The following is a 115,343-nucleotide window of genomic DNA, read 5'->3' on the forward strand; positions in this document are numbered from 1 at the left end:
TTAGACGGAGCAACAGGTCCAATGGGTCCACAAGGTCCAGCAGGAACTCCAGGTGCTAATGGACAAGGTGTGCCAGCTGGTGGAACAACAGGTCAAGTTTTAGCTAAAGTAAATGGAACTGATTATAATACACAATGGGTTACACCAAGTGCTGGTGGAAGTGGAGCTTCAGTTCAACTATTTGCTAATAAAGTAGGTGGTTCATCAGAAACTTTACCTGTAGCAACTTCTACAAGTCCTACAACTATTGTGTTTAATAATGTGCTCAATTCACCAACTTTAGGTACTTACAACAATACCACTGGAGTTTTTACAGTTGGTATAACAGGTGCTGGGACTTATCTAATTCAAGTAAAACTATTATGTAATGACGCAAGTCCTGCAAGTAGCACAGTCCCACCTTACCTTACATTAATTAAAAACAATGCAACTTATGGGTCTAATGGTGCAGATGTGTTTTATGGTGATTATCCACCTATACATAATGTATTGCCTACAGGTGTTAAAGGACAAGGTTCTTTGACTAAAGTTGTTCAGTTGGCTGCTGGTGATACATTTAGAATTGTGGCAGTAAGTGCTAATAGTTCAACAGTTGCTCAACCCACTTCAACAGTAGCTGGATCAAATATTACTATTATGAAATTATAAAAGAATAATGTTTTATAAGGATTACATGTTTCTCAAATATTCTTAAATTTGTAAGACATTTATTAAACGAGTCAGCAATGGCTCGTTTTTGTTTTTATAACAAAGGCATTCGTAAGCATTGAAATTTCCCCCATTTTTGTCATGTTGATCTCGACACTTCGGGGAAACATCACACCAGTAACTCACACATTGCTAAAAACGCGCACTATCGAAACCCTACAATTTTTAAAGCTCCTGCTTGTAAATCATAATCCACAGCATTAACACGCTGAAAAAACTCTAAATACAACAAACCAAATACATTAGGACTTTCAGGAAGAGCACAATTAAATTCTAAATCAGCTTCAGTAGCATCTTGTAAGGATATAGTAATTTTATTACTACAGTTTTGTACAAATGAACTTTGGTGTTCAAAATCGAAACCAGCAACTATAAACTGCAGGTTAACATGAGTAGCGCTTGTTACTTTCTTCAAAAGGCTTGAAGAAAAATTAGGAACAGTCAAGTTTCCTTCCAACAAATCTACGGCATACGTAAAAGGAAAAACGGTATCAAAAGATTGGTTTTTATCAAATTCAAAACGCTCAATAATCCCTTTTGCCTCAACCGATTGAAGCCCATTAATCACAGAACGTTTTCCCCGAGCACTAACCAAATCCAATCGACTAATCTCCTGAAACAAACCCAAAACCCGATTGTGAACATAAGGAATATGCAGTTGCTTCAAATAGGGTTGAAGGCTGTTTCTAAAATATTTACCCATTTCCGCACAATGAGCAAATTCACTACTATTTTCACGAACACGTACATAATTCGTATCATTTTTGATTTTTTCACCATCAAAGCCACCCGTTTTCCGAACAATAATTTTGCCATTCATTTCATAAAATGATAAACCATCAATTTGCCCCGTAAATTGTAAAATTCCTTTTAACTTACCCATAAACCATTGTTTTAATATAGTAACTATATAGATATAGCACTAATTCAGCACTGATATAGCACAAATATAGTATAGAATATAAATAAATCAAATAGTAATGACAAGGAGGTTCTAAATCATTTCTTCAATAACCTGCTTTTCATTTTACTAAAAAATTCAGGTGTAACACCAATGTAAGAAGCAATATGTTTTTGAGGAACTTTCTGAATTAAAGTAGGATATTTAGAACAGAATTTTTCAAAGCGTTCTTCGGCTGTTAAACTTAAATTATCCATTAAGCGTTCTTGATGAGAAACCAAGGAGTTTTCGGCTAAAATTCTGAAAAAGCGTTCTAATTTTGGAATTTCTTGATAAAGTTGTTGTTGGTTTTCTTTGGAAATAATCACTACTTCGGCATCTTCTAAAACTTCTAAAAAAAGATTACCTGGTTTTCCAGAAATGTAACTGTACATATCACCAATCCACCAACCTTCACAAGCAAAATGCAATACGTGTTCAATAATATTGTCATTAATATTGAAACTTCTCAAAATACCAGAATTCACAAAATAAGTGCAAGTTGCCACTTCGCCAGCGCTTAATAAAATAGTTTTGGCTTTGAATTGTTTGGTTTCTGTTTTAGATAAAAATAAGGTTTCTTCTTCTGGAGTTAAAGAAATGTGCTTGGCTATATTTTGAAGAATGGATTGCATAAGTTCAAATTTACAATTTTTAACTAGTTATTTTGGATTACACATTTAAGAAATTTGACGGATTATTAAAATTTCTATGATTTCTCCAAATCTGTGTTCCAAAAAAGATATTTTTGTATTGATCATTTATATTTAAAAAATGAAAACTGAAAAGGAAAAAATGCTCGATGGCGAAATTTATTTTGCTAACGACAAAGTTTTAATGGCAGAGCGATTACGAGTAAAAAAGTTTCTTCACAGATTGAATGTAACCGAATATGTTGTGAATGGAAATTCAAGGAATATTCTTCGTGAACTTTTACCTAACGCACATAAAAAATTATACATTGAGCCGCCATTTCATTGTGATTATGGGTATAACATTTATTCAGGTGAGAATGTGTTTTTTAATGTGAATTGTGTGGTTTTGGATACAATGAAAATTGAAATTGGTAACAATGTTTTCTTTGGACCTAATGTTCATATTTACACGGCCACGCATCCACTTAACGCTATTGAAAGAAGAACCGTTGAATTTTCAAAACCAGTTTTTATAGGTAACGATTGTTGGATTGGAGGAAACACCGTTATTTGTCCAGGTGTTACAATTGGTGATGGTTGTACAATTGGCGCTGGTTCAGTCGTGACTAAAGACATCCCGGCCAATTCATTAGCTGTTGGAAATCCGGCTAAAGTGATTCGAAAATTGAATGAATAAAAAAACCGATGCGTTATACATCGGTTTCTATATTAATGAAAGTGATCTTCTTCAATTTCAAATTCGGCATCTTTTTCCCAAATTTCCATTTCGCAAGGTTTGCAATTGAATTTTAGTTTGTATTCCAATTCGCCTTGTTTTAAAACTAAAGGTTCTTTTAGTTTTTTGTCCATGTTTTCACGATGGTATTTTGGACAACGTTCTAATTCGTATTTGATGCAATATTTAGTTGTCATTACACGAGATTTTCCTGGATCCCATTGTAATTCAAATGCTTTTTCAATTTCGGTTACACCATGACGTTCGTAAAATTTACGAGCCGTTTTATTGGCAACATTGTACATGAAATCCAATTTCGTTTCTGGATAAGGGTGCGATGTTTTTACCAATTGGTGTTCCTTACGGACATAATTTTTTAAACGAATTTCCGATAATTGTTCGTACACAGTTCTTCGCATTTCATTGATTTTTGAAATAGGAAGAAACCAATTTCCAGAAAATTCAATTGTAATTTCATCAGCAGTGTAAGGTGTAAATCCTGTTTTTGCTAAGTTGATTTTGAAATTTTCAGCTAAAGATTCGTTGTTTTTTGTTTGCTCTTTTGGGTGAACCAAATTCACAATACTTACATTTCCATCTTCGTCAGTTGCGATTAATTCAAAGCCATTTTCGTTTTCTTTTAATACTAAAGTTGTACTGATTTTACGAACCGCACTGTCTTCTCTTTCTACTAATTTAATGAAAGCGGCATCATTATTTCTGTAAATGAAAGTACCTTCTTTGATTTCTTTCAATACGTTTGGATAAACGATTCCGTTTTCGGCACGGTTTACGTAAATTCCTTCGGCTTCGTTGTTTTCATTAATGAAACACAATCCGTCACCATTATTTAATAATTCGCCATTTTCAATTACGTATGAATTTCCAACCGTTTTGATTAGTTTTCCAATATATTGTCCTTTTGATTTTGGACTTTCCCAAGAACCGATAGATTGATGTCTTTCGTTAACGAAATAATCGGTATAACCACGATTGAATGTTCTATCTAATGAAGAATCAAATAAATACGTGCATTTTCCAGAAGAAGCTTTGGTGTATTTATCGCTGTTTTCGTTCAAGAAAGCATCTAATTTCTGACGCAAATACGAAACGTTATTTTTTACATAAACCATGTCTTTCAAACGACCTTCGATTTTGAACGAAACGATTCCGGCTCCCACTAAATTTGGAATTTGGTTGGAAACATCAAAATCTTTAATCGAAAGTAAGTGACTATTTTTAATTAAAGTATCTCCATTTCCATCAATTAAATTATAAGGTAAACGACAATTTTGTGCACAAGAACCACGGTTTGCCGAACGTTCGCCATTGGCAACACTCATATAGCAATTTCCGCTAAAGGAAACACATAAAGCACCGGTTACGAAGAATTCTAATTCCACATCCGAAGCTTCGCTGATTTCTTTAATTTGACTTAAATTCAATTCACGCGCTAAAACCACACGTTTGATTCCGGCATCGGCTAAGAATTTGATTTTATCGGCATCACGATTATTGGTTTGCGTACTGGCATGCAATACGATAGGAGGTAACTCCATTTCCATAATCGCCATATCTTGAATGATTAAAGCATCTACGCCAATATCATACAATTTCCAAATTAATTGACGACAAGGTTCTAATTCGTTATCGTATAAAATCGTATTGATAACCACAAAAACCTGAGCGTTAAACAAGTGCGCATATTTTACCAATTCGGCAATATCTTCCACAGAATTGGTAGCGTTTGAACGAGCACCATATAAAGGAGCACCAATATAAACCGCATCGGCACCACTATTTATGGCAGCAATTCCTTGCACTAAGTTTTTTGCAGGCGCTAAAATTTCAATCTTCTTTTTCATATGTTCTGATTATAATTTTTCAGATGTAACATATGGAATCGCTTTTTTTAATTTGTGATTGCTTACGCAATATTTTTTAGTGGCGATTTCATGTGTAAATCTTTAATCTTTCGGGATTTGCCGAAAAAAAGTGTGCAAAGTTCTTATAAAAAATCCAAGATTTCTAATTCGAGTTCGATTTTTTTGAATTTGGAGCATAAAAAAACACGAATTGGTTTAATTTAATAAATCAATTCGTGCTAATATATTTGTTTGTGATTTAAGAAACCGCTTCTTTGATTCTTCTCATAGCTTCTGTTAATAAAGCTTCGCTTGTAGCGTAAGAGAAACGAATACAATTTGGATTTCCAAAAGCGTCACCTGTTACGGTTGCTACGTTTGCTTCTGCTAATAAGAACATTGAGAAATCAGTTGCGTTTTTGATTTCGGTTCCTTTAATAGTTTTGCCAAAATAGTACGATACATCAGGAAAAACATAAAACGCTCCTTCTGGAACATTTAATTTGAATCCCGGAATTTGGTTTACTAATCCAACAACTAAATCTCTACGATTTTTGAATGCTGAAACCATTTCGTTTAATACGCTTGGATCTGCTTCAACAGCAGTAATTGTAGCTCTTTGTGCAATAGAATTTGCTCCCGAAGTTACTTGGCCTTGAATTTTTGTACACGCTTTTGCGATAAATTCTGGAGCTCCAATATATCCAATTCTCCAACCTGTCATTGCAAATGCTTTCGCAACACCATTAACTGTTATTGTTCTTTCTAACATTCCTGGAATCGATGCAATACTGCAAAATGTTCCCGAAAAGTTGATATGTTCGTAGATTTCGTCAGAAACTACATATACGTGTGGATGTTTTTCTAAAACCTTAGCTAAAGCTGTTAACTCTTCACGATTGTAAACCGAACCACTTGGATTACAAGGTGAACTGAACCACATCATTTTTGTTTTTGGTGTGATAGCTGCTTCTAATTGTTCTGGTGTGATTTTGAAATCGCTTTCAACAGAAGTTGGAACTTCAACAGGAACTCCGCCAGAAAGTTTGATAATTTCGAAATACGAAACCCAATATGGAGCAGGAAGAATTACTTCGTCTCCATCGTTTAACATTACTTGTGCAATGTTGTATAATGATTGTTTTGCTCCAGTTGAAACTACAATTTGTGATGGTTTGTAGTCTAAATTATTATCTCTTTTGAATTTTTTACAAATCGCTTCTTTCAATTCTAAGTAACCTTCCACTGGTGTGTACGTACTGTAGTTTTCGTCGATAGCTTTTTTTGCAGCTTCTTTAATAAATTCAGGAGTGTTGAAATCGGGTTCTCCTAAACTAAGGCTGATAATGTCTTTTCCTTGTGCTTTTAATTCTCTTGCCAAAGCTGCCATTGCTAATGTTTGTGAAACAGCTAAGTTGTTGATTCTGTCCGATAACGGGTTCATTGTGTGTTAGTTATTATAGTTAATACAAAAGACGCGATTCCTCGCGTCTCTCTGTTTATTATGCTAATTGTGGTTTTCTTCCTAGTTCTCTCAAATGCTTGAAGTGAGATGCGATTGCCGCTCGAGTAGTTTTGAACTCGTGATACGGTAAGTTACACTCAGCTGCTGTTTGTTTTACAATTTCAGCAATTTTGTTGTAATGAATGTGACTGATGTTTGGGAAAATATGGTGTTCAATTTGGTGATTTAATCCACCAGTGTAATAATTTACAATCCAGTTTTTTGGAGCAAAGTTGGCAGTTGTGAATAACTGGTGAATTGCCCAAGTATTTTCAATTTCTCCATTTTCATCTGGCATTGGATTTACAGTATCTTCCACTACGTGTGCTAATTGGAATACTACACTTAAAATTAATCCTGCGGTATAATGCATTACAGCGAAACCTAAAATAACTTTCCACCAAGTAACTCCTAAAACCATTGGTAAAACTAACCAAATTGAAAAGTAGATTATTTTTGTAATCACTAATGTTGTCCAAAGAATGGTTGGTTTTTTGAATTCACCATATGATAAGTTTCTTTTTAAGTAACGTTTCATTTGAAGGAAATCAGTTGTGATAGCCCAGTTGAAAGTTAATAATCCGTATAAGAAAACAGAATAATAATGTTGAAATCTGTGGTGACTGTACCATTTAGCCGTTTTTGAAAAACGCAAAATTCTTCCCGCTTCTAAATCTTCATCGTGACCAATGATGTTGGTATACGTGTGGTGTAAAACATTGTGTTGTACTTGCCAGTTGTAAACATTTCCAGCTAAGATGTAGATACTTCCGCCCATTAATTTGTTTACCCAAGACTTGTTTGAATAAGCACCGTGATTACCATCGTGCATTACATTCATTCCAACTCCTGCCATTCCAATCCCAATTACCACGTTTAACAATAAATAAGTCCAAAAAGGCATGTCCATTGCAAGTAAAAAGAAGTATGGTGTTAGGAATAGACCAAACATCACAATAGTTTTCAAGTGAAGTTTCCAGTTTCCTGTTTTGTCAATTTTATTTTCTTTAAAATAATCGTTTACTCTTTTATTTAATGTTCTGAAAAATTTCAGATTATCTTCTTTTGAGAAAATCGGGGTTGTCGTACTCATAAATATTCTATTCAAATTTCGTCAAAGATAATTATTATAATTTTTTCATTTATGATATTCGTCATTTTTTATTCACCAAAAAGCGTATTTTTGTGCAAAATTTAACTAATGGAAGAGATTTTAAAGCAATTTCCTGATTTATCTGATAATCAAATACTTCAGTTTCAAAAATTGCAATCGTTATATGAGGATTGGAATGCGAAAATTAATGTGATTTCAAGAAAAGATATCGACGAATTATATACACGTCACGTTTTGCATTCGTTAGGAATTGCAAAAATTATAGAATTTCGTCCAGGTTCCAAAATTATGGATGTAGGAACAGGCGGTGGTTTTCCTGGAATTCCATTGGCAATTTTGCATCCAGAAGTTGATTTTTACTTGATTGATGTGATCGCGAAAAAAATCAAAGTAGTAAATGAAGTAGCTGCAGGTTTAGGATTAAAAAACGTAAAAGCTGAACAAAAACGTGCCGAATTAGTAAAACAAGAATTCGATTTCATCGTAAGTCGTGCGGTAACCAATATGCCTGATTTTGTAAATTGGGTAGATGATAAAGTTTCAAAAAAACAAAACCACGAATTAGCCAACGGAATCTTATATTTAAAAGGTGGCGATTTAACCGAAGAATTAAAAGCTTTCCCAAAAGCCGCAGAATATAATTTATCGGATTTCTTCAAAGAAGAGTTTTTTGAAACGAAGAAAGTGGTGCATTTGCCGTTGAAGTATAAGAAGTAAGTGATTAGTGAAAAGTAATTAGTGATTAGCTACAAAATAACAAAACCCGATTTTCAACTGAAAATCGGGTTTTTTATTTTTATATATATTTTTTTAAAAAATCACTTTCTTTTGAACTTTTACATTGTTTTCGTCAACTATTGTTAACAGTAAAACATTATTGGTTGGTTTTAAATTTGGAATTACAAATTCGTTATTTTGAATAGTATTTCCTTCAAATAAAACTCTTCCTAAAACATCAAAAGCTGTAACTGATTTTAAATTTGCTTTTGAACTTTTAATCGTTAGAATATTATTTGCATTGAAAGCTATTATCTCATTTCCAGAAATTTCAGAATCATTGTTTGATAAAGTGGTTTTAAAAATAATTTCAAAACGATTGTTGATGGTTTCTGCATTTGCCATAAACGTATGATTATTTTGAGTTAAATCAATTAGGCTGTTAGTAACCTTGTCTTTCAAATAAATCGATTGATTAGTAAATAATCCGTCTTTTTCGCCTAATGAAATGGTGAATAATCCACTGTTTTGCGAAGTAAATCCTAACGGGATTACATCATCATCAGTAAAAGGTAATCCTTTTCCTTGAATTACTAATTCGTTGTTGTTTACTAATGAATAAATCGCACTATCTCCGTTATTTAATAATTTTCCATCATAGCCAAAATCTAAATCATTTGTTGCATTTTCAATATAACCCAATAAAATTTGATTGTGATTGTTATTTCCTTCCGAAAGGTTTAACCAAAAACGGTGTTTTTCAGTTGTTATAGAAGTACTAACATTCGCATTTCTATTGATAAATTGATTATTACTTGTAGCATTTCGCATACTGTTCGTAAAATACATTGGACCAGTTGCTAAAGCGTTTACATAAAATCCTTGTCCTGTTTGAATAAATGTATCAGGAATTAATGAGCCATTCATTGCTGCTGTTCCACCTGTTAAATTTCTTGATGCAAAGTTGTTTGCAACATAAGTTCCGCTTAATGCGGCATTTGTATTGGTCCAAAAATGTAATGTTCCATCAATTTTAGATAAATTTCCAATAATAAACTCATGAATATTGATAGGTGAAGGATATGGATTTCCAACTAAATTAAATCCTAAACCAACTGAACCTCCATAAATAACATTCGGATTAATTCTACCGTTATTTGGTGTTCCAGTAAATTTTCCATTCCAAGAAGTTGTTGTGCTTGGCATTGTATTTTCGGCTCTAATTAAATATCCTTTTCCAGTTGCAAAGCTATTTGTAGAAGGATTTACACTGTTATAAGCTGTTGGAGTTGTTGTTCCCGTTGGAATATATTCATAAAAACGATTGGTTAACGTGTTTGGCGAAAACGCTAATAAATTTTGATTTGTAACAGGCGCTGACCAACCTACATAGTCTAATCTTTTTAACGAAGTTTCTCTATTTACTTCAATATTTCCAGAATTTGAAATTTCTTCGATTTGATAAACATTTGAGTTTGATGCAAATTTTAATTGAGCTGTTGTTGCTACAGTAATTCCTCCTCTAACATTCAAATCATGGTTGGCTAAGAAATTTACAATGGCTGTACCTGAAACGGAAATCGAACATGCATCAATAGAAGATGAAGAAGTGTAATTTCCTGTAAAAGCTACTTGTTTATCCTTTGCTGGTAATCCATTGCTCCATGAAGTTCCATTCCAAGTAGTCGAGGTTGGACATTTCAATTGAATATTGTTTACAATTTCATTCATTGCAAAAGTAACGTTTGAAGGTGTCAGTGTAACGTGATCTTCGTTAACTGTTGGTACAGAATATGCATCAAATGCACTTGTACTACTTGCGTTTATGTTTGCATACCAGTTATTTGTACTTGTAATTGCTAATGAACTTTGAGCAGGAATAAAGTCAAATTTTTTAATTGTCATTGCATTTAAAAAGCGAGTTAATGTAGGGTTTGGACCTGCATCAGCTGCCAAACTTTCTAAATTAAATAACCCGCCAGGAGCAGAATCTAATCCGGCAGTGTATGAAAATGAACGTGCATTTGTTTGTCCTGTTCCTATTGTTAACCAAAAAAATGTCCAAGCTTGTTTTCTTACTCTACTTACTCTAATATTACCATTTGCAGTTGGTGTAAAGTTTAAATCTAATAATGCTCTTGTGAAACCATCGCTATTAGGAACATCTAAATTTGTTAAAACTGCCATTCCAGGTGTTCCTGTCATTGCACCATTACTAGCCCCATTTGAGATTGCTATTTTTCTACAATTTTGAGGAAATCCCATGGTATTTAACTCATTTTGAAAAGCATTTCTATGAGTTGGATGACCTGTTGGAAGTAATGAAGCTGTTGTAGTGTTAAATTCTGTAAGACTTGTTCCTAATAAATGCCCTTCAAAATGATCAATAAGCATTTGTCTTGCAGCTGGACTTTTTAACATAGAATCTACAATTGCTCTTACGGTTAAATCGGCAATATCGCCATCATAAGCAATATAATTGAACATGTGTTGCATTCCAATTGGAACATTTGCACCAAGATGAGGTGAATCAAAAGATAACCATAAACGTGTTTTATGATCCATTCCATTCATTTCCATATAGCGCAGTGCCATTCTGGTTATTAATCCTCCCATACTTGGTCCGATAACAACAAGTTCTTGATTTCCTACTTTATTTGCGTTAATGTAATTGATTAACTCAATCATTACGCGAGCATTTCTTTGAATATAGTCTACACCACCATCGATATTGGTGATGCCATCTGGTCTTGTGTAAATCGGAAAGTTTAAAACCACAACATCATAACCTAAATTTCTAACATTGTCTCCTAGGTTTTGTGTTGGAGTACCATAATTTAATAAGTTATAAATTGAACCTGTATCTCTACCGTCTGCTGGGTCAAATCCATCACAAACAATAATTACTTTGTCTAATAAGCCAGCTTCGTTGTCATAAAATATTTGGAATTCACCTTTGCCAGCGTGAGCAGCCGTTTCGTTTGTTCCTTGATAAGTTAATGAAGATGTTATTTCTGTTAAAGGGCTAACAGCTAAAGGAGTTTGTTGTGCAACTCTATTTAGTTGATTAATGCTTTGCGCTTTCTCTTTTAAAGTAAATTTTGATTCGTTTGTAAAAACAGTTCCATCGTTTAAAGTAATTTTGAAAGAAATTGTTTTTGTTCCAAGATTACTAAAATCAGCAGTGAAACTTTGATTAGTAGAAATTTTTTGAAAGCCTTTCCCAGTATTAAGGTTTACTTCAATTTTGCTAATAGTTTGATTAGTCGTATTGAAAATTAATTCGTCTAAAAGTTTGAAAGTAATTTGTGTCCCTTTTAATTGTTTAATTAATGGGGAAGCAAATCCAATTTTATGTGTATTGAAATAATCTATTGATGAATCTGTTATCTCATATTGATTGTTTGCATTAAGCTGTAATTGATTTTGCTCTCTTACGCTTGGTTTAATCGCATCAAATTCAGAAATCAAAATAGAAATTGGAATGATGTTTTCTGCAAATCCTTTTTCGGTTTTCGCCTCTAAAAAATCAATTTTAGGAAGTCTTTCCAAAAAATCTGCTCTTTGGATTTCATGAAATGCTTGTTTAAAGTCTAATGATGATAATGGTTCGGTTTTGGTCTCTGTTAGTTTAGCAACAGTTCCTACTTTATCATACAGAATTTTTGTTTGCGTATGTGGTTTCAATAAATCGAAAGTTTTTGACTTTTTTTCTATTTCTTGTCCAAACGAAAACGAAATCGAAAATATAACGATTAGGGGTAGAATTTTTTTCATCATGTTTTTTGCTTTATTATTAAAAATACTATGCTTGCATAATATATTTCGGATACAATTTATAAAAAAAATAATAAAAAGTTAAATATTTTTATAAATCCGATAAAAAGCATTAAAATATCGATAAAACATCAAAAAATAAAAAAGCTTGCCATTTCTGACAAGCTTGAAAATAAATATTTTTATAAGTTTATCCTAAGAAAGGATATTTATAATCTTCTGGTGTTACGAAAGTTTCTTTAATCGTTCTAACAGAAGCCCAACGCAATAAGTTTTGAGATGAACCTGCTTTATCGTTAGTTCCTGAACCTCTTGCTCCTCCAAATGGTTGCATTCCTACAACAGCACCGGTTGGTTTGTCGTTGATGTAGAAGTTTCCTGCTGCATTTTGTAACGCAACGGTTGCTTCTTCCACCGCATAACGACATTGGCTAAATACCGCACCTGTTAAAGCATATTCTGAAGTTTCGTCAACTAATTTCAATGTTTCAGACCATTTTGTGTCTTCATAAATATAAATCGTAACTACTGGTCCGAATAATTCAGTTTCCATAGTTGAATATTTTGGATTTGAAGTTAAGATAACCGTAGGTTCAATGAAATAACCTTTTGATTTGTCATAGTTTCCACCCATGATTACTTCTGCATCGCTATCTTTTTTAGCTTGATCAATGTAACGTGCTAATTTGTCAAATGAAGCTTCTGAAATTACAGCTGTAATGAAATTACTCATGTCTTCTGGCGAACCCATTTTCATCGATTTTAAATCCGCTTCTAATTTTGCTTGAACTGCTGGCCATAAACTTTGTGGTACATAAACACGAGATGCAGCACTACATTTTTGCCCTTGGAATTCAAAAGCACCACGAGCAATTCCTACTGCAACTTGTGCTGGATTTGCTGATGGATGTGCAATGATGAAATCTTTTCCACCTGTTTCTCCAACGATTCTTGGGTATGTTTTGTATGTAGCGATATTGTTTCCGATGGTTTTCCAAATGTCATTGAAAACGCCAGTTGAACCTGTAAAGTGAACTCCAGCTAAATGTGGGTTAGATAAAACTACGTCAGAAACCATTCCAGAGTCACCCATTACCATATTGATAACACCATCTGGCAAACCTGCTTCTTTGAAAACTTGCATAATTACATTAGCAGAATATACTTGTGTTGCAGCTGGTTTCCAAACCACAACATTCCCCATTAATGCAGCACTTGAAGGTAAATTTCCTGCAATTGCCGTAAAGTTGAAAGGTGTAATTGCATAAACAAAACCTTCTAATGGTCTGTATTCAACACGGTTCCACATGTCTGATGTTGATGCTGGTTGGTCTGCATAAATTTTAGTCATGAATTCTACGTTGTAACGTAAGAAGTCAATCAACTCACAAGCCGAATCAATTTCTGCTTGGTGAATGGTTTTTGATTGTGCAATCATAGTCGCTGCATTTATTTTAGCACGGTATGGGCCAGCTAATAATTCAGCTGCTTTTAAGAAAATCCCAGCTCTGTTTTCCCAAGCCATTGCTGCCCATTTTTTACGAGCTTCTAATGCTTCGGTAATTGCTTTTTCAACTAAGGCTCTGTCTGCTTGATGATAAACACCTACAATATGTTGGTGATCGTGTGGAGCCGACATTTTTTTGGTATCGCCTGTTTTAATTTCTTCGCTACCAATATATAAAGGAACTTCTACTTGAGAATTCCACATTTTTGTATAAGTTGTTGCAACGGCTGCTCTTTCAGGAGAACCTGGTGCGTACGATTTTACGGGTTCGTTAACCGCTTTTGGGACATTAAAAAATCCTTTTAACATGGTGTTGAATTTTAGCTTCGCTCAGTTCGGACAAAGTCCTCGAGTGAAAATTAGACAATTTTGTGTGTTGATTTACTGGTTTTTCGTAAACGAATACAAAAATACAAAGTATATTTTGAATAATCGATAACAAAAGTTACTTAAGATAAAGATTCTTACATTGGAATTTATAATTGTTTTTTTGCTAATTAATAGCAAAAGGAGCACTCAATTTAAAAGCTGGGATTTCAACTTTAAAGCTACGTGTAGTTGTAAAATTCACCATATTAAAATGACCTTTCATGGCGCCAATTGGTGAAGAAAGCAAACAGCCAGATGAATATGTGTAGTTTTCACCAGGTTTAATAACTGGTTTTTTACCAATCACACCTTCGCCATCAACCGTTTCTGTGTTGTTTAGTGCGTCATAAATTTCCCAATGACGAGAATTTAGTTGTACAGAATCTTTGCTTTGGTTTTCAATAGAGACATGATAAGTAAAGGCAAAATGAATCTTATAGTTTTTGAAGTAAGTTCCTTCAAAACTAGTTAAAACTGAAATTTTTATGCCTCTTGTAATTTGACTTACCATAAATTAAAATAAAAGTATTCCTAAAAACATCATTACTAAAGCACAAATGACTAAGAATAAAAAGAATAACGGATTCAAAAGTATGAATTTTAAAATAGTTATCCAACGACTTTGTTGATAAAAATTTCTTAAAGATTTGTAGAAATAAAAAGGTAATAAGAATAAAAAATAAATAAATGTAGTTGTTTCAAAAAGAGTTTCAGAAATCACACCTATAAAATTGAATATTATTATGCTAATAAAAAAGAATGTAAAATATGTATAAGAAAATACTAAATGTTCAGTGTAATTCATTCTTTTTGAATAGAAAACAATCCAAAACATAAGTGTTAGTATAGGTAACGATAGAAAAATCAGAAATGGGAGTTTTTCATAAAAGTAATCAATCAGTTCTGAGTTTATGTTGTTCGTTTTTAATTTTTTACACTTATTATACATTGATTTATGTATGAAACTGTTTTTGAATCCTAATTCTTTTAACGCTGTTTCTTCTGATTTTTCAGGATATTTTTTGTAAAAATTTCTAAATGATGCAAAAGTGTATTCATACCCTAATGAGATTGAATCTAGTTGTTTTTTTGTGTAGATAGAATCTTTGCTATATTCGATTTTGCTATTTCTATATTTTTTTAAAAGATTGTTTTTTGTTTGACCAGAAGTCAATGCTTCAATAGCAATGCTGTCTTGTTTTTGTTCTTCTTTAAGTTGCTCTTTAGTTAACTCTTTTTCTGCTTTATCATTTGCTGCTGTTGGATTTTCTTCCGTCAAATTAAATGTAATAAACAAAATAATTGAAACACTCAAAAACAGACGAAACGGGTTTGCATACGTGTGTCTTTTCCCTTCGTTGAATTCGCGAGCTAAAACACCGGGTTTTGTAAAAATAGAAACAATTGAATTTCGTAATCTTGAATCGTAAGCATAAAAATTTGCAAAAAACTCTTCAATAAAATCTCTAATCGTAAGTTTTTTCGTCGAGTTTAATTGACCACAAGCATGACAAAATTTTTCGCTAACATCTAGTTGTGTTTCACAATTTAAGCATTGTGTGCCTCTGTATTTTTTATCTTTTCTATTCATATTTAATTACGAATAACCTCGCTGTTTGTGTTGGCAATTCCTATTACTCTGTCGTATCTGTCGTTGTTTCCTTTGTAGTATACGATTGCGGTGTAATTGTTTTCGGTTTGAAAATAATTGCCATCAATTGCGTTTTCAAAATCAATTGCTCCTTTTTTATTGGTAAGAATGTATTGATAGTTTGTGAAACCTTGCTTTATTAAAAGTGCTTTTTCATACAACCCCGCTTTCTTATTTAGTTCCATTTTATAATCATCAGTCAATGCATAATTGTTAAACATACCAGAGATATAAATATTACCTTCTAAAAATTCTGGAGCATCTAATGCAAAATAAACCCATGAATAATCGGCTTCAATTCCAGAATTTGAACCATTAGCATTTTGTACAAAAAAGTTTCCATTAATATCTGGGAAATAGGTGTAAGGTTGATTTTTTCTTGGCGTATTGGTATATAAATAGGTGTTGTAAATATTGTCACCAGATGTTACTCTTGCAATAGTATTATTTGTTGCTCTAATAATTTTGTTGTCAATTGTATATCCTTCGTTTCCGCCCCAAAATTGTGTTTCTTTGTTGTATCTGTAAATTAATTCAGAACCCAAAGTATATTGTGGTTTTAAATTTGAAATACTGGTTTTCCAATTCCCATTTTGAAATAAGGTGACTTTTACATTTTGAATTGGGTTTTGTAAAATTTTGTCGCCATAATTGATAGACATTTCGATGTTTTGTTTTCCGTCTAAGCCTTCAAAATCTCTTGAACGACGAACTAATAACCCAACATTTACTTCTTCTTCATAAATAATTACTCTTCTCGAAAACACAATTTCATTTTCATCATTTAAAATAGTGAATAAGTAGTTTCCGCTTTTTGTGATCTGATTGAATTTATTTGGAAAAACTTGTCTGTAATGTGAATATAATTGTAAAGTATTGAACGAATTTTCATAGGTAATAATGCGCTGATTGTCCATTCCGTTTAAATATTCTGCTTTAGATAAATTTGTTGGCGCAGACCAATCGTAATTATATTGGGTAATTGTATAATAATAATCTGCTTCGTCACTATATAAATCGTCAAATTGTAATTGAAATGATTCTCCGAGTTTGAAAAACGGAATCACATTTGTATTATTTGAAACAAACGAAATGGTTTTGATGTTAAAAGGTGGTTCTTGTTCAATTCCTTCTTGCGAGAAGCTGAAATTAAAAAAAAGTAAGGCAATTGCACTTATTATTCTGTTCATGTCTTGATGTTATGAATGGTAAAAATAATTAAAACTTTAATAAAACACGAATAATTGTACCAAAGATTTTTATTTAATTTAGAATAATTATAAATAAATAAATTCACTGAGTTAAATTTTGGTTAGGTTGGTTGTAATTGATTAAATTTGCACGTTTTATAGTAAATTTTTAACAATCATATCTTCAAAAATATGTCAAAAGACATTCGAATTAAAAAAGGTTTAGACCTTAAGTTGAAGGGTGAAGCAGCTCACAAGATAGCTGATGCCACTCGCTCGAAAGTCTATGCTGTTAAACCTTCTGACTTCCACGGAGTAACTCCGAAGATGGTAGTAAAAGAAGGAGATAACGTTAAAGCGGGAGAAGTAATTTTCTATTCTAAATCAGATGAGAAAGTTAAGTTTGTTGCTCCTGTAAGCGGAAAAATTCAAGAAATCAAACGTGGTGAAAAAAGAGTCATTTTAGAGATTCTTATTGCTGCAGATTCTCAAGATGTTTTCGTTGAGCATAGCAAGAAAAATCCTAACGATTTATCAACAGAAGAAGTAAAAGCACATTTGTTAGCTTCAGGTTGTTGGCCATTTATCAATCAACGTCCGTATGATGTGATTGCTAATTCAGCTGATACGCCTAAAGCTATTTTTATTTCAGCTTATGCAACTGCTCCTTTGGCTGCAGATGTGGAGTTTGTTTTAGAAAACAAGTTGCAAGCTTTTCAAGCTGGTATCGATGCTTTAGCAAAATTGACAACTGGGAAAGTTCATTTATCTGTAAAGGGTAAAGGAAAATCAATTTTCAAAGATGTTAAAGGAGTTTCTTTACACCAAGTGTATGGACCACATCCTGCTGGAAATGTTGGTGTTCAAATTGGAAAAATTTCGCCTATTAATGCAGGTGAGAGAGTTTGGACAGTAACGCCTCAAGATGTTGCAACTATTGGTGAATTATTTTTAACTGGAAAATTCAATGCTACAAGAACTGTGGCTTTGGTAGGTTCTGAAGTTAAAGATGCTCAATACTATAATGTAATTTCTGGTGCTGCTATTACTGACTTAGTTGCTGGTAAAATTGAAGGAGATAACGTGAGAGTTATTTCTGGAGATGTTTTAACTGGAACCAAAGTAAAAATGGACGGAAATTTAGGTTTCTTAAGCAATGCCGTAACTGTTATTCCTGAAGGAAATACATATAGAATGTTTGGTTGGATGCCATTTGCTTCGCCAAGTGTTCACAGTGCATCAAGAACAGGATTATCATGGTTAATGCCAGGTAAAAAATATGCACCTAACACCAATTTAAACGGTGAAGAAAGAGCTTTAGTTGTAACAGGAGAAATGGAAGCAGTTATGCCTCTTGATATTTTTCCAATGCAATTATTAAAAGCTTGTTTGGCAAGTGATATCGATAAAATGGAAAGCTTAGGAATTTACGAAGTAGCTCCAGAAGATTTTGCTTTAATTGATTATACTAACACATCTAAATTAGAAGCGCAACAAATCATTCGTGAAGCTCTTGATTTAATGATTAAAGAAGTAGGATAATAGCTATGAAGTTTTTAAGAGATAAAATAGACCAAATTAAAAAGCCTTTTGAGAAAGGGCAAAAATTTGAAAAATTTGCACCTGCAATTAATGCGTTAGACACATTTTTATATGTGCCTAATCATACTACAAAGCATGGAGCTCATATTAGAGATGCTGTAGATTTAAAGAGAACCATGATTACTGTGGTTTTAGCTTTAGTTCCAGCATTATTATTCGGAATTTATAATGCAGGTTATCAACACTTCATTCAATTGAACGAAGGTGTTTTACCTTCATTTATGGATATCTTTTTACACGGATTGTGGAAAGTGTTACCAATGATTATTGTATCGTATGCAGTAGGATTAGGTATTGAATTTGCTTTCGCAATTTTTAGAGGTCACGAAGTTAACGAAGGATATTTAGTGTCTGGTTTGTTAATTCCAATGGTTATGCCAGTTGACTTACCTTTATGGATGTTAGCTATTTCAGTAGCTTTTGCAGTTATAATTGGTAAAGAAGCTTTTGGAGGAACAGGAATGAATATTTTCAACCCAGCTTTATTAGCGCGTGCGTTTGCATTCTTTGCTTATCCTACATTTATGTCGGGAGATAAAATTTGGGTTAGCGATGCTACTACTATTGATGGTGTATCAGGTGAAACTATTTTAGGTTCATTAGCACAAGGAAAAGAAGTAGCGTATTCGACTATGGATATGTTCTTAGGATTTATTCCAGGTTCGATTGGAGAAACTTCGGTTTTAGCTATTTTAATTGGTGCATTTATTTTAATTGCAACAGGAGTAGGTAGTTGGAAAATTATGGTTTCTGGAGTAATTGGAGCAGCATTAACAGCAATGATGTTCAACGCTGTTGGTTTAACAGCTTTAATGAACTTTGATTGGATCAATCACTTGGTAGTTGGAGGTTTTGCTTTTGGTATTGTATTCATGGCAACTGATCCAGTTTCTGCAGCTCAAACCGATAAAGGAAAAATCATCTACGGTTTATTAATAGGATTCTTTAGTATTATGATTAGAGTTTTCAACCCAGCTTATCCAGAAGGAGTAATGTTGGCTATCTTATTAATGAACACTTTAGCGCCAACAATTGATTATTTCGTAGTAAATGGAAACATTTCTAAGAGAAAGAAAAGATTGGCTAAGTCTAAACAATTAAAATCTGCATAGTCATGAATAGAGAAAGTAACGGATATACGTTTTTGTTTGCGACTGTAATGGTAGTGTTAGTAGCTTCTGCATTAGCTTTTGCTGCAACAGCACTTAAGCCAGACCAAGAAGCAAACATTAAGAAAGAGAAAATGCAGTACATTCTAAAATCGTTTGGAGTAGCTGTAGAAAGAGACGCTTCTGAGGAAGCATATAAAAAACACATCATTAGTGAAGTGGTTTTTGACGAGAACGGAACAGAAATTAGTAAAGACGCTTTTACAGTTGATATAGCTAAAGAAAAAGGGAAATTTCCAATTTTTAACGCAGAGAAAGATGGTAAAAAATTCTATGTTATTCCGGTAAGAGGGATGGGATTATGGGATGCTATCTGGGGTTATGTTTCGGTTGACGAAAACTTAAAAGTTGACGGTATTGTATTTGACCATAAAGCTGAAACTCCTGGTTTAGGAGGTGAAATTACTCAAGATTATTTCCAAAAAAGTTTTATTGGAGAGAGTGTTTTTGACGCTAATGGGAACTTACAAGGTTTAAAAGTAGTTAAAGGATATACAGGAATAGACAACAAAGCTGATGGTGAAGTTGATGCAATTTCTGGGGCTACTTTAACTGGTAATGGTGTAACCGAAATGTTAGTTAGAGGTTTAAAACCATATGAAAAATATTTAAAATCTAATAAAAAATAATCGTCATGGCAGAAAACAACAAAGAAGGATTATTTTCAAAAAGTAATATTAAATTAATTACAAATCCATTTAATGACGATAACCCAGTAACGGTTCAGGTATTAGGTATTTGTTCAGCTTTAGCGGTAACAGTTCAAATGAAAAATGCTTTTGTAATGGCACTTTCAGTAACTGCGGTTGTAGCTTTTGGTAACGTAATTGTATCATTATTAAGAAATTTAATTCCAAGTAGAATCCGTATCATTGTTCAGTTGGTTGTAGCAGCAGCTTTAGTAATCTTGGTTGACCAGGTTTTAAAAGCGTATGCTTATGATATCAGTAAACAATTATCAGTATTCGTAGGATTAATTATTACAAACTGTATCTTAATGGGGCGTTTTGAAGCATTTGCTTTAGGAAACAAACCATGGCCTTCTTTCTTAGATGGTTTAGGAAACGGTTTAGGATATGGAATCATTTTATTAGTAGTTGCATTTTTTAGAGAATTGTTCGGTTCAGGAAAATTATTCGGAATCGAAATTCTTGGAAACTCTGTTGAAAAAACAGGTTTGTATGCTACAGGATATGTTAATAATGGATTCATGTTATTAGCTCCAATGGCCTTAGTTATGGTAGGTATTGTAATTTGGGTACAAAGAGGAATTAACAAGAAATTAATCGAGAAAAAATAATAGCTATGTTTGAATATATCAATATATTTTTAAAATCAGTTTTCATTGATAACATGATTTTTGCATACTTCTTAGGAATGTGTTCATTTTTGGCAGTTTCTAAAAAAGTATCAACAGCTATAGGTCTTGGAATTGCTGTAATATTTGTACAAGTAATAACTGTTCCTTTAAACTATTTGATTTATCATTATGTTTTAGGTGCTGGTGCATTAGCTTGGTTAGATCCATCGTTAGCTGAATTAGATTTGAGCTTTTTAACTTTCATTTTATTTATTGCTTCTGTAGCAACAATGGTACAGTTAGTAGAAATGATTGTTGAGAAATTTGCACCTTCATTATACAACTCATTAGGTATCTTTTTACCACTTATTGCAGTAAACTGTGCTATCTTAGGAGGTTCGTTATTCATGCAACAAAGAGTTGATGGTGGAACATATTCTTCATTAGGTCATGTAGTAACTTTCGGTTTTGCATCGGGTTTTGGTTGGTTAATTGCCATTGTTGCATTAGCTGCTATCCGTGAAAAAATGGAATATTCTAACGTATTAGCTCCTTTAAGAGGTTTAGGGATTACATTTATCTTAACAGGTCTAATGGCTATTGGATTTATGAGTTTTGGTGGAATTGACCTTAATGCATTAAACAAAAAGCCAGAAGCTAAAGTTGAAACTCCAGCTCCAGCAGTTGTTGAAACTCCTGTAGTTGATTCAGTTCAAGTAGCTGTAGATTCTGTAAAAGTTGATTCAACTCAAGTAGTTAAATAATAGTATAACATTAAAAATTGAAATTATGTTTGAATTAATTACATATTCGATTTTAGCTTTCTTAGCGCTTATTTTACTAATGGTGTTTATGCTATTATATGCAAAATCAAAGTTAGTAAACTCGGGTGCAGTAAAGATTAAAATTAATGGTGAAAACGAAATTGAAGTAGGTGGAGGTAGTACACTTCTTACGACTTTAGGAAATAATAAAATCTTCTTACCATCAGCTTGTGGTGGAGGCGGTTCTTGTTTACAATGTAAATGTAAAGTGTTAGATGGTGGTGGAGAACCATTGCCAACTGAAATACCTAACTTTTCACGTAAAGAATTAGCGGACGGATGGCGTTTAGGATGTCAAGTTAAAGTAAAACAAGACATGATAATCGAAGTGCCAGAAGAAATTTTTGGTATCAAAAAATTCGAAGCAAAAGTATATTCTAACTACAACGTAGCTTCTTTTATTAAAGAATTTATTGTTGAGTTACCAGATGATATGCACTACGAAGCTGGTGGATATATCCAAATTGAAATCCCTAAATGTGAAGTTAAATTCTCAGATATGGATATTATGGCGCACCCAGAAGAACATCCTGGTGATCCTGAAAAATTCAAGGCAGAATGGGATAAGTTTAAATTATGGCCATTAGTCATGAAAAATGATGAATTGGTTGAAAGAGCTTACTCTATGGCTTCTTATCCAGCAGAAGGAAGAAAAATTATGTTGAACGTTCGTATTGCAACTCCTCCTTTTGATAGAGCTACAAACGATTGGATGAAAGTAAACCCAGGTATTGCTTCTTCATACGTTTTCTCAAGAAAAGCGGGTGATCCAGTAGTAGTTTCTGGACCTTACGGAGAATTCTTCATCAACGAATCTGAAGCAGAAATGTTGTATGTAGGTGGTGGAGCAGGTATGGCGCCAATGCGTTCACACTTATATCACTTATTCCGTACAGTTAAAACAGGAAGAAAAGTTACATATTGGTATGGAGGTCGTTCTAAACGTGAATTGTTCTATACAGACCATTTCAGAGCGTTAGAGAAAGATTTTCCAAACTTTAAATTCTATTTGGCTTTATCAGAACCACAACCAGAAGATAACTGGAAAGTAAAAGAAGGAATCGACGGAGAAGGTGACGGATTCGTAGGATTTATTCACAATGTGGTAATTGATAATTATTTATCAAAACACGATAATCCAGAAGATATTGAATTGTATTTCTGTGGCCCACCAATGATGAACAAAGCAGTTCAAAAAATGGGTGAAGACTTCGGTTTAGATCCAGAAAATATTAGATTTGACGATTTTGGAGGTTAATCCAAATTTTAAATACCAAAACCGATTCAGAAATGAGTCGGTTTTTTTGTTATTTTTGTAAATATATTAAATTAATGTTTAATTTTTTTTGGATCTAGGATGGCATACGGACATGTTAAAATAGTTGGAGGTATTGTGTATTGTATCTTTAAAAAATTTAAAAAACCAATTAACGAATGTGTAAATTACAAACATTCCTTTATTATAGGGTGTTTGTTTATTGTGTTTGTATTTTATGCAACACTATATATTTTGTATTTAATTGATTAGTTAATATTGTTTTAAGAAAAATTCTGAATAAAGGTGTTTCTATATTCATTCAATAAGAAATAACTACCTTTGCATCATGGAAGCATTATCACTACAAGACTTACATCATTTGGCCATGAATCACGTGGGAAAAGAACTCGAAAAACAAGGATTTGAGTTCATTGCTATTAACAGCCAATTGAAAAAACATCCGCAATTTGTTTGTGTTGATAAACCTACGAATACTTTACATTTTGTGATGGTGCAAGCCGTTACTTATCCTGATAATCCTGCCGAATACGATGTGTTGTTTATGGAAACCTTCATCAATCACGCCAAAGGGAAAAAGGCAAAAGTATTGTATGCCGGAGTTGGTTTTGCCAATGCAGAAGATTTCGAAAAACCTGTTTTTAAAAATCAAGATTATATTTTAAATTATGAAGGAATTAAAGAGATTTTATAGTTTTCTGTTTGTAGCTGTGTTATTTGTTTCATGTGATAAAACCACAGATTTTTATACCATTCAAGGTGAAGCACAAGGAAGCACCTATTCTGTAAAATACATTTCAACCGAAGAAAAAATAACTAAAAATCAAATCGATTCGTTGTTAACTGCTTTCGATATATCGCTTTCTACGTATCGTCCAGATTCTAAAATTTCTAAAATTAATTCAGGAGATTCAACAGTTGTAGTAGATGATTTTTTTACAGAAACGTTCCAACTTTCAAATCAAATTTATAAAGAAACGAATGGTTTGTTTGACCCAACAATTGGTGTTTTAGTAAATGCATACGGTTTTGGCCCGAATAAAAAGCAAGAAAATCTTTCTCAAAAACAAATAGATAGTTTGTTGCAATTTGTAGGTTTTGATAAGATTGCATTAAATTCAAATAAAACCATTTCAAAAAAACATCAAGAAACTTTTATCGATTTTAATGCAATTGCACAAGGTTATTCAGTTGATGTTGTTGTAAATTATTTAAAATCGAAAGGAATTGAAAATGCGATTGTTGAAATTGGTGGTGAATTATTCGCTTTAGGAAAAAACACGATTGAAAATAAAAATTGGGTAGTTGGCATTGATGATCCATTACAAAAGCCAGAAGAACGTACTTTAATTGCCAAAGTAAATTTAGAAAACTTAGGAATGGCAACTTCAGGCAATTATCGTAAAGTAATGATTGATGAAAAAACGGGTAAAAAATTTGTGCATATCATCAATCCAAAAACTGGTTTAGCACAAAAAAATAATGTGTTAAGCGCAACTGTTTTATCAAAATCATCGGGTTTGTCTGATGGTTATGCAACAGCTTTTATGTTAATGAGTTTGGAAGAAAGTAAAGCATTTTTACAAAAACATCCAGAATTGTTTGTAATGCTTTTGTACTCGGATTCGGACAATAAAATGCAGCAATTTACTACTGATAATTTTAATTCTTTAATTATAGACTAATTCCAAATAAGAAATTAATTGTTAAAACTTGCATAATAAACTTTTGATTTTGTAGTTATAAAGATAATTTTATCCAAACAAAATCAAATTTTATGAAGAAATTTCACTTTTCCATTTCTTTATTGCTTTTAGCTCCAGCGTTTCTTTTTGCGCAGGATTTCAAGCTTGAAGATCCAATTCCGACTGATCCAAATGTGAAAATCGGAAAACTTTCAAACGGATTAACCTATTATATCCGTAAAAATGCAAAACCAGAAGATAAGGTAGATTTACGTTTAGTTGTTAATGCAGGTTCTATTCAAGAAACAGATGAACAACAAGGTTTAGCGCACTTTATGGAACACATGTGTTTCAATGGAACAAAACGATTCCCAAAAAATGAATTGGTAAATTACCTTCAAAGTATCGGAGTAAAATTTGGCCAACACTTAAATGCTTACACGAGTTTTGATGAAACGGTTTACTTTTTACCAATTCCTTCAGATGATAAAGAAAAAGTAGAAAAAGGGTTTCAAATTATCGAAGATTGGGCGTTCAATACCACTTTAACTCCAGAAGAAATCGATAAAGAAAGAGGGGTTGTTTTAGAAGAATATCGTTTAGGTTTAGGTGCTGACAAAAGAATGATGGGACGTTTTATGCCTAAAATGATGTACAATTCGTTATATGCAAAACGTCTTCCTATTGGTCAAAAAGAAATTTTAGAAAACTTCACGTATGATAAATTAACGAGTTTTTATAAAGATTGGTATCGCCCAAATTTAATGGCTGTTATTGTTGTTGGAGATATCGATGTTGCTGAAATGGAGCAAAAAATTATCGCTCATTTTGGAAAATATAAAAATCCTAAGAAACAAAAAGAAAGAAAATTTTATGATGTTCCTAATCATAAAGAAACTTTCGTAGCTGTAGAATCAGATAAAGAAGCAGCATTTGCTCAGGTACAATTATTGTATAAAGATTATGCAGAACCTAAGAAAATTACAACTCTTGGTGATTTTAAAGAATATCTTGCCAAAGGACTTTTTTCTACGATGTTAAATAACAGATTAGAAGAGTTACAAAACAGTCCAAATCCACCGTTTAATTTTGGATATACGTATCATGGTGGTACATGGGCAAGAACTAAAGAAGCATTTCAATCTTTTGCAATGGTAGCTCAGGACAAGCAATTAGAAGCTTTAAAAGTGTTAGTAAAAGAGAATGAAAGAGTAAAACAATTTGGGTTTACCCAAGGCGAATTAGATCGCGCAAAAGCAGAATTTTTATCGCAAATTGAAAGACAATATAACGAAAGAGAGAAAAGTGAATCTGAAAATTTCGTATCAGAATATCAAGCAAATTTCTTAGAAAAAGAACCAATTCCAAGTATCGAATGGACGTTTGATATCTTTAAAAAGATGTTGCCAACCATTTCTGTTGAAGATACAAATGGTTTAATTGCTAAATATTTGAAAGAAGATAATAGAGTAGTTATTTTAACTGGTCCAGAAAAAGATGGTTTAGTGAAACCAACAGAACAAGAAGTTTTAAATTCATTAACCGTAAATAAAAATGAATTAACTGCTTACACGGAAACAAAAGTTTCTGAAAGTTTATTGAGAAATTCGGTTAAAGAAGGAAGTGTAGTTTCAAAAGAAAGCAATGCTAAGCTTGGAACTACTACTTTAAAACTTTCAAACGGAGCAACAGTTGTTTACAAAAAGACCGATTTTAAAAACGACCAAGTAATGTTTGAAGCAATCAGTTTTGGAGGTTCAAATTTATTTTCAAATGATGAAATGGCAAAAGTTTCATTAGCAATGGGTGGTTTATCTGAAGCAGGTTTTTCTGGAATGTCTAAAAACGATATCAATAAATTCATGACTGGAAAAATCGCAAGAGTAAATCCTTATGTTGGTGGAGTTTATGAAGGATTAAATGGTTCTTCTACTCCAAAAGATTTAGAGTATTTATTCCAAATGACATACGCTTATTTCACTGATTTGAATTTAGATAAAGATGCTTTTGCTGGTTTCATCTCAAAACAAAAAGGGTTTATGGCAAACATGATGTCGCAACCGGCAACTTATTTTTCGAATGAATTTTACACGTATTTGAATAAAGAAAATCCAAGATATAAAGGTTTTCCAAAAGAAGAAGATTTTGATAAAGCAGATTACGAATTAGCGTATAAAAAATACAAAGAGCGTTTTGCAAATGCAGCTGATTTTAATTTCTACTTTGTTGGGAATTTTGATGAAGCGCAAATGGAAGCTTTTGCAGCGAAATATATCGCATCATTACCTTCTGATAAAAATATCAAAGAAAGTGCTAAAGATTTAGGTTACAGAATGCTTAAAGGTTCGCACAAAAAAGTAGTAAACAAAGGAAAAGATCCAAAAAGTACAGTTAACATCATGATTTATGGTGATACAAAATACGATGCTAAAGAAGCATTTGCTTTCAAAGCATTAGGTGAAGTATTAACCATTAAATTAGTTGAAGAATTAAGAGAAAACGAAAGTGGTGTGTATGGAGTAGGAGCAAGAGGAAGCATGAGTAAAGTGCCTTATGGAAGTTATAATTTCTCAATTTCTTTCCCTTGCGGACCAGAAAATGCAGAAAAACTTACTGAATCTGCTTTAAGAGAATTAAACAAAATGGTTACTAATGGTCCAGAGCAAAAAGATTTAGATAAATTTAAAGAAGCCTCAAGATTAGAATACAAAGAAAGTTTGAAAGATAACAGATATTGGATGGCAGTTTTAAAACGTCAATATACAGATGGAGTAAATCCGGAAGAAGTATTTGATTTTGAAGCTAAATTGAATGCTTTAACCGTTAAAGAACTTCAAGATGTAGCTAAGAAATATTTAGCTAAAGATAAAGTAATTGGTATGTTAATGCCAGAAGAATAAATAGGTTTTTATTAAATTCAAAATCCCGCAATTGTAATGATTGCGGGATTTTTTTATTTATAAAAAGTATGGATTTTTTTGTCATGCTGAATTCATTTCAGCATCTAAGTAAAGTTTATTTATAACAAACCGGAATAATTTCCCCTTTTGCTAAACAATATTTTTCTACTAATTCAGGAGCAATTGTTTTGGTATAATCTACTTCGTCAACCTTAAAACCAATGCTTCTTAGTTTGTCAAAGTAATCTCTTCCATAAACTCTAACGTGGTCATATTGTCCAAAGATTTTTGCGCGCTCTTTTTCATCGGTAATAGAATCGTCAGAAAAAGTAACTTCACGAGACAAATCTTGTGGAATTTGGAAAATACCCATTCCACCTGGTTTTAAAACACGATATAATTCTTGCATTGCCTTTGTATCATCAGGAATGTGTTCCAAAACGTGATTACACAATATAATGTCATACGAATTATCTTCAAAAGGTAAATTACAAATATCTGCTTTTACATCTGCCAAAGGCGAAAATAAATCGGTAGTTGTATAATCTATATTCGATTGTTTCTTGAAACGCTTGTAAAATTCTTGTTCAGGAGCAAAGTGTAATACTTTTTTTGGTGCCGTAAAAAAATCCGTTTCGTTTTGTAAATACAACCACAACAAACGGTGTCTTTCTAAAGATAACGTGCTTGGCGATAAAACATTATTTCGCTGTGTTCCATATCCGTAAGGTAAAAACATACGAAAGCTTTTTCCATCAATAGGATCTGTAAAACGACTACCTTTTAATAAAAAAGCTAAAATTGGTCGAACTACAATACTTAAACGAATTAAGATAGGACGAGGAATGGTATTAAGAATAAGTTTGAATAATTTTTTCATTACAGTACTAATGGTTTTTGTCTCAATCCATCTTCTTCATTGCTCACAATTCCTAAAGCATCATAGATGTAAGCAAATGTTGATAACAACTCTGGTTTTCCGTTTACAATGGCTACATCGTGTTCAAAGTGTGCACTTGGTTTTCCGTCGGCAGTTGTAATTGTCCAGCCGTCTTTATGTTGTTTGATGTTTTTGGTTCCCATGTTAATCATTGGTTCGATTGCAATTACCATTCCGTTGACTAATTTTTTTCCGCGACCTCGTTTACCATAATTAGGAACTTCTGGATCTTCATGCATTTTTCTACCTAAACCGTGTCCACATAATTCACGAACTACACCATAACCATGACTTTCACAGTATTGTTGAATTGCATGTCCGATATCTTCTACACGATTGCCTACCTTAGTTTCACGAATTCCAACGTAAAGCGATTCTTTGGTAACTTGAAGTAGTTTTTTTGTTTCTGGAGCTACTTCGCCCACTTCAAAAGTATACGCATGATCGCCATAAAAACCATTTTTAAAAGCACCACAATCTACCGAAATAATATCGCCATCTTGCAACGGAACATTATTCGGAATACCATGAACCACTTGCGTATTTGGACTCATACAAAGCGAGTTTGGGAATCCGTACATTCCTAAAAATGCAGGCTCAGCTCCGTGCGAACGAAGAAAATCTTCTGCTAATTTATCTAAATACAAAGTAGTTACGCCAGGTTTAATTTCCTTAGCAATCATTCCTAATGTTTTTGAAACAATCAAAGCACTTTCGCGCATCAATTCAATTTCTTCTAAGGTTTTAATTACGATCATAATACAAAATTTCGAGGCAAAAATACAAATTCAAGTTCAATTACAAGTTCAATTTCAAAATTCAATTTTATTTTCCTTTAACCTTAAATCTAAAACCCTTAACTAAATATGAGTAATGTCATATTTTATGCTTAAATTCCAACATAAATTTGCAGTATAAATTTCATTAGGTATGGGAAAATATGTAACCGCAGCAGAAGCTGTACAAGTAGTAAAAAGTGGTGATAGGGTTTATGTTCAAGCCGCCGCCGCTACACCAACAATCTTAACAAAAGCATTAACCGATAGAGCATCAGAATTAAGAAATGTAGAAATTTGCCATTTGCACACCGAAGGTGATGCGCCTTATGCTAATCCTGAATTAGCAGAAAGTTTTCATGTTAATTCTTTTTTTATTGGAGCTAATGTGCGTCACACATTAAAAGCTGGGAATGGTTCTTATACACCCGTTTTTTTAAGCGAATTGCCGTTATTATTTCGTAAAAATGTGCTAAAATTAGATGTGACTTTCATTCATGTTTCACCACCAGATTCGCATGGATATTGTTCGTTAGGCGTTTCTGTAGAAGCAACTGTAGCAGCGATTGAAAATGCAAAAACGGTTATAGCACAAGTGAATCCAAACATGCCAAGAACGTTTGGTGATGGAATTATGCACGTTTCAGAAATTGATTATTTGGTGGAAGTAAATGTGCCAATTTTTGCACACGATGTAACCCCATTCACAACAGAAGAAGAAAAAATCGGAACTTATGTGGCTTCTTTGATAGAAAATAAAAGTACGCTTCAAATGGGAATTGGTTCAATTCCTAATGCGGCTTTGAGTAAATTAACAAATCACAAAGATTTAGGTTTGCATACCGAAATGTTTTCTGATGGTGTTATTGATTTAATTGAAAACGATGTGATCAATTGTAATTACAAAGGAACATTACGCGGAAGAGCTTTGGCAACCTTTTTAATTGGATCTAAGCGCTTGTACGATTTTGTAGATGATAATCCATTTATCGAAATGAAAGAATCTTCTATGGTTAATGATACGGCTCGCATTCGTAAAAACCCAAGAATGGTTTCTATAAATTCTGCAATTGAAGTGGATGTTACAGGACAAGTTTGTGCTGATTCTATAGGAAGTTCCATGTATTCTGGAGTAGGAGGTCAAATGGATTTTATTCGAGGTGCATCATTAAGTGAAGGTGGAAAAGCAATTATTGCATTGCCTTCAATTACTAAAAGAGGCGAAAGTAGAATAGTACCCTATTTAAAACAAGGTGCTGGTGTGGTAACCACAAGAGCACACGTACATTATATTATAACCGAAAACGGAATTGCCGATTTATATGGTAAAACTTTAAAACAACGTGTTACTGAATTGGTAAAAATTGCGCATCCAACGCATCAAGAAGCAGTGGAACGCGCTTACTATGAAATGACGGGTTGTAAATAAATAAGAACTGAACTATAGAAAAGGGACAATCGAAAGGTTGTCCTTTTTTGTTGAAAAGATTCTAAAAAATTAAAAACTTCTCAAAAAACTAACTTTTTGATTTTGAATTTTTTAGCTAAAAAGGCTTGTTTTTGAAAATAAACCAAACTTTAACCTTTTCACAACATTAAATAGTCTACCTTTGTAAGGAATTAAATTTTTCATAGATGAACATTTTTGTAGGAAGTCTTCCTTTCAGTGTAGAGGAAGCAGATTTAAGAGGTTATTTTGAAGAGTATGGAGCTGTTGAATCAGTTAAAATTATCTCTGACAAATTTACCGGAAGAAGTAAAGGATTTGGATTTGTTGAAATGGCTAATGATGCTGAGGCTCAAAAAGCAATCGACGAATTAAACGGTGGAACTATCGAAGGTAGAAAAATCGTTGTTAACAAATCTGAACCAAAACCAGAAGGCGAAAGAAGAAGCTTCGATCGTAATTCAGGTGGAAGTAGAGGCGGTTACTCTAACAATAGAGAAAACTCAACAAGAAGTCGTTACTAATATTTTTGGATATAAAACGAAAAAAAACCTCCACATTGTGGAGGTTTTTTAGTTTATTGTGGGTTTGCAATGGTTTTATACAAACCAATTATCGCATTCAAATAACGGTTTTCTAAAGCAATTTCATTGAGTTGGGAACTAACTAAAGAATTCTCTCTTGAGTTAATTACAAACAACGAACTTTCTCCCATTTCAAATAATCGGTCTTCAGCGTTTAGCAATGTTGAAAAGTCTTTAACCAGTTTGTTATTGTAATCTTGTTGTTTTTCAAGTGAAACTATTTCTTGTTGTTGTGCTTTGATTTTGTTTTCTAAATTTTTTCGTTCAAATTGCAAACCAAATTCTGAATCCTGAATTTTTAAATCGGCTAATTTTAAACTTCCGCGTTCTTTTCGTAAAAATATTGGAAACGCAAAATTTACTCCTATTTTATAATCTTCAAAGCGATAATTGTCAATATAACTTGGCTCTGATAAATAATTGTAACTCAAATCTAACTTGGGCAAAAGTGCATTTGCTTTTAGTTTTCGATCCACTTTTAACATTGCAATTTTAGCATCTAAAGCTTGAATTTTTGGATGATTGTCTAAATCAATTGTTCCTAATTCATTTATCTGTAAAACCTCTTTGATTGTTTTGGATAACGTTGTTTCAGGATATAAATTGTCATTCAGTTCTAAAGGAATATTATTTTCTAACCACAAATAGTTTGACAATTCTAATTTTGCTTTGGTTAATTTTAACTTCGCATCTTCTAAATTTAATCTTCGAGTTTTTACTGCAATTCCTGCTTCTACACTATCAATTGCTGGTTTGTCACCTTCTTCGATTAATTTTGAAACACCGTTGTAACGAATTAAAGCATTTTCTAAATAAGTTTCATATAATTTTACTTCATCAAAACTTCTTTTCCAATTCATGTAGCTCACAGAAGCTTCATAAATTACTTCAACTGCTTGTAAATTTCTTTCAGCAACGTTTAAATTTCTGGCAATTTTGGCTTTTCTCAAATCAGCCATTCGTTGATTAATGAACAAACCTTGTCCTACAGGAACTGAAATTCCAAACGAAGTTAATCCGCTATTTGGTAACGTATTTTCTGGATTTACATAAATTCCTTCAGAGTTATCAAATCCTGCTTTTAGTTCGATTCCGTACCAAGTTGGAATTTTAAAACTGCTGTTTAAAATCGAATAATATTCACTGTCTTTGAATTGCTTTTCGCTAAAATCAACTTCAATTTTTGGATCAAAAGCACCACGAGCTTGCATTAAATTGGCTTGGGCTTCGTTGAGTTTTAAATCGGCTTGTTTTACTAAAGGATGGTATTTTTTTACATATCCTAAAAATTCATTGTAGGTGAATTCGGTTGGTGAATTTTGTCCAAACAAACTCATCCAACTACAAATGAAAAGGAAGATATAAAATAGTTTCGGTTTCATTATTTCTTAGTGTTTTCGGTGGTTGTTGGTTGATAAAAATTAGGTGGAAAACCATTTAGAGTTCGCCAAATTTCAAACCAAATAGGCACATTGTCTAACAAAGCTAAAGATTGTGTTCCGGCACCAATGCTTAATTGTTCTGGCCATTTTTTATCGTTTGGATCTGGTGCAATTAGCACACGATATTTTCCGTTTGGACTAATGAAATTTTCTTTGGCAACAATTATACCGCCAAAAGTTCCGTAGGAAACACCAGGCCAACCACTAAAAACAATTGTAGGCCAACCATCAAACCAAACTCTAACTTTTTCGCCTTTGTTAATCAATGGGAAATCCATTGGTTCGATATAAGTTTCTACGGCAATATCATATTTAGCTGGCATAATGCTCACAACAGCAGTTCCTTCCTTAATTGTTTCGCCAATTCCCGATTGCAAAGCTCGGTTTACATAACCATCTTGTGGAGCGGTGATATAATACAAACCATTTCTAATTTGATAGTTTTTGTACTGATTTTTCAGCTTGTTTACTTGTGCTTCGGTATCAAATTGTGAACTCAAAGCCGTTTGTTTATCACTACTTGCTTTGGCGTTTTTTTCGGCATATTCAGCACTAATTCTGTTGAGTTCCATTGTAGCATTCAATACTTCATTTTTGCTCGCAATGTATTTGTTTTCTTGTGTAATAATTTTTGCTTCAGTTTCTTGTAACTTCATGCGTTTTTCTTCCACATCGGTCATTGGTTTTAAACCTTCTTTGTTTAAATTTACTGAACGATTGTATTGTGTTTTAGCAATTTTAAGTTGGGTTTTTGTAGCTTCAAAATCAATACTATCACTTTGTACTTTTAAATACGATTGTTTTAGTTTGTTTTGTGCTTGTTTAAATTTTAGATTTTTTTCATTCTGAATAGCACCCATTTGAGCTTCAAGCGCTTTTACTTTATCGGCATAAGAAGTTACTGCATTTTCTTTTGCTTTTACTTGATTACCTGTGTTTTCAACTAAATTCGGATCTAAATAATCTTCTTTTATTTCAGATATGAATAAAATAGTATCGCCTTTTTTTACAAAGTCACCTTCGTTTACATACCATTTTTCAATTCTACCACCAATAATAGTTTGAATGGTTTGCGGACGTTGATTTGGTTTCAAAGTGGTTACATTTCCAGCGCCTTGAATGTTTTGTGTCCAAGGAAGAAAAAGAAACAAAATGCAAATGATGACAAATGCCCAAATAATCTTGCGAATTACTTTGTAATGCTTTTGTTCTTTAAATATTTGTCCCGATTTGAATTGCTCTAACTTAACAAATTGATCAATTCTATTTTTTGTGATGTTTAACATAGTTAATTTGCTTTAATTTCTCCTTTTTCTAGAAGAATAGTTTGTTTACAAATTTGTTTCCAATAACTATTTTTACTTACAACGATTAACGTCCAAGGATGTTTTTCATCGCTTAAAAAATCTAAAATTTCTCTGCAACTTTGTTCGTCTGATTTGTCTAAAGGATTTTCTAAAAACAGTAATTTGGGTTGGTTGATGATACAACGTGCCAAAACAATTTTTTGAATGGTTGATGAATTAATTTGTTTGCCTTCCGATGAAATTTGCGTGTCTAATCCTTTTGGAAGAGCCTTGATGGCTTCGGTAAGTTTTAATTTTTCAATTAAATCAAAAACCGTTTCCATTTTAATTTCTGGATTGTTACACGTAATATTTTCTAAAATTGTGCCTTCAAATGGCATTTCGTGTGCTGTGATAATTCCAATTTTTGAGCGATATTCGTCTGAAGAATATTTTTTGTAATTGGTATTATTGATGAAAATACTTCCAGAAGATGGTTCAATTAATCTTGCTAATAAACGAATTAGAGTTGTTTTCCCAGAACCATTTTCGCCTAAAATTAAGGTGTGCTGTTTTGGTTCAATTGATAAATTGATGTTTTTTAGTATTTCTTTGTCGGATTTTGGATATGAAAAAGAAACGTTTTCTGTTTCAATCGTTATTTTGTTTTTATCGACTAAATAGTTAGAATTTTGAACATCTTCTTCTAATTCCATATCCACAACCGAACCTAATTTTTCTAAAGAAGTCAATACATCATAAAACAATTCTAATCCAGAAAATAGTTTTTCAACGGCTGCAATGATACTTAAAATGATAATTTCAGCCGCAACGAATTGCCCGATGTTCATTTGCTGATTGATTACTAGTAATCCTCCAATTATTAATAAACCAGCAGTAATTAAGATTTTAAATCCAGTTAACTGAATGAATTGTTTCATCAAGACCTGAAAATGACTTTCACGTTGTTTTAGATATTCATTAACTAATTTGTCGTTTTTGTGTAATGAAAAATTAAAAATAGAATTGCTTTTAAAACTCAAGTGATTTCTTGCAATTTCTTGTAACCAATGTGCGATTTTATATTTGTATTTCGATTCTTTTAAGCTAGTTTCTAATCCTAAATTAAAGTTGATTTTGAAAATTAAGTATAACAAAATCAAAAGTACTAATCCGAAAAAGATAAAAAAGGAATGATACAAAGACAGCAAGATAATTCCGAAAATGATTTGTAAAGCAGCTCCAGAAATATCCAATAAAAGTTTAGAAAATCCTTTTTGAACGGTTAATGTATCAAAAAAGCGATTCGCTAATTCTGGCGGATATTGATTGTGTAATTCGTTGAATTTTATTTTTGGAAATCGATAAGCAAATTCAAAAGACGAGCGCACAAATATTTTTTGTTGTAAGTTTTCGGTGATTCTGAATTGCATAATTTTTAACAATCCTACAAAAGCTACTCCAACCACAACAATAACTACTAAGATTATCCAAGAAGTACTAACTTTTCCCGCCTGAATAAAGTTGATGATTGATTGAATTCCCAAAGGCAAAGACAAACTAATTAATCCTGCAATAATGGAATACAAGAAGATTTGGTAAATATCTTGTTTGTCGATTAAGATGAGGTTTTTAAATCTTTTTAATGGTGTCATAGTAGAATTTTTTTAGCCATATCTGTATAGAAATCTGTAGCGCATTCTTTTTCAGATAAGTTAGTAATAGTTTTTAAATGATTTTTTAAAAAATGTTGATGCAGTGAACCTTCTACAATGTTTGAAGCTAAACTTTTTGCGTAAGGATAATCTGGATTCACTTCTTTTATGATGTCAATTATTCGATTAACAACTCTTTTGTACACTAAGAAAAAGCCGTCTTTATTTTCGTTATCAACTTCTTTTGTCATTAAAGTTTTAGTGAATTCTTCAACGATTATTCGACTTAGAATTTCTTCATTAATGTGTGGTGTTGCATGGTCATCAGTTACATTTTCTGTTACCAATTTAATTGCTTTTTCTAATTTTTCAATTGGATTTGTAACATTTGTAGTGGCAAAAGCCATACGATATTCCATCCAAGACCAATACCACGAAGTAAGGTAAACCAATAGTTTGTGCTTGTTTTCAAAATAGCGATAAATAGAACTTTCATTTGATTGAATTTTCTCGCCTAATTTTTTGAAAGTAAACGCTTCAAAGCCAATTTCATCGATTAGTAAGATGCTGTTTTTTAAAATATTACGTCCTAATTCAGAAGTCTCTGGATCTTTAACGTATAATTTTTCGTTGATGGTTATTTTTAGATTTGATAGTAAATTTTGCATGATTCAATATTTTACAATGCAAATATAATAGTAATACTATTGATATATAAAAGTTTAACTTTTATTTTAGAATTGTTCAAAAAAAATCCCGACGAATCGGGATTAATAAACTTATACTTTTATGCCTATTGTTGTGTTTTTACTTTGTCCATTTTTGCCATCTTCACCATCTTCACCTTTTTGTTCAGTTCCAGGTTTACCGTCTTCTCCTGGTTTTCCATCCTCACCATTTGATGTTTTGAAAGTTGTTGTACATCCAAAAAATGATAAACAGATTAATAATAATAATATATTTTTCATTATAATAGAGATTTACAAGTCATTACTGCGGGTTTTTCAATTCCCATTAAATCTAAAATAGTAGGAGCAATATCGCCCAAAACACCATCATGAATCGTTTTCAACTCTTTATCTACTAAAATAATTGGCACAGGATTGGTTGTATGTGCTGTGTTTGGCGAACCGTCAGGATTAATCATCGTTTCACAATTTCCGTGATCGGCGATGATTATTGTTGTGTAATTATTTTCTAAAGCTGTTTCAACCACTTCTTTTACGCAAACATCAACAGCTTCGCACGCTTTAATAGCAGCCGACATAACACCAGTATGACCCACCATATCGCCATTGGCGAAATTTAAACAAACAAAATCAACTTCACCTTTTTTCAATTCAGAGACTAAAGCATCTTTTAGTTCAAAAGCACTCATTTCGGGTTGTAAATCGTAAGTGGCTACTTTTGGCGAATTTTTTAAAATACGCGTTTCTCCTACAAAAGGTTCTTCTCTTCCGCCAGAAAAGAAAAAGGTTACGTGCGGATATTTCTCAGTTTCTGCAATACGAATTTGTTTTTTATTGGCTTTTTCTAAAACCTCGCCAAGTGTTTCAGTAATATTATCTTTGTCGTAAATTACGTGAACATTTTTATAGGTGTCATCGTAATTGGTCATCGTAACATAATACAAATTCAGTTTGTGCATATTGAATTCGTGAAAGTCTTTTTGCGATAAAACTTCGGTTAATTCTCTTCCTCTATCTGTTCTAAAATTAAAGAAAATTACCACATCATCATTTTCGATTTTTGTTAATGGTTCGTTATTTTCATCGACCTTAATCAAGGGTTGAATAAACTCGTCTGTTACATTTTCATCATAACTTTTTTGTATGCTTTCTACAAAATTTGTAGTGTGATGTCCAATTGAATTTACCAGCAAATCATAGGCTAATTTAACGCGTTCCCAACGTTTATCTCGATCCATTGCATAATATCTACCGATTACAGTTGCAATTTTCGCATTAGAATCTTTTACATATTCTTCTAAATTTGCGATGTCTAATAAAGCCGATTTTGGATCTACATCACGACCATCGGTAAAGGCATGAACAAATATTTTTTCTAAACCATATTCTTTAGCTGCGTCCAATAATCCGTATAAATGTGAGGTATGAGAATGTACGCCACCATTAGAAACTAATCCTAAAAAATGTAATTTTTTATTGTTTTCTAACGCATATTTGAAGGCATCAATAAGTGGTTTTTCTTGATTTACGTTTTTGTTTTGAACAGCTAAATTTATTTTTGCTAAATCTTGATACACAATTCGACCAGCGCCTAAATTCATGTGACCAACTTCTGAATTTCCCATTTGACCTTCTGGCAAACCTACGTTTAAACCATCGGTTCTTAGTTGCGCATTCGGGTATTTGGTGTATAAACTATCAATAAAAGGTGTGTTGGCGTTATCAATTGCAGAAACTCTCGGATCGGGCGATTTTCCCCAACCGTCCAATATCATTAAAATTACTTTTTTGTTCATTTTTGTGTGTTTGTACAAAGATAAACAATTGATAAATTTCTAAATGAAAAAGCGACTTAAAATTACGAAAACGATTAAGTGATTTATCCTTTTTTAATCCAGTTTTTGGCTTGGTTGTAGTCAATAAAATAACGAACACTTACCGATAAAACATGATTCAAATTGTCTTCAAATAAGTTAGAGAAATTAGAACCAAAATCTTTATTTATAGTTCTATCAAAAGTACCTGCGTTGTTTCGGTACAAAATCGACATTTGACTTCCTGGAGCAAACCACCAAGAATAGGATAAATCTAAATTCCAAGTACTGAAGTTTGAGTTTCGGTTACCTGTATAAGTATTGTTAATTGATAAACTTCCATCTTCGTTCAGATTATTGATTTTATTGTTTTCGGCTAATGACCAATAATGTCTCACCGACAAATTGAAATTCATTACACTACTAATCGAAAATTTACTTGTAATAGAATTGGTGTAAGTATCTCTATCTCTTCGAGCAAAAATGATATTTGAATCTTCGAAATCAATAAAACCAATATCGTTTTTTTGTTTAAAATAATTGAAGCCGTAAACCAATGAAAACTTATCGCTAAAACGATATCTTGGACTAATATTTACTCCAGCTTCGTATCTATTTTCGTTGATTACGTGCGTTATGAAAGGCTCAAAATCGATAGCGAATTTGTTGTTATAGTTTGAAGAAAAGTAAAGCCATCCTCCAGCGGTTTCTGGTTTTACAAAAAATCTATTCGTAACACGAGGTTCATAATAATCGTAATTTTTAAACGGATTAAAGTCAATTCCTCCACCAAAAAAATGATTTTTCTTGTTAGTAGAATTTAAGTTTACATTAAAATTACTTGCTTGAATTTGGTTTGTTGGCGTATAAAATTCAAAGTAAGAATTTAAGTTGATTCTAAAGGTATTGAAGGTTTTGTTTGGATTTAAAATTCGATAGTTTGTGTTTCCTGAAAACGAATAATAATTGGTTCTGAAATTAATTCCTAAATCGTTGATTTCGAAATCTTTTGACATATATTCGCTTCCAAAGCTATATCTAAATTTTCCGTTTGTTTCTGCAAAATATAACGATGCGTTATAACCGTTTTTATTTTCAACATCATTAATACTGCTCGATTTTAATCCTCCAGAAAGGTTGTATGTATTGGTTTTGTTGTTCAAATCAAACAATAATCCTGTTACGTTTGCATCTCTAAAACTTCCGTTTCTTGTAACATTTGTGTTAATAAAAGTTATCGAAGAATTTTGATTAAAGCGTTGATCAAAAACCATTACATTGTAATTTGTTAATGGAGAAATTTCCACTTGTCGAGTAGAATTATCATCAGAATTTGTTGCTGTTGCTATTGTTTTTTCGGTAATAGCATTTAAGAATCCAATGCCTAATCCATCTTTATCACGACCAGAAATTTTTAATGCATTTACTAAGTTGATTGCTCCTGGATATTCGTTTATTGATTCATTTTCAGTTAAGTTTAAATTCAAATCTGGAGTTTGTCCAATTCTTCTCGAATACAATAAATTTCCTTTGCTAAATAAGTCGGTTCCTTCGGTAAAAAATGGTCGGTTTTCGTTGAATTGTTGTTCGAATGGACCTAAATTCAAAACCACATTATCAAATTTGGTTTGACCAAAATCGGGAACCAAAATCGCATCTAAAGTAAAAGCATCGTTGATTCCGTATTTGATATCTAAGCCGCCTTTTAATTCGCCTTTGGTTTTTTGTGTTTCGCTTCCGGAAAGGTAAAACGAAGAATAAGGAATTAAGAACAATCGAGTAGGAGTTTTAATGTTTTCAATTCCAGTTAAGAGTCCAGCTTGCTGCGAAATGGCTCCGATTTTATTGTCAATAGGACTCCAAGTATATTTTTGGCGCTCTCTTCGTACTTCTCTAAAAAAGTTAAGTCCCCAAATTTGTTTGTCTTTTTCAGGAAAACGAAGTGCAGCATAAGGGATTTTCATTTCAATGACATAACCAAAATCAGTAATTTTTGCATTACTTTCCCAAATGGCGTTCCACGAACCATCTTCACCTTCTGATGAAGTAAAATTTGTGTCGACTTGTCCATTGGCCGCGGTTACAAAAAATCTAAATTCTTGCTGACCATCGTTGTATCCATTAATAAAAATACCAAAAAAATCAGAAGTACCAATTTCATCTCTTTCAACAAGTTCTTTTAAAATTTTTTCAGGATTTGGGTCATACAATTTTGCTCCTATATAAATAGCATCATTAGAGTACAAGATTTTTACTTCGGTTTTAAATTCTTCAGGAATTGGCGTTCCGTTTTTTGGTTCTAAAGAGACAAAGTCGGTTGCAATTTCTGCATCTTTCCAAGAAGCTTCATTTAGTTCAGCATCAATTGAAATGTTTTCTGTTGTTTTTTTTGTTGAAACACTTTTTTTAGTTTGTGAAAACGAAAAAAAGAAACCTGCAATGCAAAAAAGTAATGTGATGCTGGATTTATTTACCATATAAAATAAAATTAACGAACAAATTTATGCGATTATCATATAGGTCTACTTTTTTTATATAATGTTTAACTTTTTTTAAAATAATCGATGAAATACTTAAAATTTCGATAAAAAACATTTTTTTATTTGTTTATTAAAAAATAATAAATATATTTGGCACTTTCAACAACAATATAACTACAAGATTAACAATGATTTACAAGTTTTTGCCCCTGATTTTATTTTGTGCTTTTTCGTTCAAGCCTTTAAATACAGCTGATTTAGAAAAAAATGTAATTTCAAATACAGATCCAAAATTAATAGCTTCAAATGCAAAAGTAGCATTAGAAACTAAGTGCAAAACATTTTACACTACTATTGATGCAAATAATTTATCATTACCAAAATTCGATAGTTTTTTTGCTGCTTTTCAAGGATATGAGCAATTAAAAGCTCAAGGTAAAATTACAAATGAGATTTTAACTGTAATTGACTTTAGCTTGTCTTCGATTGAAGAAAGAATGTGGGTTATTGACATGAAAACTCAAAAAGTAATTTTGAAATCATTAGTTGCGCATGGAAGAAATTCGGGTGTTGAATTTGCTACAAATTTTTCTAACGAAAACGAATCGTATAAAAGTAGTTTAGGTTTTTATTTAACTGGAGAGGTTTACCAAGGAAAACATGGGTTATCATTACGATTAGACGGAATGGAATATGGTATTAATGATAAGGCTCGTGATAGAGCAGTGGTTATTCATGGAGCTGATTATGTGAGTAAAAAGCTAGCAAGAGCGCAAGGTTATATTGGAAGAAGTCAAGGTTGTCCTGCAGTTCCTTATGAAGTACACAAAAAATTAATCGAAACTATCAAAGATAAATCGTGTATTTTTATTTATCATCCTTCAAGAAATTATGTAGCTAAATCGAAGTTAGTTTCTTAATTACTTCTGAGTTTTTCAAATAATTCTTTATCTAAGTTATAGATGTCATCTCTAAATTGAAGTTGATTGTTTTCTAACCAACTTGTCCAATAAAAAATATAAATATTTACAGTGTCTTTAACAGACACTGTTTTTGTTTTTTCTCGTTTTATAATGGAATCAATTTCTGAAGATTCCCATTTTTTTGCATTTTCTTTGACTAAAATTTGTTTTGCTAAAATTAACGGATTTTCAACACGAACGCAACCCGAACTTAATGAACGAAAGTTTTTTGCAAAGTAGTCTCTGTGATTTGTATCATGTAAATAAACCAAGTGATTGTTAGGGAAATTAAATTTCACTAATCCTAACGAATTATTGTAACCTGGTTTTTGAACATATCGATAACTGTTTGCTCTTGCTGGATTCCATGCATAAGGGCTTACTTCTTGCCCTTTATTATTGTAAATAGTAAGTTTTCTAGATGGAAAATAATTTCTATTTTTTGAAGCAGATGGTGTTAAATCTTCTTTTATAATTGTTGGAGGAATGGTCCAGGTAGGATTAAAAACAAAGTTAGAAAGTTTTGAAGTTAATATTGGTGTTTTTCTTTTTGCTGTTCCTACTACTGTTTTGTGTGTAGCCACAGTGTCATTATCCACAACATAATTCAATATATATTGCGGAAGATTTACAATTAGGTATTGTTTTCCTAAATTGTTTGGATACCAACGCCATCTTTCTAAATTAGCAAAAATTTGTTCTCTTCTTTCATTTTTTGTAACGTTTAAAGCATTTAAGGTTCCTTTTCCAATAACTCCATCTTGAAGTAACCCATGACGAGCCTGAAATCTTTTGACAGCTTTAAAAGTTAATGTATCATAAGCCCAAGATATAATACTATCTTTATTTTTATAATCGTTCCAATAGGCTAATCGTTTTTTAATTTTTACCATTTCTGGCAAAGTGTCGTTCAAAACAATTTTATCTTTTTTAATTTCGATTTTAGAAAATGTTGTATTTGGAAATTTATCTAATTCAATCAAACTTTTTTTAAGTAATTGATATACAATATGATTTGGTTTTATTTCTTTGAAGGTCGAAGCTACTTTTTTCTCTTTAATAGCTGTTTCCAATAAAGGAGAAAGAGCAATTTCTTTAGGTTTTAAATCCCAATCAGTATACAATTCTTTCGGATTTAATTTGCCTTTGTGTAAATGAAGTGCTAATTTTTCAAACGATTCTGTAAGTAAAATATCATATTTTACAATGTCTTCATCAGATAACTCAGCTCTTTTTGCTTCTAAAATATCAATAAATTCAACGGAATAGTCTCTTGGATTTAAACCTTCTTGATAGCAAAATTTGATTTCATTGATTAAGTCTTTTCGGTTTTCATCTAAATACCAAATTTCGTGAAAATTCAATTTTTGGTAATATAATTTTAAGCTATCCGATTTGTCTTTAAGAAGTTCTGGATTAACAGGTCGAATAATTACATCATGAACAGTATCTTTGATAATACTATCATCAAAAGCAATAGTTTTTTCTTCTTTTTTACAAGAAATAAATAAGGTCAGTAATAATAGAGAAGTAATTATTTTCATAGTGAAAATCCATTTGGACATATAAATGTAATAAAAATCTTTTTAATTTTTCTTAAACATCACAAAATGAATGCCAACATTTGGAATATCAAAGGCATTACCAATTATTTTATAACCAGATTTTTGATAAAATGGAATTGCCTTTTCACGAGCATTAAACCAAATTAAATCGGCTTTCTCTTCAAAACAAAAGTTTTCTGCAGCTTTTAAAAGTTGTTCACCATATCCTTTGCTTTGAAAATCTTCTAAAACTGCCATACCTCTAATTTGAAATTGTATCTTCTCTGTAAAAAGAGGTGAATTTGTTTTATAAACAGAAACAGCTCCAATCATATTTTCGTTTTCAAATAATCCAAAATGAGTTGTTGTGGTAGCATCATCTCCGATAAAATGACAAGTTTCGATTGGTTTTCCTTTTCTTAATACTTCTTGGCGAACGGTATAAGTTTCTAAAGCAGTAATTTTTTTGACAACAGGCATTTCTAACTATTTATATTTTAACGAATTAACGAATATTGATAATGCGTCAACAAATTTATAACAAAGGAATTGAAAAAATATGCTTAAAAATTTGCAATTAAAAAAACTTTTAAAGTATATTTGCACCCACAAAATAAGTATTTATTTGCTTTTTTGAATTGCGGAAGTAGCTCAGTTGGTAGAGCTCCAGCCTTCCAAGCTGGTTGTCGCGAGTTCGAGCCTCGTCTTCCGCTCCAAAACAAGAGAAAGTTTTAAAAATTATCACCTGCGGTAGTAGCTCAGATGGTAGAGCTCCAGCCTTCCAAGCTGGTTGTCGCGAGTTCGAGCCTCGTCTTCCGCTCCAAAACAAGATAAAGTTTTAAAAATTATCACCTGCGGAAGTAGCTCAGTTGGTAGAGCTCCAGCCTTCCAAGCTGGTAGTCGCGAGTTCGAGCCTCGTCTTCCGCTCCAAAACAAGATAAAGTATTAAAAATTATCACCTGCGGACGTAGCTCAGTTGGTAGAGCTCCAGCCTTCCAAGCTGGTTGTCGCGAGTTCGAGCCTCGTCTTCCGCTCCATAAAAAAGCCTTGCATTTGCAAGGCTTTTTTTATTTCAATTCATTTAGCTCAGTTTCTGGCACAACTTCTATTGGCGTTTCGCCTCTTTTGAAAATTCGTGCGGTTAAAGTTCCTTTTAATTTAATAGAATCACCATTTACAGCTAACCAACTTCCTTCTCTCAATCCAACTACAGGTTGCGGATTAAATTGATGAAATTCATTAATTCTAGTTTCGCGCGTTTCACCCATGTGGGTTGAACCTTCAATTGGATCTAAATAATGCGGATTAATATTAAACGAAACAAAACCTAATGTTCTAAAACTCGGCGGATACACAATCGGCATATCGTTTGTAGTGCTCATGGTTAAACCGCAAATGTTACTTCCAGCGCTTGTTCCAAGATATGGTGTTCCGTTTTTAACTACTTTTTCTAAAGTATCAATTACGTTATTTTTGTATAATTGACTTACTAATAAAAAAGTGTTTCCTCCGCCAGTAAAAATTCCTTTGGCATTTTCAAGTGCAGTTATCGGATTTTCAAACTCGTGAATTCCTTTGATAGAAATATTAATTTTTGCAAAAGCATCACTTACTTTCTTAGTATATTCTTCATGCGAAATACCACTTGGGCGTGCATAAGGAATAAAGAGAATTTCATTACAATTGGTAAAAAACACTTGTAATTCAGGTAATAAATAGTCTAAATAACTTCCGTTGTGCAAGGTTGAGGTGCTGGCAATAAGTATATTTTTCATTGATTTTTTTTACAAATTTAAACCATTCTATTAACATAAGTTTATCATCTTGTTAGGATTTCGTTTTGAGGTGTATTTGGTACATTTACAAAAATATTCAAATTTAATTCATGCTAAAAAAACTACTTTTCTTCTTTTTCATCTTTCCAATGTTCATTTTTTCTCAAAATGACACACTAATTAAAGGGAAAGTAGTTTCTGAGTCTAATAGTTTAGAAGGAATTCATATTTTTAATATTTCTCAAAAGACTGGAGAAATTACGGATGCTCGCGGTTATTTTAATATAAAAGTAAAGATTAGCGATACACTTCAATTTAGCGCGGTTCATTTAAAAGCAACACAATACATTATTAAGCAAAATGATTTAAAAGAAGAATTAATTTTCGTTCAAATGAAATCATTAATTAGTGAGCTTGATGAAATTACATTAACGAAATATAAAAATATTAATGCGGTTTCATTAGGAATTGTCCCAGCGAATCAAAAAACATATACACCTGCTGAGCGAAAAGTTAGAACTGCAACAACTGGACTTTTGGATCCATTAATTAATTGGGCTTCAGGTAGGACAAAGATGCTTAAAAATCAAGTTGTTGTTGAAGGAAAAGAGCAATTACAAGCCAAAACTTCAGATTATTTTGAAAGAAAATATTTCCTAGAAACCTTAAACATTCCAGAAGAATATGTTGATGGTTTTTTGTTTTATATTGTTGATAATGAAAGGTATGCAAGGGCTATGAAAGATAAAAACAAAACAATGGCAACGTTTATTTTATCAGAATTAGCAGTTGAATATTTAAAACTGAAAGAAATAGAAATAGAAAAATCACCAAAAGATGAGAAATAACATTTTACTTTTTTTTATTTTAGTAATAACCCAAATTGGTTTCTCGCAAGGGATAGAACGAAAGGTGTTGCGCGGAAAAATAGTTGCCGACTCTTTAGAAGTTGAAAATTTAACTGTCTATAATATTACTTCAAATGTTGGAGCAATTACTGATGTTGACGGAAAATTTTCAATAAACGCTAGAGCAACGGATACATTATTTATTCAAGGACTTTCTTATGATTCAAAACGATATGTATTGACAGATAAAGATTTTTGGTTGCCAGTTTTAGAAATAAAGTTGCATGTGAAAATTACTGAATTAAATGAAATTATAATTACACCTTATACTTTAACGGGAGACTTAAAAGAAGATACCAAACGAATTCAAGTATATGGAGAAGGTTTTTCTAAAATAGATATGAGAATAAAGCACTATGAAGATGATGTTAGAATGGGAACGCCTATAAATACTGCACTGCCTAATCAGTTTGCTCCAACAGGGATTAGTTTCTTGCCATTAATAAATGGATTGTCAAGTTTATTAGGGGTAAAAGGTGACCCCAAAAAGAATTCAGAACGTGTTTTTGAAGAAAGAAGAATACGAGATTTACAATCAAAATCATTTTCAGAACACATGCTGGAACGATTTTCGCACAATTTTTTTGTGGAAACCTTAAAAATTAAAAACGAAGATATTCCAATGTTTATGAGTTTTGCCGAATTAAACGTTTACGAACTTTCGCCTCTTTTAAAAGCCGAAAATGAGCTAAAATTAATTGAATATTTAATTAACAAATCGGAAGAATTCAAATTGCAAAAAGCAAAAGAATAATTCCTATTTTTACCACATGAAAAAACAATTGTTACTTTTATTTGCCGTTTTATTTTTAAGCTCATTTAGTGCGCATAAATTTTATGTTTCGGTTACCCAAATTGATTATGTGCCATCAAAAAAGAGAGTAGAAATAACATCACGAATTTTTATTGACGATTTAGAAAAAGGACTTACTAAAAAGTATAACAAAAAAGTAAACTTAACATCTACTAAAGAATTACCTGAAGCGGAAGAATTAATTAAAAGCTATCTAAAAGAAAAAATAAAAGTATCGATTAATAAAAAACCTCAAAACATAGAGTTTTTAGCAAGAGAAGTAGAAGGCGATGTGTTAATTTTATACACAAAAATTGCTGTCTCAAAAAAAATAAATACCTTCGAAATTTATAATTCATTGTTAACAGAAGTATATGCAGATCAACAAAATATCGTGCATACAAATATAAATAGTAACAAAAAAAGCATTTTGTTGACTAATACAGAATTACAAGGAAAAATTGACTATTAAACTACCCATTATATTATGAAAAATTCTATTGTTTTCAGTGCATTTTTATCTTTAGCAGTAGCTTTTGGCGCAACTGCCCAAGAAGTAAAACCAGAAGAAAAAAAGCAAGTACAAGGACATTATAATGAGAATAAATTTCGCCAAATGTATGATGAAATGGCAACTCCTAATATGTTCAGAACGGCTTCAGGTGCTCCCGGACCAGCTTATTATCAGCAAAAAGCAGATTACAAAATGAATCTGGAATTAGATGATAAAAACAAAAAATTATATGGTTCAGAAACCATTACATATCACAATAATTCGCCCGAAAATTTAGAATATTTATGGGTGCAATTAGAACAAAATATTGAAAGACCAGATTCTAAAACTCCTTTGGTAGAAAATGAAACACTTCCAAAAAGTATTACCACTGACGGATTTGTAAAAAAATTCGTTGAAAATCCTTTTCCTGGTGGATTTAATATTGACTATGTAAAAGATGCTAAAGGAAACGCAATGAAATACACAGTGAATCAAACTATGATGCGTATAGATTTGGCTAAACCATTAAAAAGCGGTGAAAAAATTACATTTTCAATCAAATGGTGGTACAATATTGTAAATTATCAAGAGCAAGCAAACAATGGTCGTTCTGGTTATGAACAATTTAAAGACGGAAATCGCTTGTATGTTATGGCACAGTTTTTCCCAAGAATGGCAGTTTATAATGATGTTGAAGGTTGGCAAAATATGCAATTTTGGGGAAGAGGCGAATTTGCTTTAGTTTTTGGTGATTATGAAGTAAATATTACAGTTCCTGCTGACCACGTAATGGAAGCTACAGGAGTATTACAAAACAGAAGCGAAGTTTTTACACCAGCTCAAGTAAAACGATGGGAATTAGCTGAAAAAACATTTGATAAACCAGTTATTATTGTAACACAAGAAGAAGCAGTTGCAAAAGAAAGCAGTTTTTCTGACCAAAAGAAGACATGGAAATTTAAAGCACAAAATGTACGTGATTTTGGGTTTTCAACTTCAAGAAAATTTATAATTGATGCAATGGCAGTTGATTTACCGACAAATAAACCATTGGCTATTTCTATTTATCCAAAAGAAGCAAATCCACTTTGGGGAGATTTATCAACAAAAGCAGTTGCTCACACCTTAAAAACATATTCTCATTATACATTTGATTATCCGTATACAAAAGCAGTTTCAGTTTCTGCAGAAGACCAAGGAATGGAATATCCAATGATTTGTTGGAACTACGGTCGTCCAGATGAAACGGGATTTGTAAGCGACAGAATTAAATATGGAATGTTAGGTGTAATTATCCACGAAGTTGGGCATAATTTCTTTCCAATGATTGTAAATTCAGACGAAAGACAATGGACTTGGATGGACGAAGGACTAAACACTTTCCTGGAGTATTTAACTGAAACATCATTTGATCCAAACTTTCCTGCAACGCGTGGACCAGCAAAAAATATTGTTCCTTATATGAAAGGAAACCAACAATATTTAGAGCCAATTATGTCAAACTCTGAAAATATTTATAATTTTGGAGCCAACGCATACGGAAAACCAGCTACAGGTTTAAATATTTTAAGAGAAACCATTATGGGTCACGAATTGTTTGACCACGCTTTCAAAACCTATGCAAACCGTTGGAAATTTAAGCATCCTACACCAGAAGATTTCTTTAGAACAATGGAAGATGCATCTGCGGTAGATTTAGATTGGTTTTGGAGAGGTTGGTTCTATTCAACAGACGTTACTGATATTGCAGTGAAAGATGTGAAACAATATTATGTTATTGAGCAAGATCCAAAAGAAGCAAAAGCACAATTCAATAGAAGAGGAAGAAAAATTGGTGATGAAAATCAACCGATGTTGAAAATGGTTTTAGAAAGTTCTACAGAATTTAAACCAGAATTAAAAAATGGTTTTGATTATTCTAAAGTTCAAGCATTAAATGATTATTTGAATAAAAACTATACTGCAGAAGAAATCAGTAAACTAAGTGCTCCTAAGTTTTTCTACGAAGTAGAATTTGCAAAACCTGGAGGATTGATTATGCCAATTATCGTAGAACTTCAGTTTGAAGATGGAACTTCAGAAACTCAAAAATTTCCAGCTCAAATTTGGAGAAAAAATAATGAAACGGCTAAACGAGTTTTCGCTACAGAAAAGAAAGTAGTAAAAATTCAATTGGATCCAAAATTAGAAACAGCTGATGTGGATGTAACCAATAACTTTTGGCCAAATGAAGTAGTCGAATCAAAATTTGATACTTTGGAGAAAAAATAAGAATTAAAGACTATCCTCGGATAGTCTTTTTTTTGATTACTTTAAGATAAATAGGTCTAAAAACTTTGTAACTTTGCGAAGTTAACTTTCAAAATTAAATTATGTTTGGAATAGGTGGCGGTGAATTATTTTTCATCATTTTAGTTGTTTTAATGCTATTTGGATCTGATAAGATTCCAGATATTGCTCGTGCTTTAGGAAAAGGTATGGCACAATTAAAAAACGCTACTAACGAAATTAAAAGCGAAATTCAAAACGGAGCAAAAGACAGCGGTTTAGATATGAATACCTTAACAGGTGGAATTTCAGAGGAAATCAACAAAGCCAAAGAAGGTATTAATAAAATGGTAAATCCAGTTGAAAATATTGATTTAAGCATCGAAAATCCGATAGAAAAAGTACAAGAAGATATTGAAACCATTACTGGACCTATTAAAAGACAATTGTAATTTTGGAACAGTTAGTTAATTTAGATAAAGAATTATTTGTTTTCCTAAACGGATTAGGTGCAACACCTTTTGATGCTTTTTGGCAAATTATTACTAAACAAATTAATTGGGCTCCATTTTTTATTGCGGTTTTCTATTTATTACAACGAAAAATAGGATGGAAAAATTTAGGAATCATCATTCTTTTTTTAGCTGTTTTAATCACATTTACCGACCAAATTACAAATTTATTCAAAAACACTTTTGAACGTTTACGACCTTGTAATGATATAGATGTCAATCAAATTGCACGAATAGTTGAAGAAAGAAGTTCGTTTAGTTTTTTCTCTGGTCATGCCGCCAATTCAATGGCTTCCACTATGTTTGTTTTTTTAATTATTAGAAAATTTTATAAGCACACTTATTTATTATTCTTGTTTCCACTAATATTTGCATATAGTAGGATTTATCTTGGATTGCACTTTCCAGGCGATATTTTAACAGGGTATTTATTTGGAGGAACTTTTGGTTTTATGTTTTATAAATCGTACATGTTTTTTGGAAAAAAGTACAATTTTATTAAATAACACGACTAACAGTCAAACCATCACGAATAGGTAACAAAACCGTTTCTACTCTGGGATCTTCTTTTAAAAGCTTATTGTATTCTAATAAAACTTGTGTGCTCGTATCGTTTGCTTTTACTTCTTCCAATACTTTTCCGCTCCACAACACATTATCGGATAAAATAATACCACCTTTATTCATCATCGGCACAATCAAATGAAAATAATTCACATAATTTTCTTTATCGGCATCAATGAAAACCAAATCAAATTTTTTATTTAATGTTGGAATAATTTCAATGGCATCTCCTAAATGTTGGATAATTTGTGTACTCCATGGCGAAGCATCAAAATATTTTTTCTGAAAATCAACTAATTCTTCTTCGATATCAATAGTGTCTAAAGTGCCTTTTTCAGGCAAACCTTCTGCCAAACACAAAGCTGCATAACCTGTATATGTTCCAATTTCAAGAATATGTGTTGGACGAATAATTTTGGATAACATACTCAAAACTCTACCTTGAAAATGACCGCTCAACATTCTTGGTTGCAGAATTTTCTGATGCGTTTCTTTATTAAGTTTTGCTAATAATTCAGGCTCATTTTCTGAATGATTGGCAACATAATCTTCTAAATCTTCTGATATAAAATGCATGATGAAATCAAATTTCGACAAAAATACGAATTAAGAATTAAACGAATTAACATTTTAACCTAACTTTGCACCATGCAAATCGAGAAAAAAGACATACGAGCACTTACAAAAGAACAATTGCGTAACTTTTTTGTTTCTAACGGAGACAAAGCGTTTCGCGGCAATCAAGTTTACGAATGGTTGTGGCAAAAACGCGCTCATACTTTCGAGGATATGACTAATGTTTCTAAAGAAACGCGCGCTATGTTAGAAGCTAATTTTGTAATCAATCACATAAAAGTGGATACCTTACAACGTAGTGAAGATGGTACTGTTAAAAATGCCGTTCGTTTGCACGATGACTTAATTGTAGAATCGGTTTTGATTCCTACTGAAACTCGAACGACAGCTTGTGTTTCTTCGCAAGTAGGTTGTAGTTTAGATTGTAATTTTTGTGCAACCGCTCGATTAAAACGAATGCGTAACTTGGAACCAGGAGAAATTTACGACCAAGTGGCTGCAATTGATAACGAAAGCCGTTTATATTACGACCGACCTTTATCGAATATTGTTTTTATGGGAATGGGTGAGCCTTTAATGAATTATCCAAACGTAATGAAAGCGATTGATATGATTACGTCTAGCGAAGGTTTGGGAATGTCACCAAAAAGAATCACAGTTTCCACTTCTGGAATTCCGAAAATGATTAAAAAAATGGCAGATGATGAAGTGAAATTCAAATTAGCTGTTTCATTGCATTCTGCTGTGGAGGAAATTCGTAACGAAATTATGCCATTTACCAAAAATTTTCCTTTAACTGATTTGCGTGAAAGTTTAGAATATTGGTACAGAAAAACCAAAAGCAAAGTTACCTACGAATACGTAGTTTGGAAAGGAATCAATGACGATAAAAAGTCGATTGACGCTTTGGTAAAATTCTGTAAATATGTTCCTTGTAAAGTTAATCTTATCGAGTATAATCCTATAGATGACGGCATGTTTCAACAAGCCTCTGAAGAAGCTACAAACGCTTACATAACTGCTCTAGCAAAAAGTAATATTGTAGCAAAAGTGAGAAGAAGTCGTGGAAAAGATATTGATGCGGCTTGTGGACAATTAGCGAATAAATCTTAATTTTTTCTTTTTTTGTCATTCTGAACTTGTTTCAGAATCTAAATCTTTGGCTTTAGCAATTGTTTTCGTACTTTTGATACCTCAATGAAAATAACCGAACAAATAAAGCTACCTATCGCAAATGAAATGGAACTCTTTGAAGAGAAGTTTCGCGATTCCATGTCTTCAAAAGTGGCTTTATTAAACAGAATTACCCATTACATAGTAAATCGAAAGGGAAAACAAATGCGACCAATGTTTGTTTTCTTAACGGCTAAAATGGTTTCGGGCGGTTCCATTAACGAGCGAACATATCGTGGTGCTTCGGTTATTGAACTAATTCATACCGCAACTTTAGTGCATGATGATGTTGTAGATGACAGCAACAAACGTCGTGGATTTTTCTCTTTAAATGCCCTTTGGAAAAATAAAATCGCGGTTTTAGTTGGCGATTATTTATTATCAAAAGGCTTATTGCTTTCTATTGATAATAACGATTTTGATTTGTTAAAAATAATTTCAGTAGCCGTTCGTGAAATGAGTGAAGGTGAATTACTTCAAATCGAAAAAGCTAGAAGATTAGACATTACCGAAGATATTTACTACGAAATCATCCGACAAAAAACTGCGACTTTAATTGCAGCTTGCTGTTCACTCGGAGCTTGTTCTGTGGCTCCAGAAGATAAAGATGTGGTCGAGAAAATGCGAAAATTTGGAGAGCTTATCGGAATGGCGTTCCAAATCAAAGATGATTTATTCGATTACACCGATGATGCCATTGGAAAACCAACAGGAATCGACATCAAAGAACAAAAAATGACATTGCCTTTGATTTATGCTTTGAATAATTGTTCGCCTAAAGAAAAAAGTTGGGTAATCAATTCGGTAAAAAACTACAATAAAGACAAAAAGCGCGTCAAAGAAGTTATCCAATTTGTAAAAGACAAAAACGGATTAACGTACGCCGAAGAAAAAATGGTGCAATTTCAACAAGAAGCACTTTCATTATTACAAGATTTTCCAACATCTACTTATAAAGATTCTCTTATTTTAATGGTAAATTACGTTATTGAAAGAAAAAAATAATTTTTTTCTCATTTCATACAACCATTTTAAACGCATTCTCGTCTATGTTTATAGAAGAGTATTTTACTGAACACTAAAAACTGAACACTGAACACTTTTTATGAAAGTTATCCAGTTACATCAAGAAGAAAAACAACTTATTATGTTGGCTGTCGAAAACAATCGACAAGCACAACAGCAGATTTATGCTAAGTTTTCTTCCAAAATGTTAAGTGTGTGTCGCCAATACATAAAAGACATTCACCATGCAGAAGATGTAATGATTACCGGATTTATGAAAGTGTTTACGAATCTGAAAAATTTTGAACACAAAGGTAGTTTTGAAGGTTGGATTCGCAGAATTATGATTTATGAATGCATCGATTTTCTTCGGGTGAAAAAGAATAATTTCAATCACCAAGATATAGATGATGTTACGGTAAGTGAGAATGAATCGGTTTATGAAATGGAAGATTTTTCGGTAGATGACATTCAAAATATGATTGATAATTTGCCCGATGGTTATAAAATGGTGTTTAATTTATATGCGATTGAAGGCTACAAACATCAGGAAATAGCCGAAATGCTCAAAATAAGTGAAGGAACATCAAAATCACAATTATCACACGCCCGAAAGTTATTGCAACAACAAATCACCGACTTAAAAAACAAATTAAATGGAACCAAATAAAATAGATAATCAAATAAGAGAAAAGCTGAATGCAAGAGAAGTTCAGCCATCAGCTCAAGCTTGGGATCGATTGGATGCGATGCTTACGGTTTCAGAAGAAAAAAAGCCAAAAAAAGGTTACGGATGGTTTTTTGTAGCTGCTTCTACGATACTTTTTTTTGGATTGGGATTTTTCCTTTTCAATTCAAACGAAACAACAGAAATTAATAATTCAACACCAATTGTAACAACTATTAACGAAGAAATTGATTCAGCTAAAACGACTAAAATAAATCAGATTTCTGTTGAAAAAGAGCAGCCTGTTTTAGTTCAAAATGAAACAAATTTTTCAAAAACGGAAAAAAATAAAAAATCAGAAGTAAGTAAGGAATTGATAAAAGGAGAAAATGTAACAGATGAAAAGATTGCTTCCAACTCCCAACTCCCAACTCCCAACTCATACAAATACGTTTTGCCAGAAAATTTATTAGCCGAAGTTCAAACAGGAGAAAAAGTGATTACTTCAGATAAAAAAATAAGTCCAAAAGCTAAAATGAAAGTAGATGCTAATTCATTGTTAACAACCGTTGAAAAAGAATTAGACGAAAATCACAGAGAAACTACTTTAGATAAATTAAATAGAAAGTTTAAAGATGCTAAATCAGCTTTAGCGAATAGAAATTACGAATAATAAATCATCATTAATTAAAAATCAAACAGTCATGCAAAAAATTATTTTGTACACCATCGTTATGGTGTTTAGTTTACTAACGAAAGCAGTTGCGCAGGAAAAAACTTTTGAACACCAAGCCAAGGAAATTGCGAATAACATTGAAATGATTACCACTGAAGAGAAAAACGCTTTAAAAAAAGAAGTTGAAGCTATCGATTTACAGGTAAAAGAAGGAAAAATTCCTACCGAAAAAGCACAAGAATTAAAATTGAAAATTGCAGAAGAGCGCGCAAAAAATATCGAAACTAAAGTAGCTATTGAAGAAGCTAAATTAGCACAATTGGTTCAAGACAAAGTAGACGGAAAAGTTTTAAATTCTGATGAAAAACCAAAAAGAGGAGGCACAATGATTGTTTTGGGTAGTAATTCAAAGGATTCAATTGGAGAAAATAGAACCGAAATCAACTTAGGTTCCATGAAAATTTACAATGGTGAAAAAGATAAAGCCGAAAGAAGATCAAAAAGAACTACATCACAATTTGTTTTTGCATTTGGTTTAAATAATGTAATTACCGATGGTGAAAACTTAGAAGATTCTGATTATAGAGTTTGGGGTTCGCATTTTTACGAATGGGGAGTTACTTATAATTCAAGAATTTTCAAAAACAATAATTTGCTTCACGCTAAGTACGGACTTTCATTAATGTATAACAATCTTCGTCCAACGGATAATCGTTATTTCGTAAAAAATGGTAATCAAACAGATTTAGTTACATCAACTATAAAATTGGATGATTCTCGTTTTAGAAATGTGTATTTAACAGCGCCATTACATTTAGAATTCGATTTTACACCAAAAAAACTTTCAAAAGACGGAACAAAAACATACTTCAGAACACACGAGTCAGTTCGATTAGGAATTGGAGGTTATGGAGGCGTTCGCATCAAGTCAAAACAAATTTTAAAATACGAAGCAGACGACATTAAAGTAAAAGAAAAACAAAAAGGAGATTTCAATGTTTCTGACCTTACATACGGGTTAAGCGCTTATTTAGGATATGGTCAAACTAGTCTATATGTTAAATATGACTTAAATCCGATGTTCAAGAACAATAATATAGATCAAAACAACGTTTCATTAGGATTACGCTTTGATTTTAATTAAATTTAGGGTTAAGTTAAGTTCTCTGTTTAAAAAAGCACTTCAGCTATATGAAGTGCTTTTTTTGTTTTCATAAGTTTTTTTGCGGATTAACTTTACAACTTTGTATCTTTGAAACTTTCCAAAATAAAACTGCAATTTGATATCAAAAGACACCATAGAAAAAGTATTTGAAACCGCCCGAGTTGAGGAGGTTATTGGTGATTTTGTACAACTCAAACGTGCAGGAAGTAATTTGAAAGGATTAAGTCCGTTTGTGAACGAGAAATCGCCTTCGTTTATGGTTTCTCCAGTAAAGCAAATTTGGAAAGATTTCTCCTCCGGAAAAGGCGGAAATGCAGTGACTTTCTTAATGGAACACGAACATTTCACCTATCCAGAAGCCATTAAATATTTAGCGGTAAAATACAATATCGAGATTGAAGAAACAGTTCAGTCAGATGAGGATGTTGCGCAAGCGAATGAAAAGGAAAGTATGTATTTGGTTTCCGAATTCGCGCAAAAATATTTTCATCACACTTTATTGGAAACCGAAGAAGGAAAAGCCATCGGATTATCGTATTTTAAAGAACGTGGTTTTACTTCTGAAACAATTAAGAAATTCGGATTAGGATATTCGCCAGAAACTTGGGATGCTTTTACCAAAGAAGCACTCGGAAAAGGCTATAAATTGGAATATTTAGACAAAACCGGACTTTCCATTGTTAAGGAAGACAAACAATTCGACCGTTTTAAAGGTCGAGTGATGTTTCCAATTCAAAGTATGAGTGGTCGTGTTTTGGGTTTTGGAGGTCGTATTTTGACCAATGATAAAAAAGCTGCAAAATACCTGAATTCGCCCGAAAGTGATATTTACCACAAGAGTAAAGTTTTATACGGAATTTTCCATGCGAAGCAATCCATCGCTAAGCTGAATAATTGTTATTTAGTAGAAGGTTATACTGATGTTATCCAAATGCATCAAGCCGGAATTGAAAACGTAGTTGCTTCTTCTGGAACTGCTTTAACTCCTGATCAAATTCGTTTAATTAATCGCTTAACGCCAAATATTACCGTGCTTTTTGATGGTGATGCAGCCGGACTTCGTGCTTCTATTCGTGGAATTGATTTGATTTTGGAAGCTGGAATGAACGTAAAAGTGTGTACGTTTCCTGATGGCGATGACCCAGATAGTTTTGCTCGAAAAACGTCTTATGAAGATTTATTGCACTATTTCGATGAAAACGCCAAAGATTTCATTCAGTTCAAAGCGTCTTTATTGATGCAAGAAGCTAAGAATGATCCAATTAAAAAAGCAGATTTGATTCGCGATATGGTCATCAGTATTTCAAAAATTCCAGACCGAATTAAAAGAGAAGTATATATTAAGGAATGTTCTAGAATCATGGATATTTCCGAAGATGTGCTTTTTAATACGTTAGCGCAATTAGTCAAAAAGGATTTATCGGAAGCTAATAAACAATACAAAGAGGAACAAAAAGCTTTTGAAGTTGTTAAGAATGATATTGCTGAAGTCCAAAAAATTGATAATTTATATGAGATAGAGAGAAGATTAATAAAAATTCTTATCAAGTATGGTAATCATTCTATTGAAATTCAAGATTTGATATTAGTTGATGATATTGAAGATGGAAAAACAGAAGTAGAAGTACTCAATAAATATTTGGTTTTTCAGAAGATTTACATGAGTTTAATAGAAGATGAGCTTGAGTTTTCAAATGAGTTATTTAAAAGAATATATAGCTTGTTTATAAGTCATATACAGATAAATTATGAAAGTTTTGAAATTGATAGTTTTTTAAAGGAAGTTGAAGAAGATTTGATAAATGAAATCGTGGGCTTGTCATTAGAAGATGAGGTGGAACATTTACATAAGTGGGATACTCAACAAATACATGTAAAACAAAAAATTGAATCTTTGAGTGACTATGTAAATGAAACCTTGATGGATTATAGATGGTTAATTTTGGGTAGACTTATTGAGGACTTAAAGTATAAAACAAGTATAGAATCTGATAATACCGAAATAATTAGAGAAGTTATGGACTATATTGGTCTAATTGAAAAAATTTCTCTGAAATTAAATAGAATCAGAGTTAATTTTAATTAAGATTAGACCAATATTTTTGATTGGTTTTAAATCACATCTAAATCCTTCGCTTTTTTCAATAAATCTACTAAGTTAGTCACACCTAATTTAGCTAAAAGGCGTAATTTGTAAGTGCTAATTGTTTTTTCGTCTAAACCTAAAATTTGAGCCACTTCTTTGTTTTTTTTGCCATCATTTAAATAGCGAAGCACTTCAATTTCTCTGGTAGATAATTTTTTGAACAAGCGTTCTGATTTTTTTCCTTTGCTAAGAAGTTCAATACTTTTTTTAACAACATCACTAAAAACAACTGAACCATCAACAACTCTTGAGAGTGTGTTTTCGACTTCTTTTAATTCAGAATTTTTAGAAATATAGGCCGAAACACCAGCCTTTATAGCTGTAGGAGCATACATTTGTTCAGAAACAGAAGTAAATAAAACAATTTTTGTTTCTGGAAAATCCTTTAATAAACTTTTAATATCTCTAATGCTCGAAAGACCATTCAGTTCTACATCAAGCAAAAGAATGTTGATTTTTTTAGAATTCAATTCACTTAAAAGAGATTCTAAATTTTTAGCAACAGACGTAACTTCAAATTTAGAGTTTCCTTGGAAATAAGCTTGTAAGCCTTTGGTTACAACTGGTAAACTATCTGCTATACATATCTTAGTCATAATTTTAAAAATTATATTTGGGGTAGTTAATTTAACAAAGTTAATTAAAAAATATAATTTCTTGTTAATTATTTGATATTTATTTTAAATTTTTAGGAATTTCGCAAACTGGTATTGGATTCATTTTGTGTTGATTGATGGTGTTAAGTCTTTTGTAAATTGAAAAAACATGGGCATCTCTTCCTGAAAAATCTTCCACTTTTTTGCCGTTTTCCATTTGCAACATTGCCCATTCTAACTCATCGTAATTCGCACCAATTTGATCTTCATCGCTTCGGTCGTCTCCAAATAAACCATCAGTGGGTTTCGCCTTTAAAATGCTTTCGGGAACTTTTAAAAATGTAGCAAGTTGTCGCACTTCACTTTTCATTAGATCAGCAATTGGGCTAATATCTACACCACCGTCGCCATATTTTGTGAAAAAACCTACGCCAAAATCTTCTACTTTATTTCCGGTTCCTGCAACTAAAAATCCGTGTAGGCCTGCAAAATAATATAAAGTCGTCATCCGTAAACGCGCACGAGTATTAGCCAAAGACAAATTTAAAATCGCTTCATTTTCTGAAGAAGGAACTTGATTTTTGAACGTTTCGAAAACGGGAGTTAAATCGGCTCTTTCGTTAAAAACATTTTGAAAACGATTTTTTAATTGGTCAATATGTTCGTTGGCTCTATTTACATGACTTTCCGCTTGATGAATAGGCATTTCTACACATAAAGTAGGTAAACCAGTTTGTGCACAAAGCGTTGAGGTTAATGCGCTGTCAATTCCTCCTGAAATTCCCACAACAAAACCCTTTACTTTTGCGTTAGTAGCATAATCAAGCAACCATTTAACAATATGTTGATTTATTTTTTCGGACTGAAATGTAGTAGAATTTGTCATTTTTTTATGAAAATTTATGAGTCGATAACTGTATATTTGCAACCAATTTTAGTTTTGATAAAAATATAAAAAATACCTCAAATGAAGCAATTATTAACCATACTTATTGCAGTTTCTTTATTTTCATGTAGAGATGAAAGTAAAGTTGAAGAAGCAGTAGCACAAATTCCTGTAGAATTCAAAGTTGAGCGTTTTGATCAAGTTTTCTGGGGTTCAAAACCAGAGGAATTGCCTTCAATTAAAGCAAAATATCCATTCTTTTTCCCAGAAGGAAATCCTGATTCGGTTTGGGTCAACAAATTAAAAAACCCATTATTGAAAGAACTTTATCAAGAAGTTCAAATGAAATATCCAAAATTAGGAAAAATCGAAACCGACATGGAAAAGTTGTTTGCGCATGTACAATATTATTTTCCAAAATACAAAACCCCTCGTGTAATTACTCTAATTAATGAAGTAGATACAGATGGGCGAGTTTTTTATGTAGATACGTTGGCTTTGGTTTCGCTAGATTGTTATTTGGGGAAAGATCACCGTTTTTATGTCGATTTTCCTGAATTTAAGAAATTTGAATTTGAAGAAAATCAGATTTTACCAAATTTAGTTTCTAGTTTTTGTTATGGAAAAATAGCGGCTCCAACAGATAGGACATTACTTTCTGCAATGATTTATTATGGAAAAGAATTGTACATGAAAGATAAATTAATTCCAGAATATTCTGACGCAGATAAAATGGGCTACACCGATTTGCAACTAAAATTTTGTCAGGAAAACGAATATTACATGTGGAGTAATTTAGTAGAAAATAAATTATTATACGATTCCAATCCTAAAAATGAGCAACGTTTTATAAATCCAGCTCCGTTTTCTAAATTTTATTTAGAAATGGATAATCAAATTCCAGGAAGAGTTGGGCAATGGTTAGGTTGGCAAATTGTTAGAAGTTACATGGAAAATAACGATGATGTAACTTTACAAGAATTATTAGCAATGGATGCAAAAACGATTTTCGATAACTCAAAATACAAACCAAAGAAGCAATAAATATGAAAACATCAGATATAAAAATTACCGTAGGTTTAGACGAAAATAACGTTCCTGATAAATTGTTATGGACAGCTCAAGATGGCGGAATTGAGCAAGAAGAAGCAAAAGCGTTATTATTATCAGTTTGGGATAGCAAAGCAAAAGAAACGCTTCGTATTGATTTATGGACAAAAGATATGCCAGTAGATGAAATGAAGCAATTTTTTCATCAAACATTAGTAGCAATGGCAGATACCTTTCAACGCGCTACTGCCGATGAAAAAATGTCGGATACCATGCGCGATTTCTGTGATTATTTCGCCGAAAAAATGGAATTAAAAGCATAATAAAAAAGCCACTAACGTTTAATTAGTGGCTTTTTTATTTGGTATCTGTTTTTAAACAAATCCATTATCTTTAAAAATATCTTCATTAATTTGATTGATATATTCTAAAATTCCTTCTCTTCCAATTGCTTCCAATGATGAAGTTACAAAATAAGGAGGCATTTCGGCCCAATCGCCAGCTAACAATTGTTTCTTATATGCTTCCACGTGATTGTTGACTTTGTTTTTCCCAAGTTTATCCGATTTGGTAAAAATAATCGCAAACGGAATTTCGCTTTCGCCTAAATATTCCATGAATTCCAAATCAATTTTTTGAGCTTCTAATCGGATGTCTATTAAAACAAAGGCACAAACTAATTGCTCTCTTTGTTCAAAATAATCCATAATAAATTGCTGGAAAACGGCTTTAGTTTTCTTAGAAACTCGTGCATAACCATAACCAGGTAAATCCACTAAAAACCAATTATTATTGATTTTAAAGTGATTGATTAATTGCGTTTTTCCTGGTTTTGATGATGTCTTTGCCAAATTTTTATGGTTCGTCAACATGTTAATCAATGATGATTTTCCTACATTGGAACGACCAATAAAAGCGTATTCAGGTAAGCGGTCTTTCGGGCACTTATCTACTTCTGAATTACTAATTACGAATTCGGCGGTATTAATTTTCATATGCTATAAAATAAAATTCCCCAAAAAGGGGAACTATTATAAATTCTTCTTTTGTAACCAATCAAACAAAATTTGATTGAATTCATCTGGATGCTCCATCATAGCAGCGTGTCCACATTTATCAATCCAAAATAATTCCGAATTTGGTAATAATTTATCAAACTCTTCGGCTACATTTGGTGGTGTTACTTTATCATTTCTTCCCCAAATAATACAAGTTGGAGTAGTCATTTTTGGTAAATCTTTTGCCATGTTATGACGAATAGCACTCTTTGCAATTGTTAAAGTTTTAATCAACTTAATTCTGTCGTTAACCGTTGCAAAAACTTCATCAACAATTTCTTTAGTTGCTATTTCTGGATTATAAAAAACGTCTTCGGCTTTCTTTTTAATGTATTCATAATCACCACGTTTTGGGTAACTTTCACCCATTCCGCTTTCATATAAACCTGAACTTCCTGTAATCACTAATGCTTTTACAAGTTCTGGATACATTTTAGTGAAATACAATCCAATGTGTCCGCCTAACGAGTTTCCCACAAGAATAACTTGATCAAATCCTTTATGAACAAAAAAGTCTTTAACAAATTTTGAAAAGGCTTTAACGTTGGTTTTTAAAATGTTTTGCGTGTAAATTGGTAATTCAGGAATCACCACTTTGTATCCTTTAGGAGGAAAAAAATTAGCCACACCATCAAAATTACTTAGGCCGCCCATTAAACCATGAAGAATGATTATTGGGGTTCCTTCGCCAGCTTCAAAATAGGTGTATTTTTTTTCTTTTCTTAACATAAATTCCACTTAAGGTATTAGTTCTAATGATTGACAAATATACTATTTTATTAAAGAATGAAAAGAAAAATTTAACAGAGTTGTTTTTAAATTTTTGAAGCTTGTAAAATGTTAGTTATCAACAATTTTAATGGTTTTTTACTGGAAAAGGATGAAATATTAGATTTTCATTTTTCTGCTGAAATTCTCCTTAATTATTGATTTTGCAAATATTCTTTTGTTAAAAGTGGTAAAGTGACTTTTGAAATCTAAAAACTTATTAACAAAGTGGTAGTTTGTGGTAAAAAGTGGTAAAATTTTTCTAAATTTGTCCTTATTCTAATCGAAATAAAAAATTGAAAACACTAATCGGAACATACGAATGTAAAGTGGATGCCAAAGGAAGGCTGATGCTACCTACGTCGCTAAAGAAACAATTGGGTTCTTTGGAGGAAGGTTTCGTGTTGAAGCGTTCGGTTTTTCAGCCTTGTTTGGAGTTGTTTCCAATGAGCGAATGGAATAAAATGATGTTGAAAATCAATAAGCTAAATCGTTTTGTGAAAAAGAACAACGATTTTATCAGAAGATTTACAGCGGGAGTTAAAATGGTAGAGATTGATGCAACAGGACGGCTTTTAATTCCGAAAGATTTAGTGGTTTTTGCTCAAATTGATAAAGATATTGTGTTGAATTCAGTGATTAATATCATCGAAATTTGGGATAAAGATAAATATGAAAATGCGATTGAAAACGCTGTTGGTGATTTCGCAGATTTGGCAGAAGAAGTAATGGGTAATTTTAATGACGACGAAGATGGAATATCATAATCCAGTATTGTTAAAAGAAACAGTTGATGGATTGAATATTCGTCCTGATGGTGTGTATGTGGATGTTACTTTTGGTGGTGGCGGTCACTCTAGAGAAATTATGAGTCGTTTAGGTGAAAACGGAAAATTATTCGCTTTTGACCAAGATTTAGATGCTTTGAAAAACGCTATTGATGACGAGCGATTTACTTTAATCAATGAAAATTTCAGATTCATAAAACGTTTTTTACGTTTCCATGGAATCAAGCAAGTAGATGGGATTTTAGCTGATTTAGGAGTTTCATCGCACCAATTTGATGTAGCAGAAAGAGGTTTTTCTACCCGTTTTGATGCCGAATTGGATATGCGAATGAATCAAAAAGGCGACATCAGTGCGTATCATGTAGTAAACGAATACGACGAACAAGATATTGCTAGAGTTTTGTTTGATTACGGTGAATTAAAAAATGCTAGAGCTATGGCAAACGTAATTGTAACGGCTCGAAAAGATAAAGAAATCAGGAATTCTGACGAATTAAAAAAAGTACTGGCTAAGTTTTTACCAGGACATAAAAGCAATAAAATTTTAGCTCAAATATACCAAGCCATTCGTATTGAAGTCAATCAGGAAATGGATGTATTGAAAGAATTCCTAGAACAATCATTAGAAATTCTTAAGCCAGGCGGAAGATTGAGTGTTATCTCATATCACTCATTAGAAGATAGATTGGTAAAACGCTTTGTAAAAAATGGCATGTTTGAAGGAGAACCTGAACGTGATTTCTTCGGAAATTTTGAAGTTCCTTTTAAAACTATCGAAAAACTAATCGTACCATCAGAAGAAGAAATTGCGATCAACAATAGAGCAAGAAGCGCAAAATTAAGAGTAGCAGAAAAAATATAACAGAATGAAAGACGGAATTTACAGTTTATTAAAAGCCAAGTTTCTTATTAGTGATGACGCTCTTAAGAACTGGAAGTTCATTGTTTTTCTTGTGGTTCTTGGAATGTTTGCTATTGCAAATAATCACCAATACGATGCAAAAAATTACCGAATCACCGAATTAAATAATCAAGTTAAAGAATTGCGTTCCGAATTTGTAGACCGCCGTTCTGAATTGATGAAACTAAAAATGGAATCTACGGTAGCTAAGAAAATGGAAACACGTCAAATTTTACCATCAGAAGTGCCTCCAGTAAAAGTTGTTGTTGAAAATAAAGAAAATAAAAAGAGTTTTTGGGATAAATTAAAAATATGGCAATAGAAGATAAAAAAATATCGTATCGCATGTATTTTGTAGCTGTTATGTTTTTCATAATGGCTGTATTTATTTTGATTAAACTGAATAATATTCAATGGGTTGAAGGGAATTATTACCGAAAATTAGGGAAAGAAAGAACGGTTAAAAATTTTCCAATTCCAGCCAACAAAGGAAATGTATATTCGGCTGATGGAAGTTTATTAGCAACATCAATTCCAGAATACACGATTTATTTTGATGCAGTAGCGCCTACTTCAGAATTGTTTAAAGAGAATATTCAAGCGCTTTCCGATTCGCTATCGGTTATGTTTGGAAAATCATCTGGGCATTATCAAGCGAAACTACAAAAAGCAAGAGCTAATAAAAGTCGTTACGTTTTCATTGCAAAAAAGTTGAGCTATACCGAGCATATGCGTTTGAAAACTTTTCCAATGTTCAATAAAGGAGCGAACAAAGGCGGATTGATTATCGAGCAAAAAATTGTGAGAGAACATCCAATTGGTTTGGTGGCAAAAAGAACCATTGGTTACGAACGTTCAAACGAAGATGGAAAAGGTTTAGAATATGCTTTTCGCGATTACTTAAACGGGAAGAACGGTCATCGTATGATGCAAAAAATCGCTAAAAATCAATGGAAACCAATTAGCGATATCAACGAGAAAGATCCTCAAGATGGTTACGATATTATTTCAACGATTGATGTTTACATTCAAGATATTGCACACCACGCTTTATTAAAACAATTAGAGCATTACAGTGCTGATCATGGTTGTGTGGTAGTTATGGAAACCAAAACTGGTCACATCAAAGCGATTTCTAATTTAGGAAGAGCAAATGATGGTTCATATTATGAAACACAAAATTACGCTATCACTGAATCTCACGAACCAGGTTCTACTTTTAAACTAGTAGATTTAATTGCAGTTTTAGATGATAAAAAAGCAGATACGAGTACTGTTTATGATTCTAAAGGCGGTAGAATTGAATATTATGGAAGATCAGTCAAAGATTCTAATGGAAAAGGTTACGGAAAAATCTCTCTAGCAAGAGGATTTGAATTGTCATCGAATACAGTTTTAGTACAATCGGTTTATGATAGTTATAAAAACAATCCAAAACAATTTGTAGATAGAATTAACAGCTACGGATTAAATAAACCTTTGGGCTTGCCAATAAAAGGTGAAGGAAAACCAGTTATTCCACAACCAGGAACTAATCGTTGGTCGGGAGTAGCATTGCCTTGGATGGCGTTTGGTTACGGATTATCAGTAACACCATTGCAAACACTGACATTATATAATGCAGTTGCAAATGATGGAGTAATGGTAAAACCAATTTTCGTTAGCGAAATAAAAGAATGGAATAAAACCATCAAAAAATACAATACAGAAGTTATCAATCCAAAAATCTGTTCACAAGAAACGTTGGATAAAGTGCAAGCCGTTTTAGAAAATGTAGTAAAAAGAGGAACAGGTTCTAAATTGTATTCGAAAGATTTTTCAATGGCAGGAAAAACAGGAACTGCTCAAGTAAACTATAAAGACAAATCGAAATTATATTATGCTTCATCTTTTGTAGGGTATTTCCCTGCGGATGAACCTAAATATTCTTGTATCATCGTGGTTCATAAACCAAATGTTGCAGCAGGATATTACGGAGCCGATGTTGCTGGGCCAGTTTTCAAAAGAATCGCACAAAAAATATTTACAGATTCTCCATCAACAAATCATGTAAAAAATATCGATGCTAAAGTAGTTTCTCAAGAAAAAAGTTACGCAGAATATTATAAAAAAGTAGAAAAAGAAGAGCGAATTGTGCCAAATGTAAAAGGTATGGAAGGAATGGACGCAGTCGCCTTATTAGAAAATTTAGGATTAAAAGTAAAAGTTATTGGTGTTGGAAGAGTGAAAAAACAATCGCTAACATCAGGACAAGCTTTTAACAAAAATCAAACTATCATAATCGAATTATCGTGAAGCAATTAAAAGACATATTATATAAAGTAGGAATTGAGGCAGTTCATGGAGCTACTGATATTACTGTTTCAAAAATTGAATTCGATTCGAGAAAAGTTGAATTGAACGATGTTTTTGTGGCAATCAGAGGAACGCTTTCTGATGGTCATGATTATATTGAAAAAGCATTAAGTCTAGGTGCTGTTGCGGTAATTTGTGAAGAATTTCCAAGTGTAATTGTAAACGGTGTTACTTATATTAAAGTAAAAGATTCTAACGAAGCGTTAGCTTTTTTAGCAGCTAATTACTACGAAAATCCTTCAGAAAATATTAGATTAGTTGGTGTAACAGGAACAAATGGTAAAACAACTATTGCTTCATTATTATACCAATTATTCAAAAAAGCAGGTTATAAAGTAGGATTGTTATCAACCGTTAAAATTATGGTTGACGAACAAGAATTTAAAGCCACACATACAACTCCAGATTCTTTAACTATTAACAAGTTTTTAGATTTAATGGTTCAAGAAGGTTGCGAATTTTGTTTTATGGAAGTTTCTTCGCACGGTGTTCATCAAAAAAGAACAGAAGCCTTACGTTTTGAAGGTGGCGTTTTTACCAATTTATCACATGATCATTTAGATTACCACAATACGTTTGCTGAATATCGCGATGTAAAAAAATCGTTCTTCGATAATTTACCAAAATCAGCTTTTGCAATTACTAACATCGATGACAAAAACGGATTGGTAATGCTTCAAAATACTAAGGCTAAGAAATTGACTTACGCTTTAAAATCGTATGCTGATTACAAAGCGCAAATTTTAGAAAACCAATTATCAGGATTGTTATTAAAAATCAATGATAACGAAGTTTGGGTAAAATTAATAGGTTCGTTCAATGCTTATAATTTATTAGCCATTTACGGTGTAGCAGTCGAATTAGGAATCGAAAAAGTAGAAGCATTGCGTTTACTTTCAGAATTAGAAAGTGTTTCAGGACGTTTTCAATTTATTGTTTCTGATTCTAAAATTACAGCTATTGTAGATTATGCTCACACACCAGATGCATTAGAAAATGTATTAAAAACGATAGAAGATATTCGTACAAAAAACGAACAATTGATTACAGTTGTAGGTTGTGGTGGCGATAGAGATAAAACCAAAAGACCAATTATGGCTAACATTGCTTCAACAATGAGCGATAAAGCCATTTTTACATCAGATAATCCAAGAACCGAAAATCCAGAAACGATTATTGAAGAAATGGAAAAAGGGGTAGAACCTCAAAATTTCAAAAAAACGGTTTCCATTTTAGATAGAAAGCAAGCCATTAAAACCGCTTGTCAATTAGCAAATCCAAATGATATTATTCTAATCGCTGGAAAAGGTCATGAAACGTATCAAGAAATAAATGGAGTCCGTCACGATTTTGACGATTTAAAAATAGTAACCGAGTTATTACAGCAATTAAACAAATAAAAGAGTAGCATTAAAGTTTTCAAGAGCCAACTTTTAAACTTTTAAACTCATAAACTTTTAAACTGATTATATGTTATACTACATCTTTCAATACTTAGACAAAGCCTTTGATGTTCCTGGAGCAGGAGTTTTTCAATATATTACTTTTCGCTCGGCATTAGCTTTTATTTTGTCATTGTTAATTGCTACGATTTACGGAAAAAAAATCATCAACTATTTGAGAAACCAACAAGTGGGTGAAACGGTTCGTGAACTTGGTTTAGATGGGCAAACTGCAAAAGCTGGAACGCCAACAATGGGTGGAATCATCATTATTTTGGCGACTTTAATTCCGGTTTTGTTGTTGGCGAAGTTGAATAACATTTACATCATTTTATTGATTGTAACCACGCTTTGGATGGGAACCATCGGTTTTATTGATGATTATATCAAAATTTTCAAAAAAGACAAACAAGGTTTAAAAGGAATTTTCAAAGTAATTGGACAAGTTGGTCTAGGTTTAATCGTTGGAACGGTTTTATATTTTAGTCCAGATGTTACGGTTAGAAAAGATACTTTAACAGAAAGAGTAAAAATAGAAAACAATATCAAACCAGCAGATTTAGAAGAAAAATCTACCGCAACAACGATTCCGTTTATGAAAAATAACGAATTCGACTATGCAGAAGTGCTTTCATTTATGGGAGATGATTATAAAAATTACGCTTGGTTGATTTTCATTCCAATGGTAATTTTAATTATCACAGCAGTTTCAAACGGAGCAAATTTAACAGATGGAATCGATGGTTTAGCCGCAGGAACTTCCGCAATTTCGGTACTAACGCTTGGATTGTTCACGTTCGTTTCGGGTAATATCATTTTCTCTGATTATTTGAATATCATGTACATTCCAAATTCAGGAGAAATGACGGTTTACATTGCCGCTTTCGTTGGTGCTTTAGTTGGATTTCTTTGGTACAACGCTTATCCAGCATCAGTATTTATGGGAGATACTGGAAGTTTAACTATTGGTGGAATCATCGCTGTAATTGCCATTTCTATTCGTAAAGAATTAATGATTCCAGTAGTTTGCGGAATTTTCTTAGCCGAAAATTTATCGGTAATTCTACAAGTGAGTTATTTCAAATACACGAAAAAGAAATATGGCGAAGGAAGACGAATTTTCCTAATGTCACCATTGCATCATCATTATCAGAAAAAAGGGTATCACGAAAGTAGAATTGTAACACGCTTTTGGATTGTCGGAATTCTGTTAGCGATTTTCTCACTTGTTTCTTTAAAATTAAGATAAGATGCGACTGGTAGTTTTAGGCGGAGGCGAAAGTGGAGTAGGAACCGCCATTTTAGGAAAGAAAAAAGGATATGACGTTTTTGTATCGGATTTTGGAAAAATAAAAGAGAATTATAAAGAAGTTCTTACTATTAATGGAATCGCTTGGGAAGATGAAAAGCATACAGAAGAATTAATTCTGAATGCCGATGTAGTAATGAAAAGCCCGGGAATTCCCGAAAAAGCGCCAATTGTAAAAAAGCTAATTGAAAAAGGAATTTCTGTAATTTCTGAAATAGAATTTGCGATTCAGTTTACTGACGCTACAACAGTTGGAATTACAGGAAGTAATGGAAAAACAACCACAACACTTTTGACATATCATTTGTTAAAACAAGGTGGTTTAAATGTTGGATTAGCAGGAAATATTGGAAAAAGCTTCGCTTGGCAAGTAGCCGAAAACAAGCATGATATTTATGTATTGGAATTGAGCAGTTTTCAATTAGACGGAATCATAAACTACAAGCCACACATTGCAATTATTACGAATATTAGTCCAGATCATTTAGATAGATACAATTACGATTACAGTTTATACATCGATTCTAAATTTAGAATTACAAAAAATCAAACAGAAACCGATTATTTGATATATGATAATGAAGACGAAGCGATTCAAAATTGGTTAAAGAACAATACGATTAAAGCAAATAAAGTTCCTTTTTCACTGGTTACAAAACCAGAAAACGAAGGAGGATTTTTAGAAGAAAATAACATGAATATCACAATTAAAAACGACACATTTACTATGCCAATCAACGAACTTGCATTAGAGGGAAAACACAACATAAAAAACGCAATGGCAGCAACTGCTGTAGCGCAATTGTTGAATATTAGAAAACAAACCATCAGAGAGAGTTTGACTAATTTCCAAGGTGCTGAACACCGATTAGAAAAGGTATTGAAAATTCAAGGGGTGCAGTATATCAACGATTCTAAGGCTACGAATGTAAATTCGGTTTTTTATGCTTTAGATAGTATGACAACGCCAACGGTTTGGATTGTAGGTGGTGTTGATAAAGGAAATGATTACGATGAATTAATGCCGTTAGTTCGCGAGAAAGTAAAAGCTATCGTTTGCTTAGGTGTCGATAATACAAAAATCAGCAACGCATTTAATAATGTGGTTGATGTTATGGTGGAAACTACTTCAATGTCAGAAGCAGTTCAAATCGCTCAACGTCTAGCTGAAAAAGGAGATAGCGTTTTGTTATCGCCAGCTTGTGCAAGTTTCGATTTATTTGAAAACTACGAAGACAGAGGAAAACAATTCAAACAAGCCATTTATAATTTATAATAACAGATAGAAATGTTTGATATCATTGGTAAAATAAGAGGAGATAAAACCATTTGGGCTATAGTTTTTCTATTGTCCTTAATCTCGTTTTTGCCAGTGTATAGTGCTAGTACTAATTTAGTTTATGTTATTGGAAAAGGTACTACAATTGGTTATTTGTTCAAACATTTTATACATGTAATGTTAGGTTTTGGAATTATATTTTTCATTCACAAAACACCTTATCATTACTTTAAAGCACTTTCCATTTTCGGAATTCCGTTAGTAATATTGTTATTAGTTTACACCTTATTCAAAGGAACAGTCATTGATGGTGCAAATGCAAGCCGTTGGATACAAATTCCATTTATAGGTATTGGTTTTCAGACTTCTACATTGGCATTTATCGTATTGATGATATATGTAGCAAGATATTTAGCTAAGGTTAGCGATAAAGAATATTCGTTTAAAGATTCCTTATTAGAATTGTGGGCGCCAGTTTTTGCTGTTTTAGCATTAGTGCTTCCAGCAAACTTTTCAACAACTGCTTTGATTTTTTCAATGGTATGTATGTTGGTTTTCATCGGACAATATCCAATGCGATATCTCGGAATTATCATTGGAGCTGGAATTGTGAGTTTAACGATGTTTATATTGGTAGCAAAAGCTTTTCCAGATGCAATGCCAAACCGTGTTGATACATGGATGAGTCGTATTGATAGCTTCTTTGATGACAAACCAAATGAAGACGAATACCAAATTGAGAAAGCAAAAATAGCCATCGCATCCGGTGGAATAAAAGGATTAGGTCCAGGAAAAAGTGTGCAAAAAAACTTCTTACCTCAATCTTCTTCCGATTTTATTTTCGCCATTATTGTGGAAGAATATGGCCTAGTAGGTGCAGTCGGAATCATCTTTTTGTATTTGCTTTTATTTATCCGCTTTATTATTGATGCGCAAAAAGCAACTACCTTATTCGGAAAATTGCTCATCATCGGACTCGGATTTCCAATCATATTTCAGGCGTTTATCAATATGGGAGTTGCGGTAGAATTGCTTCCTGTTACAGGACAACCTTTGCCGTTGATTAGTAGCGGAGGAACTTCTATTTGGATGACCTGTATTGCGATTGGAATTATTTTAAGTGTGACGAAGAAAGAAGAAGAAGTAGCGTTAGATTTAGAAGAAAAACGCAAACGTGATGAAGCGTTACAACAAATTATTGATGCTCAAGTAGCATTAAACGAAGATAAAGAAGCGGATGAAAATCAGCAAAAAATAAATGATATTAAAAGTTCTATTAGAGAGTCTTTAATTGAAGATGAAAACGGAGATGTGTTAGTAAACGGACAAAATCCGATGAACGCTGTTTTAAATAAAAGATAGATGAAAAATCCAAGATTCATAATTAGCGGAGGCGGAACAGGCGGACATATTTATCCGGCAGTTGCTATTGCAAACGAATTAAAATCTCGTTTTCCTGAGGCTGAGTTTCTTTTTGTAGGCGCCAAAGATAAAATGGAAATGCAAAAAGTGCCTCACGCAGGTTATGCAATCAAAGGATTGTGGATTTCAGGAATTCAACGAAAAATAACTTTTGATAACGTGATGTTTCCATTAAAGTTAGCTTCGAGCATGTGGAATTCATTCAAAATCATCAAAAGTTTTAAGCCTGATGTGGTAATTGGAACAGGTGGTTTTGCAAGTGGTGCAGTGCTGAAAGCAGCGTCAATGTTGAATATTCCAACGGTAATTCAAGAACAAAATTCGTATCCTGGAATTACCAATAAATTATTAGCAAAAAGAGCGAATAAGATTTGTGTGGCTTACGAAAATTTGGAACGATTTTTTCCAAAAGATAAAATGATTTTAACTGGAAATCCAGTGCGTCAAGATTTAATTGAAGCTGCTGATAAAAGTGAAGCAATTGCTTATTTTAATTTAGATGCGAATAAAAAAACACTATTGGTTTTAGGTGGAAGTTTAGGTGCCAGAAGAATCAATCAATTAATTGAAAAAGAATTGGATTTTCTATTGAGTCAGAACATTCAAATCATTTGGCAATGTGGGAAATTATATTTGAACGAATATAAAAAGTATAACGATAAAAGCCCCTCTGTTGGAGGGGTTGGGGAGGCTGTTCAAGTTGTAGCTTTTATTGACAGAATGGATTTGGTTTACGCTGCTGCAGATGTAGTGATTTCTCGTTCTGGAGCATCATCCGTTTCGGAATTGTGTATTGTGGGAAAACCAACGATTTTTATTCCGTCACCAAACGTAGCCGAAGATCATCAAACTAAAAACGCTAAAGCAATTTCAGATAAAAACGGAGCTATTTTAATCAAAGAATCTGAACTAGAAACGCAATTTGAAACGATTTTTTCCGATTTAATTTCAAACGAAAGTAAGAAATCAGAATTAAGTCAAAATATAAAAAAATTAGCTAAGCCAAACGCAACAAAAGATATTGTTGAAGAGATAATAAAGCTAATAAAATAATATTTCAAGGGCAAGTTCAATTACAAGAACAAGCTCAATAAAAAAGTAAGTAATAAAAGTTTGAAATTGAATTTTGAACTTGAAATTGAATTTGAAAAATGAATCTAAATCAAATACATAACGTTTATTTCATCGGAATCGGAGGCATCGGAATGAGTGCTTTAGCGCGCTATTTTCAATACATTGGAAAAAAAGTAGTGGGTTACGACAAAACACCAACGCAGTTAACAGATGAATTGCAAGAAATAGGTTTAGAAATTCATTTTGAAGATAATATAAGCTTAATTCCAACCGATTTCTACGTTGAAAATACCTTAGTAATCGTAACACCAGCGGTTCCTGTTTCACATTCCGAATGGAATTATTTCATCGAAAGAGGATTTACAATTAAAAAACGTGCTGAAGTTTTAGGAATCATTACCAAAGACACCTATTGTTTCGCTGTCGCAGGAACGCATGGAAAAACAACAACTTCTAGTATTTTAGGTCACGTTTTATATGAAAGTGGCGTAGATGTTACCGCTTTTTTAGGCGGAATTGTTGAAAACTATAATTCGAATTTAATTGGTTCAGGAAAAACAGTAACGGTTGTCGAAGCGGATGAATTTGATCGTTCGTTCTTGCACTTACATCCAAATGTTTCTTGTGTAACGTCAATGGATGCGGACCATTTAGATATTTACGGCGATGCAGCAAGTATTGAAGAATCATTCAGAGAATTCGCAGCCAAAACGTCTAGTGAAAATTTATACGTGATTAAAGGATTACCATTAGAAGGAAATACAATCGGAGTAAATAACGATGCTGATTTTTCTGCACAAAACATCCGAATCGAAAACGGATTTTATGTGTTTGATGTAAAAACACCAAATGAAGTTGTTCAAAATGTGAAATTTGGATTGCCTGGCCATCATAATTTGACTAACGCATTATTAGCTTTTGCCATGGCGAAATCTTATGGTGTTTCAAATGAAAAAATCATTGCAGCATTAGCAAGTTTTAAAGGAGTAAGAAGACGTTTTTCATTCCAAATTAGAGAAGAAAAATTAGTGTATATAGATGATTATGCACATCATCCAACTGAAATTAACGCGGTGCATCAAGCGGTTCGAGAATTATATCCGGGTAAAAAAATCATTGCAGCTTTTCAACCACATTTGTTCAGTAGAACGAAAGATTTTGTAGATGGTTTTGCAGAAAGTTTAAGTCAATTCGACGAGATTTTATTATTGGAAATTTATCCCGCTCGCGAGTTGCCAATGGAAGGTGTAAATTCGACTTGGTTGTTGAATAAAATTGACAATCCAAATAAGAAATTAGTGAGTAAAGACGAATTGTTCACGGCTTTTGAAAATTCAGATGCTGATGTGTTTGTAACTATTGGTGCGGGCGACATTGGTGAGCTTGTGAAAGATTTAAAAAAAGCGCTTCATGAAAAGAATTAATTGGCATACTATTCGCTTGGTGTTAATCATTTTTACAATGATTTTCCTTTATTCTTTCTCTTCAAAGAGGAATAGTGAGCGTAAAATCAGTAAGATAGACATCAAATTCGAGTCGAATGAAAATATGTTTTTAACACATGAAATGGTTAATAACTTGTTAATACAAAATTTGGGAGGTACATCAAGAATACAAAAAGATAAAGTAGATTTGAATACTTTAGAAACTGTTCTCGATGATCACGAGATGATTGAAAAAGCACAAGTTTTTTCAACAATAGACGGGCTTCTAAATACGCGTATTACTCAAAAGACCCCAATCGTAAGAGTTATTACTGATAATGAAAGCTATTATCTTGATTCAAAAGGATATAGAATGTCGTTGTCGGAGAATTTTTCAGCACGAGTTCCGCTAGTTACTGGCGAAATAAGTGAAGAAAATTGCAAGCCGTTTTTGTTCTTATTTAACGAAATCAAAAAAGATGATTTCTTAAGTAAAAATATTACTGGCGCACAGGTTATGGCTTCAGGAAATGTGGTGTTAACCAATAGAAGTTATGATTATAAAATAGCATTTGGGAAACCAATAAATGTTGAAAAGAAGCTTAAGAATTATAAAGCGTTTTTTCATCATGCTATAAAAGATACATTGATTAAAAGTTATAAAGAGGTAAACGTTATGTTTACACAACAAGTGGTTTGTAAGAAATAGTTAGAGTTATGAACAAAGACAACATTGCAGTAGGATTAGACATTGGTACAACTAAAATTGTAGCAATGATAGGGAAGAAGAATGAATACGGTAAGCTGGAAATCCTAGGAGTAGGAAAATCTAAAAGCTTAGGTGTTCATAGAGGTGTTGTAAATAATATTACACAAACCATACAATCAATTCAGCAAGCAGTTGCAGAGGCTGAAAATGATTCAGGTTATAAAATTAATGATGTTGTGGTAGGAATTGCTGGGCAACACATTAGAAGTATTCAACATAGCGATTACATCAGTCGTCCAAATGCAGAAGAAGTAATTGGAGATGCCGATATCGATGCATTGATTGGTCAGGTTCATAAATTAGCGATGTTACCAGGTGAAGAAATTATTCACGTGTTACCACAAGAATTTAAAATCGACGGTCAAGCCGAAATTAAAGAACCTATCGGAATGTACGGTGGAAGATTAGAATCTAGCTTCCACGTAGTAGTAGGGCAAGCGGCTTCGATTCGTAATTTAGGAAGATGTATCAAAAGTGCCGGATTAGAATTATCTGGATTAACATTAGAACCGTTAGCTTCGGCTGATGCAGTATTGAGTCAAGAAGAAAAAGAAGCAGGAGTTGCTTTGATAGATATAGGTGGTGGAACAACCGATTTAGCCATTTTTAAAGATGGAATCATTCGTCATACAGCTGTTATTCCTTTTGGAGGAAACGTGATAACGGAAGATATTAAAGAAGGATGTTCAATCATTGAAAAACAAGCAGAGTTATTAAAAACTCGTTTTGGTTCAGCTTGGCCAGGTGAAAATAAAGACAATGAAATTGTTTCTATTCCGGGTTTAAGAGGCAGAGAGCCAAAAGAAATTTCGCTAAAAAACTTGTCAAAAATTATTCACGCTAGAGTTGTGGAAATTATTGAGCAAGTATATGCGGAAGTAAAATTATACGGACACGAAGATCCTAAGAAAAAACTAATTGCTGGAATTGTATTGACAGGTGGTGGTGCTCAATTGCAACACATCAAACAACTGGTAGAATACATTACTGGAATGGATACAAGAATTGGTTATCCAAACGAGCATTTAGCAGGGGATTCAGACGAGGAATTGTCAAGTCCATTATATGCTACAGCAGTTGGTTTAGTAATGAATAGTATTAGAAACAATACAAAAAGTGCTACACCATTTGTCGAAATGAAAAAAGACGAACCAGTAGCAGTTCGCCCTCAAGTTGTGGTTGAAGAACCAATTGTTGAGGAAGAAAAAGAGGAGCCAAAAGCAACTCAAAACACAAAACAAGAAACAACAGATGACAGAATCAAACGTTCGTTTTTTGATAAGTATATAGATAAGATTAAAGAATTTTTAGATAACGCAGAATAAAAGGAGATACTATGTCAGAATTTGGAAACATTTCATTCGATTTACCTAAAAACCAATCTAACGTAATTAAAGTAATTGGCGTTGGAGGTGGAGGTAGTAATGCCATAAACCACATGTTTAAACAAGGCATTAAAGGTGTTGATTTTATAGTTTGTAATACTGATTCTCAAGCATTGCAAAATAGTCCAGTACCAAATAAAATTCAGTTAGGTGTTAACCTTACCGAAGGATTAGGTGCGGGTGCAAACCCTGAAGTAGGTCAACAATCTGCAATAGAAAGTATCGCCGAAATTGAGAAAATGTTGGACAGCAACACCAAAATGGTTTTCATCACTGCAGGAATGGGTGGAGGAACTGGAACGGGTGCAGCTCCTGTAATTGCGCAATTGGCAAAAGAGCGTGACATTTTAACAGTAGGTATTGTTACGATTCCTTTTCAATTTGAAGGGAAAGTTCGCTCTGAGCAAGCGTTAGCTGGAGTAGAGCGTTTACGTAAACAAGTAGATTCTTTAGTGGTTATAAATAATAATAAATTACGTGAAGTATACGGAAACTTAGGTTTCAAAGCTGGCTTCTCTAAGGCTGACGAAGTGTTAGCTACTGCGTCAAGAGGAATTGCTGAAGTTATTACACATCACTATACTCAAAATATCGACCTTAAAGATGCTAAAACCGTGTTGTCAAACAGCGGAACAGCAATTATGGGTTCTGCAACAGCAGCTGGTTCAGATAGAGCAAAACAAGCGATTTCAAGCGCATTAGATTCTCCATTATTGAATGATAATAAGATTACAGGTGCTAAAAACGTATTGTTGTTAATCGTTTCTGGAACTGATGAAGCGAATGAAATTACAATCGATGAAATCGGAGAAATCAATGATTTTATTCAATCTGAAGCAGGTTACAACGCAAACATCATTATGGGTGTTGGTGAAGAAGAAGCTTTAGGTGAAGCAATTTCGGTAACGGTAATTGCTACAGGTTTTAACATTGAGCAACAAGCTGAAATCGTTAATACAGAGCCTAAGAAAATTATTCATTCTTTAGAAGACGAACAAAAAATTGTTCACGAATTGTTGAATAAAACAATTGCTAGTCTTCCGGTTAATGAGCCAATTTTCGAATCTCCAATAGAAACAGAAATTAAAGCGGATATCATCAATCCTATTTGTGACGAAGTAGTAGAACAAAAAGTGATTTTTACTTTGGAAGAAGAAGTAGAAGAGCCAGTTTTCGAAATTCATACACCAGTAGCGGTAATTGATTTAGTTCCTACAACGGAGTTTTTAAAGAATATCGATGTAACTTTTGAAGTGGTTAGCCCAAATGTAGCGCCAACTTTCGAAATCATTACACCTCAAATCAGAGAAATCGAAGTAAAAGATCCAGAATTTGTTGTAGCAGCTGAAGAAGTGAGTTTTTCATTGGATTTATTCGCAACAAAAGAAGAAGTAAAAGAAAGTACTATTGTTTTTGATTTATCTGCTGAAACACGTGCCATGGAAGTAAAAGATCCAATTAACGTTGTTCCAGTTACTGAAGTTAATCAAAACGGAATTATCAAATATTCGTTAGAAGATTATTTAGAGAAAGAAAACGAATTAGTAGCTTCTAAGCCAGTAGAAATTGTAGCTGAACCTGTTGACGAAGAATTAAACTTCACCATGAAAAAAGAAGTTGAAAAATTAGAAAACAACATTCAGTTTGATGCGGTTTCTCCTTTAGAAATGTCAATCGAAGATACATTAAAACTTAGAGCCGACGAACGTAAAAGAAAAATGAAAGAATTCAATCATAAATTCAACAATAGCGCTTCGCAAATTGATGAGTTTGAAAGAATTCCTGCGTATAAAAGAATGGGTTTTGATGTAACATCTACACCAAACACTGCTAGTAATCAATCTAGAATGTCTTTAGGAACTGATAGTAACGACGATATCCAATTGCGTTCAAACAATTCATTCCTTCATGATAATGTGGATTAAATCTACAACAAACTAACCTACCCTAAGAAACCCGAAGAGCAATTTTCGGGTTTTTTTATTACATTTGCACCATGTTTGTAAAACCTGTTTCTAGGGTTTGGACATAAATCAACTACAATAAATAAAAAATACAATATGAGTTTAGAAGCAAAAATCATGGATCACATGAAAGAAGCCATGAAGGCAAAAGATAGTGTAGCTTTAGAAGCATTGAGAGCTATTAAATCGGCAATTATTTTAGCAAAAACAGAAGCTGGTGCAGGAGATGGTTTGTCAGAAGATCAAGAAATTAAAATGTTACAACGCTTAGTTAAAATGCGTAAGGATAGTGCTGAAATCTTCACGACACAAAATCGTCCTGATTTAGCTGAACCAGAATTGGCTCAAATCGCCGTAATTGAGAAGTTTTTACCAGCTCAGTTATCAGAAGAAGAAGTAGAAGCGGTAATCGCTAAAATTATATCAGAAACAGGTGCTTCAGGTATTGCTTCTATGGGAAAAGTTATGGGATTAGCTTCAGCTCAAATAGGAGGACAAGCAGAAGGAAAAGTAATTTCAGGAATTGTAAAGAAATTATTAGTATAATAGTAACTAGTGAATAGTAATTAGCTAATCACTAGTTACTATTCACCAATCACTAAAATGGCTTCGTAGTTCAACTGGATAGAATATCAGATTTCGGCTCTGAGGGTTGCAGGTTCGAACCCTGCCGAGGTCACAAATAAACGTCAAGATTTCTTGGCGTTTATTTTTTTTAAACACATAATTTTTACGTTATTTGTAAAATAGTCCCAAATAAATGAATCCACCACCTATAGAACACGAATTATTTTTAGCTGATTACATTGCTATGTTTGTTGTGGTGACTCCTTTTATAGCTATCTTTTTTGCCTTTGCCTTTTACATAACAGAAATTGTTTATCTGCGTAATTATAAGAAACCTTTAGTGGTGTTTGCTAATGTAAATTTTTTAAAGTTAAATGATTCTCGAAAGCATATCTTAACAACAAATTTTCATTTTTACAATCGATTAAAACCTAAGTATAAAAGATATTTCGAACATAGAGTAGCTAAGTTAATTTTGCATTATAATTTTGAAGGTAGAGATATAGAAATTACCGAAGAAATGAAAGTAACTATATCGGCAACCTATGTAATGTTAACTTTTGGAATGCGTGAATATTTAAATCCATTGTTCAAACGAATTGTTGTTTATCCTGATGTTTATTATTCATCTCAAAATGATAATTACCACAAAGGAGAGTTTAATCCAAGGATGGAATGCATTGTTTTTTCTTGGAAGCATTTTAAAGAAGGAATTGATATTACAAATGATAATTTGAATTTAGGATTACATGAGTTTACCCATGCTTTTCATATTTATGCATTAAAAAGTGATAAAGCAACTTTTGTTTTGTTTAACGAATCGTTGCAGAATTTATTTCGTGTAGTTTCAAAGCCAGAAGTAAAGCAACGTCTAATTGAGTCTGGATTTTTACGTGATTATGCTTACGAAAATCAATTTGAATTTGTTGCTGTTTTATTAGAGTATTTCTTTGAGTCTCCAGACGAGTTTAAGTTGAAATTTCCTTCTATATTTCTGAAGGTTAAGCATATGATTAATTATAATGAAAGATATTTTATTAACTAATAAGAGTTGAATATCTGACATAAATCATGTTTTGATGTTTGAATATTGAGTAACTTTATGTCAATAAATATTCAAGGTCATGAAACAAAAGGTTCCTGTGTCAACAATAATGACAAAAAATGTAGTAAAGTTAAATTTATCAGATGATTTAACTAAAGCTGAAATGCTATTCAAAAAGCATCATATACGACACATTCCGGTTGTTTATAGCAATAAGATTGTTGGGATGTTGAGTTATACAGATTTACTCCGTATTTCCTTTGCAGATGCAATCGACGACGACGAAGATGTAGTAGATACTACGGTATATAATATGTTTACCGTTGAGCAAGTAATGGCAAAAAAAATAGTTGCTATTTCTCCTGATACTACAATTAAGGAAGCAGCCGAGATTTTAGCTAAAAAAGAATTTCATGCGCTTCCTGTTTGTGAAGGAGAGTTGTTGGTAGGGATAGTCACAACAACCGATTTAATAAAATACTTAATTGATCAATATTAATAAAAAAGCCTAACAGATAAATGTTAGGCTTTTTTGAATTATTTTGTTATTTGCTTTAAATCTGCAATGGTTGCAATTGGGTCTTGCGCATTAAAAACATAACTTCCAGCCACTAATACATCAGCACCAGCATCAACTAATTGTTTTGTGTTTTTATTGGTTACACCGCCGTCAATTTCGATTATTGTGGCCGTATTTTTTTTATTAATTAGAGCTTTTAGTTTTTCAACTTTAGCATAAGTGTTTTCAATGAATGATTGTCCTCCAAAACCTGGATTTACACTCATAATACAAACCAAATCTATATACTGAATAACATCTTCTAATAAATCAACATTTGTATGAGGATTTAAAGCTACTCCAGCCTTCATTCCTTCTGCTTTGATTGCTTGAAGTGTTCTGTGTAAATGTGTGCAAGCTTCGTAATGAACTGTCAAAACATCAGCACCTAATTTTTTGAATGTTGTAATATATCTATCAGGATCAACAATCATCAAGTGAACATCGATTGTTTTTTTAGCGTGTTTGTTTATCGCATCTAAAACAGGCATTCCAAAAGAAATATTCGGAACAAAAACGCCATCCATAATGTCGATGTGAAACCAATCCGCTTCACTAGCATTAATCATTTCGATGTCGCGTTGTAAATTAGCAAAATCAGCGGCAAGAACTGATGGAGCAATAAGTGTGTTTTTCATGTTGTAGTTATGTTGTTTGTTGCAGATTTCAAAATTCTTTGTTCAACATTGAATGTTCAATCTTTTTGCAAATGTACAAATTATAAACTTTTATTTTTTGAATTTTGAATATTCAACTTGGAATGTTGAATTTTGAAGTTTTAAAAAAAAAAATAAAACCTCGGTAATCAGCCGAGGTTTCAATCATCAATCAAAAAACGAACAGTCTTAGACTGTTGTTACTATAATTTAGGGATTAGCCTAAATAAGTTTTTAATATTTTACTTCTAGAAGTATGTTTTAATCTTCTAATTGCTTTTTCTTTAATCTGACGAACACGCTCACGAGTTAAATCGAAAGTTTCTCCAATTTCTTCTAAAGTCATTGGGTGTTGGTCACCTAAACCAAAGTACAAACGCACTACATCAGCCTCTCTTGGAGTTAATGTTTCTAATGCTCTTTCGATTTCAGTTTGTAATGATTCGTGAATTAATTCTCTATCTGGATTTGGAGATTCACCTGAACGTAAAACGTCGTATAAGTTAGAATCTTCTCCTTCCACTAAAGGAGCATCCATTGATAAATGACGACCAGAGTTTTTCATAGACTCTTTTACATCATTCACAGTCATATCTAATTCTTTTGCAATTTCTTCAGCAGAAGGTGGGCGCTCATTAGATTGCTCTAATAAGGCATACATTTTGTTGATTTTATTGATAGAACCAATTTTGTTTAATGGTAAACGAACGATACGAGATTGTTCTGCCAAAGCTTGAAGGATCGATTGACGAATCCACCATACAGCATATGAAATGAATTTGAATCCACGCGTTTCATCAAAACGTTGTGCAGCTTTAATTAATCCTAAATTTCCTTCGTTAATTAAATCAGGAAGTGTAAGTCCTTGATTTTGATATTGTTTTGCTACTGAAACTACGAAACGTAAATTAGCTTTTGTTAATTTTTCTAAAGCGCGTTGATCTCCGGCTTTAATTCTTTGTGCTAATTCTACTTCTTCATCAGCAGTAATAAGGTCAACTTTTCCAATTTCTTGTAGGTATTTGTCTAAGGAAGCAGTTTCACGATTGGTAACCTGCTTGGTAATTTTAAGTTGTCTCATTTATATTTTCTCCTTACTTTTTAAAAGTTCTGGTAGTTATACGTAAGAGGTTTCAAAAAAGTTACAAAAAGTTTAGAAAAAAACTAATTCAACGAAATCAATTTATTTATTCAACCGAAAAATATTCTTTTAGAACTATGTGTTTACCGTTATCTGTAAAGCCTTCTAATGTTATTTCAAAATTACCTTTAATGTCAGAAGAATAGAATTCTATAGATTTATTTTCATTATTAATTTCTAAATTTGGCTTCCACAATAATTGATATCTGTAGTCTGGTATTCTTTCTAAATCAGTGTTGTTATAATTTGGTTGATTATATTTGGTTGATGTACTATATCTTTCAATTGTAATTGGTGTTACTTCTTTTGGAATTAATGAATAATTTTTATCAAATGTAATTATTGAAATTACTCCACTAAATATTCTTGAACCATAAACATAAGGTTTGTTTATAACGCTAATTTTATAGATGTTTTTTGTGTTGTAATTAAATAGTTCATTTAGGTTCTGAATCAATAAGCCATCAACTAAGACCATAGCTTTTCCATACGAATCGCCACTTGTAACATAATCTCTAATGTGTAAGCTGTATTGTTCTTTATTTTGTTTAAAATAAACAGAAGGAATAATTTCAATTATAGTTTCTTTAAATGATGGAAACCTTTTATAATCGTCTAAGATATAATCGGTTTGATTTGGGTTATAAAATGGAAAAAAAGTTTTGTCATTTTTAAAAATATCTTGTGTATCGTATGTGTTTTGAATTTGGCATGAAATTAGTCTTTCTTCAATTTGATTTACAAAATTTGGATTAATGTAAATTTCATCATTCGTATTTGTTCCAATTAATTTAGTAGTTGTTGGATTATCTAAGATGATTTTATAATCGTTTGATTCATCATCAAGTACTTGTATAAATGCATTGTTATTAGTAATATTTTTATCCAAAATGAAATTAAAAGTTCCGTTAGAATTGGTTCTGAAAACTTTTAAATCAAATTTTTCGCCGGTAAATGAAAGTGCAACATCATTATTTTCAAGTTTTTTACTTGGATTTTCAGTTGTAATCTTACCAGATAATAATTCGCCTCTTAATTCAGGTAAATAGGAAATTGTACTGATTTTTTCACTAGATTTTTGTGAAATCACATTATTTGAATTATCAAAATTTAAGCTATCAATTTTTCTTACCGAAATTGAAAAATTATTTGAAGTGCTTTTTAACTCTTTGTTTTCTATTTGTAATGTTATCTTTTCTCTTGAAGAAAATGTTTTTTTGTTTAACGATAGCAATAAATCATGATTTGAGTCATTTTTGCTATTTTTTTGAAATTTGTTAAATGATTTTTTTTCTTCTTTATTTTGAAAAGGTTTGAAAGGATTAATGATGGTAATTTCGGTTTCAAAATATTTATTTGAAGAATTATTTTGCATCCAACTTGTATAACCAACAAGTTTGTATTTGCCAGTTTCATAATTTGTTGAAATAAAGATTTCATTGTTTCCAATTCCATCTGTTAGCTCAATTTTGTTTCGTGTTAAGCTAATTCCTTTACTATTGAAAAGTTCAACATAGGCAATTTTACTGATTTTGCTTAAATTGTTGTTTGAGTTTTCAAAACAGTATACTTTGTATAATAATGATTCGCCAGATATAAAAGTTTCTGAATTTGTATGAATATAAATAGATTCTGTAGGAAAACTATTTTCTTGAGACAAAGCAATAGCGTTAAATGTAAAAACAGCTATTATTAAATATATAAATTTTCTCATTCCCAAAAAGCTGGTATTACGTTAGATGAAAAAGTTGTGCAATCTCCACATACTGGTTTTACCATTTTAAAAATAACTCCTTCGCTTGCATAATATACTAATTTACCAGACATGTAATTAGATTTTAATGAATAGAAGCCATTTGCGGCACAACTTGGACCAAAGCAACTGCTGTCAAATTCTTTTATATCACAGGTGTCTAAATAATCTGGGAATAATTCACCTGGAAATATTTCTTCATAATTAAAAAATATTCTTTTTGATGAAACCGAAGCAACATTAAAAATTCCAATTACTTTTTCATTTGGATTGTTTGTACATTGTATATTGCCATAAATAAATCCTGGTTGAATTTGAGACAATACGTTTTCTGAGTTTGAAAAACTTTTTAAGATTCTGTAAAAATTGTACGAATTAAAACTTTCAACATACTGTTTAACCAGTATGCTGTATCGATTAGCAATACTATAGTTATTTTGAGGTATAAATTTTACAGGAAAATTTGTTACTCGATCTTCAGTCATTTCAATTGTTGATGCAAGAATGATATTATTTGATTTATTTGTGGTGTAACAAGTTCTTGTTTGTGGATCATCTCTTAAAGATATAATTATTTCATTATCACTTGTAAATGTTAATTTATTTGGTGACCATCTTGGGACTATTACTTTATAAGTTTCTTCATAAGTATAACGATAATATTTTGAAGTATTTAAAGGGTCATAGCTGTTAGCTGCAATTTCAACACCACGCACTCCGTTATTTGTTACTGCAGACGCAGTAATTTCTTCAAGAGGCGTAACAGTTGTTAATGTTTCAAGATTTGAAACATAATTATTTCCATTTGAAGTTTCGATGGTTAATTTATACTTAACACCTGCAATGGCTTGAAAAATATTTGTTGATTTATAAATTCCGTCAATTTCCTCAAAATCTTGAACAGATCCATCATCGCCATAAATTTTTACAACGGCTCCAGTTTCTACTTCATTTTCATTTTCTTCAAGACGATAGGTTTTTGTGAGTTTTACTTCATGTTGTTTTGCTTCATTTGTTAGAACTGCCTCTACAACTAAAGCACTCTCATAAGTATTTGATTGGAGAGCATAAGGCTCTGTACAACTTACTATTGAAAATATCATAAGTAATTGTAAAATGGATTTAATTGAAATATTTTTTTTCATAACTAAAATTTAAAGTTATAGGTTATAGTAGGTACTGGAATTGAAAATATAGTTGTTTTATATCCTTTTATTTTGCCATCTTCTGTTACAAAATAGATAGAATATGGATTGTTTCTTCCTAATACATTATAGATTGAGATGTTCCAAAAACTATGAGCTAGTTTTTTTATTTTATGGTTCCCTTCAATATTAAATCCAATATCTAATCTGTAATAATCTGGTATTCTAAATTGGTTTCTATCACTATATAATGTGTATTGCGCTCCACCATACTCATAACTTCCAATAGGATATGTTATTGGTCGTCCTGTTTGATATATAAAGTTTGAAGAAATACTATATCTTTTTGTGAATTTGTAATTTAGTATAAGACTTAAATCATGAGGTTTGTCAAAGTTTGCAGGAAAATATTTTCCATTATTTACTACTTCTTCAGGAAATTGACTATCTAATTTTACTAAAGTTCTTGAATAAGTGTATCCTAGCCAACCATTTAATCGACCACTTGTTTTCTTTAATAAAAATTCAATTCCATATGCTTTTCCTTCACCTTGAATAACTTCAGTTTCGATGTAATCATTTAGAATAAGTTCGGCTCCAGTTTTATAATCTAAAAAGTTTGATGATTTTTTATAGTAAGTTTCTAAACTCACTTCGTATGGTGTGCCTTTAAAATTTTTGTACAAACCTATTGTTGCTTGTTGTCCAAAAGTAGGTTTTATATTTAAGTCAGAAAGTTTCCACGTATCTGTTGGCGATTGTGTTGTATTTGTTGATAATTTATGTAAATATTGATAATTAGTATCATAGCTCATTTTTAACGATAACGTTTCATTTAATAGATATCTTAATGCAAGCCTATATTCTAAACCATTATAGGTTTTTATTGTTTCATTATTTTTGTACTCAATTACGTTGTTTACATTTTCATCATTAATTGGTGCATTATCATTATATTGTCTTTGTGTTCCTTCTCCAAGCGCAAGGAAATTTGAAAAACGAAGTCCAGCAGTTAATGATAATTTGTCGTTTAAAGTAAAGTTGTTTGATAAAAACACTGCATTTTCTAATCCTTTTTCTTTATTTACTGATTTATAAGCTAAAATTGAATTTTCGTCATTTGGTTGAAATGTTCCAGGATTGATATTGTAAAGTGTTGAATTAATCCCATAACTAATTTTATGTTTTTTCTTCAAATTATATGAACCTTTAAAAAACAATTTTGTTTCATTGACTTTGTAATCAAAATCAAATGAGTTTAAATTATTTCCGTTATAACCAATGTTAAATTTATATTCAGAATTTGTAATACCTAGATCGGCATTGCTATTCTCGTTGAAATAATGTTTTATCTTAAATCCAAGAACTCGATTGCTGTAATTATATGTGGAATCAATACTTAGATTGAATTTATCATCACTATAATATGCAATAGCTTCAATATCTGTTTTTTGGGTAATCTTGTGATTGTATTTTAAAAATAAATCATAAAAGGATGCGCCACTATTTTTTATTTTTTCATTATCAACTAATTTTAATACCCAATCAGAATATGTTGCTCTTCCTCCAACTAATAAACTTGATTTGTTTTTAACAATTGGAATGCTTAAAGTAATATTACTTGTGACAGGACCAATTCCTCCTTCTCCAGTAATTTTTTCTGTATTGCCTTTTTTTGTTTGAATATCAAATACAGAGGCAATTCTGCCACCAAATTCTACAGGAATGCTGGCTTTGTAAATTTCGGCATTATTGATTACATATGGATTTATGGATGAAAAAAAGCCAAAAAAGTGTGTTGGATTATAAATTGTTGCATTATCTAATAAAAATAGATTTTGGTCTTCTTTACCACCTCTAACATTGACGCCAGAGGATCCTTCACCTGTTGTTTTTATTCCTGGTAAAGTAGTTGCAACTTTAAGAATGTCACGTTCTCCAAGTACCATAGGAACATTTTTAACTTCTTCCATATTAAAAGAAGTTACCCCAGTAGTCGTGTTTTTAATATTTTTATCGCTTTTTGCTTCTACAATTATTTCATTTAATTCCGTGATTGATTCATTGATAGTAAAGTCAACTATGCCATTATTAAAAACCATTATATTGTGTCTAGTTTTTTTATATCCCATTGAAACAATCTCAACAGAATATTTTCCATAAGGTAATTTTACTTTGTAAAAGCCGTTGTTATCGGTGGTTATTACAATATTTTTTTGAGGTATTCTAATTACTGCATTAGCAATTGGCTCTCCACTAATTTTATTACTTACAAGACCATTAATTTCATAAAGTGTTCCTTTTTTTTCTTTGGATTCTTTTCCAATGATTTTAAGCGATTTGTTTTCTTCACTATTTTCAGCAACATTATTTTTTGCAAAAAATAATTCTGGAGTAACTTCTTCATTATTTTTATTTATCTCATTTTCTTTATTTAAAAAAGAAGACGAGACTTTATTGTGAATTACATTGTTTTTTGAAAGAATTACTTTTTTTCCACTTATTAAGAAATTAATATCTGTTTCTTTAAAAATTGAAGTTAGAACTTCGTCAATTGTGGCAGATTCAATTGCTATTTTTATTTTATTGTTAGAACTAATCCATTCATTTTTAAAATAGAAAAAATAATTTGTTTTACTTTCAATTTCTTGAATGCATTGTTGAATTGTTAAATCATTAAATTCTATTTTAATTTTTTCTTCTTGTGAAAAAATGGAACAAGAGCAAAAAAGCAATAATAGTATAAATTTTAATTTCATTTTAAAGTCTTATTTATTGAATTAATGCGCTTATTTTTTTTATCATTTTTTCAAAAAAAGCATCTTTGTTTTCTTTTAATAATGAATTGTTTTCATCGTTAAACTGTTTGATGTCATTTTTTAGGTCTGGAAATATTTTCATTAAGTCTTTTGCGCTTTTTATTTCATAATAATTATTGTTAAATGAAAGCACATATTTGTTGTAATTTAAAAAGCTATTAAAGATTCTTTGATTGTTAATAAATTCTTTAGTTTCTTTTTTGTGTTTGATATAGAAACTTAATTTTTCGCTTTTATAATTTTCTTCAAAGAAACCTTTTATAAATTCTATACTATCTTTTGTGCGATTTCCCAAATTAACAAACTGTTTGTTTTTTATAGTAAATGAATCTACGTTCTTAGTTATTAGTTCAACACCAAAGTTTTCTGATTCCCCATAAGGTTTAAATATTAATATATCTCTAAAAATATCGTATTTTAAATTAATATTTCTATAGGTTTCGTTTTTATAGGAAAGAGTTTCAGATAAATATTTGTTATTGTAAAATTGGTCAGTTTCTGTTGTCTTGTAATTATTTACAAATAATTTACCATTGCTAATTGTTAAATTTTCTTTTCTTAAAATTTCATCAAAATAGGATTCAATATTTTTTTGAGAATAAGACAAAAAACTGAAAAATATGAAGTAGGTAAAAAATAAAATAGAGATAATTGTTTTTTTCATTCTTTTTTAAAATTTTAAGCAAGTTAACTCTTTTTTGTTAATGAAAAAGTTAAAATTATTCTTACAGTAATTTTAACATTTTTGTCGTAAAAAAAAACTCCAATTCAAATTTTGAATTGGAGTTTTTATATGAATTAATAATAAAATATTAACCCTGTGGGGTATCCTTTTTTTCAATAGGTCTTTCTTCTCTTGGAGGTCTAGGTAAAAGTGCTTTTCTAGAAACTTTTTCTTTTCTAGTTTTAGGATCAACTCCTAAGTATTTTACCATAAATACATCCCCCATGTTTACGACGTCAGTAACATTTTCTGTTCTTTCCCAAGCCAATTCAGATACGTGTAATAAAACTTCATTTCCTGGCGCTTGTGTATATTCTACAACGGCTCCAAAATCTAACATTTTAATTACTTTTACTTCGTAAGCTTCTCCCATTACTGGTTTGAAAATGATAGAATCAATTTTAGCTAATACTGCAGCAATACCATCAGGATTAGTTCCTAAAATTTCAACTACACCTTGCTCATCTACTTCATTAATTACGATAGTTGTTCCAGTAGCTTTTTGTAATTCTTGAATTACTTTTCCACCAGGTCCAATTAACGCTCCAATGAAAGCTCCAGGGATTGTTCTTGTAATAATTTTTGGTGCTTTTGGTTTTACTTCAGCTCTTGGAGTTGCAATAGTTTCAGTGATTTTTCCTAAAATATGCATACGACCATCTCTTGCTTGACCTAAAGCTTGTTCCATGATGTCATAACGTAAACCATCAATTTTGATGTCCATTTGACATGCTGTAATACCGTCAGCTGTTCCAGTTACTTTAAAGTCCATATCTCCTAAGTGATCTTCATCTCCTAAAATATCAGACAATACAGCAAATTTTTCACCATCAGTAATTAATCCCATAGCAATACCAGATACTGGTTTTACCATTTGAACTCCAGCATCCATTAACGCCATTGTACCAGCGCAAACCGTTGCCATTGAAGAAGAACCGTTAGATTCTAATACTTCAGAAACGATACGAATTGTATATGGACAATCAGCAGGAATCATGTTTTTTAACGCTCTTTGAGCTAAGTTTCCGTGACCTACTTCTCTTCTTGAAGTTCCTCTTAAAGGTTTTGCTTCACCAGTTGAGAAAGGAGGGAAGTTATAATGTAAATAAAATTTTTCTTCACCTTGTTCTGATGGAGAATCTATTTGGTTAGCTTCTCTTGAAGTTCCTAAAGTTACTGTAGCTAAAGCTTGAGTTTCTCCACGTGTAAATAAAGCCGAACCATGAACAGAAGGTAAATAATCTGTTTCACACCAAATTGGTCTGATTTCAGTTGTTTTTCTTCCGTCTAAACGCAACCCTTTTTCTAAGATTACATTACGAACAGCTTCTTTGTTAGTTTTGTAGAAATATTTCCCTACTAAATCTCCGTTTTCAGCTAATTCTTCTTCTGTAAATAAAGCTTTTACTTCTTCTTTTACAGCTGCGAATTTTTCGCCTCTTTCACTTTTTCCTGAAGCTTCTTGAGCAATTGCATAACATTTGTCGTATGCAGCTGCTTTTACTTTTTTATAAATAGCTTCATCTTCTTTTTCACCTTCATATTCTCTGTAAGCAGGAGAACCAATAGCGGCTCTTAAACGCTCTTGTGCTTGAATTTGAATTTTGATAGCTTCGTGAGCAAATTTGATAGCTTCTACCATTTCTGCTTCTGAAATTTCTTTCATTTCTCCTTCTACCATGGCAACAGAATCCATAGAAGCACCAATCATCATATCGATGTCTGATTGTGCTAATTCTTCTCTGCTTGGATTGATAACGAATTTTCCGTCGATACGTGCTACACGAACTTCAGAAATTAAGTTATAAAAAGGAATGTCTGAAACTGCTAATGCAGCTGAAGCCGCTAATCCAGCTAATGCATCTGGCATAACGTTTTCGTCGTGCGACATTAATTGAATCATTACTTGTGTTTCAGCATGGTAATCGTCTGGGAAAAGTGGACGCAATACACGGTCTACTAATCTCATTGTTAATACTTCGCTGTCGCTTGGACGAGCTTCTCTTTTGAAGAAACCACCAGGAAAACGACCTGCTGCTGCAAATTTTTCACGATAATCAACCGTTAACGGTAAAAAATCAACACCAGGATTTGATGTTCTTGCAGAAACTGCTGTTGCTAATAACATGGCATCGCCCATACGAACAACAACAGATCCATCTGCTTGTTTGGCTAATTTTCCAGTTTCGATTGTGATGCTTCTTCCGTCACCTAAATCGATAACTTCTTGGAATACTTTTGGAATCATAAAATTTTAATTCTTAATTAAACAATGGGTAGTTGTGTTGTTGTTGTGTGTGTAGTTGTTTGTAACCCAATGAAAAACCAAACTTTTTCTGTCAATATAAATAAAACAAAAAGGGGCACAAAGCCCCTTTAGTTGATTATTTTCTAATACCTAATTCTTTAATAATCTCACGATATCTGTTGATATCTTTCTTTTTTAAGTAGTCAAGAAGACTTCTTCTTTTACCTACTAAAAGGACTAACGAACGCTCAGTGTTAAAATCATGACGATTTTTTTTCAAGTGCTCAGTTAAGTGAGAAATTCTAAATGTAAATAATGCGATTTGCCCTTCAGCAGATCCAGTGTTTTCAGCTTTTCCTCCGTGTTTAGCGAAGATTTCAGCTTTAGTTTCTTTTGTCAAGTACATGCCAATATTATTTTAAATGATTTTTATGTATGAATTGTATGGTTGCAATTCGGGTGCAAAGATAGGAATAATTGTGAATTATGAATTATAAATTATGAATTATTTTTCTTAATTTTAAAACTAAGCAGTTTTATCAATCGATTTAAAGGCTCTTTTTAATAAAAACGGAGTTGCTAATGTGGTAATAAGCCCCATAATAACTAACATCGAGAAAATTTCGGTATTGATAATTCCTGCTTTGTAAGCAATGTTAGCGATTACTAATTCCATGATTCCTCTTGCATTTAAACCAAATCCAAGTGCAAGTGATACATTGTGGTTTAGACGGGCAAATCGACCACCAACATATCCACCAATAATTTTCGATAAGAATGAAACGGCAATTATGGCAAATAATAAAGGATAATTTTGAATAGATGAAAACTGAAATTCCAATCCTATTCCTGCAAAGAAAATTGGAGCTAAGAATCCCATTGCCATACTATTTGTGGTATTGTGAAATGTGTTTAAATGTTTTTCGCCAACCAATTCTTTAGAAATTAGCATCGAAGCAAAAAATGATCCAATGATAAAATGAAGTCCTATACTTTCTGTAATTGTTGCAAAAATCAAAATAAAGACAAAGAAAACAGCAAATAAAGATTCTTTACCTTTTAATACTTCTAATATTTTATTCAACTTGTTCTCGATGAAGTTTTCTTCGCGAGATAATTTTTTAATTAATTTATAGGTTGCAATTACCAAGATTAAAAAGCAACTTAATTTTAATATAGTAATAAGCGTTGCTTTTGTAATGTTTGCAAAAGTAGGTTCAACATCTTTAATGTCTAATAAAATTCCTAAAATTGTTAAAGCAATTACATCATCAAAAATGGCTACCGAAATAATTTTTTGACCTACAGGCGAATTTAGTTTTCCTAAATCCATTAAAATCCGAATGCTTACTGGCAAAGCCGTAATTGCTACACAGAGTCCAATAAAAATAGTAGACATTACATCCTGTCCAAAATAACTTCCTACTAAGTAACCAGAAATAATTGGGATAAAAAAGGCAAGTATTGAAATGACAATATTTCTTCCTTTCATGGATTTAACAATTTCATCTAAATGAATTTCTAATCCAGCAATAATAACCAATAAAAATACGCCTAACTCCGAAATAACTTTTAGCTCCTCGGTTCTGTGGATAAAATTTAAAATAGTTGGTCCAAGTAAAACACCTGCTAAAATTTCTCCAATCATAGCGGGTTGCTTAAAACGCTCCATTATTTCGCCAAAAAGTCTCGCTAAGACTAATAAAATTAAAAGATTAGCAAAAAAAGGAAGTTCTAAACTTTGTACACCAAACTGCATAAAATATGTAAATCTAACTCTGTTAAAAATCAGACAAATATATTAAAAAGAGTGAGATGTTATTGAGTGATTAAAATAATTTTGAAACTTCTTGATTTACAAATTCTAAAAAGCGCTCATCTGCTGCTGTAAAAGGGTCTAAAACATGCGAATCAATATCAATTTGACCGATATTAACCCCATTTACAAACAATGGAACTACAATTTCAGATTTCACTGTAAAACTACAAGCGATATAATTGTCTTGTGCGGCAACATCAGGAACCACAAAATTATTGTTTGATAAAGCAACTTGCCCGCAAATTCCTTTTCCAAACGGAATCACAGTATGATCAGTTTCAGCACCAACATAAGGGCCTAAATGCAATGTTTGTGTGTCATGATTGGCAAAATAATACCCCACCCAATTATAATATTCGATAGAATTTGTTAATAATTGACAAATAGCTAAAAGCTTTTCATCTCTTGTAGTGTTTTCTTTAGCAACAATGGCAGCAACTAGTGGTTTTAAATTTTCAAAAGTCATTTTTTTATTTTTTTTACAAAAGTATTTATTCCTTCGTATTAAAAAATCTATATTTTTGTTAAAAATACACATTTTGAGAAACAATTTTTTACAATATAAACCCTTCTTTACTTTTTTATCAAAGTTTCTATTGTTTTACGTATTTTTTACTTTTATGTATAAAATGTATTTAAATCAATATGATGTCGTAAATAACGAAGTGGATTATTTTACAGAAGTTGTTGCTAACCAGACAAAAAAATTGATGAGTTTTTTTGTTGATAATACAAGATCATTTCCGCATGATTTTGAACCTTCAATAAAGATTTTTTATAAAGATAAGTATGTTGCTCGTGTAATTGAAGGTTGTAATGCAATAAGTGTGATGATTTTGTTTGCGGCTTTTATTTTTGCATTTTCTACCCAATGGAAGAAAACAGGTTTGTACATTGTTTCTGGAGTTATTTTAATTCATATTTTGAATATTATTAGAATTGCATTATTGTCTTTTGCACTATATTATTACCCAGAATATGAAGAAATTTTGCATGGAACTATTTTTCCATTATTCATTTACGGGGTTGTTTTTCTTTTATGGATTTTGTGGGTAACCAAATTTTCAGGCTATGCTAAAAGAAATTCGTAAAAACAAGAAAAGTGTTCTGCTTCTAATTTTATCTGTTTTAGGATTGGTGTTAATTCGTGCTTTTGAAGACCAACTTTTTTACGATCCTTTTTTGCAATTTTTCAAATATGATTATCAAAACAAACCATTACCTGTTTTTGATACTACAAAACTAGTAATTGGGCTTTTATTTCGTTATGCATTGAATATGTTTCTTTCTTTAGGAATTATTTATCTGCTTTTTAAACAATTGCAATTGGTCAAATTTTCAGCAATGTTATTTATTGTTTTGTTTGTAATACTAATGATTTTATTTTTTGGAACATTGCATTTTTTGGAACAACCAGATTATTTGGTTTTGTTTTATTTGAGACGATTTTTAATCCAGCCTTTATTTTTAGTGCTTTTTATTCCGGCTTTTTATTATCAGCAGTTAACTCGCTAATTTTTTGTATCTTTATGTAATAATCTTTTTGATTATGAAAGTTACAAAATACTCAGGTGAATTAGTTCATTACGATGAACAGAAACTAATTAATTCACTCCGAAAATCAGGAGCCGACCAAGCTGTGGCAGAAACCATTGTTAAGGAAATTGAAAGCGAAATGTATGAGGGCATTTCCTCGAAAAGAATTTATAAACGTGCTTATCAATTACTAAAAAACATTTCTAATGTTCATGCCGCTCGATACAATCTAAGAACTGCCTTGTTAGGACTTGGTCCTGCTGGATTTTTCTTTGAGAAATTTATTGCTAAAGTCATGAAAGAACAAGGTTTTCAAACTAAAGTTAGCATTACACTAAATGGGAAATGTATTTCTCATGAAATTGATGTTTTACTTCTCAAAAACGATATAGTTTCCATGATTGAATGCAAATTTCATTCCGGTCAAGATGCAAAAAGTGATGTAAAAGTTCCAATGTATATCCTCTCTCGATTTAATGATTTGAAAGATAAAAAGTACGATTTGTTTTCGGCGAAGCGAAGTATTTCAAAATGTATCATTGTAACCAACAACAAGTTTACCACTGATGCTATTCAGTTTGGAGAATGTTCGGGTTTGAGCATGTTGAGTTGGGATTATCCTCAAAAAAACGGAATCAAAGATTTGGTTGATCGTTTTCGAGTTTATCCAGTAACTTGTTTAACCACTCTAACCAAAGCAGAAAAAGACCAATTGTTGATTTTAGATTGTATTACCATTAAAGATTTAATTCAGAATCCCGATTATTTAAAAACCATCGAGTTAAGTCATAATCGAACTATAAATGTTTTAAAAGAAGCGAATCAATTAACAAATTAAAGCAAAAATCATGAAAATTCATTTTTTAGGAGGAGCAGGAACTGTTACAGGTTCCAAAACGTTAATCGAACACAATAATCTTCGAATTTTGATTGATTGCGGAATGTTTCAAGGAATAAAATCATTGCGCGAATTAAATCGAGAGCCACTTTCCATTTTACCTGAAACGATTGATTTTGTATTGCTTACTCACGGACATTTAGATCATTGTGGTTGGTTGCCAAAACTGGTTAACGAAGGTTTCAATGGAAAAATTTTCTGTACAAGACCAACGAAAGAAATTTCACGATTGATTTTATATGATAGTGCAAAAATTCAGGAAGAAGAAGCTAAAAAAGCGAATGAAGAACATTTCTCAAAACACAATCCGGCCGAACCTTTATATACAGAATCCGAAGTAGATGCTGTAATTCCGAAGTTTCGAGTGGTAGATAAAGATTTAGATGTGAAATTAGATGATGATATTTCATTCAAATTCTTTTATGCGAGTCACATTTTAGGCGCTTGTTCAATTGAATTAACTATCGATGGAAAAGTTTTGGTTTTCTCTGGCGACATCGGTCAAGACGATGACGTACTAATGTTTCCACCTCAAAAACCGAAAAAAGCAGATTATGTTTTCTTAGAAAGTACCTACGGAAATCGTCTTCATCCACAAACCGACGCTTTGTTTGAATTGGAAACCATCATCAATAATACATTCAACAAAGGCGGAACAGTTATAATTCCAAGTTTTGCGGTAGAACGTGTGCAAACTATGATGTATTTAATTTGGCAATTAAAAAAAGAAGAACGTATTCCAAATATGCCTTACATCATCGATACACCAATGGGAATTAGCGTTTTAGATGTTTTTAAAGACAATCGCACTTGGCACAAACTTTCCTTTGAAGATTGCGACGAAATGTGCAAAGTTTTTACGCTAATCTCCGATTATAAAGACAGCATGAATGCCGTTTACGATAAACAACCCAAAGTAGTCATCGCAGCAAGTGGAATGATTACAGGAGGAAGGGTTTTGTCGTATTTGGAAAGATTAATCGATAAACCAGAAACTACTGTAACATTGGTAGGTTATCAAGCTGAGGGAACTCGCGGTAGAAAATTATTAGAAGGCGCACAAGAAATTAAAATTTACGGGAAATATTATCCAGTGCAAGCAAATATTATGATAATCGAAAGTTTATCCGCTCATGGTGACCAAAAAGATTTACTGAATTGGTTATCCGAATTGGAAACCAAACCTAAAAAAGTATTCTTAGTTCATGGCGAAAATGAAGCCGCTGATGAATTGCGATTAAAAGTACAAGAACAATATGGTTTTGAAGCTCAAGTGCCATTTTTAGGACAAGTGATTGAAATTTAGAATAAAATTAACGCAAATTAAAATTCAATTTCCTATTTTTGCTTCGATGAATTTCAGAAAACACATAAGTATTGTATTAGCTTCCTTAGTATTGCTTGCCAATTTAGGGTTGAGTTTTGCTGTGCATTATTGTAAAGATGAAATTGCATCGGTTTCTTTTCAATATCAAGAAGACAAACCTTGTGTTGAAGATATAAAATCATGTTGTGCTACAGCAGATTCTCACGATTCTTGTTGTTCCAACAAACTAATCAAAGTTGAAAAAAAGACCGATGATATATTGGTTAAAACCCTTCAATTAGATTTAGAACCAACTGTTTTTGTTGCTGATTGGAAACCAAATTTTGTTGCATTTGAATCAGATAATATCGTTTCAAATGAAGTGGCTTTTTACTGCGATTCTCATGCGCCGCCACTCTACAAACTTTACTGTCAATTGGTTTTTTACGCATAATTTTATTGTTTTTTATTCTGTAAATCAAAGAATTAATAACAATAAATAATCTTATTATGTTTAAAAATATAGCGTTTTTGCTATTCTTTGTTTCTCAATTTATTTATTCTCAAGAAACCATAAAAGGAATAGTAACAGACGAAAATAATCAACCTTTATTAGGTGCTAATGTGTTTTGGTTCAATACTGCAATTGGAACTACAACAGATGAAAATGGGAATTTTACCATAAAAAAATCTCCCGAAACTACTTTTTTAGTAATCAGTTACATTGGATTTGAAACTAAAAAAATAGAAATTACTTCAACTACGATTTCTGTTGTATTAAAAGAAGTAAATACCTTAAAAGAAGTCGTGGTTTCTAAAACCAAAAAAGGAACAGAACATTCCTTATACAAAGTTCAAAATGTCCAAGTAATGGGGCAAAAAGAGTTGCTTAAAGCGGCTTGTTGTAATTTGTCTGAAAGTTTTAGTACAAACCCATCCATCGATGTTAATTTTTCGGATGCTGTAACAGGAAATCGTCAGATTAAAATGTTAGGATTAACAAGTCCATATATTTTAATAGCGGAAGAAAATATTCCTTCTGTTCGTGGCGCTTCGCAAGCTTACGGATTGTCTTTTGTGCCGGGAACTTGGGTAGAAAGTATTCAAATTACCAAAGGTGCAGGAAGCGTAATTAATGGTTACGAAAGTATTTCAGGCCAAATTAATTATGAAGTTTTGAAACCTTCTAATGACATTCCGTTTTTCTTAAATGCGTATGCTTCGCAGGATGAACGTTATGAAATTAACACACATTTCAATAACAAATTTTCTGATAAATTGAGTTCGACTTTGTTTTTACACGGAAATACACGTGTTGGGAAAAATGATATGAATGATGATGGATTTTTAGATGGTCCAATCGGAAAACAAGTCAATATTTTAAACCGTTGGCAATATAACGATGCCGAAAATGGAATCGTAAGTTTTTTAAATGTTCGCTACATGAATGATGAAAAACAAGCGGGAGAAATGGATTTCAATCCAGATACTGATAAGTTAACAACAAATGCTTGGGGAAGCGAAATTAATACTGAAAAAATAGAAATTTCAAACAAAACAGGTTACGTTTTTCCAGAAATGCCTTATCAAAGTTTTGGATTTCAAAATTCGTTTCAATCGCACAAACAAGATTCGTATTTTGGGTTAAATCAGTATGATATTCATCAAAAAAGTTTTTATTCGAATTTATTATTCAATTCGATTATCAATAACACTAAGAATAAATTTACAACGGGTTTAAACTTCACTTACGATGATTATAACGAATTCGTAGCGGTGAATTTTAGCCGTGATTTTTCAAGAATTGATAACTCAGTTGGTGCTTTTTTTGAATATACCTATGACAATACCGATAATTTCAGTTTGATTGCTGGAGCACGAGTTGACAATCACAATCGTTTAGGAACTTTTATCACGCCGAGATTGCATCTTCGTTATAATCCTTGGAAAGAAGCCGTAATTAGAGCTTCAGCAGGAAGAGGAAAACGCGCTGCTAATATTTTTGCTGAAAACCAACAATTATTCGCATCTAACAGAAATTTCTCAATCTTGAATACGGATGGAAAATTATACGGATTAAACCCAGAAATTGCATGGAATTACGGTTTAAGTTTTATCCAAAAATTCAAATTAGCAGGAAAAGATGCCGAAGTAATTTTAGATTATTATAGAACGGATTTCCAGAATCAAGCGGTGGTTGATGTTGATGCTTCTCCGCAAGATGTTTTATTTTATAATTTAGATGGGAATAGTTTTGCTAATTCATTTCAAGCGGAATTTTCTATTGATTTGATGACGCATTTGACTTTTAAAACAGCTTACAAATATTACGACGTGCAAACGCAATTCACAAGAGGACAATTGGAAAAGGCATTGCAAGCAAAACACCGAGTTTTTGGAAATTTAGCTTATGAAACACATATTAAAGACAAAGGACAACAATGGAAGTTTGATTTAACTTACAATTGGTTAGGAGGGCAACGTTTACCTTATACACAATCAAATCCTACGCAATATCGTTTGGATGAATATGCACCAGCTTTCGGAACATTAAATGCTCAAATTACTAGAACGTTTTCAAGCGTTTTTGAAGTGTATGTTGGAGGAGAAAATATGACGAATTACAAACAAACCAACGGAATTATTCAAAATGAAAACCCTTTTGGTACTTATTTTGATAGTAGTATGATATACGGACCCACTTTTGGTTCTATGTATTATGCTGGATTGCGATTTAAAATTAAAGAAAAGAAAAAAGACCAAGATGACCACATTCACATCGAAGGCGAACAACATAATCATTAATTAAACTGAAAATAAAATGAAAAAAATAGTAGTAATAATTATATCGAGTCTTTTTTCGCTAACAATGGTAGCTCAAGAAAAGAAAAGCAAAAACAAAAAAGTGGAATTCAAAGTAGCAGGAAATTGTGAAATGTGTGAAAAACGTGTTGAAAAGGCTGCTTTTTCTGTAAAAGGAGTAAAAAGTGCAGAATGGCACGCTGATCATGGAGATATTCATTTGATTATTGATGAAACAAAATGTTCAGCCGTAGATGTAGCAAAAGCAATTGCTGCTGTGGGTCACGACACCGAATTTGTAAAAGCAAAAGATGAAGATTATGATAAACTTCATGGTTGTTGTAACTACGAAAGAATAGAGTAACAAAAAATCCGATTAGAAATTTCTAATCGGATTTTTTGTTAAAATTATTTGTAATTTAAATTGCTGAATCAAAATATACTATACATTTGTACTTTCTTTTAGGTAGAAAGTGAAACCAATTTTGAGTAATAGTAAACGACTATTTTTTATTTTTCCATTACTCGCAATATCAATGTGGGTTTTTGGTATTGGTCAAAATTTAAATTCGATTCCAGAATTTTCGTATTCTAAGTTTTCACAAGAGCATAAAAACAAAGAAATTACCAAGGTTACACATTCAAGTTTTGAAGAAGGTGAAATTATTATAATTGAATTAGAACCTGAAATTGAAACCGATATTGAATGGTTTGGATTTGAAAACACTACCTATAATTTCAATTTAACACTTAAAGAAAAGAAAGTTCAATTTCAAGAATTTTCTAATTTTTACTCAAAAAAAATAATTCCACTTTACGATTTATATTGTAATTGGAAATTTCATTTGTCTTAATACGATAATTGTTTTTTTTAGATTTCAAACCCTTTGAAATCAATGATTTATTTGTATTAATTCAATTTCATTATAAAATGAAAACACAAAATGTTGGTTTTGATGAACACAAAGTGCTTCATCACTTAACCCATTATTTACCAGCACAAAATCCGTTGAAAGACTTTGTGCATCACAATACATTACACGCATTTCAACATAAAGAGTTTCACGAAGCTTTAGCAAAAGCCAATACAATTTTTGGTTATAAAACTTATCTTTCTTTGGTAGAGTTTAGAAGCAGATTTGCTAAAAATGAGATTAAGGAAAACGTTTTAGACTATATTATTTCGAAAAATAAAGGAATTGAAAATATAGAATCTTGGAAGCATAAATTATTACATCAATCGTATGATGAATCCGTTCAATCAAGAATAGGAAATTTACGCGCCAATTGGAAAAAAGAATATGCTATAAATCTTGAGAAATCAACACATAGTTTGTTGTTTAGAGTTTTGTGTAGCTATTTAGACCAGGGAATTGCCATGTGGACTTTTCCTGAAAACGAGAATGGTTTTCTTAACTCAATAATTGCTTTAGAAAAAAATGCAGCAACTGGAATTTTTACTTCAAAACGAGTAAAAGAATTGCTATTCAATAAGGCTTCAATAACACAATTGTTAGAAATTGTTGTAGGAAAAGAAGAATTGTACGAACATTATTTGTTTGATCAACAATTTTCTCACCCAGGATGGAGTGGCATGATTGCTACTATTGAATCCAACCCAAGTTCACTTTTAGATAGCAAACCCATTACTTTTGAAGAACTAGTACAATTTGAATTACTATTAGAGATTGATGTTTTAGATAAAAAATTCAATAGTAACTGGTCGCCACTAGGTCTTAAGGTCAGAGCAGAAGAATATCATTTGTTTGATGCTATAAAATATAACGAGCTATTTGATGTATTATCACTTTGGCAACAAGCTTTTGAATTTAGCTTTTATGATGAGGTATTATCTGGAGTAAAAGAAGTAAACGAGATTACTATTGCCGAGAAACCAAGTTTTCAAGGAATGTTTTGTATGGACGATAGAGAATGTTCGTTTAGAAGACATATCGAACATATCGACAAACAAGCAGTAACTTTTGGAACAGCAGCTTTTTTTAATTTTGAATTTTATTTTCAGCCTGTTGGTGGAAAATTTCACACAAAATTATGTCCTGCACCAGTAACGCCTAAATATTTAATTAAAGAAGAACATAGGAAGAAAAAACAAGCTAAAGATTTGCATTATCACAAGCAATCTCATTCGTTGTTATTTGGTTGCATAATTAGTCAAACTTTAGGGTTTTCTTCGGCATTCAAGTTGTTTTTGAATATTTTCAAACCTTCGATGTCACCAGCAACTACAGCTTCTTTCAAGCATTTGCATAAAAAATCAAAATTGGTTATTGAAAACAATAACAATGAAAAAGTTGACGATTTGCAAGTTGGTTTTACCATCGAAGAAATGGCAAATAGGATAGAAGGATTACTAAAAAGCATTGGCTTGGTACAAAATTTCGCCCCAATTGTTTATGTGGTAGGTCATGGAGCAACAAGTGTAAATAATACACATTATGCAGGTTACGATTGTGGTGCTTGTTGTGGTAGACCAAGTTCGGTAAACGCAAAAGTGGCATCTTATGCGGCTAATCATCCAAGTGTGAGGGATATATTGAAAGAGAGAGGAATTAATATTCCAGCAGAAACTCAATTTTTACCAGCTTTACATGATACTACACGCGACGAAATTGCATTTTATGATGAAGACATTTTGAACGATGTCAATAAAAAGTTACATCATGAAAATGCAATCACCTTTGAAATAGCTTTAGCAAATAACGCCAAAGAACGTTCCAGAAGATTTGATACGATTGATTCGACCGAAACGATTGAAAAAATTCATGAAAACGTTAAAAAAAGAGCTTTTTCTTTATTTGAACCTCGACCAGAATTAAATCATGCTACCAATGCCATGTGTGTAGTTGGTAGAAGAAGTTTGTCGAAACAATTATTTTTAGACAGACGTTCTTTTTTAAATTCTTATGATTATCAAATTGATGCTTCGGGGGATTATTTAGCCGTAATTCTGGGTCAAGTAGCGCCAGTTGCTGGAGGAATTAATTTGGAATATTATTTTTCGAGAGTAGACAATCAAAAATTAGGTGCAGGTTCAAAATTACCTCATAACGTAATGGGATTAATTGGTGTTGCCAACGGAATTGATGGCGATTTGCGCCCAGGTTTACCCAGTCAAATGATAGAAGTCCATGATCCAATACGATTATTAGCGGTTGTTGAGCATTATCCTGAAGTAGTTAAAAAAGCGATTTCAAAAAACCCAGCTACTTATGAATGGTATAAAAACGAGTGGTTACGATTAGCGGTTGTTCATCCAGAAACGAAACAGATTTTTGTTTTTGAACAAGAAGAATTCATCGAATATCATCCAATTCAAAAAGCTAGTCTTATTGAAAATGAGTTAGCATTAGCTGAAAAAACAAAGGAAAATCTTCCAGTAGGAATTCTAACAAACGCTTAATATCATGGAACATATACTTCAATATTTTTTATTAGTACCTTTTTTAGGGTTTGTCGTAAGTATCTTTTTACCAGAGAAAAACGAAAAATTAATATCTGGAATTGCTTTCGGAACGGTTTTTATTCAATTTTTGGGATTGGTATTGTTTATCGGTTTTTGGATTTTTAATGGTTCAGAAGATTTGAATTTAAAAGAAATAACACTTTTAAAAACAGATCATTATGAGTTTTTTATAGATTTTTATTTTGATAAAATTGGTGCGGTTTATTTGTTTGTTGGGGCTTTGTTAACCTCAATGATAACAACTTATAGCCGTTATTATTTGCACAGAGAAAAAGGATATAAACGTTTTTTTAATACCGTTTTGTTTTTCTTTTTTGGTTATAATTTGGCCATTTTAGCAGGTAATTTCGAAACCTTATTTATTGGTTGGGAAATCATCGGAATTTCATCATTTTTATTAATCGCATTTTATAGAGAACGTTATTTGCCAGTAAAAAACGCATTTAAAGTGTTTTCAATTTACAGAATTGGCGATGTCGGATTACTACTAACCATGTGGGCAAGCCATCATTTATTTCATGAAAATATTACGTTCATGAAGTTGAATAATTATGAGTTGGTTAACGAACATTTACAAAGTCATTCATTTATTGGTGTTTTTATAGCACTTTGTTTGGCTTGTGCGGCTGCGGCAAAATCGGCTCAAATTCCGTTCTCATCATGGTTGCCAAGAGCAATGGAAGGACCAACGCCATCAAGTGCAATTTTCTATGGTTCATTATCCGTGCATTTAGGCGTTTTCTTAATGTTAAGAACCTATCCATTTTGGGAACATCAAACCACTATGCGAATTGCTATTGGTTTAATGGGATTTACAACCAGTATTGCTGCATCATTAATGGCGAGAGTTCAATCTTCGGTAAAAAGTCAGGTCGCTTATAGTTCCATATCTCAAATTGGTATTATTTTCATCGAAATTGCATTAGGATTTGAAACGTTGGCTTTAATTCACTTTGCAGGAAATGCATTTTTAAGAACGTACCAACTGTTAGTTTCGCCATCTGTGGTGAGTTATTTGATTCGAGACCAATTTTACAATTTCCAGCCAAAAAGTAAAAAAGCTAATTTATTTTTTCCAAAACGAATTGAAAACTCTTTGTATATTCTTGCTTTAAAGGAATTTAATTTGGAAGGCTTCTTGAATTTGGTACTTTGGAAACCCTTAAAAACAATCGGAAAGTTATTAGATTTTTTAGATATCAAAAGAGTGTATTCCTTTTTTATTCCGCTTTTTGTATTGGGCTTTTTAGCTTATAAATTCAAAGTAGATTTGCCACAACAACTTATTTCGGTTTTACCTGAAGTCTTCGCGTTTATTGGATTGGTATTTGTTTTTAAATCCTTTTCAGAACGAAAAAGTCCGTTTCTAGCCTGGATATTAATCGTATTAAATCATTTTTGGATTGCTTTAGCCATTGTGTTTAATGACAAAGTTAGCGTAAGCGAGATTGCCTTTTATTTAGCAGGAATTATTCTGGCAGGAGGCATAGGTTATATTGCTTTGCTTCAGCTGAAAAAAATAGAAATGCGGATTTTAATTAGTCAATATTTAGGACATGTTTACGAACATCCAAAATTTGCTTTCTTTTTCTTGTTGGCAACACTTGGAATTACTGGATTTCCAATCACTTCAACATTTATTGGCGAAGATTTGATTTTTAGTCATATTGGTAGTAATCAAGTTATTCTTGCCTTTTTCGTAGCATCAAGTTTTGTGGTTTCAGGTATTGCTGGAATCCGAATTTATGCACGTTTATTTCTTGGACCTCATGTAAAAACATACCATGAGTTGCCTTACAAATCATCATAAAATTGTTAAAAATGAATTCAAAAATTAAAAAATATATACCTGCTGATGGATTGGCGGGTCTAAAGGAGAATTTTAAATCGGATGCAATTTCTGGTTTCATTGTGTTTTTATTAGCATTGCCTTTAAGTTTAGGAATTGCAAAAGCTTCTGATTTTCCTCCAATTATGGGATTAATTACTGCAATTATTGGTGGTTTAGTCGTTTCGTTTTTCATGGGTTCTCGTTTAACGATTAAAGGACCTGCTGCTGGTTTAATTGTTATTGTTGCAGGCGCTGTTGCCGAGTTTGGGCAAGGAAACAACGATTTAGGTTGGAAATTAGCCCTTGGAGCAATGGTTGTGGCAGGAATTATCCAAATTCTTTTCGGAGTTTTAAAATTAGGAAAATTAGCCGATTTCTTCCCGCTTTCTACTATTCACGGAATGTTAGCAGCTATTGGAATTATTATTATTGCTAAACAAATTCCAGTTTTATTAAATGATAATCCTGCTTTAGCAAAAGGAATGGGACCAATCGAATTGTTATTAAACATTCCCAAATTCATCATCAATTTAGATACAAAAGCTTCGATTATTGGAGTGGTGAGTTTGGTAATTATGTTGGGTTGGCCATACATCAAAAACAAATCTATTAAGATGATTCCGGCGCCCTTGGTTGTGTTGTTATTTGCTATTCCATGTGAATTATTTATGGATTTCGCACACACAGAACCACCGTATGCTTTGGTAAAAATCGGAAATTTAGTAGATAATATCAACTGGAATGTCGATTTTTCAGGAATTAATCAAACCGGATTATTCATTAAATATGTGATTATGTTTGCTTTGGTTGGAACGTTAGAATCGTTACTAACCGTAAAAGCCATCGATTTGTTAGATCCATTCAAAAGAAAATCCAACACAAATAAAGATTTAATCGCAGTTGGAATTGGAAATACGCTAGCTGCTGTTTTAGGTGGTTTGCCAATGATTTCTGAAGTAGCTCGTAGTTCTTCTAATGTTAATAATGGTGCTAAAACGCGTTGGGCAAATTTCTTTCACGGATTTTTTATTTTACTTTTTGTTTTATTAGCAGCTCCGTTACTAGAAATGATTCCTAACGCAGCTTTAGCCGCTATGTTAATTAGTGTGGGAATAAAATTAGCGCATCCAAAAGAATTCATGCACATGTTACATATTGGAAAAGAACAATTATTCATTTTCACGGTTACTGTTTTGGTAACTTTATTTGAAGATTTATTACTTGGAATTGCTGCAGGAATGTTGGTTAAAATGATTATTCATGTTGTAAATGGCACACCGATTTCTTCTTTCTTTAAAGCGCCTACTGTGGTTTCCTTCGTGGATAATGAGTACAAAGTTGAAATTAATAAAGCCGCTATTTTTTCTAATTATTTAGGAATCAAAAGAAAATTAGAGGAAATTCCGCCTGGATATCAAGTAAGTATTTGTTTGAAAAAAACAAAATTAGTAGACCATTCGGTAATGGAAAATTTGGAGCATTTTAAACATGATTATGAAGCACATGATGATGGAGGAACAGTAACTATCATTGGTTTAGAAAATCATAAACCCTTATCTTTGCACCCAAAAGCTTCAAGAAAAAATCTAATTGCAGAATAAGGATGAAAAATATAAAAATGCGCTTGCTGTTCTTTATCGGAATAGCGAGCTTATTTACTGTGAATATTAGTTATGCACAAGTAAAAGAAAGTAATAACGATATTTGGTTGCATTATTTTGGAAAGAATATGATTACAGAAAAGTTTTCATTTTCGTTTGAAGCCACAATGCGATATGCTAACGGATTTTCTGAAAAACAGCAATATTTTATTCGTCCTTCGGTAGATTATCAATTTACTAAAAAGTTTATGGGAAGTGTTGGGTTTAGTCATTATAATACGTATTCCTACGGAAATCCTGCGATGAATAAAATTAGTATTCCTGAAAATCATTTTTGGATTCAAGGAACGTTTGTTCACAATAGTGGAAAATTAAAAATCACACATCGATTACGAGATGAATTTCGATATGTTGGTGTTCCTGTTCTGCAATCAAATGGTGATTTAGAAATAGATTATTACGACTATAGAAACCGAATGCGTTATATGCTTTTATTCAATTATCCTTTGATAAAAAAGGAAGAGGTTACGAAGTTATTTGCTTTGTTTGGTGATGAGGTTTTTATGAATATTGGTTCGAATGCAGGAAAGACATTTTTAAATCAGAATCGATTGATTGGTGGAGTTGGATATAATTTTGATAAAAACCATCAAATTCAATTGAGTTATATTCATCAAAATATTTGGAATTATACGAATACATTTCAAGAAAATAATCCGACAGTAAGATTGTCCTATATGTCAAATTTCGACTGGTCTAAGTAATAAAAAAATCCGATTAGAATTTCTCTAATCGGATTTTTTTATTTGATTTCAAGTTCAATATCTTGGTTGTATAATTGACCCTTATCATCAATGCCTTGAACATTTAATATAATCTTTTTTTGATTGTTAAGTGGAATTTGGTACTCAAAAATACCATTTGTATTGGATTGAATAGTTCTTGTAAAGTCTAGTGTTCCGTATTCTTTAAAAACTGCTTCAGACTGATTTGATAATTTCTCAGAAGTTACGAATGGTAAAACATTTTTAAATCCATTGGTAATATAAAAGAAATTACTGTTTTTAGTTTCTGGCAAAGGATTAAAAGTTGGTTGTTTTTTTGTAAAAATACTTATTACCCCATTCATCCCTTCTTGTCCCATTCCTGCTCCTCTATTATTAATGTATATTTCATCTACGTTTATTAATCTAAAGTTCACTAGGTCATTAATATTGTAAATTCGTCCGTTGTCTAATAAAACAATAGGATATCGATTTCCTAAAAATGAACGTTTGTTTCTTGTTACGATTACTGTATTTCCAATGCTGTCACGTATTACATCATATTGGTGAGATGCAATAAATGATAAAACATCTTTATATGTGTCTGATACTACTTCTGTAATTTTATATGCTTGAGCGCTCCTCGTTGATGGAAAATTTGTATATAGAAGTTTTTGTTTTACGTTTTGCACAACTTCTACATTTTTTAATTCTGTTGTTTTTATTTCAGAATTGTTGTAATCATAATCATTGCTGTTGTCTGAATAACTTAATTCACAATTTGAAACTAAATCAATTGTATTTAGTTTATTGAATTTTGATTTATTCTTTTTTAATGTGTGTAAAATAGTTGTTTTATTAGCTAAATCTGGTTTTTTGGGAAAATTGTAATGAATAGATATTGAATCAAGTGCCAAAATATTTTTAAAAACAAAATCAGAATCTGGATTCATGGTAGTTGTTTCGCTAATTCCATTAGTTGAAAAAATTTTAAGTTGCTTGGTCGCTTTTGATGAATTAGAATTATTTAATCTGATTGTCAAATCAATACCTGTTTCAAATTCGTACTTTATATTTGGAATTATGTTAAGAATTGATTGCCAATTATATTTTGATGTATTTGAAATTAAAAATAAGTCAAAATCCGCTGAGGTAGTTTTAGAATTCAACAATTCAGGATTAATTTTGTTGGTCAAATAATTGTCAAAAGCCAATGTTTTTAATATTGAATTTGAATAGATGCTTTTACTTGTTGAGAAAGGTAATGCACTAATGCTTAATTGTGAATTGAGATTGTTTAATTTTCCAATTATTTTAATGCTGTCATTAGTCTTTGTGTGACTTATTATGGATACTGCATTAGTAGAATTTTCTTTTTTGTAGATTATTCTTTCAGAGATTTGATTTAAATTCTTATCGATTAATCGAAGTATATTTACTCCTTCAAAGAAGTTTTTCTTATCTAAAGTAAATTTTGAAATAACGTTTTTTTGAATTTTAAAAGTTATAAAACGAGTAGCTCTGTCTTTTTGAATGAGAAGGAATAATTCTTCATTTTCATACTTTTTCAGCGTATTTGGATTAGCTCTAATTTCTAAAGTATAAGAGTCACCAATGATACCTTCTAATAGTAAATTAAAATTATCTGATGAAGGTTTTTTTAATTTTTCGGAAAAATTTATAAAATTATTATTGCTTACAATTGAATAAATTTCATCTTTAACTTTTGGGAGAATAAATTTTCCATACCCCAATTTATTGGTAGAAAAAGTGGTAATTACATTTTGTTTTTCATCTAAAACTTTAATGTTTTCAATCTTAATACCTTTATTTAAGCAATCCGATATTTTTACAACAACATTATTATCACAATCGGTAATTAAATTTCCTCCTTCATAATTTATGCTAACAGTAACATTGTTTTTGTCATATGATTTTGTGGCATTAATTTGTTTTGGAACTATAATTTCAATTTCTTGATAAGTTGATTCATCTTCCTCAAAATTATTCATGAAATTGGTATACACATGAAGATAATACATTCCAGATTCTAATTCTTTAGGTAAATTTATTTGCCCATCAATAGTTCCATTAGAAGCAAAAAACAGATTATTTGAAAGTTCTTTTCTTTTAGAATTGTACAAACTCACATAAACATTTGTAGTCCCAATGTTAAGCGAGTTTGTTTTTTTATCATAAATGTATCCTTTAAACCAAATAGTTTCATTAGAAAGAAAAACAGTTTTATTTAAATGCAAATGAATGTTTTCTCTTTCAAATTGATAATAGTTATCTATTGACTGAGCAATTTTTTCTTTATTCACGGTTTGTGAAAAGCTGAAAAAATGAAATAAGCATACTAAGAAAACTGTTTTTTGCATAATAGTTTTATTTTATATCAATTTCAAAATTATTGTAATACAGTTGCCCAAAATTATCAATTCCTTGAATGTTAATTTTTAATTTTTCTTGGTTAAAGTGCGGAATTGTAAACTCGAAATTTCCGGTCTCATCTGTATAAACATTTGGAATCCAATCAATTGTTCCGTATTTCAAAAATGATTCATTACTATAAGATACATATTTTGGATTTTCATACTCTAATAAAGGTTGAAAGCCTCCTTTTATTATTAAAGATTTTGATTTTATCAGATTTGGACTTTGTTTAGCTACATATGTTTTTTTTGTATAAATTCTAATTGATCCATTTGTTCCACCACTACCACCCATTCCATACCCGTGTTTGTTAATGTAAATTTCATCAATGTCTATAAGTAATAAATTTAATAAGTAAGTAAAATCTGTTAGTGGTGCATTATCTAAAAAAACAGCAGGTTCTCTATTTCCTAAGAACGATTTAGTGATTCTGGAACGAATAGTTATATTTCCACCTTCTCTACTTACATCATAACCATGAGATGCAATAAATGACAGAACATCTCTAAATGAAGTTATATCACTATCGTTGATTTTATACCCTTTAGCCATTGAATTATTATATTCTCGTTCTTTTTCAAGCTTTTCTTTTTTTACTTCGGCAACTTCAACATCTTTAAGAATAGTTACATTTTCTAATTTTGGGAATTCTAGGTTTGTATCAAAATCATTCTTAATAAATTTTTCTGATGGACATAAAGTCTTAATTATTAGTGGTTTTTTATTAAATTTTTTATTGTTATTTGTTACTCTTGAATAAATATTAAGCGACTGAAGTTTATCATCTTTTTTAATTAATGAAAAATGAAAATTTGTTGAGTCAATGGCTAATATGTTTTTGAATTCAAATTCGTTTTTTTCATTTAATGTAGTAGTCTCATTAATTCCATTTATTGAAAACAATCTTAATTTTTCTTTAGAACCTACATTTTGATTTACCTTGCCATCAATATTTAAACCAATATCAAATGAATAGGTTTCTTTAGGAGTTTCGTTTAAGATAGCACTCCACTTGTAATTCGTTTTTGAATGTAGAAGAACTAAGTCTAATTCGTATTTTTTTCTTTTGTTAAAATTTTCAAAATAATAATCTGTATTTAACTTCTCTGTAGAGCAATAATTTTTAAAAACTAAATTAGAGATTATATTGTTTGTGTTGTTGTTTGCATCACCAGTAGGTAATGTACTCACACTAAAATTTCCTATTCGGTTATTAATTTTTCCACTAACTTTAATACTATCTTTTGTTTTAATTGTTGTTAGTGAGATTTTGTTTTGAATTAAATTGTGATAAATTACTCTTTCAGATATTGATTCTAAGTCACTATTAATTAATCGAATTGCACTAATTCCGTTAGGAATATCCGATTGATTTATGACAAAGTTTTTTTGAGTCGCGTCTAAAATAAAATCAACTACATTACCTTGATCATTTTTTTGAATAATTATTGAAAAAGGTTTGTTTTTGTATTTTTTAAAACTTTCTTCATTAGTTTTAATTGTTATTAGAAGTTTGTTGTCATCACTATAATTAACGGCTGTAACATTTATTCCTTCTAAAACAGGGAAGTCTAGTTTTTTAGAAATTGCTTTGGCGTTATGTTCAAATTCAATTGTATAAATTTCTAAATTGGTTTTAAAAAGGTCAAATTTACCATAACCTTCGCTGTTGGTTGCAAATGTATTTATGACTTCTCCTTTGTTATTTTTCACCTTAATATTGCCTATTTTTAAACCATTTCCATAACAATCTTGAATACTAACACCAACAGTGTTGTCGCAATTTGCTAATAAACTTCCGCCTTCATATGATGTAATTATTGAAGGGCTTGTTGTTTCTTCAGATTTTGTTGGAATAACCTTATCTTGAATATTGATTATTTTTAAAGGCTGAATTGTTGATTCGTTTTCTTTAAAATTATTCATGTAATTGGTGTAAACATGAATGTAATAATTTCCAGAAGGTAATGATTCGTTAATTTTAATTTGTCCTAAAATAACTCCGTTTGAAGCATAAAAAAGTTGATTTGAAATTTCTAAATTATTTTCATCTAATATCGAAACATAAACATTTGTAGTTTCAAAATTAAGTTTTGACTCTTTTTTTTCAATTATATAACCTTTAAACCAAATAGTTTCGTTTGTTAAATAGACAGATTTGTTAAGGTGTAAAAAGATGTTTTCACGATCTAATTTATAATAATTAATTAATGTTTCATCAATTTTATTTTTATCCAAATTTTGAGAAAATAATTGTAAACAGAAAAAAAGAGTAATAATTAAAAAATTGTTTTTCATGGCTTTAAGATTTTTATATTTTGTAAATATAAAAAAAACTGCTTGAGATTATCAAGCAGTTTCTAATTTTTTTTAAGAAAAATATTACATCATTCCTGGCATTCCACCGCCCATTGGCATACTTGATGATTCTTCTTTTATGTCAATTAAAGCACATTCTGTAGTTAAAATCATTCCAGCTACAGAAGCTGCGTTTTCTAAAGCTACACGTGTTACTTTTTTAGGATCGATAATTCCAGCAGCTAACATTTGAACATATTCTCCTGTTTTTGCATTGAATCCGAAATCGGCTGTTCCTTCAGTAACTTTTGCAATTACTACAGAACCTTCGCCACCAGCATTTTCAACAATAGTTCTCAAAGGAGATTCTACCGCTTTATTAATGATTTGAATTCCTGTTGCTTCGTCTGCGTTTTCTGCTTTGATATTTGCTAAAGCGGCTTTTGCTCTTACTAAAGCAACACCACCACCAGCAACAATTCCTTCTTCAACAGCTGCACGAGTTGCGTGTAAAGCATCGTCAACACGATCTTTTTTCTCTTTCATTTCTACTTCAGAAGCCGCTCCAACATATAAAACAGCAACACCACCCGCTAATTTAGCTAAACGCTCTTGTAATTTTTCTCTATCGTAATCAGAAGTTGTAGTTTCAATTTGCGATTTGATTTGGTTTACTCTTGCTTTAATGTTTTCTGCATCGCCTGAACCATTTACAATTGTTGTATTGTCTTTGTCAATTGTAATGTTTTCTGCTGTTCCAAGCATATCTAAGGTAGTGTTCTCTAATGAATAACCACTTTCTTCAGCAATTACAGTTCCACCAGTTAAAATTGCGATGTCTTCTAACATAGCTTTTCTTCTGTCTCCAAAACCTGGTGCTTTTACAGCAGCAATTTTTAAACCACCACGTAATTTATTAACTACTAAAGTTGCTAACGCTTGTCCGTCTACATCTTCAGCGATAATTAATAATGGTCTTCCAGATTGTGCAACTGGTTCTAAAACCGGTAACAATTCTTGTAAATTTGATATTTTTTTGTCGTATAATAAAACGTATGGATTGCTTAATTCAGCCACCATTTTATCTGCATCAGTTACGAAATAGGGTGATAAATAGCCTCTGTCGAATTGCATTCCTTCTACCACATCAACGTAAGTGTCCATTCCTTTTGCTTCTTCTACAGTAATAACACCTTCTTTTCCAACTTTTGAAAAAGCGGTTGCAATTAAATCACCAATCGTATCATCGTTGTTGGCCGAAATAGAAGCCACTTGTTTGATTTTTTCTGAAGAATCACCCACAGCTACCGATTGTTTTCCTAATTCAGTAACAATAGTATCAACAGCTTTGTCAATTCCTCTTTTTAAATCCATTGGGTTTGCTCCAGCAGCAACGTTTTTCAAACCTTCTTTAACGATAGCTTGTGCTAAAACTGTTGCAGTTGTTGTCCCGTCACCAGCTAAATCATTGGTTTTAGAAGCTACTTCTTTCACCATTTGAGCACCCATGTTTTCTAATGGATCTTGTAATTCGATTTCTTTTGCAACAGAAACACCGTCTTTAGTTACAGTTGGTCCACCAAACGATTTCGAAATAATTACATTTCTTCCTTTTGGTCCTAAAGTTACTTTTACTGCATTTGCTAATGCGTCAACGCCACGTTTTAAACCATCGCGCGCTTCAATGTCGAATTTTATATCTTTTGCCATTTTAATTTTTTGTTTAAATGTTTAACGTTTAAATGTTTAAAAGTTGTAGTTCAATCTATGATTAAAGAATTGCGTAAATTTCGTCTTCTCTCATAATCAGGTAATCTTTACCTTCATATTTGAACTCTGTTCCCGAATATTTACCATACAAAACGGTATCTCCAACTTTTACAGTCATGGTATAGTCTTTTTTGCCATTTCCCACGGCTACTACAGTACCTTTTTGTGGTTTTTCTTTTGCAGTGTCTGGAATAATAATTCCCGAAGCTGTTGTAGTTTCTGCTGCCAATGGAGCAATTACTACACGATCTGAAATAGGTTTAATGTTTAATGACATAGTTGTATATTTTGGTTATTAAAATTAATTTGTTGATTGTTGTTTTTCAGAAATTATGCCAAACCAATTTTCTGACATTTTTACTGAAATAAAAAAGCCAGCACTGACAGGCTGGCATTTTTATATGTTTTTTGTATGTTTTTATTTTTTTTCTGCAGGTGCAGGTGTAGCAGGTGCAGTTTGTTTTGCAGCTTCAGGTGTAGTTGGAACTGTAGTTGTTGGTACAGCCATTTCTTCTTCTCCTAAAATTTTTGAACCAGTTGCTCCACCACCATTAAAACTCAAACTTGAAAGTAAGATTAATGCAATTAGAATTCCTCCTAATGTCCATGTACTTTTATCTAAAAAGTCTGTTGTTTTTTGAACTCCACCTAATTGTTGAGAACCACCAAATGAAGAAGATAAACCTCCACCTTTAGGGTTTTGAACCATAATAGCTAAGATTAATAAAAAACAAACAATTGTTATCGCAATTAAAAAACCTGTAAATCCCATAATTAATTATTATTTTGTTGTAAATTTTTGATTTCATTTATTCGGTCTGCAAAGAAACTACTTTTTTCTGGATATTTCAAAATTAATATTTCATAAGCTTGTATTGCTTTGTTATATTTTTTTTGTTCTAAGTATACTTTTGCTAATGTCTCAGTCATTAAGTGTGTTGGCTCTTCAACACTTTTAGTAATATTTGCAGGTGTTTTCGTTAGATCTTTTACTGGAGCAATTTTTGGATTGGCTTCAATAAATTTATCTATTATATCTATTTTTTTTTGCTTTTCAGCTTCAATTTGAGGGTTGATTGCCTCATTTTCACGATCAATTGGACTAAATTTTGTCAATTGTAACCATTCTTGAAACGAATGTCTTTCAGTAGGAGTAAAAGGTAAAGGTTTACCAATTTCTAATTTTTCTTCTGAAGTTTTTTCTATTACTTCAAGCTCAACTTTTTCTTCTTCAGTGGCAATAGTTTCTATTTGAGGAAGCACAATTACTTCTTCCATATGATGTACTTCAATATTTAACAAAGATTTTTGAATTTCATCTATCTTTTCCTGTTGAATCGCTGTGAAATTATCCGAAGTAATAAATTCAAATAATATTGTTCTATCTGTTGTGTAAGCAGCTGTTTTTTTTAATTCATAATTATATCTAAAACTTTCCTGATTGAACAATCCTTTTAAATGCAAGGCACGCACTGCTTGAAAGTACGGAAATTGCAAGACAATATTTTCTAAAGCTATCGTTTGTTTTTCGTTGGTAGCTTCAGGTTTGTTTAAAAGATATGTTAAATCAGATGTGTTCAAAAGTTTATAAATTAATTACCATTTTGCTAATGATTCGTTAAAAACATCTTGAGTGATTCGTTCAAAAATCACATCTAATGCTGCAGTTAATTGTGAACCAACCAATTGCTCATTGGCATCGAAGTCATAGAAAAATGAAAAACGTTTTTCAAAATTGTCATCTTCTTTTTTTCTATTTACAAAACGAACCATTACAGCAATCGTAAGTCTGTTTTGTGCAGCTCTTTGATCAGCTGTAGCAGTCATTGGTGTAATGCGATATTCAACAATTTCACCTT

100 protein-coding genes, 5 tRNA genes and 1 pseudogene (1 of these 106 running past the window's edge) are annotated in these 115,343 nt (G+C 31.9%); 62 read left to right on the forward strand and 44 right to left on the reverse strand.

Translation table 11 applies throughout. From position 1 onward, the window contains the following. A pseudogene (locus M9Q43_RS10880) lies at positions 1–648 on the forward strand (hypothetical protein); the annotation flags it as partial. Positions 649–853: 205 nt separating this feature from the next. Here the strand turns inward: M9Q43_RS10880 and M9Q43_RS10885 are convergent. Together M9Q43_RS10885 and M9Q43_RS10890 are read right to left on the reverse strand one after the other, a co-directional pair. Continuing rightward, entirely contained in the window at positions 854–1,591 is a 738-nt protein-coding gene (locus tag M9Q43_RS10885) for a hypothetical protein (RefSeq protein ID WP_262318934.1), read from the reverse strand. A gap of 116 nt (positions 1,592–1,707) precedes the next feature. Next, positions 1,708–2,283: a Crp/Fnr family transcriptional regulator gene (locus tag M9Q43_RS10890; protein WP_262318935.1), complete on the reverse strand. Its 576-nt coding sequence runs from the start codon at positions 2,281–2,283 to the stop codon at positions 1,708–1,710. A 139-nt stretch (positions 2,284–2,422) separates the two neighbouring features. On the opposite strand from M9Q43_RS10890, the gene M9Q43_RS10895 reads away from it, so the two are divergent. Beyond that, on the forward strand, positions 2,423–2,980 hold the full coding sequence (locus M9Q43_RS10895) for a sugar O-acetyltransferase (protein ID WP_262318936.1): 558 nt from the start codon (positions 2,423–2,425) through the stop codon (positions 2,978–2,980). 32 nt (positions 2,981–3,012) lie between these two features. Here the strand turns inward: M9Q43_RS10895 and M9Q43_RS10900 are convergent, their stop codons facing one another. The 3 genes from M9Q43_RS10900 to M9Q43_RS10910 all read right to left on the reverse strand — a co-directional run bounded on the left by M9Q43_RS10900 (position 3,013) and on the right by M9Q43_RS10910 (position 7,481). Then, the gene (locus M9Q43_RS10900) at positions 3,013–4,884 is read right to left on the reverse strand and encodes a peptidase U32 family protein (RefSeq protein ID WP_262318937.1); all 1,872 of its coding nucleotides are present in this window, start codon (positions 4,882–4,884) and stop codon (positions 3,013–3,015) included. Between the two features lie 259 nt (positions 4,885–5,143). After that, entirely contained in the window at positions 5,144–6,328 is a 1,185-nt protein-coding gene (locus tag M9Q43_RS10905; protein WP_262318938.1) for a pyridoxal phosphate-dependent aminotransferase, read from the reverse strand. Between the two features lie 58 nt (positions 6,329–6,386). Continuing rightward, positions 6,387–7,481 carry a fatty acid desaturase family protein gene (locus M9Q43_RS10910; protein WP_262318939.1) on the reverse strand — a complete coding sequence of 365 codons (1,095 nt, stop codon included), beginning with the start codon at positions 7,479–7,481 and terminating at the stop codon, positions 6,387–6,389. A gap of 108 nt (positions 7,482–7,589) precedes the next feature. Between M9Q43_RS10910 and rsmG the strand changes: the two genes are divergently transcribed. After that, on the forward strand, positions 7,590–8,219 hold the full coding sequence (gene rsmG, locus M9Q43_RS10915; RefSeq protein WP_262318940.1) for a 16S rRNA (guanine(527)-N(7))-methyltransferase RsmG: 630 nt from the start codon (positions 7,590–7,592) through the stop codon (positions 8,217–8,219). Positions 8,220–8,312: 93 nt separating this feature from the next. Here rsmG and M9Q43_RS10920 read toward each other — a convergent pair whose 3' ends face one another. From M9Q43_RS10920 to M9Q43_RS10940, 5 genes are all read right to left on the reverse strand, one after another. Next, positions 8,313–11,999, reverse strand: coding sequence for a T9SS sorting signal type C domain-containing protein (locus M9Q43_RS10920; protein ID WP_262318941.1), 3,687 nt, complete (start codon positions 11,997–11,999; stop codon positions 8,313–8,315). Positions 12,000–12,186: 187 nt separating this feature from the next. Next, a complete protein-coding gene (gene pruA, locus M9Q43_RS10925; RefSeq protein ID WP_262318942.1) occupies positions 12,187–13,812 on the reverse strand; it encodes an L-glutamate gamma-semialdehyde dehydrogenase in 1,626 nt (541 codons plus the stop codon). Between the two features lie 184 nt (positions 13,813–13,996). Further along, the gene (gene apaG / locus M9Q43_RS10930; RefSeq protein WP_262318943.1) at positions 13,997–14,383 is read right to left on the reverse strand and encodes a Co2+/Mg2+ efflux protein ApaG; all 387 of its coding nucleotides are present in this window, start codon (positions 14,381–14,383) and stop codon (positions 13,997–13,999) included. A gap of 3 nt (positions 14,384–14,386) precedes the next feature. After that, positions 14,387–15,463, reverse strand: coding sequence for a DUF3667 domain-containing protein (locus M9Q43_RS10935; protein ID WP_262318944.1), 1,077 nt, complete (start codon positions 15,461–15,463; stop codon positions 14,387–14,389). A 2-nt stretch (positions 15,464–15,465) separates the two neighbouring features. Continuing rightward, positions 15,466–16,713: a type IX secretion system plug protein gene (locus M9Q43_RS10940; RefSeq protein WP_262318945.1), complete on the reverse strand. Its 1,248-nt coding sequence runs from the start codon at positions 16,711–16,713 to the stop codon at positions 15,466–15,468. Positions 16,714–16,905: 192 nt separating this feature from the next. On the opposite strand from M9Q43_RS10940, the gene M9Q43_RS10945 reads away from it, so the two are divergent. The 9 genes from M9Q43_RS10945 (at position 16,906) to M9Q43_RS10985 (ending at position 27,469) form a co-directional block, all read left to right on the forward strand. Next, positions 16,906–18,255, forward strand: coding sequence for a Na(+)-translocating NADH-quinone reductase subunit A (locus tag M9Q43_RS10945; RefSeq protein WP_262318946.1), 1,350 nt, complete (start codon positions 16,906–16,908; stop codon positions 18,253–18,255). A gap of 5 nt (positions 18,256–18,260) precedes the next feature. Continuing rightward, complete coding sequence (locus M9Q43_RS10950) at positions 18,261–19,427, forward strand: NADH:ubiquinone reductase (Na(+)-transporting) subunit B (protein ID WP_262318947.1); 1,167 nt, start codon at positions 18,261–18,263, stop codon at positions 19,425–19,427. A 2-nt stretch (positions 19,428–19,429) separates the two neighbouring features. Further along, positions 19,430–20,113: an NADH:ubiquinone reductase (Na(+)-transporting) subunit C gene (gene nqrC / locus M9Q43_RS10955; protein WP_262318948.1), complete on the forward strand. Its 684-nt coding sequence runs from the start codon at positions 19,430–19,432 to the stop codon at positions 20,111–20,113. Positions 20,114–20,118: 5 nt separating this feature from the next. Further along, a complete protein-coding gene (locus tag M9Q43_RS10960; RefSeq protein WP_262318949.1) occupies positions 20,119–20,784 on the forward strand; it encodes an NADH:ubiquinone reductase (Na(+)-transporting) subunit D in 666 nt (221 codons plus the stop codon). A gap of 5 nt (positions 20,785–20,789) precedes the next feature. Next, positions 20,790–21,548 (forward strand): NADH:ubiquinone reductase (Na(+)-transporting) subunit E, encoded by a 759-nt coding sequence (nqrE, locus tag M9Q43_RS10965; protein WP_262318950.1) that lies wholly within the window; start codon positions 20,790–20,792, stop codon positions 21,546–21,548. A 25-nt stretch (positions 21,549–21,573) separates the two neighbouring features. Beyond that, complete coding sequence (gene nqrF / locus M9Q43_RS10970) at positions 21,574–22,866, forward strand: NADH:ubiquinone reductase (Na(+)-transporting) subunit F (RefSeq protein WP_262318951.1); 1,293 nt, start codon at positions 21,574–21,576, stop codon at positions 22,864–22,866. A 346-nt stretch (positions 22,867–23,212) separates the two neighbouring features. Next, on the forward strand, positions 23,213–23,578 hold the full coding sequence (locus tag M9Q43_RS10975; RefSeq protein WP_316044635.1) for a Na(+)-translocating NADH-quinone reductase subunit F: 366 nt from the start codon (positions 23,213–23,215) through the stop codon (positions 23,576–23,578). Beyond that, positions 23,553–24,569, forward strand: a complete 1,017-nt coding sequence (locus M9Q43_RS10980; RefSeq protein ID WP_262318952.1) for an FAD:protein FMN transferase — start codon at positions 23,553–23,555, stop codon at positions 24,567–24,569. Before M9Q43_RS10975 ends, M9Q43_RS10980 begins: the two co-directional genes overlap by 26 nt. 92 nt (positions 24,570–24,661) lie before the next feature. Then, complete coding sequence (locus M9Q43_RS10985; RefSeq protein WP_262318953.1) at positions 24,662–27,469, forward strand: M16 family metallopeptidase; 2,808 nt, start codon at positions 24,662–24,664, stop codon at positions 27,467–27,469. A 115-nt stretch (positions 27,470–27,584) separates the two neighbouring features. On the opposite strand, the gene M9Q43_RS10990 is transcribed toward M9Q43_RS10985, so the two are convergent. Beyond that, entirely contained in the window at positions 27,585–28,349 is a 765-nt protein-coding gene (locus tag M9Q43_RS10990) for a class I SAM-dependent methyltransferase (protein ID WP_262318954.1), read from the reverse strand. Then, positions 28,349–29,167, reverse strand: coding sequence for a type I methionyl aminopeptidase (map, locus tag M9Q43_RS10995; RefSeq protein ID WP_262318955.1), 819 nt, complete (start codon positions 29,165–29,167; stop codon positions 28,349–28,351). Before map ends, M9Q43_RS10990 begins: the two co-directional genes overlap by 1 nt. Before the next feature lie 172 nt (positions 29,168–29,339). Between map and M9Q43_RS11000 the strand changes: the two genes are divergently transcribed. Both M9Q43_RS11000 and M9Q43_RS11005 read left to right on the forward strand, forming a co-directional pair. Beyond that, positions 29,340–30,614, forward strand: coding sequence for an acetyl-CoA hydrolase/transferase family protein (locus M9Q43_RS11000; protein ID WP_262318956.1), 1,275 nt, complete (start codon positions 29,340–29,342; stop codon positions 30,612–30,614). Positions 30,615–30,820: 206 nt separating this feature from the next. Beyond that, positions 30,821–31,156, forward strand: a complete 336-nt coding sequence (locus M9Q43_RS11005) for an RNA recognition motif domain-containing protein (protein WP_153201406.1) — start codon at positions 30,821–30,823, stop codon at positions 31,154–31,156. 53 nt (positions 31,157–31,209) lie between these two features. Here the strand turns inward: M9Q43_RS11005 and M9Q43_RS11010 are convergent, their stop codons facing one another. The 7 genes from M9Q43_RS11010 to M9Q43_RS11040 all read right to left on the reverse strand — a co-directional run bounded on the left by M9Q43_RS11010 (position 31,210) and on the right by M9Q43_RS11040 (position 40,579). Next, positions 31,210–32,598: a TolC family protein gene (locus tag M9Q43_RS11010; protein WP_408611262.1), complete on the reverse strand. Its 1,389-nt coding sequence runs from the start codon at positions 32,596–32,598 to the stop codon at positions 31,210–31,212. Continuing rightward, positions 32,598–33,944 carry an HlyD family secretion protein gene (locus M9Q43_RS11015; protein ID WP_262318957.1) on the reverse strand — a complete coding sequence of 449 codons (1,347 nt, stop codon included), beginning with the start codon at positions 33,942–33,944 and terminating at the stop codon, positions 32,598–32,600. The genes M9Q43_RS11010 and M9Q43_RS11015 overlap by 1 nt, the downstream gene beginning before the upstream one ends. Positions 33,945–33,946: 2 nt before the next feature. Further along, entirely contained in the window at positions 33,947–35,599 is a 1,653-nt protein-coding gene (locus M9Q43_RS11020) for a peptidase domain-containing ABC transporter (RefSeq protein WP_262318958.1), read from the reverse strand. After that, positions 35,596–36,267, reverse strand: a complete 672-nt coding sequence (locus M9Q43_RS11025) for a TetR/AcrR family transcriptional regulator (RefSeq protein WP_262318959.1) — start codon at positions 36,265–36,267, stop codon at positions 35,596–35,598. Before M9Q43_RS11025 ends, M9Q43_RS11020 begins: the two co-directional genes overlap by 4 nt. Before the next feature lie 111 nt (positions 36,268–36,378). Then, the gene (locus M9Q43_RS11030; RefSeq protein WP_262318960.1) at positions 36,379–36,567 is read right to left on the reverse strand and encodes a hypothetical protein; all 189 of its coding nucleotides are present in this window, start codon (positions 36,565–36,567) and stop codon (positions 36,379–36,381) included. Further along, on the reverse strand, positions 36,567–38,084 hold the full coding sequence (gpmI, locus tag M9Q43_RS11035; RefSeq protein WP_262318961.1) for a 2,3-bisphosphoglycerate-independent phosphoglycerate mutase: 1,518 nt from the start codon (positions 38,082–38,084) through the stop codon (positions 36,567–36,569). The genes M9Q43_RS11030 and gpmI overlap by 1 nt, the downstream gene beginning before the upstream one ends. Positions 38,085–38,167: 83 nt before the next feature. Continuing rightward, positions 38,168–40,579 carry a carbohydrate binding family 9 domain-containing protein gene (locus M9Q43_RS11040; RefSeq protein ID WP_262318962.1) on the reverse strand — a complete coding sequence of 804 codons (2,412 nt, stop codon included), beginning with the start codon at positions 40,577–40,579 and terminating at the stop codon, positions 38,168–38,170. Between the two features lie 191 nt (positions 40,580–40,770). On the opposite strand from M9Q43_RS11040, the gene M9Q43_RS11045 reads away from it, so the two are divergent. Then, positions 40,771–41,502 carry a murein L,D-transpeptidase catalytic domain family protein gene (locus tag M9Q43_RS11045; protein WP_262318963.1) on the forward strand — a complete coding sequence of 244 codons (732 nt, stop codon included), beginning with the start codon at positions 40,771–40,773 and terminating at the stop codon, positions 41,500–41,502. Here the strand turns inward: M9Q43_RS11045 and M9Q43_RS11050 are convergent. Both M9Q43_RS11050 and M9Q43_RS11055 read right to left on the reverse strand, forming a co-directional pair. Further along, a complete protein-coding gene (locus M9Q43_RS11050) occupies positions 41,499–43,088 on the reverse strand; it encodes a L,D-transpeptidase family protein (RefSeq protein ID WP_262318964.1) in 1,590 nt (529 codons plus the stop codon). The genes M9Q43_RS11045 and M9Q43_RS11050 overlap by 4 nt on opposite strands. Before the next feature lie 42 nt (positions 43,089–43,130). Beyond that, positions 43,131–43,568, reverse strand: a complete 438-nt coding sequence (locus M9Q43_RS11055; protein ID WP_262318965.1) for a GNAT family N-acetyltransferase — start codon at positions 43,566–43,568, stop codon at positions 43,131–43,133. A 160-nt stretch (positions 43,569–43,728) separates the two neighbouring features. Here M9Q43_RS11055 and M9Q43_RS11060 point away from each other — a divergent pair. From M9Q43_RS11060 to M9Q43_RS11075, 4 genes are all read left to right on the forward strand, one after another. Then, a tRNA-Gly gene (locus M9Q43_RS11060) sits at positions 43,729–43,804 on the forward strand. Positions 43,805–43,835: 31 nt separating this feature from the next. Then, positions 43,836–43,911 (forward strand) — tRNA-Gly (locus M9Q43_RS11065). 31 nt (positions 43,912–43,942) lie between these two features. Then, a tRNA-Gly gene (locus tag M9Q43_RS11070) sits at positions 43,943–44,018 on the forward strand. Between the two features lie 31 nt (positions 44,019–44,049). Next, a tRNA-Gly gene (locus M9Q43_RS11075) sits at positions 44,050–44,125 on the forward strand. Positions 44,126–44,155: 30 nt separating this feature from the next. On the opposite strand, the gene pepE is transcribed toward M9Q43_RS11075, so the two are convergent. Then, the gene (gene pepE / locus M9Q43_RS11080; protein ID WP_262318966.1) at positions 44,156–44,863 is read right to left on the reverse strand and encodes a dipeptidase PepE; all 708 of its coding nucleotides are present in this window, start codon (positions 44,861–44,863) and stop codon (positions 44,156–44,158) included. A gap of 110 nt (positions 44,864–44,973) precedes the next feature. Here pepE and M9Q43_RS11085 point away from each other — a divergent pair, with 110 nt between their 5' ends. From M9Q43_RS11085 to M9Q43_RS11110, 6 genes are all read left to right on the forward strand, one after another. Beyond that, entirely contained in the window at positions 44,974–45,711 is a 738-nt protein-coding gene (locus M9Q43_RS11085) for a carboxypeptidase-like regulatory domain-containing protein (RefSeq protein WP_262318967.1), read from the forward strand. Then, positions 45,701–46,525: a carboxypeptidase-like regulatory domain-containing protein gene (locus M9Q43_RS11090; protein ID WP_262318968.1), complete on the forward strand. Its 825-nt coding sequence runs from the start codon at positions 45,701–45,703 to the stop codon at positions 46,523–46,525. The genes M9Q43_RS11085 and M9Q43_RS11090 overlap by 11 nt, the downstream gene beginning before the upstream one ends. Before the next feature lie 16 nt (positions 46,526–46,541). After that, on the forward strand, positions 46,542–47,036 hold the full coding sequence (locus M9Q43_RS11095) for a DUF6702 family protein (RefSeq protein WP_262318969.1): 495 nt from the start codon (positions 46,542–46,544) through the stop codon (positions 47,034–47,036). Positions 47,037–47,051: 15 nt separating this feature from the next. Beyond that, on the forward strand, positions 47,052–49,331 hold the full coding sequence (locus M9Q43_RS11100; protein ID WP_262318970.1) for a M1 family metallopeptidase: 2,280 nt from the start codon (positions 47,052–47,054) through the stop codon (positions 49,329–49,331). Positions 49,332–49,432: 101 nt separating this feature from the next. Next, on the forward strand, positions 49,433–49,780 hold the full coding sequence (locus M9Q43_RS11105) for a Sec-independent protein translocase subunit TatA/TatB (RefSeq protein ID WP_262318971.1): 348 nt from the start codon (positions 49,433–49,435) through the stop codon (positions 49,778–49,780). Further along, a complete protein-coding gene (locus M9Q43_RS11110; protein WP_262319060.1) occupies positions 49,780–50,346 on the forward strand; it encodes a phosphatase PAP2 family protein in 567 nt (188 codons plus the stop codon). Before M9Q43_RS11105 ends, M9Q43_RS11110 begins: the two co-directional genes overlap by 1 nt. Here the strand turns inward: M9Q43_RS11110 and M9Q43_RS11115 are convergent. Then, the gene (locus M9Q43_RS11115; RefSeq protein ID WP_262318972.1) at positions 50,339–50,980 is read right to left on the reverse strand and encodes an O-methyltransferase; all 642 of its coding nucleotides are present in this window, start codon (positions 50,978–50,980) and stop codon (positions 50,339–50,341) included. The genes M9Q43_RS11110 and M9Q43_RS11115 overlap by 8 nt on opposite strands. 72 nt (positions 50,981–51,052) lie before the next feature. Between M9Q43_RS11115 and rlmN the strand changes: the two genes are divergently transcribed. The 6 genes from rlmN (at position 51,053) to dnaG (ending at position 57,752) form a co-directional block, all read left to right on the forward strand. Continuing rightward, a complete protein-coding gene (gene rlmN / locus M9Q43_RS11120) occupies positions 51,053–52,093 on the forward strand; it encodes a 23S rRNA (adenine(2503)-C(2))-methyltransferase RlmN (RefSeq protein ID WP_262318973.1) in 1,041 nt (346 codons plus the stop codon). Positions 52,094–52,177: 84 nt separating this feature from the next. Beyond that, a complete protein-coding gene (locus M9Q43_RS11125; protein ID WP_262318974.1) occupies positions 52,178–53,158 on the forward strand; it encodes a polyprenyl synthetase family protein in 981 nt (326 codons plus the stop codon). Between the two features lie 100 nt (positions 53,159–53,258). Then, positions 53,259–53,828: an RNA polymerase sigma factor gene (locus tag M9Q43_RS11130; RefSeq protein ID WP_262318975.1), complete on the forward strand. Its 570-nt coding sequence runs from the start codon at positions 53,259–53,261 to the stop codon at positions 53,826–53,828. Continuing rightward, positions 53,815–54,498, forward strand: coding sequence for a hypothetical protein (locus M9Q43_RS11135; protein WP_262318976.1), 684 nt, complete (start codon positions 53,815–53,817; stop codon positions 54,496–54,498). Before M9Q43_RS11130 ends, M9Q43_RS11135 begins: the two co-directional genes overlap by 14 nt. Before the next feature lie 31 nt (positions 54,499–54,529). Next, positions 54,530–55,645, forward strand: coding sequence for a hypothetical protein (locus M9Q43_RS11140; protein WP_262318977.1), 1,116 nt, complete (start codon positions 54,530–54,532; stop codon positions 55,643–55,645). A 136-nt stretch (positions 55,646–55,781) separates the two neighbouring features. After that, a complete protein-coding gene (gene dnaG, locus M9Q43_RS11145; protein WP_262318978.1) occupies positions 55,782–57,752 on the forward strand; it encodes a DNA primase in 1,971 nt (656 codons plus the stop codon). A 26-nt stretch (positions 57,753–57,778) separates the two neighbouring features. On the opposite strand, the gene M9Q43_RS11150 is transcribed toward dnaG, so the two are convergent. Together M9Q43_RS11150 and nadE are read right to left on the reverse strand one after the other, a co-directional pair. Beyond that, on the reverse strand, positions 57,779–58,408 hold the full coding sequence (locus M9Q43_RS11150) for a response regulator transcription factor (protein WP_262318979.1): 630 nt from the start codon (positions 58,406–58,408) through the stop codon (positions 57,779–57,781). A 79-nt stretch (positions 58,409–58,487) separates the two neighbouring features. After that, positions 58,488–59,294 (reverse strand): NAD(+) synthase, encoded by an 807-nt coding sequence (nadE, locus tag M9Q43_RS11155; RefSeq protein WP_262318980.1) that lies wholly within the window; start codon positions 59,292–59,294, stop codon positions 58,488–58,490. A gap of 81 nt (positions 59,295–59,375) precedes the next feature. Between nadE and gldB the strand changes: the two genes are divergently transcribed. Together gldB and gldC are read left to right on the forward strand one after the other, a co-directional pair. After that, a complete protein-coding gene (gene gldB, locus M9Q43_RS11160; protein ID WP_262318981.1) occupies positions 59,376–60,338 on the forward strand; it encodes a gliding motility lipoprotein GldB in 963 nt (320 codons plus the stop codon). A gap of 2 nt (positions 60,339–60,340) precedes the next feature. Continuing rightward, positions 60,341–60,667 (forward strand): gliding motility protein GldC, encoded by a 327-nt coding sequence (gene gldC, locus M9Q43_RS11165; protein ID WP_262318982.1) that lies wholly within the window; start codon positions 60,341–60,343, stop codon positions 60,665–60,667. Between the two features lie 51 nt (positions 60,668–60,718). On the opposite strand, the gene yihA is transcribed toward gldC, so the two are convergent. After that, positions 60,719–61,339: a ribosome biogenesis GTP-binding protein YihA/YsxC gene (gene yihA, locus M9Q43_RS11170; protein WP_194093230.1), complete on the reverse strand. Its 621-nt coding sequence runs from the start codon at positions 61,337–61,339 to the stop codon at positions 60,719–60,721. A gap of 36 nt (positions 61,340–61,375) precedes the next feature. Next, positions 61,376–62,131, reverse strand: a complete 756-nt coding sequence (locus tag M9Q43_RS11175) for an alpha/beta fold hydrolase (RefSeq protein ID WP_408611263.1) — start codon at positions 62,129–62,131, stop codon at positions 61,376–61,378. Positions 62,132–62,466: 335 nt separating this feature from the next. On the opposite strand from M9Q43_RS11175, the gene mraZ reads away from it, so the two are divergent. The 17 genes from mraZ to M9Q43_RS11260 all read left to right on the forward strand — a co-directional run bounded on the left by mraZ (position 62,467) and on the right by M9Q43_RS11260 (position 80,393). Then, the gene (mraZ, locus tag M9Q43_RS11180; protein ID WP_262318984.1) at positions 62,467–62,937 is read left to right on the forward strand and encodes a division/cell wall cluster transcriptional repressor MraZ; all 471 of its coding nucleotides are present in this window, start codon (positions 62,467–62,469) and stop codon (positions 62,935–62,937) included. After that, a complete protein-coding gene (gene rsmH / locus M9Q43_RS11185) occupies positions 62,912–63,820 on the forward strand; it encodes a 16S rRNA (cytosine(1402)-N(4))-methyltransferase RsmH (RefSeq protein ID WP_262318985.1) in 909 nt (302 codons plus the stop codon). Before mraZ ends, rsmH begins: the two co-directional genes overlap by 26 nt. Positions 63,821–63,824: 4 nt before the next feature. Further along, the gene (locus M9Q43_RS11190) at positions 63,825–64,181 is read left to right on the forward strand and encodes an FtsL-like putative cell division protein (RefSeq protein WP_262318986.1); all 357 of its coding nucleotides are present in this window, start codon (positions 63,825–63,827) and stop codon (positions 64,179–64,181) included. Continuing rightward, positions 64,172–66,154, forward strand: coding sequence for a penicillin-binding protein (locus M9Q43_RS11195; RefSeq protein WP_262318987.1), 1,983 nt, complete (start codon positions 64,172–64,174; stop codon positions 66,152–66,154). The genes M9Q43_RS11190 and M9Q43_RS11195 overlap by 10 nt, the downstream gene beginning before the upstream one ends. Then, positions 66,151–67,614: a UDP-N-acetylmuramoyl-L-alanyl-D-glutamate--2,6-diaminopimelate ligase gene (locus M9Q43_RS11200; protein ID WP_262318988.1), complete on the forward strand. Its 1,464-nt coding sequence runs from the start codon at positions 66,151–66,153 to the stop codon at positions 67,612–67,614. The genes M9Q43_RS11195 and M9Q43_RS11200 overlap by 4 nt, the downstream gene beginning before the upstream one ends. Positions 67,615–67,684: 70 nt before the next feature. Next, positions 67,685–68,905, forward strand: a complete 1,221-nt coding sequence (gene mraY, locus M9Q43_RS11205; protein WP_262318989.1) for a phospho-N-acetylmuramoyl-pentapeptide-transferase — start codon at positions 67,685–67,687, stop codon at positions 68,903–68,905. A gap of 1 nt (position 68,906) precedes the next feature. After that, positions 68,907–70,241 carry a UDP-N-acetylmuramoyl-L-alanine--D-glutamate ligase gene (murD, locus tag M9Q43_RS11210; RefSeq protein WP_262318990.1) on the forward strand — a complete coding sequence of 445 codons (1,335 nt, stop codon included), beginning with the start codon at positions 68,907–68,909 and terminating at the stop codon, positions 70,239–70,241. Between the two features lie 12 nt (positions 70,242–70,253). Next, the gene (locus M9Q43_RS11215; RefSeq protein WP_262318991.1) at positions 70,254–71,606 is read left to right on the forward strand and encodes an FtsW/RodA/SpoVE family cell cycle protein; all 1,353 of its coding nucleotides are present in this window, start codon (positions 70,254–70,256) and stop codon (positions 71,604–71,606) included. Next, a complete protein-coding gene (murG, locus tag M9Q43_RS11220; protein ID WP_262318992.1) occupies positions 71,607–72,719 on the forward strand; it encodes an undecaprenyldiphospho-muramoylpentapeptide beta-N-acetylglucosaminyltransferase in 1,113 nt (370 codons plus the stop codon). It abuts the gene before it with no gap. 98 nt (positions 72,720–72,817) lie between these two features. Then, positions 72,818–74,164, forward strand: a complete 1,347-nt coding sequence (murC, locus tag M9Q43_RS11225) for a UDP-N-acetylmuramate--L-alanine ligase (protein ID WP_262318993.1) — start codon at positions 72,818–72,820, stop codon at positions 74,162–74,164. Then, positions 74,151–74,873 carry a cell division protein FtsQ/DivIB gene (locus M9Q43_RS11230; protein ID WP_262318994.1) on the forward strand — a complete coding sequence of 241 codons (723 nt, stop codon included), beginning with the start codon at positions 74,151–74,153 and terminating at the stop codon, positions 74,871–74,873. Before murC ends, M9Q43_RS11230 begins: the two co-directional genes overlap by 14 nt. Before the next feature lie 8 nt (positions 74,874–74,881). After that, complete coding sequence (gene ftsA, locus M9Q43_RS11235) at positions 74,882–76,258, forward strand: cell division protein FtsA (RefSeq protein WP_262318995.1); 1,377 nt, start codon at positions 74,882–74,884, stop codon at positions 76,256–76,258. Positions 76,259–76,269: 11 nt separating this feature from the next. Continuing rightward, positions 76,270–78,243: a cell division protein FtsZ gene (ftsZ, locus tag M9Q43_RS11240; RefSeq protein WP_262318996.1), complete on the forward strand. Its 1,974-nt coding sequence runs from the start codon at positions 76,270–76,272 to the stop codon at positions 78,241–78,243. A gap of 135 nt (positions 78,244–78,378) precedes the next feature. Continuing rightward, positions 78,379–78,828, forward strand: coding sequence for a GatB/YqeY domain-containing protein (locus tag M9Q43_RS11245; RefSeq protein ID WP_262318997.1), 450 nt, complete (start codon positions 78,379–78,381; stop codon positions 78,826–78,828). A 59-nt stretch (positions 78,829–78,887) separates the two neighbouring features. After that, positions 78,888–78,961: transfer RNA gene (locus M9Q43_RS11250), tRNA-Arg, on the forward strand. A gap of 81 nt (positions 78,962–79,042) precedes the next feature. Next, positions 79,043–79,894 (forward strand): zinc-dependent peptidase, encoded by an 852-nt coding sequence (locus tag M9Q43_RS11255; RefSeq protein WP_262318998.1) that lies wholly within the window; start codon positions 79,043–79,045, stop codon positions 79,892–79,894. A 79-nt stretch (positions 79,895–79,973) separates the two neighbouring features. Next, on the forward strand, positions 79,974–80,393 hold the full coding sequence (locus M9Q43_RS11260; RefSeq protein ID WP_262318999.1) for a CBS domain-containing protein: 420 nt from the start codon (positions 79,974–79,976) through the stop codon (positions 80,391–80,393). A gap of 38 nt (positions 80,394–80,431) precedes the next feature. Here M9Q43_RS11260 and rpe read toward each other — a convergent pair whose 3' ends face one another. The 10 genes from rpe to M9Q43_RS11310 form a co-directional block, all read right to left on the reverse strand. Then, on the reverse strand, positions 80,432–81,091 hold the full coding sequence (rpe, locus tag M9Q43_RS11265; RefSeq protein ID WP_262319000.1) for a ribulose-phosphate 3-epimerase: 660 nt from the start codon (positions 81,089–81,091) through the stop codon (positions 80,432–80,434). Between the two features lie 235 nt (positions 81,092–81,326). Continuing rightward, positions 81,327–82,190: a sigma-70 family RNA polymerase sigma factor gene (locus M9Q43_RS11270; RefSeq protein ID WP_008256407.1), complete on the reverse strand. Its 864-nt coding sequence runs from the start codon at positions 82,188–82,190 to the stop codon at positions 81,327–81,329. A 106-nt stretch (positions 82,191–82,296) separates the two neighbouring features. Next, positions 82,297–83,964 (reverse strand): hypothetical protein, encoded by a 1,668-nt coding sequence (locus M9Q43_RS11275; protein WP_262319001.1) that lies wholly within the window; start codon positions 83,962–83,964, stop codon positions 82,297–82,299. After that, positions 83,961–85,148 (reverse strand): DUF4249 domain-containing protein, encoded by a 1,188-nt coding sequence (locus M9Q43_RS11280; RefSeq protein WP_262319002.1) that lies wholly within the window; start codon positions 85,146–85,148, stop codon positions 83,961–83,963. The genes M9Q43_RS11275 and M9Q43_RS11280 overlap by 4 nt, the downstream gene beginning before the upstream one ends. A gap of 2 nt (positions 85,149–85,150) precedes the next feature. Further along, complete coding sequence (locus tag M9Q43_RS11285; RefSeq protein WP_262319003.1) at positions 85,151–87,907, reverse strand: TonB-dependent receptor; 2,757 nt, start codon at positions 87,905–87,907, stop codon at positions 85,151–85,153. Between the two features lie 13 nt (positions 87,908–87,920). Continuing rightward, positions 87,921–88,631, reverse strand: coding sequence for a hypothetical protein (locus tag M9Q43_RS11290; RefSeq protein ID WP_262319004.1), 711 nt, complete (start codon positions 88,629–88,631; stop codon positions 87,921–87,923). 148 nt (positions 88,632–88,779) lie between these two features. Further along, on the reverse strand, positions 88,780–90,939 hold the full coding sequence (locus M9Q43_RS11295) for a polyribonucleotide nucleotidyltransferase (protein WP_262319005.1): 2,160 nt from the start codon (positions 90,937–90,939) through the stop codon (positions 88,780–88,782). A gap of 136 nt (positions 90,940–91,075) precedes the next feature. Next, the gene (gene rpsO / locus M9Q43_RS11300; protein ID WP_008256427.1) at positions 91,076–91,345 is read right to left on the reverse strand and encodes a 30S ribosomal protein S15; all 270 of its coding nucleotides are present in this window, start codon (positions 91,343–91,345) and stop codon (positions 91,076–91,078) included. 120 nt (positions 91,346–91,465) lie between these two features. Then, positions 91,466–92,698 (reverse strand): cation:proton antiporter, encoded by a 1,233-nt coding sequence (locus tag M9Q43_RS11305; RefSeq protein ID WP_262319006.1) that lies wholly within the window; start codon positions 92,696–92,698, stop codon positions 91,466–91,468. Positions 92,699–92,768: 70 nt separating this feature from the next. Continuing rightward, entirely contained in the window at positions 92,769–93,224 is a 456-nt protein-coding gene (locus tag M9Q43_RS11310; protein WP_262319007.1) for a GAF domain-containing protein, read from the reverse strand. Positions 93,225–93,297: 73 nt separating this feature from the next. Here M9Q43_RS11310 and xrtF point away from each other — a divergent pair, with 73 nt between their 5' ends. The 12 genes from xrtF to M9Q43_RS11370 all read left to right on the forward strand — a co-directional run bounded on the left by xrtF (position 93,298) and on the right by M9Q43_RS11370 (position 106,980). After that, complete coding sequence (gene xrtF, locus M9Q43_RS11315) at positions 93,298–93,849, forward strand: exosortase family protein XrtF (RefSeq protein ID WP_262319008.1); 552 nt, start codon at positions 93,298–93,300, stop codon at positions 93,847–93,849. After that, on the forward strand, positions 93,830–94,273 hold the full coding sequence (locus tag M9Q43_RS11320) for an exosortase F system-associated membrane protein (RefSeq protein ID WP_262319009.1): 444 nt from the start codon (positions 93,830–93,832) through the stop codon (positions 94,271–94,273). The genes xrtF and M9Q43_RS11320 overlap by 20 nt, the downstream gene beginning before the upstream one ends. A gap of 34 nt (positions 94,274–94,307) precedes the next feature. Then, positions 94,308–95,132 (forward strand): restriction endonuclease, encoded by an 825-nt coding sequence (locus tag M9Q43_RS11325; RefSeq protein ID WP_262319010.1) that lies wholly within the window; start codon positions 94,308–94,310, stop codon positions 95,130–95,132. Between the two features lie 10 nt (positions 95,133–95,142). Continuing rightward, positions 95,143–96,498 carry an MBL fold metallo-hydrolase gene (locus M9Q43_RS11330; RefSeq protein ID WP_262319011.1) on the forward strand — a complete coding sequence of 452 codons (1,356 nt, stop codon included), beginning with the start codon at positions 95,143–95,145 and terminating at the stop codon, positions 96,496–96,498. Further along, positions 96,488–96,952, forward strand: a complete 465-nt coding sequence (locus M9Q43_RS11335) for an HYC_CC_PP family protein (protein ID WP_262319012.1) — start codon at positions 96,488–96,490, stop codon at positions 96,950–96,952. Before M9Q43_RS11330 ends, M9Q43_RS11335 begins: the two co-directional genes overlap by 11 nt. 56 nt (positions 96,953–97,008) lie before the next feature. Further along, the gene (locus tag M9Q43_RS11340) at positions 97,009–99,303 is read left to right on the forward strand and encodes a TonB-dependent receptor (protein WP_262319013.1); all 2,295 of its coding nucleotides are present in this window, start codon (positions 97,009–97,011) and stop codon (positions 99,301–99,303) included. A gap of 16 nt (positions 99,304–99,319) precedes the next feature. After that, entirely contained in the window at positions 99,320–99,664 is a 345-nt protein-coding gene (locus M9Q43_RS11345; RefSeq protein WP_262319014.1) for a heavy-metal-associated domain-containing protein, read from the forward strand. 172 nt (positions 99,665–99,836) lie between these two features. After that, positions 99,837–100,154 (forward strand): hypothetical protein, encoded by a 318-nt coding sequence (locus M9Q43_RS11350; protein WP_262319015.1) that lies wholly within the window; start codon positions 99,837–99,839, stop codon positions 100,152–100,154. Between the two features lie 77 nt (positions 100,155–100,231). Continuing rightward, a complete protein-coding gene (locus tag M9Q43_RS11355; protein ID WP_262319016.1) occupies positions 100,232–102,721 on the forward strand; it encodes a YbcC family protein in 2,490 nt (829 codons plus the stop codon). 4 nt (positions 102,722–102,725) lie between these two features. After that, positions 102,726–104,594 carry a proton-conducting transporter transmembrane domain-containing protein gene (locus tag M9Q43_RS11360; RefSeq protein WP_262319017.1) on the forward strand — a complete coding sequence of 623 codons (1,869 nt, stop codon included), beginning with the start codon at positions 102,726–102,728 and terminating at the stop codon, positions 104,592–104,594. A gap of 11 nt (positions 104,595–104,605) precedes the next feature. Next, positions 104,606–106,216 (forward strand): SulP family inorganic anion transporter, encoded by a 1,611-nt coding sequence (locus M9Q43_RS11365; RefSeq protein WP_262319018.1) that lies wholly within the window; start codon positions 104,606–104,608, stop codon positions 106,214–106,216. A gap of 2 nt (positions 106,217–106,218) precedes the next feature. Further along, positions 106,219–106,980, forward strand: coding sequence for a DUF2490 domain-containing protein (locus M9Q43_RS11370; protein WP_262319019.1), 762 nt, complete (start codon positions 106,219–106,221; stop codon positions 106,978–106,980). 38 nt (positions 106,981–107,018) lie between these two features. On the opposite strand, the gene M9Q43_RS11375 is transcribed toward M9Q43_RS11370, so the two are convergent. The 7 genes from M9Q43_RS11375 to M9Q43_RS11405 all read right to left on the reverse strand — a co-directional run. Then, complete coding sequence (locus tag M9Q43_RS11375; RefSeq protein ID WP_262319020.1) at positions 107,019–109,361, reverse strand: hypothetical protein; 2,343 nt, start codon at positions 109,359–109,361, stop codon at positions 107,019–107,021. 7 nt (positions 109,362–109,368) lie between these two features. Continuing rightward, the gene (locus M9Q43_RS11380) at positions 109,369–111,714 is read right to left on the reverse strand and encodes a hypothetical protein (protein ID WP_262319021.1); all 2,346 of its coding nucleotides are present in this window, start codon (positions 111,712–111,714) and stop codon (positions 109,369–109,371) included. Positions 111,715–111,798: 84 nt separating this feature from the next. Beyond that, positions 111,799–113,424 (reverse strand): chaperonin GroEL, encoded by a 1,626-nt coding sequence (gene groL, locus M9Q43_RS11385; RefSeq protein ID WP_262319022.1) that lies wholly within the window; start codon positions 113,422–113,424, stop codon positions 111,799–111,801. A gap of 61 nt (positions 113,425–113,485) precedes the next feature. Beyond that, positions 113,486–113,761 carry a co-chaperone GroES gene (locus M9Q43_RS11390; protein WP_008256449.1) on the reverse strand — a complete coding sequence of 92 codons (276 nt, stop codon included), beginning with the start codon at positions 113,759–113,761 and terminating at the stop codon, positions 113,486–113,488. Between the two features lie 141 nt (positions 113,762–113,902). Next, positions 113,903–114,259 carry a preprotein translocase subunit SecG gene (gene secG / locus M9Q43_RS11395; protein ID WP_262319061.1) on the reverse strand — a complete coding sequence of 119 codons (357 nt, stop codon included), beginning with the start codon at positions 114,257–114,259 and terminating at the stop codon, positions 113,903–113,905. After that, positions 114,259–115,065 (reverse strand): tetratricopeptide repeat protein, encoded by an 807-nt coding sequence (locus tag M9Q43_RS11400; protein WP_262319023.1) that lies wholly within the window; start codon positions 115,063–115,065, stop codon positions 114,259–114,261. The genes secG and M9Q43_RS11400 overlap by 1 nt, the downstream gene beginning before the upstream one ends. A 15-nt stretch (positions 115,066–115,080) precedes the next feature. After that, on the reverse strand, positions 115,081–115,343 hold the 3' portion of the coding sequence (locus M9Q43_RS11405) for an LptE family protein (protein ID WP_262319024.1). Its footprint extends 241 nt past the window's final position; the window shows 263 of its 504 coding nt (coding positions 242–504); its start codon lies beyond the right edge, outside the window; it ends in the stop codon at positions 115,081–115,083.

The organism is Flavobacterium odoriferum, from assembly GCF_025499515.1.
Lineage (GTDB): Bacteria > Bacteroidota > Bacteroidia > Flavobacteriales > Flavobacteriaceae > Flavobacterium > Flavobacterium odoriferum.

Bases quoted from the DNA above. Each gene is read 5' to 3' on its own strand.
- M9Q43_RS10885 (WP_262318934.1), bottom strand. From the start codon at position 1,591: ATGGGTAAGTTAAAAGGAATTTTACAATTTACGGGGCAAATTGATGGT.
- M9Q43_RS10890 (WP_262318935.1), bottom strand. From the start codon at position 2,283: ATGCAATCCATTCTTCAAAATATAGCCAAGCACATTTCTTTAACTCCA.
- M9Q43_RS10895 (WP_262318936.1), top strand. From the start codon at position 2,423: ATGAAAACTGAAAAGGAAAAAATGCTCGATGGCGAAATTTATTTTGCT.
- M9Q43_RS10900 (WP_262318937.1), bottom strand. From the start codon at position 4,884: ATGAAAAAGAAGATTGAAATTTTAGCGCCTGCAAAAAACTTAGTGCAA.
- M9Q43_RS10905 (WP_262318938.1), bottom strand. From the start codon at position 6,328: ATGAACCCGTTATCGGACAGAATCAACAACTTAGCTGTTTCACAAACA.
- M9Q43_RS10910 (WP_262318939.1), bottom strand. From the start codon at position 7,481: ATGAGTACGACAACCCCGATTTTCTCAAAAGAAGATAATCTGAAATTT.
- rsmG (WP_262318940.1), top strand. From the start codon at position 7,590: ATGGAAGAGATTTTAAAGCAATTTCCTGATTTATCTGATAATCAAATA.
- M9Q43_RS10920 (WP_262318941.1), bottom strand. From the start codon at position 11,999: ATGATGAAAAAAATTCTACCCCTAATCGTTATATTTTCGATTTCGTTT.
- pruA (WP_262318942.1), bottom strand. From the start codon at position 13,812: ATGTTAAAAGGATTTTTTAATGTCCCAAAAGCGGTTAACGAACCCGTA.
- apaG (WP_262318943.1), bottom strand. From the start codon at position 14,383: ATGGTAAGTCAAATTACAAGAGGCATAAAAATTTCAGTTTTAACTAGT.
- M9Q43_RS10935 (WP_262318944.1), bottom strand. From the start codon at position 15,463: ATGAATAGAAAAGATAAAAAATACAGAGGCACACAATGCTTAAATTGT.
- M9Q43_RS10940 (WP_262318945.1), bottom strand. From the start codon at position 16,713: ATGAACAGAATAATAAGTGCAATTGCCTTACTTTTTTTTAATTTCAGC.
- M9Q43_RS10945 (WP_262318946.1), top strand. From the start codon at position 16,906: ATGTCAAAAGACATTCGAATTAAAAAAGGTTTAGACCTTAAGTTGAAG.
- M9Q43_RS10950 (WP_262318947.1), top strand. From the start codon at position 18,261: ATGAAGTTTTTAAGAGATAAAATAGACCAAATTAAAAAGCCTTTTGAG.
- nqrC (WP_262318948.1), top strand. From the start codon at position 19,430: ATGAATAGAGAAAGTAACGGATATACGTTTTTGTTTGCGACTGTAATG.
- M9Q43_RS10960 (WP_262318949.1), top strand. From the start codon at position 20,119: ATGGCAGAAAACAACAAAGAAGGATTATTTTCAAAAAGTAATATTAAA.
- nqrE (WP_262318950.1), top strand. From the start codon at position 20,790: ATGTTTGAATATATCAATATATTTTTAAAATCAGTTTTCATTGATAAC.
- nqrF (WP_262318951.1), top strand. From the start codon at position 21,574: ATGTTTGAATTAATTACATATTCGATTTTAGCTTTCTTAGCGCTTATT.
- M9Q43_RS10975 (WP_316044635.1), top strand. From the start codon at position 23,213: ATGGAAGCATTATCACTACAAGACTTACATCATTTGGCCATGAATCAC.
- M9Q43_RS10980 (WP_262318952.1), top strand. From the start codon at position 23,553: ATGAAGGAATTAAAGAGATTTTATAGTTTTCTGTTTGTAGCTGTGTTA.
- M9Q43_RS10985 (WP_262318953.1), top strand. From the start codon at position 24,662: ATGAAGAAATTTCACTTTTCCATTTCTTTATTGCTTTTAGCTCCAGCG.
- M9Q43_RS10990 (WP_262318954.1), bottom strand. From the start codon at position 28,349: ATGAAAAAATTATTCAAACTTATTCTTAATACCATTCCTCGTCCTATC.
- map (WP_262318955.1), bottom strand. From the start codon at position 29,167: ATGATCGTAATTAAAACCTTAGAAGAAATTGAATTGATGCGCGAAAGT.
- M9Q43_RS11000 (WP_262318956.1), top strand. From the start codon at position 29,340: ATGGGAAAATATGTAACCGCAGCAGAAGCTGTACAAGTAGTAAAAAGT.
- M9Q43_RS11005 (WP_153201406.1), top strand. From the start codon at position 30,821: ATGAACATTTTTGTAGGAAGTCTTCCTTTCAGTGTAGAGGAAGCAGAT.
- M9Q43_RS11010 (WP_408611262.1), bottom strand. From the start codon at position 32,598: ATGAAACCGAAACTATTTTATATCTTCCTTTTCATTTGTAGTTGGATG.
- M9Q43_RS11015 (WP_262318957.1), bottom strand. From the start codon at position 33,944: ATGTTAAACATCACAAAAAATAGAATTGATCAATTTGTTAAGTTAGAG.
- M9Q43_RS11020 (WP_262318958.1), bottom strand. From the start codon at position 35,599: ATGACACCATTAAAAAGATTTAAAAACCTCATCTTAATCGACAAACAA.
- M9Q43_RS11025 (WP_262318959.1), bottom strand. From the start codon at position 36,267: ATGCAAAATTTACTATCAAATCTAAAAATAACCATCAACGAAAAATTA.
- M9Q43_RS11030 (WP_262318960.1), bottom strand. From the start codon at position 36,567: ATGAAAAATATATTATTATTATTAATCTGTTTATCATTTTTTGGATGT.
- gpmI (WP_262318961.1), bottom strand. From the start codon at position 38,084: ATGAACAAAAAAGTAATTTTAATGATATTGGACGGTTGGGGAAAATCG.
- M9Q43_RS11040 (WP_262318962.1), bottom strand. From the start codon at position 40,579: ATGGTAAATAAATCCAGCATCACATTACTTTTTTGCATTGCAGGTTTC.
- M9Q43_RS11045 (WP_262318963.1), top strand. From the start codon at position 40,771: ATGATTTACAAGTTTTTGCCCCTGATTTTATTTTGTGCTTTTTCGTTC.
- M9Q43_RS11050 (WP_262318964.1), bottom strand. From the start codon at position 43,088: ATGAAAATAATTACTTCTCTATTATTACTGACCTTATTTATTTCTTGT.
- M9Q43_RS11055 (WP_262318965.1), bottom strand. From the start codon at position 43,568: ATGCCTGTTGTCAAAAAAATTACTGCTTTAGAAACTTATACCGTTCGC.
- pepE (WP_262318966.1), bottom strand. From the start codon at position 44,863: ATGAAAAATATACTTATTGCCAGCACCTCAACCTTGCACAACGGAAGT.
- M9Q43_RS11085 (WP_262318967.1), top strand. From the start codon at position 44,974: ATGCTAAAAAAACTACTTTTCTTCTTTTTCATCTTTCCAATGTTCATT.
- M9Q43_RS11090 (WP_262318968.1), top strand. From the start codon at position 45,701: ATGAGAAATAACATTTTACTTTTTTTTATTTTAGTAATAACCCAAATT.
- M9Q43_RS11095 (WP_262318969.1), top strand. From the start codon at position 46,542: ATGAAAAAACAATTGTTACTTTTATTTGCCGTTTTATTTTTAAGCTCA.
- M9Q43_RS11100 (WP_262318970.1), top strand. From the start codon at position 47,052: ATGAAAAATTCTATTGTTTTCAGTGCATTTTTATCTTTAGCAGTAGCT.
- M9Q43_RS11105 (WP_262318971.1), top strand. From the start codon at position 49,433: ATGTTTGGAATAGGTGGCGGTGAATTATTTTTCATCATTTTAGTTGTT.
- M9Q43_RS11115 (WP_262318972.1), bottom strand. From the start codon at position 50,980: ATGCATTTTATATCAGAAGATTTAGAAGATTATGTTGCCAATCATTCA.
- rlmN (WP_262318973.1), top strand. From the start codon at position 51,053: ATGCAAATCGAGAAAAAAGACATACGAGCACTTACAAAAGAACAATTG.
- M9Q43_RS11125 (WP_262318974.1), top strand. From the start codon at position 52,178: ATGAAAATAACCGAACAAATAAAGCTACCTATCGCAAATGAAATGGAA.
- M9Q43_RS11130 (WP_262318975.1), top strand. From the start codon at position 53,259: ATGAAAGTTATCCAGTTACATCAAGAAGAAAAACAACTTATTATGTTG.
- M9Q43_RS11135 (WP_262318976.1), top strand. From the start codon at position 53,815: ATGGAACCAAATAAAATAGATAATCAAATAAGAGAAAAGCTGAATGCA.
- M9Q43_RS11140 (WP_262318977.1), top strand. From the start codon at position 54,530: ATGCAAAAAATTATTTTGTACACCATCGTTATGGTGTTTAGTTTACTA.
- M9Q43_RS11150 (WP_262318979.1), bottom strand. From the start codon at position 58,408: ATGACTAAGATATGTATAGCAGATAGTTTACCAGTTGTAACCAAAGGC.
- nadE (WP_262318980.1), bottom strand. From the start codon at position 59,294: ATGACAAATTCTACTACATTTCAGTCCGAAAAAATAAATCAACATATT.
- gldB (WP_262318981.1), top strand. From the start codon at position 59,376: ATGAAGCAATTATTAACCATACTTATTGCAGTTTCTTTATTTTCATGT.
- gldC (WP_262318982.1), top strand. From the start codon at position 60,341: ATGAAAACATCAGATATAAAAATTACCGTAGGTTTAGACGAAAATAAC.
- yihA (WP_194093230.1), bottom strand. From the start codon at position 61,339: ATGAAAATTAATACCGCCGAATTCGTAATTAGTAATTCAGAAGTAGAT.
- M9Q43_RS11175 (WP_408611263.1), bottom strand. From the start codon at position 62,131: ATGTTAAGAAAAGAAAAAAAATACACCTATTTTGAAGCTGGCGAAGGA.
- rsmH (WP_262318985.1), top strand. From the start codon at position 62,912: ATGACGACGAAGATGGAATATCATAATCCAGTATTGTTAAAAGAAACA.
- M9Q43_RS11190 (WP_262318986.1), top strand. From the start codon at position 63,825: ATGAAAGACGGAATTTACAGTTTATTAAAAGCCAAGTTTCTTATTAGT.
- M9Q43_RS11195 (WP_262318987.1), top strand. From the start codon at position 64,172: ATGGCAATAGAAGATAAAAAAATATCGTATCGCATGTATTTTGTAGCT.
- mraY (WP_262318989.1), top strand. From the start codon at position 67,685: ATGTTATACTACATCTTTCAATACTTAGACAAAGCCTTTGATGTTCCT.
- murD (WP_262318990.1), top strand. From the start codon at position 68,907: ATGCGACTGGTAGTTTTAGGCGGAGGCGAAAGTGGAGTAGGAACCGCC.
- M9Q43_RS11215 (WP_262318991.1), top strand. From the start codon at position 70,254: ATGTTTGATATCATTGGTAAAATAAGAGGAGATAAAACCATTTGGGCT.
- murG (WP_262318992.1), top strand. From the start codon at position 71,607: ATGAAAAATCCAAGATTCATAATTAGCGGAGGCGGAACAGGCGGACAT.
- murC (WP_262318993.1), top strand. From the start codon at position 72,818: ATGAATCTAAATCAAATACATAACGTTTATTTCATCGGAATCGGAGGC.
- M9Q43_RS11230 (WP_262318994.1), top strand. From the start codon at position 74,151: ATGAAAAGAATTAATTGGCATACTATTCGCTTGGTGTTAATCATTTTT.
- ftsA (WP_262318995.1), top strand. From the start codon at position 74,882: ATGAACAAAGACAACATTGCAGTAGGATTAGACATTGGTACAACTAAA.
- ftsZ (WP_262318996.1), top strand. From the start codon at position 76,270: ATGTCAGAATTTGGAAACATTTCATTCGATTTACCTAAAAACCAATCT.
- M9Q43_RS11245 (WP_262318997.1), top strand. From the start codon at position 78,379: ATGAGTTTAGAAGCAAAAATCATGGATCACATGAAAGAAGCCATGAAG.
- M9Q43_RS11255 (WP_262318998.1), top strand. From the start codon at position 79,043: ATGAATCCACCACCTATAGAACACGAATTATTTTTAGCTGATTACATT.
- M9Q43_RS11260 (WP_262318999.1), top strand. From the start codon at position 79,974: ATGAAACAAAAGGTTCCTGTGTCAACAATAATGACAAAAAATGTAGTA.
- rpe (WP_262319000.1), bottom strand. From the start codon at position 81,091: ATGAAAAACACACTTATTGCTCCATCAGTTCTTGCCGCTGATTTTGCT.
- M9Q43_RS11270 (WP_008256407.1), bottom strand. From the start codon at position 82,190: ATGAGACAACTTAAAATTACCAAGCAGGTTACCAATCGTGAAACTGCT.
- M9Q43_RS11275 (WP_262319001.1), bottom strand. From the start codon at position 83,964: ATGAGAAAATTTATATATTTAATAATAGCTGTTTTTACATTTAACGCT.
- M9Q43_RS11280 (WP_262319002.1), bottom strand. From the start codon at position 85,148: ATGAAAAAAAATATTTCAATTAAATCCATTTTACAATTACTTATGATA.
- M9Q43_RS11285 (WP_262319003.1), bottom strand. From the start codon at position 87,907: ATGAAATTAAAATTTATACTATTATTGCTTTTTTGCTCTTGTTCCATT.
- M9Q43_RS11290 (WP_262319004.1), bottom strand. From the start codon at position 88,631: ATGAAAAAAACAATTATCTCTATTTTATTTTTTACCTACTTCATATTT.
- M9Q43_RS11295 (WP_262319005.1), bottom strand. From the start codon at position 90,939: ATGATTCCAAAAGTATTCCAAGAAGTTATCGATTTAGGTGACGGAAGA.
- rpsO (WP_008256427.1), bottom strand. From the start codon at position 91,345: ATGTACTTGACAAAAGAAACTAAAGCTGAAATCTTCGCTAAACACGGA.
- M9Q43_RS11305 (WP_262319006.1), bottom strand. From the start codon at position 92,698: ATGCAGTTTGGTGTACAAAGTTTAGAACTTCCTTTTTTTGCTAATCTT.
- M9Q43_RS11310 (WP_262319007.1), bottom strand. From the start codon at position 93,224: ATGACTTTTGAAAATTTAAAACCACTAGTTGCTGCCATTGTTGCTAAA.
- M9Q43_RS11320 (WP_262319009.1), top strand. From the start codon at position 93,830: ATGCTAAAAGAAATTCGTAAAAACAAGAAAAGTGTTCTGCTTCTAATT.
- M9Q43_RS11325 (WP_262319010.1), top strand. From the start codon at position 94,308: ATGAAAGTTACAAAATACTCAGGTGAATTAGTTCATTACGATGAACAG.
- M9Q43_RS11330 (WP_262319011.1), top strand. From the start codon at position 95,143: ATGAAAATTCATTTTTTAGGAGGAGCAGGAACTGTTACAGGTTCCAAA.
- M9Q43_RS11340 (WP_262319013.1), top strand. From the start codon at position 97,009: ATGTTTAAAAATATAGCGTTTTTGCTATTCTTTGTTTCTCAATTTATT.
- M9Q43_RS11345 (WP_262319014.1), top strand. From the start codon at position 99,320: ATGAAAAAAATAGTAGTAATAATTATATCGAGTCTTTTTTCGCTAACA.
- M9Q43_RS11350 (WP_262319015.1), top strand. From the start codon at position 99,837: ATGTGGGTTTTTGGTATTGGTCAAAATTTAAATTCGATTCCAGAATTT.
- M9Q43_RS11355 (WP_262319016.1), top strand. From the start codon at position 100,232: ATGAAAACACAAAATGTTGGTTTTGATGAACACAAAGTGCTTCATCAC.
- M9Q43_RS11360 (WP_262319017.1), top strand. From the start codon at position 102,726: ATGGAACATATACTTCAATATTTTTTATTAGTACCTTTTTTAGGGTTT.
- M9Q43_RS11365 (WP_262319018.1), top strand. From the start codon at position 104,606: ATGAATTCAAAAATTAAAAAATATATACCTGCTGATGGATTGGCGGGT.
- M9Q43_RS11370 (WP_262319019.1), top strand. From the start codon at position 106,219: ATGAAAAATATAAAAATGCGCTTGCTGTTCTTTATCGGAATAGCGAGC.
- M9Q43_RS11375 (WP_262319020.1), bottom strand. From the start codon at position 109,361: ATGCAAAAAACAGTTTTCTTAGTATGCTTATTTCATTTTTTCAGCTTT.
- M9Q43_RS11380 (WP_262319021.1), bottom strand. From the start codon at position 111,714: ATGAAAAACAATTTTTTAATTATTACTCTTTTTTTCTGTTTACAATTA.
- groL (WP_262319022.1), bottom strand. From the start codon at position 113,424: ATGGCAAAAGATATAAAATTCGACATTGAAGCGCGCGATGGTTTAAAA.
- M9Q43_RS11390 (WP_008256449.1), bottom strand. From the start codon at position 113,761: ATGTCATTAAACATTAAACCTATTTCAGATCGTGTAGTAATTGCTCCA.